112 protein-coding genes (1 of these 112 only partly in view) are annotated in these 108,800 nt (G+C 68.4%); 49 read left to right on the top strand and 63 right to left on the bottom strand.

Annotated features, from left to right (window positions below; translation table 11 throughout):
- Nucleotides 1-41: 41 nt before the first annotated feature.
- Entirely contained in the window at nucleotides 42-212 is a 171-nt protein-coding gene (locus AB0F51_RS30230) for a hypothetical protein (RefSeq protein ID WP_360285350.1), read from the bottom strand.
- A gap of 317 nt (nucleotides 213-529) precedes the next feature.
- Between AB0F51_RS30230 and AB0F51_RS30225 the strand changes: the two genes are divergently transcribed.
- The 3 genes from AB0F51_RS30225 to AB0F51_RS30215 are packed head-to-tail and all read left to right on the top strand — an operon-like array spanning nucleotide 530 to nucleotide 3,100.
- A complete protein-coding gene (locus AB0F51_RS30225; protein ID WP_360285348.1) occupies nucleotides 530-1,327 on the top strand; it encodes an ABC-2 family transporter protein in 798 nt (265 codons plus the stop codon).
- On the top strand, nucleotides 1,320-2,147 hold the full coding sequence (locus AB0F51_RS30220) for an ABC transporter permease (protein ID WP_360285346.1): 828 nt from the start codon (nucleotides 1,320-1,322) through the stop codon (nucleotides 2,145-2,147). The genes AB0F51_RS30225 and AB0F51_RS30220 overlap by 8 nt, the downstream gene beginning before the upstream one ends.
- Nucleotides 2,148-2,149: 2 nt before the next feature.
- Entirely contained in the window at nucleotides 2,150-3,100 is a 951-nt protein-coding gene (locus AB0F51_RS30215) for an ATP-binding cassette domain-containing protein (protein ID WP_360285344.1), read from the top strand.
- A gap of 1 nt (nucleotide 3,101) precedes the next feature.
- Here AB0F51_RS30215 and AB0F51_RS30210 read toward each other — a convergent pair whose 3' ends face one another.
- The 3 genes from AB0F51_RS30210 to AB0F51_RS30200 are packed head-to-tail and all read right to left on the bottom strand — an operon-like array spanning nucleotide 3,102 to nucleotide 5,487.
- The gene (locus AB0F51_RS30210; RefSeq protein ID WP_360285342.1) at nucleotides 3,102-3,989 is read right to left on the bottom strand and encodes a PD-(D/E)XK nuclease family protein; all 888 of its coding nucleotides are present in this window, start codon (nucleotides 3,987-3,989) and stop codon (nucleotides 3,102-3,104) included.
- Nucleotides 3,989-4,606, bottom strand: coding sequence for a MarC family protein (locus AB0F51_RS30205; RefSeq protein WP_360285340.1), 618 nt, complete (start codon nucleotides 4,604-4,606; stop codon nucleotides 3,989-3,991). Before AB0F51_RS30205 ends, AB0F51_RS30210 begins: the two co-directional genes overlap by 1 nt.
- Complete coding sequence (locus AB0F51_RS30200) at nucleotides 4,603-5,487, bottom strand: PHP domain-containing protein (protein ID WP_360285339.1); 885 nt, start codon at nucleotides 5,485-5,487, stop codon at nucleotides 4,603-4,605. The genes AB0F51_RS30205 and AB0F51_RS30200 overlap by 4 nt, the downstream gene beginning before the upstream one ends.
- A 79-nt stretch (nucleotides 5,488-5,566) precedes the next feature.
- Between AB0F51_RS30200 and AB0F51_RS30195 the strand changes: the two genes are divergently transcribed.
- Nucleotides 5,567-5,995, top strand: coding sequence for an NUDIX hydrolase (locus AB0F51_RS30195; protein ID WP_360285338.1), 429 nt, complete (start codon nucleotides 5,567-5,569; stop codon nucleotides 5,993-5,995).
- 41 nt (nucleotides 5,996-6,036) lie between these two features.
- Nucleotides 6,037-6,822 (top strand): GNAT family N-acetyltransferase, encoded by a 786-nt coding sequence (locus AB0F51_RS30190; RefSeq protein ID WP_360285337.1) that lies wholly within the window; start codon nucleotides 6,037-6,039, stop codon nucleotides 6,820-6,822.
- Here AB0F51_RS30190 and AB0F51_RS30185 read toward each other — a convergent pair.
- A complete protein-coding gene (locus AB0F51_RS30185; protein WP_360285336.1) occupies nucleotides 6,748-7,182 on the bottom strand; it encodes a DUF4267 domain-containing protein in 435 nt (144 codons plus the stop codon). The two genes, AB0F51_RS30190 and AB0F51_RS30185, sit on opposite strands and share 75 nt — an antisense overlap.
- An 88-nt stretch (nucleotides 7,183-7,270) precedes the next feature.
- On the opposite strand from AB0F51_RS30185, the gene AB0F51_RS30180 reads away from it, so the two are divergent.
- The gene (locus AB0F51_RS30180; RefSeq protein WP_360285335.1) at nucleotides 7,271-7,828 is read left to right on the top strand and encodes a TetR/AcrR family transcriptional regulator; all 558 of its coding nucleotides are present in this window, start codon (nucleotides 7,271-7,273) and stop codon (nucleotides 7,826-7,828) included.
- 2 nt (nucleotides 7,829-7,830) lie between these two features.
- Here AB0F51_RS30180 and AB0F51_RS30175 read toward each other — a convergent pair whose 3' ends face one another.
- Nucleotides 7,831-8,244 carry a hypothetical protein gene (locus AB0F51_RS30175; protein WP_360285333.1) on the bottom strand — a complete coding sequence of 138 codons (414 nt, stop codon included), beginning with the start codon at nucleotides 8,242-8,244 and terminating at the stop codon, nucleotides 7,831-7,833.
- A gap of 16 nt (nucleotides 8,245-8,260) precedes the next feature.
- Nucleotides 8,261-8,848 carry a histidine phosphatase family protein gene (locus AB0F51_RS30170; protein WP_360285331.1) on the bottom strand — a complete coding sequence of 196 codons (588 nt, stop codon included), beginning with the start codon at nucleotides 8,846-8,848 and terminating at the stop codon, nucleotides 8,261-8,263.
- Nucleotides 8,849-8,964: 116 nt separating this feature from the next.
- Between AB0F51_RS30170 and AB0F51_RS30165 the strand changes: the two genes are divergently transcribed.
- The 6 genes from AB0F51_RS30165 (at nucleotide 8,965) to AB0F51_RS30140 (ending at nucleotide 16,539) form a co-directional block, all read left to right on the top strand.
- Nucleotides 8,965-10,017 carry a LacI family DNA-binding transcriptional regulator gene (locus AB0F51_RS30165; protein WP_360285330.1) on the top strand — a complete coding sequence of 351 codons (1,053 nt, stop codon included), beginning with the start codon at nucleotides 8,965-8,967 and terminating at the stop codon, nucleotides 10,015-10,017.
- A gap of 13 nt (nucleotides 10,018-10,030) precedes the next feature.
- On the top strand, nucleotides 10,031-11,323 hold the full coding sequence (locus AB0F51_RS30160; RefSeq protein WP_360285329.1) for a sugar ABC transporter substrate-binding protein: 1,293 nt from the start codon (nucleotides 10,031-10,033) through the stop codon (nucleotides 11,321-11,323).
- Nucleotides 11,324-11,509: 186 nt separating this feature from the next.
- The gene (locus tag AB0F51_RS30155; protein ID WP_360285327.1) at nucleotides 11,510-12,283 is read left to right on the top strand and encodes a sugar ABC transporter permease; all 774 of its coding nucleotides are present in this window, start codon (nucleotides 11,510-11,512) and stop codon (nucleotides 12,281-12,283) included.
- The gene (locus AB0F51_RS30150) at nucleotides 12,283-13,095 is read left to right on the top strand and encodes a carbohydrate ABC transporter permease (protein WP_360285326.1); all 813 of its coding nucleotides are present in this window, start codon (nucleotides 12,283-12,285) and stop codon (nucleotides 13,093-13,095) included. Before AB0F51_RS30155 ends, AB0F51_RS30150 begins: the two co-directional genes overlap by 1 nt.
- A 16-nt stretch (nucleotides 13,096-13,111) precedes the next feature.
- Nucleotides 13,112-14,704, top strand: coding sequence for a glucoamylase family protein (locus AB0F51_RS30145; protein WP_360285325.1), 1,593 nt, complete (start codon nucleotides 13,112-13,114; stop codon nucleotides 14,702-14,704).
- A gap of 23 nt (nucleotides 14,705-14,727) precedes the next feature.
- The gene (locus AB0F51_RS30140; protein WP_360285323.1) at nucleotides 14,728-16,539 is read left to right on the top strand and encodes a xylan 1,4-beta-xylosidase; all 1,812 of its coding nucleotides are present in this window, start codon (nucleotides 14,728-14,730) and stop codon (nucleotides 16,537-16,539) included.
- Here AB0F51_RS30140 and AB0F51_RS30135 read toward each other — a convergent pair.
- Nucleotides 16,532-17,035, bottom strand: coding sequence for a MaoC family dehydratase (locus tag AB0F51_RS30135; protein ID WP_360285322.1), 504 nt, complete (start codon nucleotides 17,033-17,035; stop codon nucleotides 16,532-16,534). The genes AB0F51_RS30140 and AB0F51_RS30135 overlap by 8 nt on opposite strands.
- 215 nt (nucleotides 17,036-17,250) lie before the next feature.
- On the opposite strand from AB0F51_RS30135, the gene AB0F51_RS30130 reads away from it, so the two are divergent.
- Together AB0F51_RS30130 and AB0F51_RS30125 are read left to right on the top strand one after the other, a co-directional pair.
- Nucleotides 17,251-18,294: a transcriptional regulator gene (locus AB0F51_RS30130; RefSeq protein ID WP_360285320.1), complete on the top strand. Its 1,044-nt coding sequence runs from the start codon at nucleotides 17,251-17,253 to the stop codon at nucleotides 18,292-18,294.
- A complete protein-coding gene (locus AB0F51_RS30125; protein WP_360285319.1) occupies nucleotides 18,251-21,271 on the top strand; it encodes a BTAD domain-containing putative transcriptional regulator in 3,021 nt (1,006 codons plus the stop codon). The genes AB0F51_RS30130 and AB0F51_RS30125 overlap by 44 nt, the downstream gene beginning before the upstream one ends.
- Here the strand turns inward: AB0F51_RS30125 and AB0F51_RS30120 are convergent.
- On the bottom strand, nucleotides 21,228-21,746 hold the full coding sequence (locus tag AB0F51_RS30120) for a general stress protein (protein ID WP_360285317.1): 519 nt from the start codon (nucleotides 21,744-21,746) through the stop codon (nucleotides 21,228-21,230). The two genes, AB0F51_RS30125 and AB0F51_RS30120, sit on opposite strands and share 44 nt — an antisense overlap.
- 75 nt (nucleotides 21,747-21,821) lie before the next feature.
- Here AB0F51_RS30120 and AB0F51_RS30115 point away from each other — a divergent pair, with 75 nt between their 5' ends.
- Together AB0F51_RS30115 and AB0F51_RS30110 are read left to right on the top strand one after the other, a co-directional pair.
- Complete coding sequence (locus AB0F51_RS30115) at nucleotides 21,822-22,928, top strand: magnesium and cobalt transport protein CorA (protein ID WP_360285316.1); 1,107 nt, start codon at nucleotides 21,822-21,824, stop codon at nucleotides 22,926-22,928.
- Nucleotides 22,929-23,146: 218 nt separating this feature from the next.
- Nucleotides 23,147-24,187, top strand: a complete 1,041-nt coding sequence (locus tag AB0F51_RS30110) for a transcriptional regulator (RefSeq protein WP_360285315.1) — start codon at nucleotides 23,147-23,149, stop codon at nucleotides 24,185-24,187.
- Here the strand turns inward: AB0F51_RS30110 and AB0F51_RS30105 are convergent.
- The 3 genes from AB0F51_RS30105 to AB0F51_RS30095 form a co-directional block, all read right to left on the bottom strand.
- A complete protein-coding gene (locus tag AB0F51_RS30105; RefSeq protein ID WP_360285313.1) occupies nucleotides 24,175-25,380 on the bottom strand; it encodes an acyl-CoA dehydrogenase family protein in 1,206 nt (401 codons plus the stop codon). The genes AB0F51_RS30110 and AB0F51_RS30105 overlap by 13 nt on opposite strands.
- A gap of 168 nt (nucleotides 25,381-25,548) precedes the next feature.
- Nucleotides 25,549-27,177 (bottom strand): serine/threonine-protein kinase, encoded by a 1,629-nt coding sequence (locus AB0F51_RS30100; protein ID WP_360285312.1) that lies wholly within the window; start codon nucleotides 27,175-27,177, stop codon nucleotides 25,549-25,551.
- Between the two features lie 123 nt (nucleotides 27,178-27,300).
- Nucleotides 27,301-28,137 (bottom strand): helix-turn-helix domain-containing protein, encoded by an 837-nt coding sequence (locus AB0F51_RS30095; protein WP_360285311.1) that lies wholly within the window; start codon nucleotides 28,135-28,137, stop codon nucleotides 27,301-27,303.
- A 69-nt stretch (nucleotides 28,138-28,206) separates the two neighbouring features.
- On the opposite strand from AB0F51_RS30095, the gene AB0F51_RS30090 reads away from it, so the two are divergent.
- Complete coding sequence (locus AB0F51_RS30090; RefSeq protein WP_360285310.1) at nucleotides 28,207-30,702, top strand: glycoside hydrolase domain-containing protein; 2,496 nt, start codon at nucleotides 28,207-28,209, stop codon at nucleotides 30,700-30,702.
- Nucleotides 30,703-30,743: 41 nt separating this feature from the next.
- Nucleotides 30,744-31,412 (top strand): peptidylprolyl isomerase, encoded by a 669-nt coding sequence (locus tag AB0F51_RS30085; protein WP_360285308.1) that lies wholly within the window; start codon nucleotides 30,744-30,746, stop codon nucleotides 31,410-31,412.
- 48 nt (nucleotides 31,413-31,460) lie between these two features.
- Here AB0F51_RS30085 and AB0F51_RS30080 read toward each other — a convergent pair whose 3' ends face one another.
- Nucleotides 31,461-32,435 carry a CoA ester lyase gene (locus tag AB0F51_RS30080; RefSeq protein WP_360285306.1) on the bottom strand — a complete coding sequence of 325 codons (975 nt, stop codon included), beginning with the start codon at nucleotides 32,433-32,435 and terminating at the stop codon, nucleotides 31,461-31,463.
- A 150-nt stretch (nucleotides 32,436-32,585) separates the two neighbouring features.
- On the opposite strand from AB0F51_RS30080, the gene AB0F51_RS30075 reads away from it, so the two are divergent.
- From AB0F51_RS30075 to AB0F51_RS30045, 7 genes are all read left to right on the top strand, one after another.
- Nucleotides 32,586-33,545 carry a hypothetical protein gene (locus AB0F51_RS30075; protein ID WP_360285304.1) on the top strand — a complete coding sequence of 320 codons (960 nt, stop codon included), beginning with the start codon at nucleotides 32,586-32,588 and terminating at the stop codon, nucleotides 33,543-33,545.
- Entirely contained in the window at nucleotides 33,535-34,344 is an 810-nt protein-coding gene (locus AB0F51_RS30070) for a hypothetical protein (RefSeq protein ID WP_360285303.1), read from the top strand. The genes AB0F51_RS30075 and AB0F51_RS30070 overlap by 11 nt, the downstream gene beginning before the upstream one ends.
- 12 nt (nucleotides 34,345-34,356) lie before the next feature.
- Complete coding sequence (locus AB0F51_RS30065; protein WP_360285302.1) at nucleotides 34,357-34,884, top strand: hypothetical protein; 528 nt, start codon at nucleotides 34,357-34,359, stop codon at nucleotides 34,882-34,884.
- A gap of 61 nt (nucleotides 34,885-34,945) precedes the next feature.
- The gene (locus AB0F51_RS30060; RefSeq protein WP_360285300.1) at nucleotides 34,946-36,211 is read left to right on the top strand and encodes a CBS domain-containing protein; all 1,266 of its coding nucleotides are present in this window, start codon (nucleotides 34,946-34,948) and stop codon (nucleotides 36,209-36,211) included.
- Nucleotides 36,201-36,737 (top strand): DUF1003 domain-containing protein, encoded by a 537-nt coding sequence (locus AB0F51_RS30055; RefSeq protein WP_360285298.1) that lies wholly within the window; start codon nucleotides 36,201-36,203, stop codon nucleotides 36,735-36,737. The genes AB0F51_RS30060 and AB0F51_RS30055 overlap by 11 nt, the downstream gene beginning before the upstream one ends.
- 577 nt (nucleotides 36,738-37,314) lie before the next feature.
- Entirely contained in the window at nucleotides 37,315-38,460 is a 1,146-nt protein-coding gene (locus AB0F51_RS30050; protein ID WP_360285297.1) for a P-loop NTPase, read from the top strand.
- Between the two features lie 45 nt (nucleotides 38,461-38,505).
- On the top strand, nucleotides 38,506-39,036 hold the full coding sequence (locus tag AB0F51_RS30045; protein ID WP_360285295.1) for a GNAT family N-acetyltransferase: 531 nt from the start codon (nucleotides 38,506-38,508) through the stop codon (nucleotides 39,034-39,036).
- A gap of 39 nt (nucleotides 39,037-39,075) precedes the next feature.
- Here AB0F51_RS30045 and AB0F51_RS30040 read toward each other — a convergent pair whose 3' ends face one another.
- The 3 genes from AB0F51_RS30040 to AB0F51_RS30030 all read right to left on the bottom strand — a co-directional run bounded on the left by AB0F51_RS30040 (nucleotide 39,076) and on the right by AB0F51_RS30030 (nucleotide 43,924).
- Complete coding sequence (locus tag AB0F51_RS30040) at nucleotides 39,076-42,330, bottom strand: S8 family serine peptidase (RefSeq protein ID WP_360285294.1); 3,255 nt, start codon at nucleotides 42,328-42,330, stop codon at nucleotides 39,076-39,078.
- A gap of 124 nt (nucleotides 42,331-42,454) precedes the next feature.
- Nucleotides 42,455-43,006 carry a hypothetical protein gene (locus AB0F51_RS30035; RefSeq protein ID WP_360285293.1) on the bottom strand — a complete coding sequence of 184 codons (552 nt, stop codon included), beginning with the start codon at nucleotides 43,004-43,006 and terminating at the stop codon, nucleotides 42,455-42,457.
- A 111-nt stretch (nucleotides 43,007-43,117) separates the two neighbouring features.
- Entirely contained in the window at nucleotides 43,118-43,924 is an 807-nt protein-coding gene (locus tag AB0F51_RS30030; RefSeq protein WP_360285291.1) for a helix-turn-helix domain-containing protein, read from the bottom strand.
- A gap of 26 nt (nucleotides 43,925-43,950) precedes the next feature.
- Between AB0F51_RS30030 and AB0F51_RS30025 the strand changes: the two genes are divergently transcribed.
- Nucleotides 43,951-44,532 carry a TIGR03086 family metal-binding protein gene (locus AB0F51_RS30025; protein ID WP_360285290.1) on the top strand — a complete coding sequence of 194 codons (582 nt, stop codon included), beginning with the start codon at nucleotides 43,951-43,953 and terminating at the stop codon, nucleotides 44,530-44,532.
- A 2-nt stretch (nucleotides 44,533-44,534) separates the two neighbouring features.
- On the opposite strand, the gene AB0F51_RS30020 is transcribed toward AB0F51_RS30025, so the two are convergent.
- The 10 genes from AB0F51_RS30020 to AB0F51_RS29975 form a co-directional block, all read right to left on the bottom strand.
- The gene (locus AB0F51_RS30020) at nucleotides 44,535-45,104 is read right to left on the bottom strand and encodes a dihydrofolate reductase family protein (RefSeq protein WP_360285288.1); all 570 of its coding nucleotides are present in this window, start codon (nucleotides 45,102-45,104) and stop codon (nucleotides 44,535-44,537) included.
- Nucleotide 45,105: 1 nt separating this feature from the next.
- Nucleotides 45,106-45,921 carry an alpha/beta hydrolase gene (locus AB0F51_RS30015; protein ID WP_360285286.1) on the bottom strand — a complete coding sequence of 272 codons (816 nt, stop codon included), beginning with the start codon at nucleotides 45,919-45,921 and terminating at the stop codon, nucleotides 45,106-45,108.
- Nucleotides 45,922-45,972: 51 nt separating this feature from the next.
- Nucleotides 45,973-46,611 (bottom strand): helix-turn-helix domain-containing protein, encoded by a 639-nt coding sequence (locus AB0F51_RS30010; RefSeq protein ID WP_360285284.1) that lies wholly within the window; start codon nucleotides 46,609-46,611, stop codon nucleotides 45,973-45,975.
- 418 nt (nucleotides 46,612-47,029) lie between these two features.
- Nucleotides 47,030-47,374 carry a sec-independent translocase gene (locus AB0F51_RS30005; RefSeq protein ID WP_360285283.1) on the bottom strand — a complete coding sequence of 115 codons (345 nt, stop codon included), beginning with the start codon at nucleotides 47,372-47,374 and terminating at the stop codon, nucleotides 47,030-47,032.
- Nucleotides 47,375-47,453: 79 nt separating this feature from the next.
- Nucleotides 47,454-48,773: a trypsin-like peptidase domain-containing protein gene (locus tag AB0F51_RS30000; protein ID WP_360285281.1), complete on the bottom strand. Its 1,320-nt coding sequence runs from the start codon at nucleotides 48,771-48,773 to the stop codon at nucleotides 47,454-47,456.
- 387 nt (nucleotides 48,774-49,160) lie between these two features.
- Entirely contained in the window at nucleotides 49,161-50,234 is a 1,074-nt protein-coding gene (locus AB0F51_RS29995; RefSeq protein WP_360285279.1) for a sigma-E factor regulatory protein RseB domain-containing protein, read from the bottom strand.
- 3 nt (nucleotides 50,235-50,237) lie between these two features.
- Nucleotides 50,238-50,852 (bottom strand): zf-HC2 domain-containing protein, encoded by a 615-nt coding sequence (locus AB0F51_RS29990; RefSeq protein ID WP_360285277.1) that lies wholly within the window; start codon nucleotides 50,850-50,852, stop codon nucleotides 50,238-50,240.
- A complete protein-coding gene (gene sigE / locus AB0F51_RS29985) occupies nucleotides 50,849-51,532 on the bottom strand; it encodes an RNA polymerase sigma factor SigE (RefSeq protein WP_360285276.1) in 684 nt (227 codons plus the stop codon). The genes AB0F51_RS29990 and sigE overlap by 4 nt, the downstream gene beginning before the upstream one ends.
- Nucleotides 51,533-51,687: 155 nt before the next feature.
- A complete protein-coding gene (locus AB0F51_RS29980) occupies nucleotides 51,688-51,909 on the bottom strand; it encodes a biotin/lipoyl-binding carrier protein (RefSeq protein ID WP_360285274.1) in 222 nt (73 codons plus the stop codon).
- A complete protein-coding gene (locus AB0F51_RS29975) occupies nucleotides 51,906-52,481 on the bottom strand; it encodes a CGNR zinc finger domain-containing protein (RefSeq protein ID WP_360285273.1) in 576 nt (191 codons plus the stop codon). Before AB0F51_RS29975 ends, AB0F51_RS29980 begins: the two co-directional genes overlap by 4 nt.
- Nucleotides 52,482-52,548: 67 nt before the next feature.
- On the opposite strand from AB0F51_RS29975, the gene AB0F51_RS29970 reads away from it, so the two are divergent.
- Genes AB0F51_RS29970 through AB0F51_RS29955 form a run of 4 tightly spaced genes read left to right on the top strand, consistent with a single transcriptional unit; the run spans nucleotide 52,549 to nucleotide 55,749 of the window.
- Nucleotides 52,549-53,736, top strand: a complete 1,188-nt coding sequence (locus tag AB0F51_RS29970) for an MFS transporter (protein WP_360285271.1) — start codon at nucleotides 52,549-52,551, stop codon at nucleotides 53,734-53,736.
- Nucleotides 53,726-54,316, top strand: coding sequence for a GNAT family N-acetyltransferase (locus AB0F51_RS29965; protein WP_360285269.1), 591 nt, complete (start codon nucleotides 53,726-53,728; stop codon nucleotides 54,314-54,316). The genes AB0F51_RS29970 and AB0F51_RS29965 overlap by 11 nt, the downstream gene beginning before the upstream one ends.
- A gap of 51 nt (nucleotides 54,317-54,367) precedes the next feature.
- Nucleotides 54,368-54,886: a SigE family RNA polymerase sigma factor gene (locus AB0F51_RS29960; protein WP_360285268.1), complete on the top strand. Its 519-nt coding sequence runs from the start codon at nucleotides 54,368-54,370 to the stop codon at nucleotides 54,884-54,886.
- A gap of 2 nt (nucleotides 54,887-54,888) precedes the next feature.
- Complete coding sequence (locus AB0F51_RS29955) at nucleotides 54,889-55,749, top strand: hypothetical protein (RefSeq protein WP_360285266.1); 861 nt, start codon at nucleotides 54,889-54,891, stop codon at nucleotides 55,747-55,749.
- A gap of 50 nt (nucleotides 55,750-55,799) precedes the next feature.
- Here the strand turns inward: AB0F51_RS29955 and AB0F51_RS29950 are convergent, their stop codons facing one another.
- On the bottom strand, nucleotides 55,800-56,681 hold the full coding sequence (locus AB0F51_RS29950; protein WP_360285265.1) for an SIS domain-containing protein: 882 nt from the start codon (nucleotides 56,679-56,681) through the stop codon (nucleotides 55,800-55,802).
- 101 nt (nucleotides 56,682-56,782) lie between these two features.
- Here AB0F51_RS29950 and AB0F51_RS29945 point away from each other — a divergent pair, with 101 nt between their 5' ends.
- Together AB0F51_RS29945 and AB0F51_RS29940 are read left to right on the top strand one after the other, a co-directional pair.
- A complete protein-coding gene (locus tag AB0F51_RS29945) occupies nucleotides 56,783-57,565 on the top strand; it encodes a DeoR/GlpR family DNA-binding transcription regulator (RefSeq protein ID WP_360285263.1) in 783 nt (260 codons plus the stop codon).
- Between the two features lie 174 nt (nucleotides 57,566-57,739).
- Complete coding sequence (locus AB0F51_RS29940) at nucleotides 57,740-58,414, top strand: O-methyltransferase (RefSeq protein ID WP_360285262.1); 675 nt, start codon at nucleotides 57,740-57,742, stop codon at nucleotides 58,412-58,414.
- Nucleotides 58,415-58,459: 45 nt separating this feature from the next.
- Here AB0F51_RS29940 and AB0F51_RS29935 read toward each other — a convergent pair whose 3' ends face one another.
- The 8 genes from AB0F51_RS29935 to glgC are packed head-to-tail and all read right to left on the bottom strand — an operon-like array spanning nucleotide 58,460 to nucleotide 66,464.
- Nucleotides 58,460-59,194, bottom strand: coding sequence for an alpha/beta hydrolase (locus AB0F51_RS29935; protein ID WP_360285260.1), 735 nt, complete (start codon nucleotides 59,192-59,194; stop codon nucleotides 58,460-58,462).
- A gap of 13 nt (nucleotides 59,195-59,207) precedes the next feature.
- Complete coding sequence (locus AB0F51_RS29930; protein ID WP_360285259.1) at nucleotides 59,208-60,224, bottom strand: amidohydrolase family protein; 1,017 nt, start codon at nucleotides 60,222-60,224, stop codon at nucleotides 59,208-59,210.
- Nucleotides 60,224-60,742, bottom strand: a complete 519-nt coding sequence (locus tag AB0F51_RS29925) for a 3-hydroxyanthranilate 3,4-dioxygenase (protein ID WP_360285257.1) — start codon at nucleotides 60,740-60,742, stop codon at nucleotides 60,224-60,226. The genes AB0F51_RS29930 and AB0F51_RS29925 overlap by 1 nt, the downstream gene beginning before the upstream one ends.
- The gene (locus AB0F51_RS29920; protein WP_360285255.1) at nucleotides 60,742-61,164 is read right to left on the bottom strand and encodes a RidA family protein; all 423 of its coding nucleotides are present in this window, start codon (nucleotides 61,162-61,164) and stop codon (nucleotides 60,742-60,744) included. The genes AB0F51_RS29925 and AB0F51_RS29920 overlap by 1 nt, the downstream gene beginning before the upstream one ends.
- Entirely contained in the window at nucleotides 61,161-62,666 is a 1,506-nt protein-coding gene (locus AB0F51_RS29915; RefSeq protein WP_360285254.1) for a 2-hydroxymuconic semialdehyde dehydrogenase, read from the bottom strand. Before AB0F51_RS29915 ends, AB0F51_RS29920 begins: the two co-directional genes overlap by 4 nt.
- Complete coding sequence (locus tag AB0F51_RS29910) at nucleotides 62,663-63,973, bottom strand: NAD(P)/FAD-dependent oxidoreductase (protein WP_360285252.1); 1,311 nt, start codon at nucleotides 63,971-63,973, stop codon at nucleotides 62,663-62,665. Before AB0F51_RS29910 ends, AB0F51_RS29915 begins: the two co-directional genes overlap by 4 nt.
- Entirely contained in the window at nucleotides 63,970-65,241 is a 1,272-nt protein-coding gene (gene kynU / locus AB0F51_RS29905) for a kynureninase (protein WP_360285250.1), read from the bottom strand. The genes AB0F51_RS29910 and kynU overlap by 4 nt, the downstream gene beginning before the upstream one ends.
- On the bottom strand, nucleotides 65,238-66,464 hold the full coding sequence (gene glgC, locus AB0F51_RS29900; RefSeq protein ID WP_360285249.1) for a glucose-1-phosphate adenylyltransferase: 1,227 nt from the start codon (nucleotides 66,462-66,464) through the stop codon (nucleotides 65,238-65,240). Before glgC ends, kynU begins: the two co-directional genes overlap by 4 nt.
- Before the next feature lie 66 nt (nucleotides 66,465-66,530).
- Here glgC and AB0F51_RS29895 point away from each other — a divergent pair, with 66 nt between their 5' ends.
- On the top strand, nucleotides 66,531-67,067 hold the full coding sequence (locus AB0F51_RS29895; RefSeq protein WP_360285247.1) for a GNAT family N-acetyltransferase: 537 nt from the start codon (nucleotides 66,531-66,533) through the stop codon (nucleotides 67,065-67,067).
- A gap of 69 nt (nucleotides 67,068-67,136) precedes the next feature.
- Nucleotides 67,137-68,303, top strand: coding sequence for a glycogen synthase (gene glgA, locus AB0F51_RS29890; protein WP_360285246.1), 1,167 nt, complete (start codon nucleotides 67,137-67,139; stop codon nucleotides 68,301-68,303).
- 30 nt (nucleotides 68,304-68,333) lie between these two features.
- Here the strand turns inward: glgA and AB0F51_RS29885 are convergent, their stop codons facing one another.
- Entirely contained in the window at nucleotides 68,334-68,930 is a 597-nt protein-coding gene (locus tag AB0F51_RS29885; RefSeq protein WP_360285245.1) for an XRE family transcriptional regulator, read from the bottom strand.
- Between the two features lie 91 nt (nucleotides 68,931-69,021).
- Between AB0F51_RS29885 and AB0F51_RS29880 the strand changes: the two genes are divergently transcribed.
- Together AB0F51_RS29880 and AB0F51_RS29875 are read left to right on the top strand one after the other, a co-directional pair.
- Nucleotides 69,022-69,798 carry a methyltransferase domain-containing protein gene (locus tag AB0F51_RS29880; protein WP_360285244.1) on the top strand — a complete coding sequence of 259 codons (777 nt, stop codon included), beginning with the start codon at nucleotides 69,022-69,024 and terminating at the stop codon, nucleotides 69,796-69,798.
- A gap of 202 nt (nucleotides 69,799-70,000) precedes the next feature.
- On the top strand, nucleotides 70,001-71,464 hold the full coding sequence (locus AB0F51_RS29875) for an MFS transporter (RefSeq protein WP_360285242.1): 1,464 nt from the start codon (nucleotides 70,001-70,003) through the stop codon (nucleotides 71,462-71,464).
- On the opposite strand, the gene AB0F51_RS29870 is transcribed toward AB0F51_RS29875, so the two are convergent.
- Nucleotides 71,461-72,981, bottom strand: a complete 1,521-nt coding sequence (locus tag AB0F51_RS29870) for a leucyl aminopeptidase family protein (RefSeq protein WP_360285240.1) — start codon at nucleotides 72,979-72,981, stop codon at nucleotides 71,461-71,463. The two genes, AB0F51_RS29875 and AB0F51_RS29870, sit on opposite strands and share 4 nt — an antisense overlap.
- A 130-nt stretch (nucleotides 72,982-73,111) precedes the next feature.
- Nucleotides 73,112-73,279 carry a DUF3117 domain-containing protein gene (locus AB0F51_RS29865; RefSeq protein ID WP_012923066.1) on the bottom strand — a complete coding sequence of 56 codons (168 nt, stop codon included), beginning with the start codon at nucleotides 73,277-73,279 and terminating at the stop codon, nucleotides 73,112-73,114.
- Between the two features lie 182 nt (nucleotides 73,280-73,461).
- Between AB0F51_RS29865 and AB0F51_RS29860 the strand changes: the two genes are divergently transcribed.
- Nucleotides 73,462-74,256: a PaaX family transcriptional regulator C-terminal domain-containing protein gene (locus AB0F51_RS29860; RefSeq protein ID WP_360285238.1), complete on the top strand. Its 795-nt coding sequence runs from the start codon at nucleotides 73,462-73,464 to the stop codon at nucleotides 74,254-74,256.
- Nucleotides 74,257-74,289: 33 nt separating this feature from the next.
- Complete coding sequence (locus AB0F51_RS29855; protein ID WP_360285236.1) at nucleotides 74,290-75,081, top strand: enoyl-CoA hydratase-related protein; 792 nt, start codon at nucleotides 74,290-74,292, stop codon at nucleotides 75,079-75,081.
- A 52-nt stretch (nucleotides 75,082-75,133) separates the two neighbouring features.
- On the opposite strand, the gene snpA is transcribed toward AB0F51_RS29855, so the two are convergent.
- From snpA to AB0F51_RS29820, 7 genes are all read right to left on the bottom strand, one after another.
- A complete protein-coding gene (snpA, locus tag AB0F51_RS29850; protein ID WP_360285235.1) occupies nucleotides 75,134-75,802 on the bottom strand; it encodes a snapalysin in 669 nt (222 codons plus the stop codon).
- A gap of 196 nt (nucleotides 75,803-75,998) precedes the next feature.
- On the bottom strand, nucleotides 75,999-76,559 hold the full coding sequence (locus AB0F51_RS29845) for a DNA-3-methyladenine glycosylase I (RefSeq protein WP_360285233.1): 561 nt from the start codon (nucleotides 76,557-76,559) through the stop codon (nucleotides 75,999-76,001).
- Entirely contained in the window at nucleotides 76,556-76,993 is a 438-nt protein-coding gene (locus AB0F51_RS29840) for an SRPBCC family protein (protein ID WP_360285232.1), read from the bottom strand. Before AB0F51_RS29840 ends, AB0F51_RS29845 begins: the two co-directional genes overlap by 4 nt.
- A complete protein-coding gene (locus tag AB0F51_RS29835; protein WP_360285356.1) occupies nucleotides 76,993-77,910 on the bottom strand; it encodes a DivIVA domain-containing protein in 918 nt (305 codons plus the stop codon). The genes AB0F51_RS29840 and AB0F51_RS29835 overlap by 1 nt, the downstream gene beginning before the upstream one ends.
- Nucleotides 77,911-77,987: 77 nt before the next feature.
- Nucleotides 77,988-78,857: a TIGR00730 family Rossman fold protein gene (locus tag AB0F51_RS29830; RefSeq protein WP_360285230.1), complete on the bottom strand. Its 870-nt coding sequence runs from the start codon at nucleotides 78,855-78,857 to the stop codon at nucleotides 77,988-77,990.
- A gap of 53 nt (nucleotides 78,858-78,910) precedes the next feature.
- Nucleotides 78,911-79,972, bottom strand: coding sequence for a succinyl-diaminopimelate desuccinylase (gene dapE / locus AB0F51_RS29825; RefSeq protein ID WP_360285229.1), 1,062 nt, complete (start codon nucleotides 79,970-79,972; stop codon nucleotides 78,911-78,913).
- Nucleotides 79,972-80,652: a VOC family protein gene (locus AB0F51_RS29820; RefSeq protein WP_360285227.1), complete on the bottom strand. Its 681-nt coding sequence runs from the start codon at nucleotides 80,650-80,652 to the stop codon at nucleotides 79,972-79,974. Before AB0F51_RS29820 ends, dapE begins: the two co-directional genes overlap by 1 nt.
- Before the next feature lie 186 nt (nucleotides 80,653-80,838).
- On the opposite strand from AB0F51_RS29820, the gene AB0F51_RS29815 reads away from it, so the two are divergent.
- Genes AB0F51_RS29815 through AB0F51_RS29805 form a run of 3 tightly spaced genes read left to right on the top strand, consistent with a single transcriptional unit; the run spans nucleotide 80,839 to nucleotide 82,986 of the window.
- Entirely contained in the window at nucleotides 80,839-81,891 is a 1,053-nt protein-coding gene (locus tag AB0F51_RS29815; RefSeq protein ID WP_360285225.1) for an SGNH/GDSL hydrolase family protein, read from the top strand.
- Between the two features lie 59 nt (nucleotides 81,892-81,950).
- Nucleotides 81,951-82,607 (top strand): maleylpyruvate isomerase family mycothiol-dependent enzyme, encoded by a 657-nt coding sequence (locus tag AB0F51_RS29810; protein ID WP_360285223.1) that lies wholly within the window; start codon nucleotides 81,951-81,953, stop codon nucleotides 82,605-82,607.
- Nucleotides 82,608-82,641: 34 nt separating this feature from the next.
- Nucleotides 82,642-82,986: a TraR/DksA family transcriptional regulator gene (locus AB0F51_RS29805; protein WP_360285221.1), complete on the top strand. Its 345-nt coding sequence runs from the start codon at nucleotides 82,642-82,644 to the stop codon at nucleotides 82,984-82,986.
- A gap of 40 nt (nucleotides 82,987-83,026) precedes the next feature.
- Here AB0F51_RS29805 and AB0F51_RS29800 read toward each other — a convergent pair whose 3' ends face one another.
- From AB0F51_RS29800 to AB0F51_RS29790, 3 genes are read right to left on the bottom strand one after another with little or no spacing between them, the layout of a single operon-like run.
- On the bottom strand, nucleotides 83,027-83,824 hold the full coding sequence (locus AB0F51_RS29800; RefSeq protein WP_360285220.1) for a carbohydrate ABC transporter permease: 798 nt from the start codon (nucleotides 83,822-83,824) through the stop codon (nucleotides 83,027-83,029).
- A complete protein-coding gene (locus AB0F51_RS29795) occupies nucleotides 83,814-84,770 on the bottom strand; it encodes a sugar ABC transporter permease (RefSeq protein ID WP_360285219.1) in 957 nt (318 codons plus the stop codon). Before AB0F51_RS29795 ends, AB0F51_RS29800 begins: the two co-directional genes overlap by 11 nt.
- Nucleotides 84,767-86,131, bottom strand: coding sequence for a sugar ABC transporter substrate-binding protein (locus AB0F51_RS29790; protein WP_360285218.1), 1,365 nt, complete (start codon nucleotides 86,129-86,131; stop codon nucleotides 84,767-84,769). Before AB0F51_RS29790 ends, AB0F51_RS29795 begins: the two co-directional genes overlap by 4 nt.
- Before the next feature lie 225 nt (nucleotides 86,132-86,356).
- Here AB0F51_RS29790 and AB0F51_RS29785 point away from each other — a divergent pair, with 225 nt between their 5' ends.
- The 3 genes from AB0F51_RS29785 to AB0F51_RS29775 are packed head-to-tail and all read left to right on the top strand — an operon-like array spanning nucleotide 86,357 to nucleotide 89,035.
- Nucleotides 86,357-87,013 carry an SIS domain-containing protein gene (locus tag AB0F51_RS29785; RefSeq protein ID WP_360285217.1) on the top strand — a complete coding sequence of 219 codons (657 nt, stop codon included), beginning with the start codon at nucleotides 86,357-86,359 and terminating at the stop codon, nucleotides 87,011-87,013.
- A complete protein-coding gene (locus AB0F51_RS29780) occupies nucleotides 87,010-87,984 on the top strand; it encodes a ribokinase (protein ID WP_360285216.1) in 975 nt (324 codons plus the stop codon). The genes AB0F51_RS29785 and AB0F51_RS29780 overlap by 4 nt, the downstream gene beginning before the upstream one ends.
- 49 nt (nucleotides 87,985-88,033) lie before the next feature.
- The gene (locus AB0F51_RS29775; protein ID WP_360285214.1) at nucleotides 88,034-89,035 is read left to right on the top strand and encodes a LacI family DNA-binding transcriptional regulator; all 1,002 of its coding nucleotides are present in this window, start codon (nucleotides 88,034-88,036) and stop codon (nucleotides 89,033-89,035) included.
- A 133-nt stretch (nucleotides 89,036-89,168) separates the two neighbouring features.
- On the opposite strand, the gene AB0F51_RS29770 is transcribed toward AB0F51_RS29775, so the two are convergent.
- From AB0F51_RS29770 to AB0F51_RS29745, 6 genes are all read right to left on the bottom strand, one after another.
- Nucleotides 89,169-89,933, bottom strand: coding sequence for a DUF3800 domain-containing protein (locus AB0F51_RS29770; RefSeq protein WP_360285213.1), 765 nt, complete (start codon nucleotides 89,931-89,933; stop codon nucleotides 89,169-89,171).
- An 87-nt stretch (nucleotides 89,934-90,020) separates the two neighbouring features.
- On the bottom strand, nucleotides 90,021-91,196 hold the full coding sequence (locus AB0F51_RS29765) for an MFS transporter (protein ID WP_360285211.1): 1,176 nt from the start codon (nucleotides 91,194-91,196) through the stop codon (nucleotides 90,021-90,023).
- A gap of 10 nt (nucleotides 91,197-91,206) precedes the next feature.
- Nucleotides 91,207-91,959, bottom strand: coding sequence for a TipAS antibiotic-recognition domain-containing protein (locus tag AB0F51_RS29760; protein ID WP_360285210.1), 753 nt, complete (start codon nucleotides 91,957-91,959; stop codon nucleotides 91,207-91,209).
- A gap of 92 nt (nucleotides 91,960-92,051) precedes the next feature.
- Nucleotides 92,052-92,945, bottom strand: a complete 894-nt coding sequence (locus tag AB0F51_RS29755; protein WP_360285208.1) for an NAD-dependent dehydratase — start codon at nucleotides 92,943-92,945, stop codon at nucleotides 92,052-92,054.
- Nucleotides 92,942-93,802 (bottom strand): phosphotransferase, encoded by an 861-nt coding sequence (locus AB0F51_RS29750; RefSeq protein ID WP_360285207.1) that lies wholly within the window; start codon nucleotides 93,800-93,802, stop codon nucleotides 92,942-92,944. Before AB0F51_RS29750 ends, AB0F51_RS29755 begins: the two co-directional genes overlap by 4 nt.
- Before the next feature lie 64 nt (nucleotides 93,803-93,866).
- Complete coding sequence (locus AB0F51_RS29745; RefSeq protein WP_360285206.1) at nucleotides 93,867-94,706, bottom strand: nucleoside hydrolase; 840 nt, start codon at nucleotides 94,704-94,706, stop codon at nucleotides 93,867-93,869.
- A 99-nt stretch (nucleotides 94,707-94,805) separates the two neighbouring features.
- Between AB0F51_RS29745 and dapD the strand changes: the two genes are divergently transcribed.
- Entirely contained in the window at nucleotides 94,806-95,744 is a 939-nt protein-coding gene (gene dapD / locus AB0F51_RS29740; protein WP_360285205.1) for a 2,3,4,5-tetrahydropyridine-2,6-dicarboxylate N-succinyltransferase, read from the top strand.
- 94 nt (nucleotides 95,745-95,838) lie between these two features.
- The gene (locus AB0F51_RS29735; protein WP_360285203.1) at nucleotides 95,839-96,816 is read left to right on the top strand and encodes a hypothetical protein; all 978 of its coding nucleotides are present in this window, start codon (nucleotides 95,839-95,841) and stop codon (nucleotides 96,814-96,816) included.
- Here AB0F51_RS29735 and AB0F51_RS29730 read toward each other — a convergent pair whose 3' ends face one another.
- Nucleotides 96,817-97,068: a hypothetical protein gene (locus AB0F51_RS29730; protein ID WP_360285201.1), complete on the bottom strand. Its 252-nt coding sequence runs from the start codon at nucleotides 97,066-97,068 to the stop codon at nucleotides 96,817-96,819.
- A 91-nt stretch (nucleotides 97,069-97,159) separates the two neighbouring features.
- A complete protein-coding gene (fdxA, locus tag AB0F51_RS29725; protein WP_131285641.1) occupies nucleotides 97,160-97,486 on the bottom strand; it encodes a ferredoxin in 327 nt (108 codons plus the stop codon).
- A 130-nt stretch (nucleotides 97,487-97,616) separates the two neighbouring features.
- Between fdxA and AB0F51_RS29720 the strand changes: the two genes are divergently transcribed.
- Both AB0F51_RS29720 and AB0F51_RS29715 read left to right on the top strand, forming a co-directional pair.
- Entirely contained in the window at nucleotides 97,617-98,561 is a 945-nt protein-coding gene (locus AB0F51_RS29720; protein WP_360285199.1) for a GNAT family N-acetyltransferase, read from the top strand.
- A gap of 9 nt (nucleotides 98,562-98,570) precedes the next feature.
- Nucleotides 98,571-99,002 carry a type II toxin-antitoxin system PemK/MazF family toxin gene (locus AB0F51_RS29715; protein ID WP_360285198.1) on the top strand — a complete coding sequence of 144 codons (432 nt, stop codon included), beginning with the start codon at nucleotides 98,571-98,573 and terminating at the stop codon, nucleotides 99,000-99,002.
- A gap of 54 nt (nucleotides 99,003-99,056) precedes the next feature.
- Here the strand turns inward: AB0F51_RS29715 and AB0F51_RS29710 are convergent, their stop codons facing one another.
- The 4 genes from AB0F51_RS29710 to AB0F51_RS29695 all read right to left on the bottom strand — a co-directional run bounded on the left by AB0F51_RS29710 (nucleotide 99,057) and on the right by AB0F51_RS29695 (nucleotide 102,776).
- A complete protein-coding gene (locus tag AB0F51_RS29710) occupies nucleotides 99,057-100,838 on the bottom strand; it encodes a VanW family protein (RefSeq protein WP_360285196.1) in 1,782 nt (593 codons plus the stop codon).
- Between the two features lie 68 nt (nucleotides 100,839-100,906).
- Nucleotides 100,907-101,416, bottom strand: coding sequence for a flavin reductase family protein (locus AB0F51_RS29705; protein ID WP_360285194.1), 510 nt, complete (start codon nucleotides 101,414-101,416; stop codon nucleotides 100,907-100,909).
- A gap of 84 nt (nucleotides 101,417-101,500) precedes the next feature.
- Complete coding sequence (mshB, locus tag AB0F51_RS29700; protein ID WP_360285192.1) at nucleotides 101,501-102,412, bottom strand: N-acetyl-1-D-myo-inositol-2-amino-2-deoxy-alpha-D-glucopyranoside deacetylase; 912 nt, start codon at nucleotides 102,410-102,412, stop codon at nucleotides 101,501-101,503.
- A 67-nt stretch (nucleotides 102,413-102,479) separates the two neighbouring features.
- Nucleotides 102,480-102,776 carry a LuxR C-terminal-related transcriptional regulator gene (locus tag AB0F51_RS29695; protein ID WP_360285190.1) on the bottom strand — a complete coding sequence of 99 codons (297 nt, stop codon included), beginning with the start codon at nucleotides 102,774-102,776 and terminating at the stop codon, nucleotides 102,480-102,482.
- Between the two features lie 117 nt (nucleotides 102,777-102,893).
- On the opposite strand from AB0F51_RS29695, the gene AB0F51_RS29690 reads away from it, so the two are divergent.
- A complete protein-coding gene (locus AB0F51_RS29690) occupies nucleotides 102,894-105,260 on the top strand; it encodes a tetratricopeptide repeat protein (RefSeq protein ID WP_360285188.1) in 2,367 nt (788 codons plus the stop codon).
- 90 nt (nucleotides 105,261-105,350) lie between these two features.
- Here the strand turns inward: AB0F51_RS29690 and AB0F51_RS29685 are convergent, their stop codons facing one another.
- From AB0F51_RS29685 to AB0F51_RS29675, 3 genes are all read right to left on the bottom strand, one after another.
- Nucleotides 105,351-107,057, bottom strand: coding sequence for an ABC transporter substrate-binding protein (locus AB0F51_RS29685; protein WP_360285187.1), 1,707 nt, complete (start codon nucleotides 107,055-107,057; stop codon nucleotides 105,351-105,353).
- 186 nt (nucleotides 107,058-107,243) lie between these two features.
- Nucleotides 107,244-108,281, bottom strand: a complete 1,038-nt coding sequence (locus AB0F51_RS29680; protein WP_360285186.1) for a dipeptide ABC transporter ATP-binding protein — start codon at nucleotides 108,279-108,281, stop codon at nucleotides 107,244-107,246.
- A gap of 28 nt (nucleotides 108,282-108,309) precedes the next feature.
- Nucleotides 108,310-108,800: the final stretch of an ABC transporter ATP-binding protein gene (locus AB0F51_RS29675; protein WP_360285185.1), read on the bottom strand. It continues 580 nt past the right edge of the window; 491 of the gene's 1,071 nt are visible here — the last part of the coding sequence; its start codon lies beyond the right edge, outside the window — the gene reads right to left on this strand; it ends in the stop codon at nucleotides 108,310-108,312.

Here is a 108,800-nt window from a genome sequence, read left to right as displayed (position 1 = left end):
CCCGCCGCGGGGTTACCGGGGCGGCCTTCGTCCTGGTGGCTTTACTGCCCGGCGGGGGTGTGGGATCCGTGCACGTTGTCGTCCGGGGCGCCGCCCCCCCCGAGCCGCGCCGCCACCCTGGCCATCGCGGGCAGGTGCGGTCGCACCCAGTCGACGAACCCGGCTCCGTCCGCGGGCGGAGCCTTCGCCGGCACTGGGTCGTCCGTCGTCATCGTCGGCATACCTTGTCTACCCCGGGGACCACCGGTCCGGTTGGGGCCCTCCCGCAAGTCAACGAGATCGGCCGGTTCAAGTCATGGTCCCGCGGGCCCGCGGACCATCACGGTCCTGACACAGCTGCCGGGACACAATCGAGTTGACGCCCCGCGACGGCCCGGCGTACTGTCCGATTCCTTCCCTTGACAACGGCATCGCTTTCGCGTGCCGCCACAGTGGTGTCCGAACCCCCGGTCCTTCGCGGAACCGGGGCGGTTCTGCGTGCCACTGGGCCTTGTCCGGACACCACTTCGAGTGTTCCGAAGGAGGTTGCGTGGGGGTTTACTGGGCGATCGCGGTGCGGTCGTTCCGCCGGTTCTCGACGTACCGGATCGCCACCTTGTCCGGCGCCTTCACCAACACGGTGTTCGGCTTCATCTTCTGCGGTGTCTACCTGACCCTGTGGAACGCGCGTCCCGGCCTCGGCGGGTACGACGTGTCCGACGCGCTCACCTTCGTCTGGCTCCAGCAGGGTCTGCTGCTGCCGGTGGGGATCTTCGGCGCGACCACCACGGCCGAGCTCGGCGAGCGGGTTCGTACCGGCGAGATCGCGGTCGATCTGTACCGGCCGACCCATCTGATGTTGTGGTGGCTCTCCGTCGACGCGGGCCGGGCGCTTTTCCAGTTGCTGGTCCGCGGTGGTGCTCCGCTGCTGGTCGGGGCGCTCGTGTTCGACCTGAACTTCCCGTCGTCGGCGGTGCAGTGGCTGGCGGTCGCGGTGGCCGTGGCGTTCGGGATCACGGTCAGCTTCGGGGTTCGCTACCTGGTCGCGCTGTCCGGGTTCTGGATCACCGACTCGCGCGGGATGGAGAACCTGGCGATGGCGCTGTCGCTGTTCTTCTCCGGCTCGACGCTGCCGCTGGTGCTGTTCCCCGGCTGGATCGGCGAGTTCGCCCGGGCCACGCCGTGGGCGGCCACGCTGCAGGTGCCGATCGACGTGTGGCTGGGACGGAATCCCGGTGGTGTCGGATCCGCGGTGGGTTTCCAGCTGCTCTGGATCTTGATCCTGGTGCTGGCCGGACAACTGGCGACGTACTTCGCGACGCGGAAGGTGGTGATCGCCGGTGGATGACTCAGCGCTGCGCAGAGCCCTCAGCTGGCCCGGTCAGTACTGGCTGCTGCTGACGATGTGGATGCGGTCCGGGCTGGCCTATCCGTTGTCGTTCGCGCTGACCGTGCTGACCGGCGTACTGATCACCGGCACCGACTTCGCCGCCGTGTTCCTGATGTTCAGCCACATCAAGTCGTTCGGCGGTTTCAGCCTGGGCGAGATGGCGATCCTTTACGGCACCGCCTCGATGACGCTCGGGCTGGCGAATCTGCTCACCGGCTCGATCGACCAGGTCGGGCAGCGGATCCGGACCGGCGAACTGGACGTGTGGCTGGTTCGCCCGGTGCCGGCCTTCCTGCAAGCGGTGGCCAATGACTTCGCGCTCCGGCGGGTCGGCCGGCCGCTGCAGGCCGGACTGATCCTGGTCATCGCCCTGTCCCGGACCGAGCTCGACTGGACCGTTGCCAAGGGCATCGTTCTCGGGGTGTCGCTGATCACCGGAACGCTGATCTTCGGCGCGATCTTCGTGCTCGGTGCCGCCTTCCAGTTCATCGCGATCGACTCGGCCGAGCTGTCCAACTCGTTCACCTACGGCGGGCAGCAGTTGACGCAGTACCCGCTGGTGGTCTTCGGCCAGGACGTCGTCCGCGCCGTCACCTTCGTCGTACCGCTCGCGTTCGTGAACTACTACCCGGTGCTCTACGTGCTGGGCAAACCCGCCCCGTTGGGGCTGCCGTCCTGGATCGGCCTGCTCGCGCCCTTGGTGGCCATCGCGATGATCGCGCTGGCGTCACTGGCCTGGCGAGCCGGTCTCCGCCGCTACCGCAGTACAGGGAGCTAGCAGTGTCCGTGATCGAACTGGAGAACGTGTCCCGCGCCTTCACCGTGACGAGTCGGGTCGGCCTGCGGCGTACTCGGCGGGAGGTGCGGGCGGTCGACGGGCTGTCCTTCACCGTCGAGCCCGGCGAGGTGATGGGCTACATCGGCCCGAACGGCGCCGGCAAGTCGACCACGATCAAGATGCTCACCGGCATCCTGGTCCCGACCGGCGGATCGATCCGGGTGGCCGGCGTCGACCCGTCCCGCCACCGGCTCAAACTGGCCAAACGGATCGGCGTCGTCTTCGGGCAGCGCACCACGCTGTGGTGGGACCTGCCGCTGAAGGACTCCTTCGCGGTGCTGCAGAAGATGTACGGCGTACCGAAGGCGCGGCACCTGGAAAACCTGGCCACCTTCGTGGAGCTCCTGGATCTGGGCGACCTCCTCGACGTACCGGTGCGGCAACTGTCGCTCGGGCAGCGGATGCGCGGCGACATCGCGGCGGCGCTGCTGCACGATCCGGAGATCGTCTACCTCGACGAGCCGACGATCGGCCTCGACATCATCAGCAAGGCGCGGCTGCGGGAGTTCCTGGCGCAGGTCAACCAGGAACGCGGCACCACCATCATCCTCACCACCCACGACCTGGACGACATCGAGGCGCTCTGCTCCCGGGTGATGGTCATCGACCACGGCCACCAGGTCTACGACGGCACCCTCACCGGCCTCCGGGCCAGCCAGTCGGCACCCCGCACCCTGATCGTCGACCTGGCCACTTCGCTGCCGCCCATCGACATCCCCGGCACCACCGTCACCAAAACCGAAGGCCCCCGCCAGCACCTGACCTTCCCACCCACCACCAGCGCCGCCCCGCTGGTAGCCCAGATCGCCGCCCGCTACCCTCTCGTCGACCTCTCCATCGCCGACCCCACCATCGAATCGATCATCGCCCGCCTCTACGCCAAGACCCCCTGATTCAGCCTGCTTCGGCGGTGGGCTCCGGGAGGTCTTCCAGGGCTGACCAAGGATCTCGGGGTGGGGAGATTCGGCGGCCGGGTGGGCAGATGTGGGCGTAGTCGCACCAGCCGCAGAGGGCGGAGGGTTCGGGTGGGAAGTGTTCGTCGGCTTCGGCTGGGGTGAGGCCGGTGCGCCAGCGGGCCTCGGCTGCCGCGGCGTCGTCGGCGATCGATTCGGCTCGGCGCTGGTGGCGGGCCAGCGACGCGTCGTCGTGGTCGGCGGCGGCGATCGTGTTGGTCGGTAGGTGGTGCAGCTCGACCCGGGTCGACGGCCGGCGCAGCACGCGGCGGGCGCCCAGGACGTAGAGCGCCATGGCCAGCGACGATCGGGCGTCCGTGCTGGTCAGCGGATGGCGGCCGGTCTTGTAGTCGACGATGGCCAGCTCGGATCCGCCGCTGCCGTCGCGGGCCGGGCGCTCGTCGATCCGGTCCACCCGGCCGCGCAGGCTGGCGCGCTCGGTGGTGAAGGCGACCGTGCGCTCGACGCCGAGCGGTTCGTGGTACGGGTCGGTGTCGCGGAGGTAGCCGAGGACCATGTCGGTGGCCCGTTCGCGCCAGGTCAGTGACTGCTGCTCGTCGCGGAATCCGTCCTGCCGCCAGCTCGAGCGGATCTTGGCGACCACCTCGTCCGGCGTACGCCGAGCCGCCGGCCAGCGGCCGAAGAACTCGGCGAGCACCTCGTGCACGACGCCACCGACCGTGTTGTGCGCCCACGCCGGGCCCTTCGGCGGGCGCGGCGTCTCCAGGTAGGTGTAGCGGTACTTGCGTCTGCAGTCGGCGAAGTTCAGCAGCTTCGTCGGTGTCGCGACGAACAGCTTGGTGGGCATGCCCGGCAGGGTGTCGGTCATCAGCCGGCCTTGATGAAGTCTGTCACCGCATCCGCCACCAGCTGGACTGCGATCGCGCTCAGCAGCAGACCCGCGATCCGGGTGACGAGGAGGACGCCGTTCTCCCCCAGCAACCGCATGATCAGCCCGGAGAACCGCAGCGTCAGCCACATCACGATGTGGATCAGCACGATCCCGACCGAGATCGCGACCACGTCCGGCAACGCACCGTCGGCGCGCTGGACGAAAACCATCGTGGCGACGATCGCGCCCGGCCCGGCCAGCAACGGCGTACCGAGCGGGACGAAGGCGATGTTCACGTTCTTGGTCTGGACCGGGTCCTCGGCGGTGTCGGTCAGCAACTGCAGCGCGATCAGCAGGAGCAGCAGGCCGCCCGCACACTGCAGCGCGGGAAGTGAGATGTGCAGCTGGCTCAGGATCTGCTGGCCGAAGATCGCGAACGCGACGATCACGCCGAACGCGACCAGGACCGCCTGCCACGCGGCCTTCTTGCGTACGGCGCGCGACTGCCCCGCGGTCAGCGAGATGAAGACCGGCACCGTGCCCGGCGGGTCCATGATCACGAACAGCGTGACGAAGACCGAGCTGAGCAACGAGAGGTTGATGATGTCGTTCATGGCAGGTAGGCCTCGGCCGCGGTGGCGTCGGGAGCGGCGGCCGCATTTGCCTTGGCCACCTCGAGCAGCCGCTCGAACTGCTCCGGCTCCGTCGTGTTCACGCCCAGGTCGTGGTCGACCTTGCCCGCGCCGTGGTGGTCGCTGGACCCGGTGTAGATGATGCCGAGTTCCTTCGCGATCGCGCGCAACGCAGTACGGGACTGCGGTGAGTGGTCCTGGTGGTCGACCTCGATGCCGGCCAGGCCGTGGTCGGTGACCAGGCGCGCGATCGTCTCGGCGGTCATCACCTTGTGGCTGGACCGGCCCCACGGATGCGCGATCACCGGTACGCCGCCGGCCGCGCGGACCACCTCGATCGCGCGGCCCGGCTCGATCGCGTAGTGCGAGACGTGCCCGGGACGCCCGTCGGCCAGGAACCGGTCGAAGGCCTCGCCGCGATCCGCGACGGTGCCGTTGGCAACCAGTGCGTCGGCGACGTGCGGGCGGCCGACGGACGGCGTACCGGTCGCTTGGGCGAGCACCTCGTCGACGGTCAGCGCGACGCCCATCCGGTTGAGGCGGGCAACGATCGAGGGAATCCGGTCGGTCCGGCCGTCCCGGACCGTGGACAGCTCGCCGGCCAGCGGCGGGTACGACGGGTCCAGCAGGTAGCCGAGCAGATGCACGCTGATGCCGTTGAGCTTGCAGGAGATCTCGATCCCCGGCACGAAGCCGATCCCGAGCTCCTCGGCGGCCCGCCGACCTTCGCCCCAGCCGTCGGCCGTGTCGTGATCGGTGAGCGCGATCACGTCCAGGCCGTCCCGCTTCGCATGCGCGATCAGGACGTCGACCGGGTCGGTGCCGTCCGAGCGGTTCGAATGGGTGTGCAGGTCGATGCGCACGAGTGATCGGGATCCCTTCTCTGGACAACTGTCAGCAGTGATGCTATCCGGGCCGGCCGGCGGCCCTATGGTTTTCCACATGGAAGAGCCGTTGGAGTTCCAGCCCCAGCCGCAGCGGGTCGACTGTGTCGGTGCTCTCGTGTACGACGAACAGCACCGGCTGCTCGTCATCCAGCGCGCCAACGAACCCGGCCGCGGACTCTGGTCGTTGCCGGGCGGCCGCGTCGAACCGGGCGAGGACGACTCGACGGCGGTGGCGCGGGAAGTCGCGGAAGAAACCGGTCTCACGGTCGAGGTCGGCGAGCTGGTCGGCGAGGTCGAACGCGATGCTCCGAACGGCAGGCTGTTCGTGATCCGCGACTACCAGGCGGAGCCGGTCGCTGGCACGCTGACAGCCGGTGACGACGCGCTGGACGCGCGGTTCGTCAGCCGCGAGGAGTTCGAGAACCTCCCCACCACGACGTTGCTCGCCTCGACGCTGGCGCAGTGGAACGCCCTGCCGGGGTAAATCGGTCGAAATCTGTCGGCGGGGTCACGCAGACTGCGGAGATGAACGACGCCGAGCTGGTTCGCGCGATCGAGGGCAATGCTGCTGAGCTGCTGCTGGCGATGGGAGCCGCGGGCGGCGGGCATCAGCGGTCCGACGGCGGGGTCTCTTGGACCATCGGTGGATCGCCGATCGACTACCACAACGCGGTAGTCGCCTGTTCGGTCGGCGAGGCCTCAGCGAATCGCGTGGTCGCGGAATCCCTTCAGGAGTTGAAGAATTCCGGCGTACCGGGGAGCTGGCACGTCGGGCCGTCGATGCGCCCGCTGGATCTGGGTGACCGGCTGCTGGCCGCCGGGTTTCGCCATGGCGGCGCAGAGCCCGGCATGGCCCTCCGGCTCACCGAACTGCGGGAGGCGGAGGCTGCCGGGCTGCGGGTCGAGCGCATCGGCGTTGCGGAGTTGGGGGTCTGGGCGGACACCTTGGGCCGGGGATTCGGGGAAGGCCCGAAGGAGGCGGAGTGGGTGGCTCAGGTCTACCGCCGGCTGGGCGTCGCGGATCCGTGGCGGCACTACTTGGGCTACCTCGATGGCGAGCCGGTCGCCACAGCGACGGTGTTCCTGGCGGCTGGGGTGGCCGGGGTGTACTTCGTCATGACGGTGCCCGAGGCGAGGCGACGCGGGATCGGCGCCGCGCTCACTTCCGCCGTACTGCGGGAGGCTCGCGACTCGGGCAGCCAGTACGCCGTACTGGGCTCGTCGCCTGCCGGGCGGTCAGTTTATGCGGGCCTCGGCTTTCGGAAGTACTGCGCGATCGACCTCTACGAGTGGGCGCTCCCGCAGCAGTAGGCCGGCCACGATCGCGACGACGACCGCGGTCAGGCCGTGGACGCCGAGAGCCGTCGCGGCCGAACCGCCGTGGGTGAAGACGGCGATCATGTCGAGGATCGGCGCGACCGTGACGATGGCCATCACGATCCCGGTCGCGCGGCGGTGGCCGAGCGCGAGCAGGACGAGGATGTTCAGCCCGAGGGCGAGGTCGCGACCGGCTTTGACCATGAAGTAGCCGGCCGCGTTGCCGGTCGGCCAGGGGTCGATGCCGAAGCCGCTGGCGGCACCTTGCCCGTCGAGCAGGTAGTTCAGGCCGAAGGTGATCGGCGCGAGGCCGAGGACGACGGTCAGGATGGTGGTCAGGCGGCGAAGAGTCATCTCATTGCTCCGTTTCTAGCGCTGCTAGGTTCGAGAGCAACGCTAACACTGTCGTCGGCAGAATGTCTAGCAGTGCTAGCATCGGGTCATGTCAGTGCAGCAGCGGAAAGAGAAGGCGCGGGAGGAACGCGGCCGGCTGATCGTCAGCGCCGCCCGGGAGCTCGCCGAGGCGGAGGGCTGGGAGGCGGTCACCACGCGCAAGCTCGCCGACAAGGTCGAGTACAGCCAGCCGGTCCTCTACAGCCACTTCAAGAACATGGACGCCATCGCCTCGGCGGTCGCCCTGCAAGGCTTCGACGAGCTCACCGTCGCACTGACGAAAGGCGTGGAGCGGGCTGGGTTGCGCGGGTTGGCGGATGCGTATCTGGAGTTCGCCCGCGAGCACCCGGCCTTGTATCAGGCGATGTTCGTGCGGCAGAGCGAGTTGACGTTCGCCGTCGGCGAGATCCCCGCCAGCCTGCGCGCGGGTTTCGCCGTCTTCCTCGCAGCAGTCGAACCGCACGCCGACGGCGACCCCGAAACACTCGCCGAACTCTTCTGGAGCTCACTCCACGGCCTCGCAACCCTCCAGGCCGGCTCCCGCCTCCGCCCAGACCTCCACGAGCACCGCATCGACCTACTCGTCAGACTGATCACTGCCCACTAGCGCTACCGATCTCGGCTGGTGCAGCCGATCTCGTCGCTCGTCCAACACTGAACCAGCGTGCCGCTCGGGCCGGGGGTCAGCAGCCGAGACTCGCCGCAGTCGCAGTCCTTGCCGCTGGGCGGCCGCAAGGTGACCGAGGCGGCGTACCTGTCGACGAGCTTGCGTCCACGGTAGACCTGCAGCTCCACCAACTTCCCAGACAGGTCTCCCGGGATCCCGACCGCCGGCCACGCGTCCCGCACCGAGCGGATCGCGTCACAGCGGTTGTCGACGCAGGTTCTGATGCCCGTCGAGCCCACCTTGAGCGAAGTCACGTAGATCTGCAGTCCCGGCGCACACGGACTGCAACTGATACCGCTCGAGCACGCCACCACCGCGAGCATCAGGGTGACTGATCCGATCAGCGTGCGGCGCATCCCTCATTGTCAGGTATCAGGCGTTCCACTGGTGGACGGCTGGGGAGCCGCGGTCCCAGCCGAGGATGGAGACGGTGGCTGTGTTGAGGACGAAGTGGCGGCCTTCGGTGACGTCGAGTTCCAGCCAGCGGGCGGTCAGGGCGCGCAGGGCGTGGGAGTGACCGAAGACGAGGACGTCGCCGTCGACCGCGGCGATCTTCGCGTTGACCCGGTCAAGACGCGTTGAGACCTGCTGCGGGGTTTCACCGTTCGGCGTGGGGTAGGCCCAGACCGTCCAACCGGGGACCGTCTTGCGGATCTCCGCGGTAGTGATGCCCTCGTAGTCGCCGTAGTTCCACTCGACCAGATCATCGTCGACCTCCGCATCCGCGAAGCCGGCCAGTTCCGCCGTACGCCGGGCACGCTGGCGCGGGCTGGTCAGCACCAGATCGAACTCCTGTCCCGCCAGCCGCTCCTTCAGCGACTTGGCGATCCGCTCCCCTTCCTCGGTCAGCGGCAGGTCGGTCGTCGACGTGTGTTTGCCCGACTTGCTCCACTCCGTCTCGCCGTGCCGAACCAGCCAGAGCCGGTCCTTCCGTTCCCCTGACTGCGCGTGTGTGCTCACCCCGCCATCGTCGCAGAAAGCCGGATCGACACCGGCCGAGCCCTTGACCAACCGCACCGGGACAAGGCAAGGTCGAAAACTGTAAGCGCTTCCACTTTTGGATGAGGAGACCGCGGATGCCCACCGGACCGACCGGCAGGCCCGCGACGATCTACGACGTCGCGGCGCTGGCGAAGCTGTCGATCGCGACTGTTTCGCGCGTCCTGCAAGGGACCGGCCCGGTGTCGGCAAAGGCGCGGGCGCGGGTGGACCAGGCGGCGAAGGAGTTGAACTACGTGCCGCTGCGGGCCGCTCGAAGTCTCGCTGTGCAACGGCACGAGGCGCACGGGCTGGTCCTGCCCGACCTGGCCGGTCCGTTCTACGGCGACCTGCTGATGGGGTACGAGCGATGGGCCGGTGAACACGGCCAGAGCGTGATCCTGACCGTCACTCACGGAAACCCCGATCCGTCCCGAACCCTCCGTGACCTGGCCAGCCGGGTCGACGGGATCGTTGTCCACGGCAACGCGCTCGACCTGCCCGCGATCCAGGGCTTGCGGCGGGCGAACGTCCCGATCGTCCTGGTGGCCCATCCACCGCTCACCGGCTGCGACTCGGTGCGCACCGAGAACGCCTCCAGCGCAGAACAACTGACCAGCCGACTCCTGGACGACGGCCACCAGAACTTGCTCTTCGTAGGCGACCCCGACAGCTCCTACGACGTCTCCGAACGCTACACCGGCTTCACCGCAGCACTCCGAGCCCGAGGCCTCGAAGCCCCAAAGCCAGAACGAGTCCCCCTGACAGAAGAAGCAGGCACAGCCTTCGCCACCAAGTTGCTAGAAGCAACTGATTGGTCTGCGGGGCGGGTGGACGGGTTGGTTTGTGCCAACGACGAATTGGCGTTGGCGATCGTGAAGGGCCTGGGGGACGGCGGTGTTCGGGTGCCGGGGGATGTGGTGGTGACGGGGTGGGATGACGTGATGGCGGCTCGGTATGTGTCGCCGGGGCTGACGACGGTGCGGCAGCCGATGGCTGAGTTGGGGCGGTTGGCGGCTCAGCGGTTGCACGAGCGGATCAGCGGTGAGCGGACACGGGCGCGGAACGACGTACTGGGGACGGAGCTTGTGCTGCGCGGTAGTTGCGGCACGGGACCGGGAGAAACACAGGTAGCACCATCAACCGGTTGAGGAGAAATCACTGATGTTCACCCAGACCACCCGCCGCCGACTGGTGATCGGCGGTGCGGCACTGACGGCGACCACGCTGGCCCTGGCCGGCTGCGGCCGCTCGGACGACTCCGGAGAATCAGCGCCGAAGGCAACGACCAGTATCAGCGACGGACCCGCCACCGGCGAGCTGTCCGTCTGGGCGATGGGCACCGAGGGTGAGAACCTGCCCAAGCTGACCGCCGCCTTCGAGCAGGCCAACCCGGGCGCCAAGGTCAAGATCACCCCGATCCCCTGGGACGCCGCGCACAGCAAGTTCACCACCGCGATCACCGCGCAGACGCTGCCGGACGCCGCGATGGTCGGCACCACCTGGATGGGTGAGTTCGCCGATCTCGACGCGCTCGACCCGACCCCGGCCGGGATCGACACCAGCGGCTTCTTCGAGGGCGCCAACGAGACCACCAAGGTCGGCGGGACCAGCTACGGCGTCCCCTGGTACGTCGAGACGCGGCTGGTCTACTACCGCAAGGACCTGGCCGCCAAGGCCGGGATCACCACGCCGCCGACCGACTGGGACGGCCTCAAGGCGATGGCGAAGGCGATGAAGGAGAAGGCCGGAGCGAAGTACGGGATCAATCTGCAGCCGGGCGGAACGGGATCGTGGCAGACCGTCATGCCGTTCGCCTGGTCGGCCGGGGCGGAGATCACCACCGACGACCAGAAGCAGTTCACCTTCGACACGCCGGAGATGCAGGAAGGGCTGAAGTACTACCAGAGCTTCTTCACCGACAAGCTGGCCGGGATCGACCTGCCGGCGAACCAGACCGAGGCGCAGTTCGTCAGCGGTGAGGTGCCGATGTTCATCTCCGGTCCGTGGATGGCGGGCTCGGTAGCCAAGCTCGGTGGCGACAAGATCAAGCCGAACATCGGCGTGTTCCAGCTGCCGAAGAACAAGACCGCGACCTCGTTCGTCGGCGGCAGCAACTTCGTCGTCTTCAAGAACAGCAAGAACAAGGACAGTGCCTGGAAGCTGGTGAAGTGGCTGTCCGACGCGAAGACGCAGGCGCAGTGGTTCAAGCTGTCCACCGATCTGCCGGCGGTGAAGAGCGCCTGGGAGGACCCCAGCATCGCGAGTGATCCGCTGCTGCCGGTGTTCGGCAAGCAGCTCGAGGATGCGAAGGCGCCGCCCGCGATCGTGAGCTGGGAGCAGGTCGCGGCCGCGTTCGACGCCGAGGTGGAGAAGATGGCCAAGTCCGGCCAGTCCCCCGCCGACACCGCCAAGGCGATCCAGACCAAAGCAGCGTCGATCGGCACCGGCGGCTGATCGACAATGAGCTCAGCAACACTGAAAGCTCCGGGGCAGCCGAAAGATCTGACCCCGGGGCCGGCGGAGCGGCGCGGCCGGTCGGGTGCTGCAGGGAGGCAGACGGCGGCCGCGTGGATTCTGACCTTGCCGTTTGTCGTGCTCTTTCTGGGATTTACTGCGGGGCCGGTGCTTGGGTCGTTGGGGATGAGTTTTACCGATCTGAAGCAGCGTGATCTGCGGACGCCGTTCGCGGTGAACGGGGTCGGCTTCGACAACTACCTGCGGGCTTTCCAGGACGAGACATTCCGCAAGGCGGCGCTCAACACGGCGTACTTCGTCCTGGTCGGGGTGCCGTTGACGCTCGTCCTCGCGTTGGCGGCGGCGCTCCTGCTGGACCGCGGCGTCAAGCGGTTCCAGAGCCTGTTCAAGGTCGGCTACTACCTGCCGGTGATCACCTCGATCGTCGCCATCGCGGTGATCTGGCGGTTCGTGCTCGCCCCGGAGGCCGGGCTGCTGAACACGGTGCTGTCCTGGGTCGGCATCGACGGGCCGAACTGGCTCGCGTCGAAGACCTGGGCGATGCCGTCGCTGATCATGATGGCGGTCTGGCGCAACTTCGGCTCGGCGATGATCATCTTCCTGGCCGGTCTGCAGGGCATCCCGCAGTCGGTCGAGGAGGCCGGCCAGCTCGACGGTGCGGGCTCGTGGCAACGGTTCCGGTACCTGATCCTGCCGTTGCTCCGGCCGACCGTCCTGTTCACCAGCGTCACCACCGGGATCGGCTACCTGCAGTTCTTCGAGGAGCCGTTCGTGATGACGCAGGGCGGGCCGCTGAACAGCACGGTGTCGGTGTCGATGTACACCTACCAGCAGTTCGGCTTCGGCAACTACGGCCTGGCCACGTCGATGAGCTACATCCTGTTCGTCGTCATCGCGGTCGTGACCTTCATCCAGTTCAAGCTGCTGAGGGAGAAGTGATGCGCCGGACCTGGTGGATCTACCTGATCGCGATTCTCGGGCTGGTCGCGGTGGCCGCGCCGTTCCTGTGGATGCTGCTCGGCAGTTTCAAGACCCAGGGCGAGCTGCTCCGGGTGCCGCCGACCTGGTTGCCTGAGGCACCGACCACGCAGAACTACGACAACCTGTTCAGCAAGGCGAACTTCCCGCGGTACTTCCTCAACTCGACCGTCGTCGCGCTGGCCGTGACGGCCGGCAACCTGTTGTTCTGCTCGATGGTCGGTTACGCGCTGGCGAAACTGAACTTCCGCGGCCGCAACGCGTTGTTCGTGCTGGTCCTCGGCACCCTGATGGTGCCGGGCGTGGTCACCTTCGTACCGCTGTTCGTCCTGGTCACCAACGCCGGACTGGCCAACACCTATCCCGGCCTGATCCTGCCGTTCCTGGTCTCGCCGTTCGGGGTGTTCCTGATGCGGCAGTTCTTCCAGGGCCTGCCCGACGACCTGATGGACGCCGGCCGGGTGGACGGCACCAGCGAGCTCGGCATTTTCGCCCGGATCATGCTCCCGTTGACCAGGCCTGCCCTGGCCACTCTCGGGATCCTCACCTTCCTCGGCTCCTGGAACAACTTCCTGTGGCCCTTGGTGGTCGCCCAGACCGAGGAGAAGTACACCCTGCCCGTCGCCCTGGCGCTGTACTCGACCGGCCAGAACGCGCAGAACTTCGGCCTGCTGATGGCCGGCGCGGTCGTGGTCGTCGTACCGGTGCTGGTGATTTTCCTGGTCTTCCAACGCCACGTCACCAAGGGCATCGCCATCACTGGCTTCAAATAACTCTCTGGAGGCTCCGATGACCGCCAACATCAGCCGACGCACGTTACTAGCAGCAACAGGCACAGCGGCCCTCGCCGGTTCCGCCGGCCTCACCACCAGCTCGTACGCCGGTACGCCCGATCCCGCCGCTCTGCTGCGGGGTGGGTGGCGCCCAAGTCGCCAGGACCGGGCTCTGGTCGGCCGCTGGGCCCGGGACACCTGGCGCAGTCTGGTCGCGATGACCGACGAGAAGACCGGCCTGCCCGCCGACAACATCGGGGAGTCCGTCACCAACCCGGTCCGCAGCGGGTACACCTCGCCGACCAACATCGGCGGCTACCTGTGGAGCACGATCGTCGCGCGCGAGCTCGGCATCATCTCGCCGGCCGAATCCATCCGGCGGCTGCGGCAGACCCTCACCACGATGTCCCGCGTCGACCATCACGAGCCGAGCGGGATGTACTTCAACTGGTACGACGAATCGACCGGCGAGGTCCTGCGGGTCGATCCCGACGGAACCAAGGCGATCACGCCGTTCGTGTCCAGCGTGGACAACGGCTGGTTCGCGGCGGCCCTGATGGTGGTCCGCACCGCGGAGCCCGCCGTACGCCGGCTGGCCGGCCAACTGCTCGCCAAGATGAACTTCGCCTACTACTACAACCCCAACGCCCGGCCCGGGCTCGGAGCGGGTCTGATGCGGGGCGGCTTCTTCGAGACGCCGCCGCCGGACGAGGCGACCGACAAGGGCAACCACGCCGGTACCGGGCCGGACGTGTACTACCGCAAGTTCCACTACGACACCTGCAACACCGAAGCCCGGATCGCGCCATACATCGGGATCGCTCGCGGGCAGGTGCCGCCGCAGCAGTACTTCGCCACCTACCGCACCTTCCCGGACACGTGCGACTGGTCGTGGGTCGAGCAGAAGCCGGTCGGCGTTCATCGGACCTACCTGGGCATCGACGTGTTCGAGGGCAGCTACTCGTACCGCGGAATGCGGCTCGTCCCGTCCTGGGGCGGCGACATGTTCGAGTCGCTGATGCCCGACCTGTTCGTCCCGGAGTCGAGTTGGGCGCCGCGCAGTTGGGGCATCAACCACCCACTGACTGTCCGGGCGCATATCGAGCACGGGATGGACGAAGCGAAGTACGGGTACTGGGGCTTCTCGCCGGCGAGCAACCCGAAGGGCGGCTACTCGGTCTACGGTGTGGACGCGATCGGGATGGACCCGGGTGGCTACCCCTCGGATCTCGAGGCGACCAACTTCGACGCGGGGTTCGACGGTTGCCGCGAGGGGACCAACCCGAACCCGACCTACGGCGACGGTGTGGTGACGCCGCATGCCGCGTTCCTGGCGATGCAGTACGCGCCGCGGCAGGCGCTGGACAACCTCAGCCGGATCGAGTCGACGCTGCACGCGTACGGCGGTGGCGGGTTCTTCGACTCGGTCGCGGTGAAGTCCGGGCTGATCGCCCGGCGCTACCTGTCCCTGGACCAGGCGATGGTGATGGGTGCCATCGGCAACGTCTTCGCCGGTGACCTGATCCGGCGCAACTTCGCCGTCGGCGACGTGGTCCGGCGGGTCCGCCCGCTGATCGCGATGGAGCAGTTCACCGCCGGCCTCGACTGAACCAACCAACGGGAGTCACCTGTATGCAGAGCAATGCGAAGGCCGACTGGGACGAGCGGATCACCCTGCGCAGCGACGAGACCCGCGTGGTCGAGTTGCCCGACCTCGATCCTCCGGCGTCGGTGACGGCGGTGGGCGGGGTCGGCCAGGTGACGGTGGACTGGTCACCGGTACCGGGCGCGGTCGGCTACGTGATCCTGCGCGGCCTGGACGACTGCTCGCTCGAGCCGGTCGACCACCACAGCCGCGACATCCTGTCGGTGCCGGCGCCACCGTATGTCGACACGACCGGCACGCCCGGTACGACGTACCGGTACGCGGTGGCGAGTGTCCCCGAGGTGACCGTGCACGGTCGGCCAGGTCCGTGGGTCGAGGCAACTGCTTTGGTTGCCGATGACAACCTGCCTGGTGTCCGGGTCACTGTGGATGCGGTTGCCCACGGCACTGAGTTGCCGCGGCCGTGGGTGCCGATGGTGGGGAGCGAACGGCTCAGCCAGCTGCTCTGCAAGGACCTCACCGGTGGTCGCGAGATCGGGGTCGAGCTGGAGCAGGCGTTACGCCGGATGCACGACGAGCTCGGGGTCCGGACGGTCCGGGCGCACGCGATCTTCCACGACGACACCCGGGTCTACACCGAGGTGGACGGCGTACCGGCGTACGACTTCGCGGTGGTCGACGCGATCTACGACAAGGTGCTCGGGCTCGGGTTGCGGCCGGTGGTCGAGCTCGGGTTCATGCCCCGAGACCTCGCGGCCGACCCGTCGAAGACCGTCTTCGAGTACGGCGCGATCATCTCGCCGCCGAAGTCGTACGAGCGGTGGCACGACCTGGTGCGCGCGCTGGTCGAGCATCTGGTCGAGCGGTACGGGCTGGACGAAGTACTGACCTGGGACTTCGAGGTGTGGAACGAGGCGAACCTCGAGGTCTTCTGGTCCGGCACCAAGACGGAGTGGCTACACCTGTACGACGTGACCGCCGCGGCGGTGAAGTCCGTCGACGCGCGGCTGGCCGTCGGCGGTCCGTCTTCGGCGGCGGCCGGGTGGGTGGACGACCTGCTCGCGCATGCGGCCTCGAGTGGTGCGGCCGTGGATTTCGTGACGACGCACACCTACGGGAGTCCGCCGCTCGACGTACGGGCGTCGCTGGAGCGGCACGGGTTCGGCGAGGCGCGGATCCTGTGGACCGAGTGGGGCGTGACACCGACACACTTCAACCCGATCAGCGACTCGGTGTTCGCTGGGGTGTTCCTGCTGCGCGGGATGCGGTCGGCGGCCGGGCGGGTGGACGCGCTGGCCTACTGGGTGGCGTCGGACCACTTCGAGGAACTCGGCCGGCCGCCGCGGTTGCTGCACGGCGGCTTCGGGCTGCAGACGGTCGGCGGGCTGGCGAAGCCGCGCTTCCACGCGCTGTCACTGCTGAACCGCCTCGGGCCGGTCGAGCTGCCTGTGGTCGTTGATGGCGACGGGGGCGGGAGTCTGGTGGAGGCGTGGGCGTCCCGCGGCCGGGACCGGATCGCCGTACTGGTGTGGAACCTGACCCTCGACCAGTCCAAGGCAGACGGCGCCACCGACCTCACCCGGGAGATCACCCTGAGTTTCCCCGGCGTCGATCCCAGCTGGCAAGCAACAGCCACCTGGCTGTCCGAGGACTCGGGCAACCTGGTGGCAGAGGCAGAAGCTTTGAAAATCGGCGACTGGCCGACCGACGATCAGTGGCGGCTGCTGGCTGAGCGCATCAAGCTCCGCAGTACGCCGTTGGAACGATCAACAGAAGAAGTAACGCTCACCCTGCGGATGCCCAGCGCCGTACTGGTCGAGCTCCGCCCAACTAGCTGAGTGGGGTGGGGCGGGCGGGTTGGTGGCCGCCGCGGGCTTCCAGGTAGCTGTTCTTCGGGACCATCACCTTGCGCTTGAACAGGCAGACCACGGTGCCGTCCTGTTTGTAGCCCTTGGTCTCGACGTAGACGACGCCCCGGTCGTCCTTGGACTTCGACTCCCACTTGTCCAGCACGGTGGTCTCGCCGTAGATGGTGTCGCCGTGGAAGGTCGGCGCGACGTGCCGCAACGACTCGATCTCCAGGTTGGCGATCGCCTTGCCGCTCACGTCGGGCACCGACATGCCGAGCAGGATCGAGTAGATGTAGTTGCCAACTACAACGTTCTTGCCGAACTGGGTGGTCTGCTCGGCGTAGTTGACGTCCAGGTGCAGCGGGTGGTGGTTCATCGTGAGCAGGCAGAACAGGTGGTCGTCGGACTCGGTGACCGTCTTGCCGGGCCAGTGCTTGTACACGGCACCGACCTCGAACTCCTCGTAACTGCGACCGAACTGCATCCCTGCTCCTTCCGCTGACCCCGTCCCGCGGCCCATGCTGCCCAATCGGAGCCCGCAGCGGCAGTACCTCGCCGCGTGGCCTTCCTCTCAGCCGCGTCACGGCCCCGGGAGAGATACGTCACCCGGAGGTGAGCGATCGGTAAGGGCCTGCTGTTTCCCTGGTCTTCTGGGGCCGCTGGAGCCGCCTTGGAGGCTCCGGACTGGGAAGGAACAGCATGCTGCGCATTCACTTCACCGCCGAGGACATCGCCCGGACGACGCTGGCCGCCGAGCCGGACCCGCTCTGGGAGGTGCTGCTGAGCCTGCACATGCTGCAGGTCGAGGACGGCCCGCTCGCGTACGGCGCCTGGCGTCAGCGGATGCGCCGCAGACTCCCTCGGGAGGTCGTCGGCCCGCTGGCCGCGCTGGCGCCGCCGGTGGGCTACTCCCCCGACTTCCTGACACCGACGTCCCAGTCGAGCGAGTTCGGCGAGGCGGTGGACCTGATGCTGTCGACGCCGCGCCACCGGGTCCGCAGGGATCTGTCGCTGCTGAAGCCGAACCGTACGTCGGTCACCTGGGTGCGTCAGCTCGGCGAGGCGCGCCCCGAGAGCCTGCATCGGCTCGGCCACTCGGTGCGGGTCTACCATCGGTCCGCACTGGCGGCGTACTGGCCGTCGTTGCGGTCGGCTGTGCAGGCGGACAACCGGTACCGGATGCACCAGCTGACCACGGGTGGAGTCGGGTCGATGCTGACCGGGATCCACCCGCAGGCGCGGTGGCAGGGACAGGTCCTGGAGATCCCTGCCTTCCCGGACGGGGAGATGCGGCTCAACGGCCGGGGTCTGCGGCTGCAGCCGTCGTACTTCTGCTGGAAGACGCCCACGAAGCTGATGGACGACCAGCTCCCCCCGGTCCTGGTGTTCCCCGTCCAGTACGCCGGTGGGCTGCTGCACAAGGAGCGCTCGAGCGAGGACACCCAGGAGCGCCTGGCCTCGCTCGTGGGCCGGACCCGCGCGACCGTCCTGGCACTGACCGTCGAGGGCGCGACCACGACTCAGTTGGCCCGCTCCTGCAACATCACCCTGGCCACGGCCAGCCACCAGACCGCCGTACTACGGGACGCCGGGCTGATCGTTTCGCAGCGCCGGGGCAAGTCGGTGATCCATCAGGCGACCCAGCTCGGGCACGCGTTGCTGGAAGGTACCGACCCCTGGTCAGGTAACACTGACCTGCATGAGTCCCGTCTTCCGGCTGCTGGGTCCCATCGCGGTCCTTGAGGAGGGGACCGAGGTGCCGATCGGGGCACCCCGGCTGCGGAACCTGCTGGCCGCTCTACTGGTCAACGCGAACCAGACCGTCACGTTCCCGGAGTTGGTCCACTGGCTCTGGGGTGGTGAGCCGCCGACCCGGCCCCAGCGCGCCCTGCACACGGCCGTGTCGAGGCTGCGGGCCGTCCTCGGGCCGGAAGCCCGGCTCCAGACGGTCATCGGCGGCTACCGTCTGGACGTCGAGGACCACCAGCTGGATCTTCTTCAGTTCCGGCTGCTGGCCGCTGCCGGCAGCATCGAAGACCTGACCGCGGCACTACGGCTGTGGGAAGGGGAGCCGCTGACCGGCACGCTGGACTACCCCGTCGTCCGGGACCAGCGAGCAGTGCTGCAGGAGGAGTGGCTGCGGGTCACCGAGCAGCTGATCGACGAACGGCTCGCCCTGCGCGAGCACAACCAGCTGGTACCGGAGCTGACCGCACTGACCAAGCAGTACCCGCTCCGCGAGCGGTTCTGGGCCCAGTTGATGCTCGCCCTGCACAACTCGGCTCGGCAGGGTGACGCACTGGCGACGTACCACCAGGTGGCTGCCCTGCTGCGGGACGAACTGGGTGTCGATCCCGGTGAGGAGATCCGTCGCGTCCACATCGCCGTGCTGGCCGGGCAACAGGCGGAGCAGCCAGCGGCCCCGGCCGAGTGGCAGGTGCATCGGCAACTCCCGCTCGACATCGGGGATTTCGTAGGCCGTCAGGACGAGGTGGACGCGATCGTGGGCCGCCTGACGAGCCCTGCCGCAGTACCGGTGGTCACCATCAGTGGGCCGCCGGGTGCGGGCAAGACGGCGCTGGCTGTGCGGGTCGCTCACCGGTTGCGGAGCAGGTATCCCGACGGGCAGTGGTACGTGCGCCTGGACGGCGCCGGTGACTCCGAGAGGGACCCGCTGGAGGTACTGCGCTCGCTGTTGGAGTTGGCCGGCGTTGAGGCGATGACAGGTGATGTCGACACGCTCTCGGCCCGGTTGCGCTCGATCCTGGCCGACAAGCGGGTCCTGATCCTGCTCGACGATGCCAAGAACTCACCGCAGGTCCGGCCACTACTGCCGGGCTCACGGGACAGCGCAGTACTGGTGACGAGCAGGAACGAGCTGGCCGGGTTGAGTGTCCTGGACAGCGCACTGGGTACGACGGTCGCAGTACTGGAGTTGGCCGAAGCTGTGGAGCTGCTGCGGGCCGTACTCGGGTCTGAGAGAGTCGATGGCGAGCTGCCGGCGGTAGAGGAACTCGCCAAGCTCTGCGGCTGCCTCCCCCTCGCCCTACGGATCGCTGCCGGCCACCTGGCGCAGCGCTCAGAGGACTCGATCGCGGCGTACGTCGAGGAGCTCCGGGGCAGCAACAGGTTGCTCGCGCTGTCCGTAGTCGGTGAACCCGACGCAGCCGTCGAGGGCGCGTTCGCGCGTTCGTACGAGGGCCTGCTCCCCGACTCCCGACACCTGTTCGCCCTCCTGGGACTTGTGCCCGGTCCAGACGTGACAGTCCCGACAGCCGCCGCGCTACTCGGCACGGGAACGCAGGAGGCCGGCGCACTCCTCGACAGCCTGGTCAGCGCCAACCTGCTGGTCCGCCAAGCCGACCGGTACCGCATGCACGACCTCATCCGCCTGTACGCCGAACAGCGTGCCGAGGCGGAGCCGGAAGCCCAAGCGGCCTGGCTGCGACTGTGTGAGTGGTACCTGTCGACCGCTGACGCCGCCACTCGCTTCGCGTACCTGCCTGCGGTCCGGCTGACGCCTCAGCTCGGCTCACAGACCTTCAGCGACCCCGACGAGGCGCACGCCTGGCTCGAGCAGGAGGAGGCGGGCCTGGTCGCCATGATCAAGCGCGCTGCCGAGCGCGGACCGAATCAGGTGGCCTGGCAGTTGGCCGACATCCTCCGCCACTACCTGACCATCAATCATCGGCTGGATGCGTGGCAGGCAACGGTTCTGGCCGGGATGGCGGCGGCCAGGAGCAGTGGCGACCTCGGTGGGCAAGGGGCGATGCTGCACAGCCTTGGAGCGCTGCAGTTCGTCAGTGGCGACAACGCTGCAGCCATCGAGCTGGCCCGTGAGGCTGCGGAGTTCTATGCGCGGGCGGGGTTCACCCTGGGGTACTCGGCACTGCTCTGCAACCTGGGCATGGCCTACGACGACATGGGCCAGTCGCTGAAGGCCGCGGAGCTGCTGAAGCGGGGAGTGGCCGGTCTGCGCGAGCACGACCGCCCCGGAGCTCTGGCCAACGCCCTGAACAGCCTCAGCAATGCGCAGTGCAACCTGGGCGACCTGGCCGCGGCACTGGCGGCCGCGGACGAGGCGGTCGCCATCGCGCCCGACAACCGCAGCAGGACGGTGGCTCTGTTCAACCGCGGCGTGGCCCACCGGCTGCTGGGAGACCTGACCCAAGCAGAGACGGATCTCAGCGAAGCCGCGCGGTCGGAGGACGAGTCACTGCCGCAGCAGTACGAGACCGCCTTGCTCTACGCCGATCTGGGCTACCTGGAAGAGGCCGAGAGCTGGACCAGAAGGGCACTGACCCGCAGCCACGGCAACGGCCGGCCGTGGCACGAGGCCGCGGCTCTGAACGTGCTGGGAAAGATCTGCAGCCGGCGCGGCCACTGGAACGACGCTGCTCGCCATCACCAGGCTGCCCGCGGTATCGCCCGCAGTAACGGCCACCAGGCCACGGTCGCGGAGTCCGTGCTCGGCCTGGCCGAAGCCGACCTGGGGAGGGGGCAACCGGAGCGAGCGGCGGAGCTGGCCAAGCAGGCGTTGCAGTCCGCCCGCCAGCTCGGCCATCGCATCCTCGCCTGCCGTGCCTTGCTCTTGCTCGCCGTGCTGGAACCCGCCGCCGGCCACGCCACCGAAGCGGCCAGGATCCAGGAGGAGACCGGTTTCGTCCCCGGTGCAGCTAGTTGGACTGCTCCGGCAGCCGAGGGGCGACCTCGCCCTTGAGGGCCAGCTTGGCCAGGTGGTTGCGGGCCTCTTCGGCGTACTTGAAGTCGCACAGGACGTCGTACGTCGTCGCCACCACCGCGGTGCGCGAGGTGAAGTCGCGGCGGCCGCCGAGCTGGGCGTAGCCGATCGCGCCGAACGCCATCCCGAAGACCGCGCCCAGCACCACACCGGTGATCACGGCCGCCAGCCAGCCGCCGTTGCCGCTGGTGAACAGTCCGAGCAGTACACCGACGAACAGGCCGAACCAGGCACCGCTGGCCAGCCCGGCGGTGAGCGCCCGGCCCCAGGTCAGCCGCCCGGTGATCTTCTCCACCTGGCGAAGGTTGTTGCCGACGATGGTGGTGTGCTCGACCGGGAACTTCTCGTCCGAGAGGTAGTCGACCGCTCGCTGCGCCTCCCGGTAGGTGTCATAGGTCCCGATCGTCAGACCGGTGGGTCTGGGGTCCATCGAGGGCATGCCCTGCGTGGTCATCGTCGTTCCTCTCCGCTTGCTGGCAACTCCATCATTGCCGACGACTGGTGACGGGCCGTTGATAGCCTCGCCTCGATGACCGGATGGAAGTGGGACATGGGCGCGACACGCCGGGTAGGACGCGTCTTCACCCGGCGTCCCCCGGGTCCCGGCGCACCTCTCGACCTGGTCGGCAGCGGCAAGCTGGACGGCGCACTGGTCGACTGGGCGTACTACCGGGACGGCCGCCGCGACACCGGGACCGCGTCGTACGTCGACGCCCTCACCCGGGCCAGACACGGCGACGGCTTCGTCTGGATCGGTCTGTTCGAGCCCAACGAGCGCCAGCTGGCAGTGCTCGGCAGTGAGTTCGGGTTGCACCAACTGGCGCTCGAGGACGCCACCGAGGCGCATCAGCGGCCGAAGCTGGAGCGGTACGGCGAGACGCTGTTCGCAGTACTGAAGACCGTCCGGTACGTCCCGCACGGCGACCTGACCGCCACCAGCGAGGTGGTGGAGACCGGTGAGGTGATGGTCTTCTGTGGTCCCGGCTTCGTGATCACCGTGCGGCACGGGGACCACGGCGAACTGACCGGCCTACGGCAGCAGCTGGAGAAGGTGCCGAAGCGTCTGGCGGCCGGACCGGGCGGCGTACTGCATGCCATCGCGGACCATGTGGTCGACAGCTACCTTGCCGTCGCGGCCGCAGTACAGGCCGACATCGACCTGATCGAGGTCGACATGTTCAGCCCGCGGGGCTGGCGCAACATCGACCGGGTGTACCAGCTCAAACGCGAGGTACTGGAGCTGAAGCGGGCAGTGGCGCCCTTGACCGGGCCGATGCGCGCTCTGTCGACGCAGGAGCACCCGCTGATCGGCGACGAGACCAGGAACTACTTCCGCGACGTCGACGACCACCTGCTGCGGGTGAAGGAGCAAGTGGTCTCGTTCGACGAGCTGCTGAGCTCGATCCTGCAGGCCGGGCTGGCCCAGGTGCAGGTGTCGGAGAACGACGACATGCGCCGGATCTCCGCCTGGGTGGCGATCCTCGCGGTGCCGACGATGATCGCCGGCGTCTACGGGATGAACTTCGACAACATGCCCGAGACGACCTGGAAGTACGGGTACTACGGCGTGCTGGTGCTGATGCTGACCGCCTGCACGGTGCTCTACCTGTTGTTCAAGCGCAATCGGTGGCTCTGACCACTCACCGCTACCTCTTGGCCGCACTACCGGTTCTGCGGCCGGTTGGCAACCTCTTGCCATGGCCGCCACTGGCCCGCCCGAGTGTGACTCAAACGGTTGTGTGCTCTGGAATAGACCTGATTCAATCGGCCCATAGCGTTCGGTCAGCGACCAGCCACGATCCGCGACCGACGGCAACCGGGGGCGCCGGGACGCTGAGGATCAGGGAGGGTTCCGTGCTACGTATTCATTTCACGCCACGTGACCTCGCGCGGACGACCGTCTCGACCAAGCCGGCGCCGTCGTGGGAGATCCTGCTGAGCCTGCACATGCTCCAGCACTCCGAAGGCCGGCTGATCTTCGAGGACTGGCGCCGCTCGATCCGCACCAAGGTGTCACCGGACCAGATGCGGCTGCTGCTCGAGCTGACCCCGCCGAAGGGCTACTCCCCCGACTTCCTCACCCCGGCCGCGTCCGCGCCGGACTTCGAGACCTCGCTGGAGCTGATGCTGTCGACGCCGCGTCAGCAGTTGCGCAGCCAGCTGCAGTTGCTGAGCAGGTACCGGCCTGTCTCCCCGTGGACCCGCGAGCTGGCCCAAGGCGAGAGCAGTGCCCTGCACAAGCTCGGCCGGGCGATCCGGTCGTACCACGATGTCGCCATCGCGCCGTACTGGAAGTCGATCGGCACGCACGTGTCTGCTGACCACGCGCATCGCGGTGAAGCCCTTGCCCGGCACGGTGTCGACCGGTTGCTGTCGACGCTGCACCCGCGCGTGCGCTGGGTGGCGCCGGTGCTGCAGGTGCTGGACATGCAGGACCGCGACCTCTACCTGGACGGGCGCGGCATCGAGCTGCAGCCGTCCGCGTTCTGCTGGCAGGTCCCCACCAAGCTGCAGGACCCCGAGCTGAAGCCGATCCTCGTCTACCCGATCCAGCACGCGCCGGGCATCCTGCGCCATACAGCACCCGACTCGGCGGTCTCCTCGGACGTCCTCGGCTCCCTGCTCGGCTCGACGCGCGCCGCCGCGCTGGAAGCCACAGTGACCGGCTGTACGACGACCGAGCTGGCCCGCCGCTGCAAGATCTCCCCGGCCGCGGCCAGCCACCAGGCGACCGTACTGCGGGAGGCGGGGCTGATCACCACGCGGCGCGTCGGCGCATCGGTCCGGCACGAGGTGACCCAACTGGGCATCTGGCTCCTGTCCGGCCACGGCTCCGGCAGCCTCCGCCCGGGCGACGCCCCGCAGTACCGGCGTACTGAGGCTTACAGCTTGTAGTCCTCGAGCAGACGGCGGCCGATGATCATCCGCTGGATGTCGGCCGTGCCCTCGCCGATCAGCAGCATCGGTGCCTCGCGGTAGAGCCGCTCGATCTCGTACTCCTTGGAGAACCCGTAGCCGCCGTGGATCCGGAACGAGTCCTCGACCACCTGTGAGCAGTACTCACTGGCCAGGTACTTCGCCACGCCGGCCTCGAAGTCGTTGCGCGAACCGGCGTCCTTCTTCCGGGCCGCCTTGACCATCAGCTCGTGCGCGGCCTCGACCTTGACCGCCATGTCGGCCAGCCGGAACAGCACCGCCTGGTGCTCGGCGATCTTCTTGCCGAACGTCTCGCGCTGCTGGGCATAGGAGATGCCGAGCTCGAACGCCCGCCGGGCCACCCCGCAGCCGCGCGCGGCCACGTTCACCCGGCCGACCTCGACCCCGTCCATCATCTGGTAGAAACCCTTGCCCGGTACGCCGCCGAGGATCTGGCCGGCGTCGATCCGGTAGCCGTCGAAGATCAGCTCGGTCGTGTCGACGCCCTTGTAGCCCATCTTCTCGATCTTGCCCGGCACGGTCAGGCCCTTGTCGACCTCACCGAACCCCGGCTCCTTCTCGACCAGGAAGGTGGTCATGTTCTTGTAGACCGAGTCCGAACCCTCGTCGGTCTTGGTGAGCACGGCGACCAGGTTGCTGGTGCCGCCGTTGGTCAGCCACATCTTCTGGCCGTTGATCACGTAGGCGTCGCCCTCTTCGGCCGATGCAGTCTTGACGGCCTTGGTCTTGATCGCGGCGACGTCGGAACCACAGCCCGGCTCGGACATCGAGAACGCGCCCCGGACCTCGCCGGTCGCCATCCGCGGCAGGTACTTCTGCTTCTGCTCGTCGGTCCCGTGCTGCAACAGCATGTAGGCGACGATGAAGTGCGTGTTGATGATGCCGGACACGCTCATCCAGCCGCGGGCGATCTCCTCGACGCAGAGCGCGTAGGTGAGCAGCGACTCGCCCAGCCCGCCGTACTCCTCCGGGATCATCAGCCCGAACAGGCCGAGCTCCTTGAGGCCCTCGACGATCTGGGTCGGGTACTCGTCCTTGTGTTCCAGCTCGGTCGCCACCGGCAGGATCTCGGACTCGACGAAGGCCCGGACCGTCTTCAGGATCTCCTCCTGGATGTCGGTGAGTCCCTCGGTCTGCTGCAACCTGCTCATCAGCGGCGCTCCTTCCGTCGGCCCGCGACCCCTGGTTACGGCACTACTCGTGAGTATCGCGGCTCCCAGCATGTCCGCCCAGCCCAACACCCGCTGTGACACCGGCCACCCCCACACAGTCACCTGCCTCACGCCGGTACTACGAGGCGCGGGGTTGCGGGGGGCTGGTCAGTTGCGGTTCCAGCCGGTGCCGTCTCCGTCGCCGTCGCCCTCGTCCTGGTTCCGCAGGGCGCTGCCGATGACTGCGAACCAGGCGGAGATCTGCGGGGTGGAGTGCCAGCGGCCGTCGCGCTGAGCCTCCAGCAGCCGCTGCCTGGCCTGCTGGAACTGCCTCGCGGCCTGCTCGACGTCATCTTCCTCAAGCGCCTTGGCCGCCTGATCCAGATCCTTCGCAGCCTCGCGCGCGGTCTTCATGCCGCGCTCCTGCTCGTGCTCCCGCAGCAGCTGCGCCAGCAACCGCAGCGACTCCGGTGAGCCGACCCGCGGAATCGAAGGCTTCTTGGTAGCGGTCTTCTTAGGCGTCGGCTTCTTACTGGGCGTCTTACTGGGCGTGGGCGTCGGAGTCGCCTTGGGCGTCACCACCACCTTCGCAGTCACCGACGGAGTAACCGGCGGAACCCCACCCGCCTGCGCCGGCGAATCAGAAGCCACCCCCTGCCGCAACAACACAGCAATAACGACCCCCACAACCACCACGCCAGCCGCAACCCCCGCCTTGACCAACGCCCCGCGCCGCCGCTCCTGCTCCACCGGCTCGTCGCGCTCTTCAAACGCCCTAGCCGGCAATATCCCGGCCGCAGGCGGAGCCGCCGACACGACCGCGTCGGCGTAGCCGGCTTCCGTGCTCGCCCCTTCGGCGTCCGCTCCTGCGGAGCCCGCAAGCGCTGGGCCGTCCTGGCCCGCCCCACCCGCGTGGCTCGCGCCCGCGGCTCCGAGCGTCGGCGCGGGGAGCGTCGGGAGAACCCGGGTGCGGGTGTCTGCTGCTGCTCCTCCAGCAGCCGCGCCGTTCAGGTAGGCGGCGACGGCGGCTGCTGAGGAAGGGCGGGTTGCTGGGGCTTTGGAGAGCAGGCTCATGACGAGGTCTGCTAGGCCGGGGGCTGTTTCGGTCTGGCGTACTGGGGGTGGTGGGGTGTCCAGGTGTTGGTGCATGACGTTCATGACGTCTTCGCCTACGAAGGGTGGGGTGCCTTCGAGAAGTTCGTAGAGGACGCAGCCGAAGGCGTACCAGTCGCTGGCTGAGGTCGCGCGTTCGCCGCGGACCTGCTCGGGCGAGACGTAGCCGGCCGTGCCGAGCAGTACCGGCCCGGTGGAGCCGTCCATGCCGGTTGCCTGGGCTATGCCGAAGTCGGTCATCTTGAGCGTGCCGTCGGGCGCCAGCAGCAGGTTGCCCGGTTTCACGTCGCGGTGGACGATCCCGGCCGCATGTGCCGCGTCCAACGCACGAGCACCCTGCAGTGCGATGTCAGCTACGAACTGGTCCGGCGGCAACCCCTTGGAGCGCAGCAACTGCGCCAGGTCCGGCCCGTCGACGAGTTCCATCACCAGGAAGACCTGGCCGTTCGCAGTACCGACGTCGTAGGTCGCCACCACGTTCGGGTGGGTCAGCCGGGCCGAGGCGCGTGCCTCGGTGCGGAAGCGCTCGACGGCGTCCACGGGGTCGCCTTCCAGCCGGCGCAGCAGTTTCACCGCCACCGGCCTGGCCAGGACCGAGTCCTCGGCCCGCCACACCTCGCCCGCGCCGCCGCGCCCCAGCGGGGCCAGCAATCGATAGCGCCCCGCGAGTACCTCGCCGTTCACACCCAACACCTCACAGTCAGCCGATCGCCGCCCTACCCTAGGCGGCAGCCCCGCCGAGTGCGAGCGCGCGACGATTTTCCGGCGCAAGACTTTGCGTTTCGGTGCCGGCACGGTTGCAGTGGGTCAGCGCCGGCTCATCATCCGGAACTCCCGCGGCGACAGGTAGTAGGTGGCGGCGAAGCAGCGGGCGAAGTACGACTGGCTCCCGAAGCCTGCCCGCTCGGCGATCTCGGCCACGGAGTACGTGGTGGTGTGCAGCAGGGTCGCCGCGTGCTGCAACCTGAGGTCGGTGATGAATCTGACCGGGGTGGTGCCGTCGTGGCGGCGCATCTCCCGGGCCAGGTGGCCGGCGCTGACATTGGCCAGCTCGAGCATCCGTGGCAGGCCCACGCGCAGATTGTCCTCCTGGCGCATGGCCCGCTGGGCCGCGCGCAGCCACGCCGGCTTGCCGCCCTCCGGCGCATCGGTGACCGGTACGACCAGCAGGAACAGGTCGGTCCAGAACTGCAGCAGATCGAGTGGGCGCGGCTCCTCCCGGGTCCGCAGAAGGGCCGTTTCGAAGATCGCGACGAGCTCGGGGAGCCGCTCTCCGCCCGCGCGGAAGACCGGCGGGCGGGGCGCCAGATCCCACCTCCCGGCAGGGTCCAGGTGACTCAGCTCGGCATACGTCTGCCAGCTGCAGACCGGGAAACTGACATTGACGAACTCCACCCCTTCGGCCTCACGTCCCGCCATCGCGTGCTCGTCGGTGGGACGGACCAGCACCACGTCTCCGGGGTCCAGCGGTACGGAGCCGCTGGTGAGCAGGTGCTCCCCGCTGCCGGACAGAACCCCCATCAGTTCGTAGAAATCCTGATGCGTGTGCCGCACCGAGTCGTGCGGATCCGGCCCGTACCAGACCCGCGCCGCGTTGAAAGGCCGGCCGAACGCCTCGAGCTCGAACCTCAGGGTCAGCACCATGGCAGAAAAATACAAACACTGGCCCGCCTGCTGCTAGCCTCTCACCGGCCCGCCGCTGACGCTCGTCACATGCGTCGAATACTGATCGTCATCGCCCTCCTGATCGCGCTCGTCCCGCCCACGGCGGCCGAAGCCTCGACGAACCTCGTCCGGAACCCTGGCTGGGAGTCCGGAACCCATCCCTGGATCGCGCTGGGTGGCACGGTTGCCACCGGCGGCGCCCGTACCGGCACCTCAGCCGCAAAGTTGTCCGGCGGCGAGGCGACGTTCGAACAGACCGTGGACAACCTGCTGCCCAACACGACCTACACGCTGACCGGCTGGGCCAGGACCGACAGCCAGGGGGTCTGGATCGGTGTCAAACGGTACGGCGGTACCGAGACCAATGTCCGGATCACCAGTCAGACGTACACCCGGGGAGAAGTCACCTTCACGACCGGGAGCACTTCCCATTCGGCCGTGATCTACTTTTACAAGAACGACATCGGCAACACCGCCTTCGGCGACGACTTCGACCTGGTCCCCACGGCGACGCTGGGTCGCGAGCACGCGGCCAACGGCGGATTCGAGCAGGGCAGTCAGAGCTGGAGCCCGATCAACGCCCGCGTGGTCGACAGCAACGCCCGGTCCGGGACGCGAGCCGCCCAGTTGTCCGGCGGGGAAGGCACGTTCGAACAAGTGGTCACCGGACTGTCCGCCAACACCACGTACCTGCTGACCGGCTGGGGGAAGACCGACAGCGCCGAGGTCTGGGTCGGGGTGAAGCGCTTCGGCGGTGTGGAGACCAACCAGAAGATCACGTCCAGCACGTACACGAAGGCGACAGTCACCTTCACCACCGGGCCCACGAACACGTCCGCGGTCATCTACTTCTTCAAGTACTCGATCGGCAACACCGCCTACGGCGACGACTTCAGCGTCCAGCCGGTACCGGCCACCCTTCCGCAGGCGTGGACCGAGAACGCGCTGACCAGCGTCTTCCCCGGCTCAGGACGGTCGGCGACGGCCGGCAACGGGATCTCACTGGTTGCCGCGCGCAACGAGTACGAGTCCGGGCAGGTGGTGCTCAGATCGCCCGGCGCGTTCAGCGTGGACAGCGTCCGGCTGCCCGATCTGCTGGCCGGGACTAACAAGATCCCGGCGAGCGAGCTGCGGTACCGGTTCGTCGGCAACATCTACTTGCCCCACAATTCCAGCAACGTCAGCGGAACCGTGGCGAGCGCGCCCGGATACTTCCCGGAGTACCTGCTGAACGACACGACGCGAACCGTGCCGGGCAACACCAGCCAGTCGATCTCACTCACGGTTCACGTGCCCCGGGACACCCCACCCGGCATCTACCAGGGCACCGCCCAGGTCGTGACCACTGGGGGGACCGTCTCCGTACCGGTGCAGGTCGAGGTGGCGAACGTGACGCTGCCCGACTCCGCCCAGGGCGCGGTGAACTATGCGAACTACACCTACATGTTCGGCTTCCAGCGCGGCCCCGACGACGTCAAGCAGATCTACAACCTGACCAAGTACTCCACGGCGTGGTGGGCCCTGATGGACAAGTTCGCCGCCGACATGGTGGAGCACCGCATCAACGCCCAGTGGATCCCGACCATGGACCTGCTGATGGACGGCGGCTCCACGATCCAGCCGGACGGCACCGTCGATTTCCGCTGGGAACGCTTCGACCAGGTGGTCGACTTCCTGATCAGCCGCGGCGCGGCCAAGCGGTTGCTGTCCGAGAACTTCCTGCTGAAACCGGCCGATGACCGGTACGCGGTCTGGGGGATGCGCAACACCGGAGGCACCACCACCGTCACGTATCTCGACTACGGCACCGCTGAGGGCAAGAACTTCGCGGTCAAGTACCTGGACGCCCTGCGACTGCATCTCAAGGCGAAGGGCTGGTACGAGAAGTGGACGATGAACCTGGGCGACGAGCCATGGTCGGCCGCACACCTCGCCACGATGCGACAGGTCTACGACGAGCAGATCTCGGTCCGGATGCCCGGCGTCCCGGTGTCGTCGCCGCACGGCTACTCCACGCCGGACCACCAGACGACGTTCAGCGGCCGGGTCAAGGTGCTGGTCCCCCTGCTGTCGGCCTACGAGGACAACCGTGCGTACTACCAGGCTCGTAAGGCCCAGGGCGACGAAGTGTGGACCTACATCTGCATCGTTCCGCAGGGTGACTACTACAACCGGTTCATCGACCTGCCACCAGCCAGGCTGCGGCTGATGAACTGGTACAACTTCCGCGAAGGCGTCACCGGCACCCTGCACTGGGCGTACAACAACTGGCACGAGGATCAGGCGAACTTCCCGACACCGGGTGACGTGACCATCGTCTACCCCGATCCCGAGCACGGCACGATCATGAGCAGCTTGCGGCACGACACGATGCGCGACGGCGTCGAGGACTACGAACTGTTCGCCATCCTGGCCCGCCGCAACCCGGCAGCCGCTCAGAGCCTCGCCACCACCCTGGCCCCGACCGCCAAGTACCAACCGGTCGACCCAGCCACCTTCGCAGCCCGCCGAGCCCAACTCGTCCGCGCTGCCGCAGGCGGGTGAACCCGGTGACATCGCTGTCAACCCCGGCTAGGTTGGCCCCTATGTTGCGCAGACTGAGTTTCCTGGTCGCCGCCGGACTTGCCGCGGCGACCCTGACCTCGACCACCGCGGGCGCCGCGCCCGCCGCACCGGCCGGGACCCGGCCACCGACCGTGCAGTGCGAGTTCACCCCGACGCCGGAGAACCCGGCCGCCAAGCCGGTCACCATCCCACCGGCGACCGCGGTCGCGAAGGGGACCGTCGACGTGTTCTTCGCGACCAACTACGGCTCGTTCGTGGTCCGGATGGATCGCGCGAACGCGCCCTGTGGCGTGTCCAGCTTCGTGCACCTGACCAACAGCCGGTTCTACGACAAGACCCAGTGCTTCCGGCTGACCAACTCCGCGCGGCTCGGTGTCCTGCAGTGCGGTGACATCTACCGGCAGGAGGAGGGCGGACCGGGGTACAAGTTCCCCGACGAGGTGACCGGCAAGGAGACCTACCCCCGCGGCACCGTTGCCATGGGCAACCAAGGTCCGGGAACCAACGGCAGCGAGTTCTTCGTCGTGCACTCGTTCGCCAACATCCCTCCGAACTACACCGTGCTCGGCCGGGTGATCCACGGGATGGCCACCTTCGACCGGATGGTCAAGGCCGGCATCGCCGACCCGGACCTGGACGGCCCGCCGGTCCGGCCGATCCGCATCCTCAAGGTCCTCGCCTTCGACTGACGCCGGCGGTGGCCGCCGGCCGGTAACCGGCGGCGGCCACCCGGGCGGTCAGTCCTCGGGCTTCCAGACGTTCGTGCGGGTCATGCCGGCGGCGCGGCCCTTGGCGGAGATGACGAGGGCCATCTTGCGGGACGCCTCGTCGATCATCTCGTCGCCGAGCATCACCGCGCCGCGGGCGCCACCGGCGGCCGAGGTGTAGTGGTCGTAGGCGTCGAGGATGTTCTCGGAGTGGTCGTAGTCGTCCTGGCGCGGCGAGTAGACCTCGTTCGCGGCGGCGATCTGGTCCGGGTGTAGGACCCACTTGCCGTCGAAGCCGAGCGCGGCCGAGCGGCTCGCCACCCGGCGGAAGCCGTCCAGCTCCTTGATCTGCAGGTACGGCCCGTCGATCGCCTGCTTCCCGTACGCCCGGGCGGCCATCAGGATCTGCATCAGGATGTAGTGGTAGGCGTCGCCGACGTCGTACCCGGGCGGCTGCTCGCCGACCACCAGCGACTTCATGTTGATCGAGGCCATGAAGTCGGCCGGGCCGAAGATGATCGTCTCGACCCGCGGCGAGGCGGCCGCGATCGCGTTCACGTTGGTCAGGCCGAGCGCGTTCTCGATCTGCGCCTCGATTCCGAGCCGGCCGGGCTCCAGGCCGTGCACCTTCTCCAGCTGGGTCAGCAGCAGGTCGAGCGCGACCACCTGCTCGGCGGTCTGCACCTTCGGCAGCATGATGCAGTCGAGGTTGGCACCGGCTCCGCCGACCACCTCGATCACGTCGGCGTAGGTCCACTCGGTGGTCCAGTCGTTCACCCGGACCACCCGCGTCTTGCTGCCCCAGCCGCCCTCGTTCAGCGCGGCGACGATGTTCTTGCGCGCGTCCACCTTGGCGATCGGCGCGACCGAGTCCTCCAGGTCGAGGAACACCTGGTCGGCGTCCAGGCCCTTGGCCTTCTCCAGGAAGCGCGGGTTCGAGCCGGGCGTCGCCAGGCACGAACGCCTGCTCCGGAAGGCCTTGCCGGTGGTTGTCTCGTCAGCCATCGCCGCATCCTCAAAGGTCGGTTACCCGTCAGTCACTCGCAGCGTACGGCGAAACCACCCGCTCGGCGCCGGTGACATCCCTCACGCCAGTCGGCGATGTGGTGGGGGTCACCGGAAGACAGCGACCCCGATGTGGGTAATGATCGTGCAGTGCTGGAGCCACTCGGTCTGACCCGCGCTGAGCAGGACCTGTATGAGCGACTCGTGTCCAACCAGCCGCTGACGCAGGCGGAAGTAGGCGATCCGGTCGCCGCCGACCGGCTGGTGGCACTCGGCCTGATCACGCTCATGCCGTCCGACCCGCCGCGCTACCTCGTGCTCCCGCCGGACATCACCCTGGAGCTCCTGGTCCGCGACCGCGAGCTGGAACTGGCCAAGGCCCGGCAGGAGACCGTCCTGCTCGCCACCCGCTTCCACACCAGTACTGCGCGCCACGAGCCGCCCGAGCTGATCGAGGTACTGCGGGGCGAGGCGGAGATCGCCGACGGGATCGAGCGGCTGGTCCGCAGCGCCAAGGGCGAGCTGTCCTTCTCGGACGCGCCGCCGTTCATGGAAGACCCGTCACAGGTGGACCAGGAACCGCTGGAGAAGCTTGCCGAGATGGACATCACCATCCGGATCCTCTACGACCGGACCCGCTCGGTGGACCGGCCGGGGCGGCTGGCGGCGCGCGTGCGCGGCGTCAACGACGGCGAGCAGGCCCGGGTCGGCGACGTACCGCTCAAGATGCTGCTGACGGACGGGCCGATGGCCTTCGTCCCCATCGACGTCAACGCGACCAAGTACACGGCCGGTCTGCTGATCCACGACCCGGTCCTGGTCGCCGGGCTGCAGGGCCTGTTCGAGCAGCTCTGGAGCCGGGCCATTCCGCTGGCCACCTACGCCGGGCAGTCGAGCAGTGCGGACGAGCCCACGGACCAGGAGCGAGACTTGCTCGCCCTGCTGATGTCGGGGCTCACCGACAGCGAGTCCGCCGCCCAGCTGGGCTGGACCGAGCGCAGTGTGCGGTCAAGGATCGAGCGGATGCGACTACGGCTGGGTACCGACACCAGGTTCCAGGCGGGCTACCAGGCTGTACTGCGGGGATGGTTGGACCCACATGACGGATGACCTGAGCGTGCTCGGGCTGACACCGGCCGAGCACGCGGCGTACCGGGCTCTGGTTTCGCATGAGCCGGTGGCGGACAGCGACGCGGTGACAGCCCTGGTGGACAAGGGGCTGGCGACGCTGGTGGACGGCGTCCCCGTCGCTGTGTCGCCGGACATCGCGCTGGAGGTGCTGCTGGTCGACCACGAGCAGCGGCTGCGGGAGGCCCGTGAACACATCGCCGCTCTCAAGGTCGCCTATCGCAAGCATGTGACCAGGCCGACGCCGACACTGATCGAGTACGTGAGCGGTGTGGCGGCTGTCCGTCAACGGGTTGCCCAGGTCCAGCAGGCGGCGCGGTCCGAGGTGCGTAGGTTCATCCGGTCGCAGCAAGCGCCTGTCGTGCTCCATGTCGAGTGCAGGACCATCTACGAGGCCGCAGTACTGCCGGCGGACGCTCCTGCCGAGGCGCGAGTGGTACCGGTGCTGCCGCTGGAGTTGTACCTCCTCGACGAGCGGCTGGCGCTAATAGTGCTCGGGGAGGATCGTGCGGCGATCCTGCAGCCGTGTGGGCTGCTCGACGCCTACCAGGAGCTCTTCGAACGGCAGTGGGAGCGAGCGCTGCCTGCTGTGCCGGACGATGCGGCAGAGACGCGTCTGCTGATCTCCCTGCTGCTGTCGGGCTTCTCGGACCACGCGATAGCGCAGGAGCTCGGGGTCAGCCCGCGGACGGCTCAGCGCAAGCTGGCGGCGCTACTGCACGACCTGGGTGCCCACACTCGGTTTCAAGCGGGAGTGCAGGCTGCCATCCGTGACTTGTGACACCCTGTGCAGGTGACGACTGACGAGGCTGTTGCAGAGATCGCCGGGGTGATGAAGAAGGCCGGCCTCGTCTGGTTGTCGTGGAACGGCGGCCGGCCCGCCCCGGCTTGGTTCGCCACAGTTGACGGTGCGTACGTAGTACTGGCTGACAGGGCTGGGAGTGCTGAGCAGCCGCTGCCCGGGTTGGCTGAGGCGGGCACGGCTGAGGTCGTAGTACCGGCCAAGCCTGCGACTAGTCGGCTGGCGGGCTGGAAGGCCGCAGTACGGCGGCTGGAGCCCGGCAGCGAGGAGTGGACCGCCGCAGCCCAGGTACTGCGAACTGAGCGGCTCAACGCCGACGGTCTGGACACTCAACTCGACCGCTGGCAGTCCGAAGCCGACCTGCTCGTCCTGGAACCCACCGGCGAAATCACCGAGGCCGCGGGCCGGTACGACGACCGCCTGCGACTGGAGACGCCGGCAGGCAGTCCTGCCACCACTCGCGGCAAACGCCCGCTCACCCTCCACCGCCGCTCCAGCCGCAGACCCAAGCTCACCTGACGGTCACCGGGCGCCGGGACAATGTACGGAGTTTTACTCCTGGGGCACTAGCCTCAGTGGCATGAGCGGATCACCGTCGCGCGTTTACATCGCCCGGCTGGCCGGTCTCCCGGTGTACGACCCGAACGGGGACCAGGTCGGCAAGGTTCGCGACGTCGTCGTCATGCTCCGGCAGGGGACACAACCGCCGCGGGTGCTCGGGCTGGTGGTCGAGGTGTTCACCCGGCGGCGGATCTTCCTGCCGATGACGCGGGTGACGTCGGTCGAGGTCGGCCACGTGATCACCACCGGGCTGGTCAACATGCGCCGCTTCAAGCAGCGCACCACCGAGGTACTGGTGCTCGGTGAGCTGCTGGACCGGACCGTGACGATCCGCGAGTCGGGTACTGAGGCGATTGTCTTCGACCTGGCGATGGAGCAGTGGCGGACCCGCGACTGGGTGCTGTCGAAGGTCGCGGTGACCGAGGGCGCCAAGCGGTTCCGGCGGCGCCGGGGGCAGTCGCACGTGCTCGACTGGGCCGATGTGAGCGGCTTCGCGCAGATGGAGGAGGGCCAGGGCGCGACCCACATCCTGGCCGCCTTCGAGTCGATGAAGCCTGCCGACCTGGCCGGAGTACTGCACGAGCTTTCGCCCAAGCGGCGCAAGGAGATCGCCGCGGCGCTGGACGACGAGCGGCTGGCCGACGTACTGGAGGAGCTGCCAGAGGACGACCAGGTGGAGATCCTGGCCGGCCTGGACACCGAGCGGGCCGCGGACGTGCTCGAGGAGATGTCCCCCGACGACGCGGCCGACCTGATCGCGGAACTGCCGACCGACACGGCCGAACGGCTGCTGACCCTGATGGAACCGGACGAGGCCGAGGACGTTCGCCGGTTGCTGACCTACGAGGAGCGCACGGCCGGCGGGCTGATGACGTCCGAGCCGGTGATCCTGCCGGCCGACGCGACCATCGCCGACGCGCTGGCACACGTCCGCAACGCGGAACTGAGCCCGGCCCTGGCCGCGATGATCTACGTCTGCCGGCCGCCGCTGGAGACCCCGACCGGCCGGTTCATCGGCGTCGGCCATATCCAGCGGCTGCTCCGCGAACCGCCGTCCGCGCTGGTGTCCGTTGCCCTGGACACCGATCTCGACGGGCTCCGGCCGGACGACAGTTTGCATGCCGTGAGCAAGTACCTCGCCACCTACAACCTGGTGGCGGCGCCGGTACTGGACGACGAAGGCCGGCTGCTCGGCGCGGTCACCGTCGACGACGTACTGGACCATCTGCTCCCCGACGACTGGCGCGAACCCGATCAGCAGGAGGTGGACGGCCATGCCCCGTGACGACCGCAGTACCGACGAGCGCCGGTTGACCCGGCCGGCCGCCGACCGGCTGGACATCCCGCGCGAGCTGCGCCGGACGATCGTGCGCCGGCGCGCGTACGACGCGGACGCGTTCGGCCGGCTGTCCGAGCGGATCGCGCGGTTCCTCGGCACCGGCCAGTTCCTGGTCTACATGACCGCCACCATCGTCTTCTGGGTGGTCTGGAACATCTTCGCGCCCGAGCACCTGCGCTGGGACCAGTACCCGTTCATCTTCCTGACCCTCGCGCTCAGCCTGCAGGCCTCGTACGCCGCTCCGCTGATCCTGCTCGCGCAGAACCGGCAGGAGTCGCGCGACCGGGTCCAGTACGAGCGCGACCGCGACGTGGACGCCCGGACCCGGGCCGACATGGAGTTCCTGGCCCGCGAGATGGCCTCCCTGCGGATGTCCGTCGGCGAGGTCGCCACCCGGGACTTCCTCCGCTCGGAACTGCGTTCCCTGCTGGCCGAACTGGAACTCAAAGACCGCGAGGACGACCGGGTCTGAGCGCACGGCCTGAGGCAACTCAGCACCGCGGCCGGTGTTGGCTCCGGCTACGTCGGCCACCAGGCGGCCTTCCGGCGGGACGGGTTCTGGCGACCAACTCGACAGCCGCGAGACCACCGTGGGCCTCACCGACCGGGTGGTGCTGCTGGCCGCTCTGAAGGCTTTGCCAGAGCAGTGAGCTCGTCGTGGGATGCAGCGTCTGCTGGGTCGGCGGGATGCCAGGTGTCCAGCTCGGCGAGGCAGCGGGCTGAGTATTCGAGAGGTGCTCGCCGGTGGGGTCTGCGAGGGTGTAGCGGTCGAAGTCGCCGAGCAGGAAGAAGGTGACCGCCCGGCCGCGTGGGGTGCTCGTCGAGGTTGCTGGTGGTGCGCAACTGCGCCAGCAGGTTGCGGTCGTTGCGCGGGCTGAGCGTCTTCTCCCGCCACTTCTCGAGCGTCGCTCAGCACCCCCGGTCATCCCGCGACCCTGTCGACCGCGAGGGCTCTCCCGACCCGCCGTCGAGGTTAGGGTCGCCTTGCCGGACCTACGTCACATGGACCGGAATGGGTGGGTGTGCGGGGAGCACGTAGCCTGGTGGGCATGGCCCCAACTGCTGACCAAGTGACCGCCGCACTCGGTGGCGTCATCGACCCGGAGATCAAGAAGCCGATCACTGAACTCGGCATGGTCGAATCCGTCGTGGTGAAAACCGACGGCGTGGTCGCGGTGAAGATCCTGCTGACCGTCGCCGGCTGCCCGATGAAGGACACGCTGCGCCGCGACACCACCGCCGCCGTCAGCGCCCTGGACGGCGTGACCGGGGTGGAGATCGAGCTCGGCGTGATGTCGGCCGAGCAGCGCGCGGCCCTGCAGACGCAGTTGCGCGGAGGGGTGGCGGAGAAGGAGATCCCGTTCTCCCGGGCCGACTCGCTGACCAAGGTGTTCGCGATCGCGTCCGGCAAGGGCGGCGTCGGCAAGTCGTCGGTGACGGTGAACCTGGCCGTCGCGATGGCCGCCAAGGGGTTGTCGGTCGGCGTCCTGGACGCCGACATCTACGGTCACTCGATCCCGGCGATGTTCGGGGTCGCCGACGAGCGGCCGACCGCGGTCGACGACATGATCATGCCGGTGCCCGCGCACGGCGTGAAGGTGATCTCGATCGGCATGCTGAAGCCCAAGCGCGACCAGGTCGTCGCCTGGCGCGGGCCGATCCTGGACCGCGCGCTGGTGCAGATGCTGGCCGACGTCTACTGGGGCGACCTCGACGTCCTGCTGCTCGACCTGCCGCCGGGCACCGGTGACATCGCGATCTCGGTCGGCCAGCGGCTGACCAGCGCCGAGGTCATCGTCGTGACCACGCCGCAGGAGGCCGCCGCCGAGGTGGCCGAGCGGGCCGGGACGATGGCTCAGATGGTGCACCAGCGCGTGGCCGGCGTGATCGAGAACATGTCCTTCCTGCCCTGTCCGCACTGCGGCCCCGAGCACCGGATCGAGATCTTCGGCTCCGGCGGTGGCGCCCGGGTGGCGGCCACGCTGTCCCAGCGCCTCGGGTACGACATCCCCCTGCTGGGCGAGGTGCCACTGGACGAGCGCCTCCGCAGCGGCGGCGACATCGGCGAGCCACTGGTCAAGGCGGACCCGGACACCCCGGCTGCCCTGGTCCTCGGCCAGATCGCCGAACGCCTGGGCGGCAAACCCCGAGGCCTCCTGGGCCGCCAGTTGGGCCTCTCCCCCGTCGGCCGCTGACCACCTGCCGCGATCGAGCGCGCCGCGGTGGAGAATCCTGGGCTGGTGACTGATCGGCTGCGGTTGCGCACCTGGCGGGACGACGAGGTCGATCGGATCACGAGCGCCCGGACCAACCAGGCGACTGCCCACTTCCTGCCGTTCATCCCGCAGCCCTTCACCGCTGAGGACGCACGGTTCTGGCTGAAGGACATGGCCGAGCAGGCGGCCGCCGGTCTCCGCTTCAACTGGTGCTTGGCTGACCTCACGTCAGACGTTGCCCTGGGCAACCTCACGTTGTTCAACCTGCGCGACGGCGAGGGCGAGATCGGTTACTGGCTGCATCCCGAGGCCCAGGGACGAGGTCTGACCGCCGAGGCGGTGCGAGGGGTAGCGCGATGGTTCTTCGCTCCTTCCCCCGAGGGCTTCGGGAGCCGGCGCCTGGTGATCCGCACCGCCGCCACCAACCTTGCTGCCCGCCGAACTGCCGAAGCAGCCGGCTTCCGCCACGTCGACACCGAACGCGAGGCCTTCGCCCTCCAGACCGGCGGGCCGGACGACCGCGTCACCTACGAACTCCTTGCACCGCACCCGTAGCCCCCGCCGCTGACGGCGAGGGCTACGGGCTGTTGGGATCTACTTCAGCTTGTAGGCGGAGATGACGGATTGGTCGGTGGTGTTGCCGGCTCGGTCGACCAGGTGGGCTCGGAGCGAGACCGTCGGGCCGGCCGGGGTGATGAAGGCGGCCTGGTAGCCCTTGGTGGTGCGGGTGACCAACGCCTGCTTCCAAGTGGTGCCGTTGTCACCGGAGACCTCGACCTTCAGCGACTTGAGGTCCGTTGCGCCGTCGACCACAACCGGCAGCACGGTGACCTTGGTTCGGTCCGCCAGATTGTCGCCGTCGACCTTGGGCTGGAAGCGGACGGTGCTGATCGACACCGGCGTCGCCTGCGTGGTGGCCGCCGAGGTGAAGGTCGCGGTCAGATCGGCACGCGTCGCGAACTCTGTCCGTGACTGCGTTCCGGTGGTCACCAACTTGTACGCCGCCTTGCCGGCCGGCAGGCCGTCGGCGATCAGGTGCCAGTGGCCGTCATTGCTCGCCACCTGGACACCGTCCCGGTACAGAGTGATGCTCGCCGAATCCATCGCGGTACTACCGTAGTTGCCCTCGGCGTCACCCAAGCTCCCGGCCAGCACCTCCAGCATCGTGCCTGTCCGCGCAGCCCAGAAGACGCGCGGGCCGAACGCGGCCGTGTTCCACCGCTCCTCGTAGGTCCGTCCGGCGCGGTACATCCGCGGCGATACGCTCTCCTGACTCCAGTAGTACTCCGGCGGGAAGCCGTCCGACATGGCGTCCGCCGCACCGAGCCAGCCGTCCGGGATTTCGTCGTAGTAGTAGCTGACCGTCCGTTTCTGGTCGAACCTGATGCCGCTCGCCGCTGGGGCGATGCCGGAGATCACCGGCCAGACGAACCGCACGGCACTGCCCCCGGACGTGGCGTTGATCGTCGAGGTCACCGTCGCAAGGTCATCCGGCCGCGCGACGCGCTCGAAGCCAGTGGCGAACACCCCCGGCTGGGTTCTGGCCAGCTGGTACACATAAGGCGTGTTGGTGAAGCGGCCGTCCGCACCGCGCTTCGCCAGCTGCGACGTCACGTAGCCGGTCAGCTGCGCAGCCGGCAGCGTCGGACCGGTGCCGAGGGTGTACAGCGCATCCCGGGCCACAGCCATCCCCAACGAGAAGCGTAGTGCGCCGGGCGTCGCCGACTGCCGGGTGAAACCAGCCTCGGTCCTCACCTGTTCGGCATCCGCCGCGGGCGCGCTCTGGCGCACGGGCTTGGCCAGCCGGGCGTCGAGGACGACGGTTCGATCGGCGTCGAGGGTGACGCTCGGAGCGGCCATTTCGTAGATCGCCCAGTCGTCCGCGGCGCGCTCGTGCTCCAGGAAGTGCTCGACGACGTAATCCCCCTTCGGCAGCTTGACCGTCAGCGTGCCGTTGGTGTCATAACGGGTCAGCTCGGGGTTGTCGACGTCGATGATCGCCACCGGGTAGACCGACGGCGCACCGGCCGGATCGATCGTCTTCACGGTCAGGTTGTAGCTCTCGACCTCCTTCTCCACAGCGACCGGTACGCCGATCGTGTGGCCGCCGCCGGTCGCGACGATCCGGCCGGAGTAGAAGCCGTCCGGCCCGGTGTGCTTGGTGTTCGACGTGACCTGGACCGAGGCGGTCTGGCCGGCCGGCACGGTCACCGTGGTCGCGCTCAACTGCAGCGCACCCGCGGGTGCCGGGCTGCCGGCCGCGTCGTTGAAGGTCGCCGCCAGCTGCAGCGTGACCGCCTCGTCGCCGAGATTGCGATAGGTCAGCGTCTTGGTGACCGGCTCGTCGTCGGTGTGCGGATAGGTGGCCAGCCCGAACGACACATTGCCTTCCACCGCGACCACGTTCTGCTTGACCGCAGCGGCGACGTCGATCCGCCCGGCCCCCTGCTGGACCGCCGTCTGGTCCGCGGCCGCCTTGGCCGATCCCATCAACGTGCTCTTCAGCTCGCCCGCCTTCCACGCCGGGTGCTGCTGCATGAGCAGGGCCGCCGCACCAGCGGTGTGCGGGGCAGCCATCGACGTACCGGACAGCTGCAGGTACTGCTCGCCGACCGGCTCGCCGATGATCGAGTCCTTCGCCTTGGCGGCGACGACAGCGACCCCGGGCCCGGTCACGTCCGGCTTCAGCGCACTGTCGCCGACCCGCGGTCCACGACTGGAGAAGTCGGCCAACTGGTCCTGCTTGTCGACCGCTCCGACGGTCAGCGCGGCGTCCGCACTGCCCGGTGAACCGACGGTCCGGGCGGCCGGACCGGAGTTGCCGGCCGCGATCACGAACAAGGCTCCGGTCTCCGCGGTCAGCCGATTGACGGCCTCTTCCAGCGGATCGACCTCCGGGGTGTCCGGACCACCGAGGCTCACGTTGATGACAGCGGCCTTGACGTCCTTGGCAGCCCACTCCATCGCGGCCACGATCGCCGAGTCCGGACACTGGCCGAAGCCGTCACAGACCTGGCCGTCGTACAACCTCGCGTCCGGCGCCACACCCTTGTACTTGCCGCCCGACGCGGCACCGGTGCCCGCGATCGTGGACGCGACATGCGTGCCGTGCCCGAAGTGATCGCCGGCCTCGGCATCGGTGAAGTTCTTCGCCTCCACCACCTGACTCGCCAGATCCGGATGCGACGCGTCGATCCCGGTGTCGAGGACGGCGACCTTCACGTCCTTGCCGGTGTAGCCGGCCTCCCACGCGGCCGGAGCACCGATCTGCGGGACCGTCTGGTCCAGCGTCACCTGACGCATGCCATCCAGCCAGATCTTGGCCGACCCACCCGGCTTCGCCAGGAAGGCGCCGGCTTTCGCCTTGTCCACCGCCAGGGCCGCACCCTTGATCGACGGCAGCTGCCGCTTCACCTTCGCCCCCACCGGCGCGCTCCGCTTGGCCGCCCCGTCGTACGTCGCCAGCACGGGGATCACCGTGGACGACGCGTCGTCGTACCCGGCCTTGATCAACCCGGTCACGTCGAACAGCCGCTTGTCCAACCGTCCGGCGCCGATCGCCTTGGTCACATCGGACGGAATCACGTACGCGTGATCCCCCGAGCGATAGGTCTGGAAGCTGACCCGGTCCCGGCCGGCTCCGCGTTCGATCGACTGCTTCGCCGGATCCCCGCCGTGCAGGACGACCCGGTCGCCGGTGATCAGCGTGACGTGGACGTCTTTCCCAGCAGGGGCAGGGGGTTTGCCGGCTACCGGCGCCGCACCTGCCTGTGCGGTCACCCCGGACAGTGCAAGACCCGCGATCGCCACAGCGGCGATCGCGGGTCTCGTTCTCGAACGTCGAGCCATGTCAGGCCCTCCCAGATCTCGGTCGGAGTCAACGGACCAAGACGGATGGACCGAGATCTGAGGTTGCATGCCGCAGCGGATTCGACGTTAGCTGAATCACCGGCGTCCGCCGAGGCGGTTCAGGTCAGGGCGTCGTCCAGCTGACGGCGTCCAGGTAGACCGCACCGGTCCAGCCGGGATTGTCCACCTCCACGCCGATGTACTCGATGCTGGTGACGGCCGGCACGGTCAGCGTGAGCGTCGTCCAGGCGCCCGGCGTCAGCACCTTCTCCTGACCGAACCGCTCGATGAACGAGCCGTTGTTGCCATCGGTGACGTAACCCTTGGCCTCCACCGGGTGGGTGGCACTGGCCGGCAGGTACACCTTGTAGGTCACGACCGAGCCGACCGCGAGACCGGTCAGGTCCGAGGGCGAGTGATAACCGGCGTACTGCTCACCGGTCTGCGGCAGCTTCAACGACCGCGTGCCGGCGAACTTGTACGTGGTCGAGGACGAAATCGCCGTACCGTCCCAGTCGACCGCCCACCCCTGGACGCCACCACTCTCCCAGCCGAACCCGGAGTACGCGGCCCAGGCCTGCCCACTGCCCGCCGCCATCGCGCCGAACGTCAAGGCAACTGCCGAGACGACCCCGAAAACCCGTCGCAACCGAAAAGTACGCATGACAGATCGCATGCAAAACCCCCCTTTGTCGATACATCCCCCGGAGCATCAGACAGCTCCCCGTCATCGATCTTCCTTGCTCACAAGGGCTCTGGCAACAGCACAAGCCCGCTCGCCGGAAGGTCAGTCGTTTGCTGTCCTGCTTGCGCTTTCGCCGCTCGGCAGGTGCTGGCGCCTGCCGTGGTAGCGGGCGGCGTACGCGGTCGGAGGTTCGCTGAACATGCGGGTGAAGTCGCGCGTCAGGTGGGCCTGGTCGGCGTACCCGAGGGTGTCGGCGAGTGTGGCCCAGTCGATCGGCTTGGCTTCGTCCATCCGGTCGACGGCCTCCTGCAGGCGGTAGCGGCGGATCACCCACTTGGGCCCCACACCGACATGCTCGGCGAACAGGCGCTCCAGTTGGCGGACGCTGAGCTCGAGGTGCCTGGCGAGGAGATCCACTCGTTGGATGCCCGGCTCTGTGGCGATCGTTTCGACAGCTGCGGTGGCGAGGTCTGCTGAGGGATCGGATGCCGGTAGTCGCTGCCGGAGCATGGCCTCGATCAGCGGGATCTCCGGACGATCCGGTACGCCGGCGAACACTTCCGCGGCGGGCACGGATCGGTCCGTGATCGACCGCACTGCCGTGCCGAGGAAGGGCCGGAAGCAGCCGGGCCGAAACGTCACACCGAATGCGCAGCTGCTGCCGGCCAGCTCCCGGAAGGTGTGCCCACGAGACACCCCGTGAACTTCCGGGAGGCCGCCGCAGCGGTACGACAGGTTCACCTGTGGCAACGCGACGATCAACTGCCGGTACGGCGTTGTGTACCGCCAACTCACATGCCAGTAGCCCACCACGAACCGCGCGAGATCCTCGGACGGCTGGAAGAACTGATGACGCTGATGCCGCGGCCAGTCGAGCTCGCGCCTGTCGCGTTTGTTCAAGACAGCCATTTCGTCCCAGACCTAACCTGTCCGGCATGCATGGACACCACTTGATGATTCGAGCCGCCGCAACAACCGCCAAGGTGGTCGACGCGATCGAGCCCGGCCAACTCACCGCGCCGACCCCGTGCGCGGAGTACGACGTACGAAGCCTGATCAATCATCTCCTCTTCTGGGGCCCGTCACTCGAAGCTGCCGCTCACAAAGAAGCGCTGATGCCACCCGCCGCCGCGGAAAGCGACATCGACCTCACCACCGGAGACTGCACCGCCGACCTCGCCGACCAGCTACACCGGATCGCCGACGCCTGGAGCGACCCGGCGGCCTGGGAGGGGGTCACACCCCTAGGCGGCCAGGACTCCCCCGCCCCGCTGATCGGCGGCATGATCCTCGTCGAGCAAGTAATCCACGGTTGGGACCTGTCCCGCGCCACAGGCCAGCACCCCACCTACGACGAGGATGTCCTCGACTACGTGCACAACGAGACGCTCACCCATGCAGCGTTCGGCCGCGAAATGGGCCTCTACGGCCCGGAAATCCCTGTTCCATCCAATGCTGCGCAACTTGACCGGGCACTCGGTCTGACGGGGAGAAATCCTCAATGGACGCCTGCGTAGCCTCAGGTCGACGCGGTGCGGCGTTGGTAGATGGTGAGCAGGGTGCTGTCGCCGTACACCGTTGCTTCGCTGAGGGTCCACGCGGTCTTGTCCGGTGTCTGGGCCCAGAGCCGGCGGCCGTGGCCGAGGATGAGCGGTGAGGTCATCAGGTGGATCTCGTCGACGAGGTCGAGGGCGAGAAGGCTCTGGGCGAGTTGGATGCTCCCGGCAACGGAGATCTCACCGTCGACCTCTTGCTTGAGCCGGGTCACCTCCTCTGCCAGGTCGCCGCTCAGGACGGTCGTGCCTGCCCACTCGGGGTCGGTCAGGGTGCGGGAAACGACGTACTTGGGCATGGTGTTGTACTTGTCGGCCAGCTCGCCCTCGTACTGCGGCCAGGCTTTGGCGAACCCCTCATAGGTTTTGCGCCCGAGGAGCAGCGCGGCGGCCTGGAGCGATTCGGCCTCCTTGTACCGTTCGCCGTCGCCGCGATCGAACTCGAAGCTCCAGTTCTGGTACTTGAAGTCCTCTCCCCCGGGCGCCTCCACGACGCCGTCGACGGAGCTGAACTCGGTGAGGACGATCCTGCCCATCTCAGTTCTCCTTGATGAATGCGCGCAGCGCGGCGGCCAGTACGTCGGCGGTGGTCGAGTGCTCCTCACCGGGCACCGGCGTGAGGGTTGCGGTGGACAGATGCGCGGCGATGGCGCGGGAGCCCGCGGCCAGGGCCGGCCAGGTGTCGATCCCGTGCATCACCAGGACCGGGACGTCGATGTTCTTCCACAGCTCGGGACGCAGCGGCTTGCCCGAGAGTGTGTCGCCGACCTGACGGCCGTCGTAGGCGAGCGTGGGGGCGATGGCCTCGAGCCCTGCCCAGAAATCCTGCTCGCGCATCCCGGCGACTGCCTCGTCGGGCAACATCGCTGCGGCGGTCATGAACAGCGCGACCGCATCGCCCGGGCGGCCGTCGGCGATGGCCGCGTCGAGGCGCTGGACGTAGTCGTCGGGCAGCGGCGGGCGGGCGGCGTCGACGGCCGCGTTCGGCTCGAACAGCGCGAGCCGCGCCATCGGTACGCCGTCCTGGGCGGCGTTGAGGGCGAGATTGGCGCCGGAGGACCAGCCGAACACGGTCGCCGGGCGCCCCTGACCGGTCTGCTCGATGATCGCCTGAAGGTCCTCGAACTCGCGCTCGACGGCGTACGGAGAGGTGTCGTTGCTCTCGCCGCGACCGCGCCGGTCGTAGTTGATGACCAGGAACTCGTCGGCGAGCAGCTCCGCCGTCTCCTGGTTCAACGGGTTCGTGGCGCGATAGGCGGTCGCGCCGTCGATGATGACGATCGGGTCGCCGGCGCCCCACGCCGTGTAGGCGATGGTCGTGCCGTCGGCTGAGGTGACGGTGCCTTCTGACATTGGCGTGGCCTTTCGTGTGTGCGCGGTGTCGGTCACCGCTTGCGCACAACGCTATGAGCCGGCCACATCCTCGGGCTTGTACAGAAGCGACAGTGGATCGGCGGTTGGATCCGGCTCTCGCAGTTGCGTGGCGGTCCGGCCGATGAACCGTTGCAGGGAGCGGGCCAGGTGCGGCTGGTCGTAGTACCCGACCCGATGCACGACCTCCAGGGCGGGGACCCCCGCGCTGAGCAGGACCGCCGCCTCCCGCGCTCGTTCGATCTGACGGATCGCGCCCTGGGTGAGTCCGGTGGCCGCGGCCACGCGGCGTTGCACCGACCGCGATCCGACCCGCGCGGCCCCGCCCCACACCACCTCGTCCACAAGCGGGTCACGGACCAGTACGCCGGCCCGCACCAGCTTCTCGACCAGCAACTCCGCGTCGTCGAAGTCGGGAATCTGCCACTCCTCGCCGCGCAGGAGGAACGTCCGTTCGGTCACGTGAGGACTGCCACGGCCGCCGTCGACGAGCTCGCCGATCGGAAGATGAGGCATCGAGGCGCCATGCGCGAAGGTGATCCCGAACGACTCCGAGTCCCCCACCGTCTCGGCCCTCGACGCCGTCGTCTCCGGCCCGCGCACGGCGGCGTGCATGACACCTTCCTGCTCCCAGAAGACCAGCTCCCAGGTCGATGTGGCGATCGAGGTCATCTGCTCCACCCCGGAGGTCCACCCACGCCAAACCCGCGCCACGTACGGCGAATCCGACCCCCGATGCTCACTCTCCACCGGCACGCTCCACCCCCAAACAGATCACCACGCACCCCGTCGACAGCGAGACCCGAGCCCGTCCTGTACGAGGTCGCCTCTGCGTCACGCGGCGAGCGTAACAACGCCGAGCACCACCACGACGAGGATTTTGAGATGGCGCAGAACACGCCATGCGCTCCGCAGTCACCCCAGCCATTCGGGTTGCCCCGCACCACCACCTTCATCGGCCCTGCGGGCGGCCTCACCCGACCACTTCGCCTTCAACAAGCGGGCGACGGAGGAGCCCGCGCCCCGGGGTGGGTGGGAGCTAGCGCCGCGGGAGCGACGCAGGAGCGAGCAAGAGCGCCAGCGTGGGGCTTTAAGTGGCTTCGGGGTCGAAGGGGGCTCGCACTCCGGCCGGCAGCCTTTGCGGCGTCATCATGTCGTGGCTGTTGGAGACCGGCTTGTCGTCGAAGTCGTCGTCGATGCCGTCGAGCAGGTGTTTGCGGACGAAGCTGCGCGGGTTGAGGTCGCGGACGTCCAGGTCGGCGAACTCCGGGCCGAGTTCTTCGCGCAGGTCGTTCTGGGCGTTGTTGACCATCTGGCGGACCTGGCGCAGCAGCCGGCCCGCGGTACGGGCGAACTCGGGCAGCCGGTCAGGGCCGAAGACGAGGATGGCGACGATCGCGATCACAGCCAACTCGAGCGGCCCGATGCCGAACATGGCCCCACCTTTCCCAACCCTCAGCGTTGCGTTGCGCCGCGGACAGCGTAGCTCGCGGCTGGTCGACGTGCCGGACGGGTCAGCCCGTCTGCTGGCCCAGCGTCACGGTGACCTGGCGTGCCTTGCCGGCCCGCTCGAAGTCGAGCCGCACGCTTTCGCCCGGCCGGTGCGCGCGGATCGCGACGATCAGCGCCTCGGCCGTGTCGACCGGTTGGTTGTTGATCCGGATGATCACGTCACCGGTGCGCAGGCCGGAGCGCTGAGCGGGCGAGCCGGGCGTGACCTCGCTGACCCGGGCGCCGCCTTCGAACTGCATGTCCACGTTCGCCCCGATCACCGGGTACGACGCTTTGCCGGAGGCGATCAACTGCTGGGCGGTACGCCGGGCTTGGTCGATCGGAATCGCGAACCCGAGCCCGATGTTGCCGCTGGTGCCTTCCTGGGCACCACGCACGGTGGCGATCGCGGAGTTGACGCCGATCACGTGCCCTTCCATGTCGACCAGCGGGCCGCCCGAGTTGCCGGGGTTGATCGCCGCGTCGGTCTGGAGCGCGTTGATGTAGGAGATCTCGCCTTCGCCGCCGGCGGTGACCGGGCGGTTCTTGGCCGAGACGATGCCGGAGGTGACCGTGCCGGCCAGGCCGAGCGGCGAACCGATCGCCACCACGTCCTGCCCGACGACCGCCTTCGCGGACTCACCGAACTGCACCGACGGCGCGTCCACGCCGACCACCTGGACCACGGCCAGGTCGTACGCCGGTGAGCGGCCGACCAGGCGCGCGGTGGAGGTCTTGCCCTTCTGCGTCACCACCTGGATCGAACCGCCGGACGCGGCGGCCGAGACGACGTGATTGTTGGTCAGGATGTGGCCGGAGTTGTCGATGACGAAGCCGGAGCCGGTCGCGTTCGAGTTGTCGGCGCCTTCCACCTTCAGCTGTACGACGCTGGGCAGCAGCGCCTGGGCGATGGATGCGACGGAGCCGGTCTTGACCTTCGGGTCGGCGCCCTGGCCGACGGGCGGACCCGCCTGCTCGTCGACAGGGCCGTTGCGGTCGAGGGCGACGACAGCGGCAGCTGCACCGGCACCGGCGATCAGGCCGACGATCAGGGCGACGATGGCCGCGAGGCCGATCACCTTGTTGGGCTTCTGCGGCGGAGCCGGGGTGTAGGCGCGGGCCTGCTGCTGGTGCCAGTCCAGCGGCGGCGGAGGCGTGTACGTCGGTTGCTGCGTCGGCCAGGCCTGTCCCGGGTACACGGGCCGGAACGCCGGCTCGTCAGGCATCCCGAAGCTCCGCTGGGTCGTGGAGCGGCCATTGCCCTGCGCGTACGCCGTACTGCTGCCCGGAGTCGGCAGCGGCATCGACCCGGCCGCAGGACTCGGCGGAGTCAAAGCAGACACCGCAGGACTGGCCGATCCCGAGGTGGAAGCTGAAGCCGAACCAGCAGGAGCCGGACCAGCAGGCCCAGTCGTAGCAGGAGCCGGCCCAGCAGGAGCAGCAGCAGGAGCCGGCCCAGCGGGAGAAGTGGGTGCAGGGGTCACGGGCACCGGCGTGGTGAGTGCCGAGGCTGCATCGACGAGAGTGGGTTCAGCGGACTCGACGGGCGCCGTACCGGCGTGGGAGGGGGTGGGTGGGATCTCTTGGGTGCTGTCCGGAGCCGCTGGGTTTTGCGGGTTCCGGACAGTCGGCTCGGCGTCATCCCAGCTCACGGTGCCCGCCTCAGGTCGTCGTCGTCTCGGTAGTGGAAGTACCTGCACCGGGGTGCCGGGAAGTACTCCCTCCAGTGATTATCCCAGCTTGCGGGAGAGCGCACCCATCGGAGTGAGCCAAGACGCGATTTTGGCCAGTCCCGTGCCCATCCGTTCGACCGCGGTCACCTTCGGTGGCGGCACATGCGGGAAGGCCTCGACCACCTGCTGCAGCGTCTCGAACGGCAGGTCGCCGACCAGCGTGTAGACGATCCCGCCGGACGACCAGACCACGTACGACGGCATCCCGTACCGCTGGTACACCCGGGCGCCCTCGGCCGTCGTGGTGGCCGTGTAGCCCGCGACAGCCGACGGGTCGAGCTCCCCTCGCTGCTCGAAGAGCGACACGTTGAAGAGCCCGTCGGAGTACGAGAACTGCAGGGACTTGGTCATCTGGTCCTGGTGGACGTCAAAGAGCTGCAACGAGGCCGGCAGCGTGGGCGCGCAGGTCCAGCCCTGCGACCGGAGTCCGTCGATGTTGCCCAGTCCGACCGGCTCCACGCTGCCCGGAGCCATCGGCGGCAGGTGCCCGATGAACTGCGAGCCCTCGATCTCCAGGTCGGTGAACACGGTCGCCCGGACCATCGTCTTGCCGTCGGCGCTGAACAACTGCCGCTGCAGCAGCAACCCGGTCGCCCGGTCGATCCAGAACCGCGCCGCCAGCGTCTGGTCGGCCCGCAACGCCTCGATCAGTACCGCGGCCCGGCCGATTGTGTCCGTGCAGCACTTGTAGACCAGCTCGTACGTCGCTTTGAGGATCGCGAGCGGCCCGCCGTCGACAGTCGGCCCCACTGCGTGGTTGGCCCGCTGCACGAACGCCTTGGCCCCCGGCGACGCGGCCGACCCGACCACGCTGATCTCCGACCCCTGCGAAGCAGCGTGGACGATGTCGAGCATCGCCGAGCTGGAGCCCTGCGGTCCCCAGGAGGTGATGATCTGGGTGCCGTGGAAGGACACATGATCCGGTGCCGCCGCCGCGCGTTCCAGCCAGGCGACGGCGGTCGGGTTGTCTTCACGCTGACCGACCGGTGCGGGCGCGGCCCCCGCGGGCATGGGCAGGCCGAAGCCGATCAGCGCAGTGCCGACCAGCACGGCGAGCCTGGAGAGGCTCACAGGTCAACGCCCCGTCAAAGCCACCGGCTGCAGCGTCGGGCTCAGCCCGGCGTATCCAGCCCCGTTGAAGGAGTTCATCAGAGCCACCGGGTCCGCGAAGGGCGCACCAGCGGTGGCGGCCCCGTGGTCGGCGGAGAAGCTCGCCACCGGCGGCTGCAGCACAGGCGGCTGCTCCGACCGCGCCGGGTCACCCAGGACGAACGCAGTACCGAGTAGTGAGGCCATGGCTGCCGCAGAGCCGGCTGCACCCAGTACGCCGGTCCGGCGGCGGCTGCGGGTCGCAGTACGGGTGCCTGGCCGGGTGCTGTCGTTGCGGGCAGCGGGGAACGCCGAACGCTGCGGGCTGAGCGTGAAGGCCGCCGGTGTGAGCACCGGGCGGATCTCCTCGCGGGGCTCGGTCGAGAACGACGGGACGCCCATCAGGCGCTGCATCAGGTCGAGGGACGGCTCCGGGTCGGCCACTGCCGCCAGCCGGGCCTTCAGCCGGCGCTGGGCCTCCACCTCGGAGCGGCAGTCGTCGCAGCTGACCAGGTGGCTCAGCACCCGGTCCCGCGAGTCGTGGTCCAGCTCTCCGTCGACGACGGCGCTCAGCTTGTCCAGGGGATGTTGCAGGGTCACCGGTCGCCACCTCCGGCAAGGAAGGGCCCGTCAGCCGGCGGGCCACTGACACGGGTCTGGCCGGAGCGGGGCGCGCGGTGCTCGAGGTGCTTGCGCAGCATCGAGCGGCCGCGGTGGATCCGGCTGCGGACGGTGCCGAGCTTCACGTCCAGCACGTCAGCGATCTCGTCGTACGTCATGCCCTCGATGTCGCAGAGCACCACGGCCGCCCGGAAGTCCTCCGGCAGCGCGTCCAGCGCGTACTGCACATCGTGGTCGAACAGGTCGTGGTCGAGCTTCTCGGCCGGCCCGGAGCCCTTGGAGGGCAACCGGTCGTGCGCGTCGTCGGGCAGGCCGTCGAACCGGATCCGCTGCTTGCGGCGGGCACCGTCCAGGAACAGGTTGGTGGTGATCCGGTAGAGCCAGCCCTCGAAGGTGCCGGGCGTGTAGGACGACAGCGAGCGGAAGACCCGGACGAAGACCTCCTGGGTCAGGTCCTCCGCGTCGTGCTTGTTGCCGGTCAGCCGGTAGGCCAGCCGGTACACGCGGGCGGAGTGGGCCCGGACGATCTCGTCCCAGGACGGCAGCGCCTCGGCCTCGGGCCGGAACTGCGGGGTGCTCTGAGCGGGCACCACGGAGGTGTCGACGGGCTTCACGACAACGCCTCCCTGGGTCCGCTCGGCAACGAGTGAGAACACCATGGTGCCGCGTTCACCGTCCTCTTCGCACGTCGGGTACACCCTGGTTCGACCCTGGGATGCCAGTACGACGAGTCAACGGCCCCCGCGAACCGGAAGTTCCCGGCCCCGGTAGCTCTCACCGAACAAGACGCGGCGGCGGCCACAAAGGTTGACCGTCAGTCCTCGTCGATCACGGCGATCGGGTCGCCGTCGCGGACGACCTCACCCGCGGCGACCTTCATCTCACTGATCGTGCCGGCCACCTCGGCCAGCACCGGGATCTCCATCTTCATCGACTCGAGGATGACCAGGGTGTCCTCCGGCCCGACCGTGTCCCCGGCCTTGGCGATCACCGACTGGACGTTCGCCACCAACTCTGCCACCACGGTGTGACTCACGTGCGCTCCTCTGTTGCGGGATCCCGGGGCTCGATCCTAGGCGCCACCTTGCGGGCCCGGTACGACGCGACGCGGGTGCGGCTGGAGCAGGTCGGCGTACAGAACCGGCGAGGGCGGCGCTCGGCGGCGTTGACGAAGACGCGCTCGCAGTCGGGCGCGGCGCAGGTGTGGATCGCCTCGAACCCGTGCCCGGCGGCAAACCCCGCCAGCCCGAGCGCGGCACCGGCGGCCAGCCACTCGGCCCAGGTCGCGTCGGGCTTGGCCACGTGCAGGTGCCACGGCGACCCGTCGTGATCCGACAGATACGGCCGTACTGCGTAGTCGCTGAGCAACTCGTTGAGCACACCGGCCGCATCGGCCGGCTCGGCGTGGAAGACCGCGCGGAGCCGCTCACGGACCGCCTTCACGGCTACCAGGTCGCCCTCGTCGACCGTCACGCTCGGCTCGCCGTGGTCGATCAGGAACCGCTGGAGCGCTTCCGGCGAGGTCAGCTGCTCCGGGTCCAGTGACTTGGTGTTCACCAGGTCCACGGCGAGCCGGATCATCCGGTCCGGCGTCGTCAAGGTTTCCACTCGACCGATCGTAACGCCTTTGCTAGCGTAACGTGTAACTACCAAATATGCGTTACAGGAGGCTTTGATGCTGGCGCGCTACCTGCTCGCCGCGACCCTCGCGCGCGTCGGGGACGAGATGGTCGCGTTCACGCTCGTCCTGCTCGTCCTGGAGCGGACCGACAGCGCAGCCCTCGCAGGACTCACCGGAGCCGCCTACGCCCTGCCTGCCGTCGTCACCGGTCCCCTGCTCGGCGCCTGGCTGGACCGGACCCGCTACCGGCGTACTGCGCTAGCGGCCAACCAGGCCGTGCTGGGCGCGGTCATGCTCTCGATGCTGGCCGTAGTCGGCCACACTGCGCATTGGGTGACACCAGTCCTCGCAGCACTCGCCGGTACGACGCTGCCGCTCGTGAGCGGAGGCTTCACCAGCATGCTGCCGATCCTGCTGCCGTCCGAGCGTCTTCCCCGGGCGAACTCACTGGAGGCCGCCAGTTTCGGCATGGCAGCGATCACCGGGCCAGCAGCGGCCGCCACGCTCGCGGCCGCCGTGTCGGCCGAGGCAGCCGCAGTAGTCATCGCCGTAATGGCCGCACTGAGCATCCTGGCCATCGGGCGCCTACCCGCCCTACCGCCAGCACCTGCATCCCCAGAGCCCTTCCTGGGTTCCGTAGTAGCCGGCCTCGCCCACCTAGCCCGTACTCCGCGGCTGCGGGCCTCAACGGTCACCACCACCCTGCTGATGGGGGTGACCGGGATGCTGCTCATCACCCTGCCGCTGCACATGGCGTCGATTGGTGCGTCACGGTCGGCAGCCGGCTACCTCTGGACAGCACTGGAGCTGGGCAGCGTCACCACGGCACTTCTCCTGGGTCGCTTGCAGGTTCGCTGGCGACCGGAGTACGTCGTGATGGTTTCAGTGGCCGTCTACGGCCTGGCCTTCACCGCGTGGCCGTTCGCTGGCACCTTTGCCGTTCTACTCGTGCTTGCTGCGGCCACAGGTCTCGTGGAGGGTCCGATGCTGCCGGCGATGTTCGCTGCTCGGCAGCAGTACTCACCGACGGCTCTGCAGGGTCGGGTCAGCACTACAGCGGCCAGCCTGCGAGTAGGCGCCGCCGCGCTCGGTCAGGCGGCTGCTGGCCTACTGGTCCCCGCGGTCGGCACTCACACAGCTCTCCTGCTAGTGGCTGCAGGTCTAGTAGCCGCTTCCGGCATCGGCTGGCTAGCAGGCAGTCCGACACAAGCGAAGAGGGAGACAGCGCAAAATGTCAGTTGAAGTAGGAGCGTGGGCTGCGGGCTGGGCGATCACGCGAGGCACCCCGCCGCCGGTCGCAGTGCCTGAGGGGTATCGCATCGACGTCGGCCTGCCCGGGCATGTCACGCGCTACGTGCTGCCCACTCACTCGCCGGCCCTGGCCGCTCGACTCACGACGCCTGACACCTGGCTGAAGATCTGCGCCGATCAGCCAGCACTGGACGCTCGGTGGCAGGTCCAGCCGCCGGAGTACCTGATGAGCACTCAGCTGACGAGCGAGCCGCCCGCCTGCGCACCGGAGTACGAGCTGGAGGTGGTGCGGGCCGGCAGCGTGATCGATGTGGTGATCAGCGCTGAGGGTGAGCGGGCCGCCGCTGGGAAGGCTGGGCTGACCGGTGAGTATGCAGTGATCGACCAGGTGGTGACCGAGCCGCAGCACCGGCGTCGCGGTCTCGGCACCACGGTCATGCGCGCGCTCAGCCAGGCGGCAAGAGACAGCGGCGCGCGGACCGGAGTACTGGTTGCCACAGCTGACGGCCAGGCCCTCTACAGCCGCCTGGGATGGGCGCTGCTGTCTCCTGTTACAGCTGCTCGTATGTGACATTCGTACCGAGCTGTGCATCGAAAGGGGTGACGCCAACCGAGGAGAACGATGCCGAACCCCAGTGGATCAAGTCAGCAGGAGTTCGAGGAGTTCGCCCATGCGCGCGCCGGGCAGCTCTACCGCTCGGCATGGTTGCTCTGCGGCAGTCACCACCAGGCCGAGGACCTTGTCCAGGAGACCCTCGCGAAGGTCTATGCCCGGTGGCGACGGCCGTTCGGCCGGATCGACAATCCCGCCGCCTATGCCCAGACGACGCTGACCCGCACGTTCCTGGGCGGCAAACGCCGCCGCAGCGACGGTGAGCAGCCGTACGCCGACGTACCCGAGCAGGCGGTCACCGATCCGGCGACAGGTGCCAGCGTCCGGGTGGCGCTCCTGCAGCTGCTGTCCGAGCTGCCGCCGGCGGATCGCGTCGTCCTGGTTCTGCGCTATCTCGAAGACCTCAGCGTCGACGAGGTGGCCGACCGGATGGGCATCTCGGCGGGAGCGGTCCGCAACCGCAGTATGCGCGCCCTGGAACGGATCCGCGGGCTGGCCGACGACTCACTGAGGATAGGAAAGGACTGACCATGTACGAGGACAACACCACCGACAGCGACGGCCGGGTCTCCACGCTCTTCCACGACACCACCACGCACCTCGAACCCGACGTCGCTGCGCTGGTGCAGGGCAGCATCGAACGCGGCCAGGTCAGACGGCGCCGCAACACCATCGGTACTGCGACGGTGGCGGCCGTCGCCGTGGCCGGCATCGTCGGGGCCGCGGTGAACCTGACCCCGAACCTCGGCAGCGCCGGGTTCGACCCAGCCGGCGCTCCCGCCGGTGCGGCGGTCTCGACGCCGAGCGCGGCCCCGAAACCGAGCGCGGCCCCGAGCGCAGCCCCGAACCCGGGCAAGGACTCGGCGAAGAAGGCTCAGCCGTCCGGCAAGCCCGGCAAAACCGGTCCGCTGGGCGGTGCGGTCGCCGACATCCCGGTGAAGGCTGCCGACCTGCCTGGTCTGTTCACCCAGCTCTACCCCGGCAAGGTCACCCCCGCCGAGGAGCGGACCGGCCGCATCATCGACAACGGCAAGGAAGGCCAGTACGCCCACTTCCTGTGGAAGGGCTTCACCACGTCGGTCGGCTTCGCGGCGTACGCCGGTACTCCGGCAGAGCGGTGCCGCGAGCTCCAGCAAGGAAGCGGGACGGGTCTGTCCCTGACTTGCACGAAGCGCCCCGACGGGACGGCGCTGCTGACCTGGCGGCAGGTCGCTCCGGCCAGGGATGGCGGCGGGACCGCCGTGTCCGCATCGCTGCTCACCAAGGACGGCTACGAGATCTTCATCGTGTCGTACAACTCGGCACGCAAGGAGGGACCGAACCTGGCCCCCAAGCCGCCGCTCAGCATCGCCCAGCTGACCGCTGCCGTCACCAGCAAGGTCTGGTTCTAGTACTTCGTAAGGGCCCGGCCGGAGTCATCCGGCCGGGCCCTTACCCATGTTCAGTCCAGGATGACCGAGCGGCTCAGGCTGCGGGGCTGGTCGGGGTTGAGGCCGAGGGCGAGTGCCTTGGCGACTGCAACCCGCTGGGCCACCACCAGGGACGCCATCGGATCCAGTTCGGGGTGGTGGACGATCGTCGCGCCGGTGGCGGCCACGTCCTCCCGCAGGCCGACGGGCGGCTCGCCGAAGATCCAGACACCACGACCCGGCTGCGCGATCGCGATCGGGCCGTGGCGGTAGTCCATGGCCGGGTACGCCTCGGTCCACGCCGACGCCGCCTCGCGCTGCTTCAGGCCCGCCTCGTGGGCCAGCCCGACGGTCCACCGCGTCCCGACGTACGTGACCTGCTCCAGCTTCGCCAGCTCGTCCACGTCGATCGTCAGCGCGACCTCGGCGTCCGCGGCGGCCTGCGACAGGTCCTGCCCGAGCGACGCGCGCAGCAGCGCCAAGGTCGTCGTGGCGAACCTGGTCTGTACGACGGACCGCTCGTCGGCGAAGTCGAGCATGATGGTGTGGTCGGCCAGCTCGACGATCGGCGACCCCGGCGTCGCGGTGATCGCGATGGTCGGCAGTGAGGTCTGCCCGATCAGGTCGAGCACCTCGGTCGTCGTACCGGACCGGCTGATCACCACCACCGCGTCGTACTCGCGGCCGGCCGGGAACTCCGACCCGGCGAACGCGTCGGTCAAGCCCTGGCCGAGGTCCTCGCGCAACGCGGCGTACGCCATCGCCATGAACCACGACGTCCCGCAGCCGACCGCCGCGACGCGTTGACCCGGACTGGGCAATGCGCCACCGTACTGCGCGAAACCGGCTGACACCTGCCGCCACAGCTCGGGCTGAGTGGCGATCTCAGTGCTCACGAATGGCGTCTGCGTCATGTGGTCTCCGGAGATGTAATGGTCGAAACTGCTCGAACGTGATCGAATGGTGCCAACCGGCAGCCGTGCGGCTGACCGATTCTGTGAAGGAGGACGCCCGGGTGAAGCGTTACGAACGCCTGAATACGTTGCTCGAGTCGCTCGCGGAGAAGGGCGCGATCGATGTCGACGAGCTCGCGGAGCAGTTGCACGTCTCCGCGGCGACGATTCGGCGCGACCTGGACCACCTGGGAAAACAGCAGCTCCTGACCCGGACCCGGGGCGGCGCGGTCGCCAACGCGGTGTCCTACGACCTGCCGCTGCGCTACAAGACTGCGCGTTTCGCGTCGGAGAAGCAGCGGATCGCGCAGGCCGCGGCCACCCTGGTCCGCCGCGGCATGGTGATCGGGATGAACGGCGGTACGACGATCTCCGAGGTGGCCCGCACGCTGGCGACCCGGCCGGAGCTGTCGGCCGAGCACGGCGAGCCCGCCTTCACCCTCGTCACCAACGCGCTGAACATCGCCAACGAGCTGATCGTCCGCCCGCACGTGAAGATGGTGCTGACCGGCGGCGTCGCGCGGCCGCAGTCGTACGAGATGATCGGTCCGCTGTCGCACCGGATCCTGGCCGACCTGTCGCTGGACATCGCCTTCATCGGCGTCGACGGGATCGACGAGACCGGCGCCACCGCCCACCACGAGGGTGAGGCGAACATCAACCAGCTGATCGTCAGCCGGGCCGCCAAGGTGGTCGTGGTGGCCGACTCCAGCAAGCTCGGCCAGCGGGCCTTCGCCCGGATCTGCGAGCTGACCGAGATCGACACCCTCGTCACCGACGCCCAGGCCGACGAGTCCCAGCTGACCGTGTTCAAGGAAGCCGGGATCGACGTCATTCGTTCCTGACATCGCGCGTACCTCCTTCAGCGGGTGATTGCTGCCTCGTCAACACGATCATATCTGCTCAAGGGCCCAAGTTACGAGCAAGAGTGCGCAACCTCCGCGCGGGAGGCGCTGATCGGGCGCCTCGGGACGCTAGGCTTCGCCCTATATGAGCAGCGCAGTATGACCAGCGCAGGGATGAGTACCGCAGCGGCATCGATCAGGGAGGGCATCATCGCCACGGGCATCGACCCCACGTCCTGGGCCTACGCCGAGGACTACACCGGTGAGGACGAGGTCGTCACCGGTGCACGGGCGAGCGCCGAGGACAGCGGCATCTCCGCGATCGGCCCCGGCGCGGCCTCCGCGCTGAGCATGCTGGCCGCCGCGGCGGGCGCGAAGGCGGTCGTCGAGATCGGCACCGGGACCGGTGTCTCCGGCCTGGCGCTGCTGCGCGGTATGCGCTCCGACGGCACGCTGACCACGGTCGACCTTGACGCGGAGAACCAGCGCCTGGCCCGCAAGACGTTCCTGGACGCCGGGATCCCGTCCAACCGCTTCCGGCTGATCGCCGGCTCGGCGCTGGACGTCGTCACCCGGCTCACCGACGGCCACTACGACCTGGTCTTCTGCGACGCGGACAAGCGTGAGTACACGGCGTACCTGCACGAGGCTCTTCGCCTGCTCCGCCCCGGCGGCGTCGTTGCCTTCGACAACGCCCTGCACCGCGGCCGGGTCGCCGACCCGGCCCACCGCGACCCGGAAACCACCGCCGTCCGCGACTTGATCCGAGCCGTCCGTGACAACGACGACCTCACCTCAGCCCTCCTCCCCACCAGCAACGGCCTCCTGGCCGCCGTCAAACGCGCCTGACGCCAAGCTGCTGGAAGAACCGGCGTACATCGCCGGGCTGGAGGGCTACTCCTGGGCCCAGCCGGCGAATCTGGTGATTTCGGCGGTGACGTGCGGCCAGGCGTCGGAGAGCGGGTCGATGAGCTCGTAGTGGCCGATGCCCTCCACCCGGACGAGCCTGGCGGTCGGGTGTGCGGTCACGTAGGACTCGGAGACTCCGATCGGTACGCGCTGGTCGGCGGTGCCGTGGACGATCGCGACCGGCATGATCGGGGCCGGGAGGTGGGTGGGGTCCAGGTCGTTGCGCACCCCGCCGCCGATGAAGTCCTGTACTGCGGTCTTGTCGAGCCCGAGTTGGTCGGCCATCAGCAGGTCGGCGACCGGCGCCAGTGCGACGATTCCGCGGAGCCGGACCGGGTTGAAGGTTGCCGCGGCCCACAAAGCCAGGTGGCCGCCCGCTGAGTGGCCGGTCAGCACGAAGCCGGCTTGGAGGTCCATCAGGTCGGGCAGCCGGTCGAGCGCGTCGCGGACGTCCTCCGCAGTACGGTCCGGATGTCCCGGTTCGCGCCGGTACTCGATCGACGCCACCGACCAGCCCTCGTCGGCCAGCGCCTCACCGAGCGGGCGGGCATGGGTCCGGTCGTACTCCGGGCGCCAGAACCCGCCATGGATGAAGACGATCGTCGGACGGTGCTCCTTCGCGTGCCAGACGTCGACCACTTGCTCCGGGTAGTCGCCGTACTGCAGCTGGTCGTCGGGTTCCCTTGCCTCGCGTGACAGTACGGAGCGGTCTTCCGTCATACAGACCTCCCAGCTAGTGTCCCGCCGGCGGGACGCTCGGGCCCAGGAAACGCAGGGCGTTCTCTGACAGCAGCTTGACCTGCTGATCGGCCGAGAGCCAGTCGGCCCGCCGGACAACCTCCCCCACGGGCCGTTCACCGAGCGGGTACGGGTAGTCACTGCCGACCATCACCTGGTCCTCACCAAGGGTCTCCACCAGTAACCGCAACGCTGGTTGCTCAAACACCACGGTGTCGACGGAGAACCGCCCGAGATAGTGACTCGGCGGATGCTGGGACTTTCCCCGTACTACGTCGCCGCGGCGCTGCCAGGCGTTTTCCACCCGGCCGAGCCAGAAGGCGAAACTCCCACCACCGTGGGCGAAACAGATCCGCAGCGACTCGGGCAACTCGTCGAAGGCGCCGCCGAGGATCATGGCCAGCAGGGAAAGATGTGTCTCTGCCGGCATTCCGGTCAGCCACCGCGCCATCCAGCGATCAAGCCGTGGACCGCCCGGCATGTCCCACGGATGGACCAGCACCGGGGCGCCGACCTCGGCACAATGCTTGAGGAAGGCAACGATCCCGGCGTCGTCGAGATCCTTGTCCCCCACGTGGTTGCCGATCTCGACCCCGACGTGCCCGGCAGCCAGACACCGGTCGAGCTCCGCGCAGGCCGCGTCCGGATCCTGCAACGGCACCTGGCAGAACGGCACCAGTCTGTTGTCCCCGGCAAGCGTCTCCAAGGTCAGATCGTTGAAGATCCGCGCCACCTTGACCGCCTGATCCACCGGCCGCTCATACCCGAAGAACACCGGCGTAGGCGAAACCACCTGCAGATCGATGCCATCAGCATCCATATCCACCCGCCGCGCCACCGGATCCCAAGCCTCCACCCCCACCGGCCGGAACTCGGTCTCCCCCACCATGATCATCGCCGCCCGCTCAGAATCCACCCGCAACCACGGCCACCCCTCACCGCCACACGCAGCCGCCAAGTCCGGCCAACCCTTCGGCACCAGATGCGTGTGGATGTCGACGGTGCGTGGCATCAGGCCTTGCCTGGGTGGAGGGTGTCGCAGGTGGGGCAGGTGCGGGCTTCTTCGCTTTCGTAGAAGGCCTGGAAGACTGGGGGGAGGTCGGCGACGATGTCGGTGACCTGGAGTTCTACCTCGTGGACTATGCCGTTGCAGTTGGCGCAGTACCAGCGGAACTTCTCCAGGGTGCCGGGTTCGCGGACTCGTTCGATCACCAGGCCGATCGAGTCCGCGTCGCGTTGCGGGGAGTGCGGCATGTTGCGCGGCAGCACCCACATCTCGCCCTCGTTGATGTCGACGCGGGCCGGGCCGTCGTCCGTCATCACGTCGACGTGCATCGTGCCCTTGATCTGGTAGAAGAACTCTTCGTACGGATCGACGTGGAAGTCGTTGCGCTGGTTCGGCCCGCCGACCACCATGGTGATGAAGTCGTCGCCGGTCGGGAACATCTGCTTGTTGCCCACCGGCGGCTTGAGCAGGTGCTTGTTCTGCTCGATCCACTCCGGGAAGTTCGTGGACTCCAGATTGACCATCATTCGCTCCTTTGCGGGATCGCCGCGACGGCTTGAATCTCGATCAACAATTGAGGATGCGGCAGTTGATGTACCGCGACAGTCGTCCTGGCCGGACCAGTCTCGTCGAAGAACTCGCCGTAGACCTCGTTGTACCCACCGAAGTCGTTCATCGACACCAAGTACGTCGTGACGCTGACCAGATCGCCGAGATCCGCGCCGACGGCCGCCAGGATGTCGCGGATGTTCTCCAGCACGGCCCGCGTCTGCACCCGGATGTCCAATGTCGTCGTCCCGAACTCGTCGACCGAGGCGCCCGCGATCGTGTTGTCCGGCAACCGGCTGGACGTCCCCGAAACGTAGGCGAACCCACCCGCCACCTTCACATGCGGAAACCGCCCGCGCGGTGTCGCCTTCCCCGCCACCAGCTTCGCCTCGCTCATGACAGCTCCACGCACACGTTGGTCAGTTCGGAGTAGAAGTGCAGCGAGTGGTTGCCACCCTCCCGGCCGATGCCGGAGAGCTTCATCCCACCAAAGGGTGTCCGCAGGTCTCGGAGGAACCACGTGTTCACCCACACGATGCCCACGTCGAGCGCCGCCCCGGCCCGATGCGCCCGGCCGACGTCCCGCGTCCAAACCGTTGCCGCCAGCCCGTACTGACTGTCGTTGGCCAAGGCAAACGCTTCGTCCTCGGAGTCGAACGGCGCCACGTGACAGATCGGCCCGAAGATCTCCTCCGTGTTCGTCCGAGCGGAAGTCGGCAACCCCGTCACTACGGTCGGTTGCACATAGCAACCGTTGTCACGCGCATCGCCGAAGGACGGAACCCCACCACCGGTGAGGATCGAGGCGCCCTCGGCGCGCGCCAGGTCGTAGTACGAGAGGACCTTGTCGCGGTGGGTTTTGGAGATCAGGGGCATGTTCACGGTGGCCTCGTCGGCGGGCCAGCCGAAGGGCATTTCGGCGGCGCGGGCTGCAAGCCGGGTGCAGAACTCGTCGAAGATCGGCCGCTCGACGTAGAGCCGTTCCGTGCAGAGGCAGACCTGCCCGCCGTTGGTGAAGACCGACCGGACCGAGCCCTCGACCGCCGCGTCCAGATCGGCATCGGCGAAGACCAGACCGGCGTTCTTGCCACCCAACTCGAAGGAAACAGCTTTCACCCCGTCGGCCGCGACCTTGGCGATCGCCGACCCGGTCGCCGACTCACCCGTGAACGTGATCGCATCAACACCAGGATGCCGGGTCAGGAACTCACCGGCCGACGACGGCCCGAATCCATGCACCAGATTGAAAACCCCAGCCGGTACTCCGGCCGCGTCCATCACCTCGGCGAGAACGGTGGCCGACGACGGAGTCTCCTCCGAAGGTTTCACCACCACGGCGTTGCCGCAGGCAAGCGCCGGCGCCACCTTCCAGGTGAGCAACAGCAGCGGAAGGTTCCAGGGCACGATGATCGCGACAACCCCGACCGGCTTGCGCACGGCGTAGTTCAAAGCCCGCCGGCCATCGGCGAGCACGGTGGTGAAGGACTCGGTCGACGCCGTAGTCGCAAAATCAGCGAAGGACCGGAAGTTGGCAGCGCCCCGCGGAATGTCGAGCGTCCGGGCCTGGCTGATCGACTTGCCGGTGTCGCCCACCTCGGCCGCCACCAGATCGTCGAAACGGCGCTCCAACTCGTCAGCCACCCGCCGGAGCACCACCGCGCGCTCCTGCTCGCTCATCCGCCCCCACGGCCCGTCCAACGCGGCCCGCGCGGCCGACACCGCGGCATCCACCGTCCCGGCATCGGCTTCGGACACGTCGAAGATCTGCTCGCCCGTCACCGGGCTGACCTTGGCGAAGCTCGAGCCACCGCCATCCACGAAGGCCCCGCCGACGTAGTTCCGCAGCAGCCCCACCGAGGTCGGTTGCCCGGTCAAGAGCCCCGGCTGCCACAAAGTCATCGCGGTCTCCGGGCGATCCGCGCGGCGGCCCCCAACACACCTGCGCCCAGCAGCGCGGCAGCAGCGAGGTACTGGTGCTGGCGCTGCACACGGTGCTGGATCTGCGCGTACGGCGTGGTCGTAAAGGACACCAGTTCGTAGCGGGAGATGTAGCGTCCGGGAAAGAGCCGCTCCAACCCATGCTCGACTCGCTTGCCCAGGCGGAAGACCGGCGAGGCCACCTTGTCGCGCATTTCGACGAAGTTGGCCAGCGCCATCTCCGCGATGGCCTCGGTGTTCTCCCGTCGGCGGTGCTCGTACAACGGCAGGGCGCGCGCCCACGAGCCACCGGTGTCGGACAGACAGCGGTCCAGCTCGACCACGTCCTCGAAGGCGCAGTTCGCGCCCTGTCCGTAGAACGGAACGATCGCGTGGGCCGCGTCGCCGATCAGCGCGGTCCGGCCATGAGCCTGCCACGGCTGCGTGTGCACTGTTCCCAGTACGCCGACCGGGTTGTGCAGATAGTCGTCCACCAACGAAGGTGCCATCGGCAACAGATCTGGATAATGCTCGCGGAAGTGCAGTTCGATCGACTCCCGGTTGCTCAGGGCATCGAAACTCCCGGCCGGCCAGAACAACGTGCAGGTGAAGGACTGATCTGGGTTCGGCAACGCGATCATCATCGACGTACCGCGGGGCCAGATGTGCAGCGCGCCCGGGTCCATCGCAAATGTCCCGTCCGCGGGCGGGATGCTCAACTCCTTGTAGCCGTAGTCGAGGAAGTCGACCTCCTCCCCCACGGCGCCCTCGGCCAGCAACTGCTCGCGCACCGCTGACCCCGCCCCATCAGCACCCAGTACGACGTCCGCTGTCGCCTTCACCAGGCCTGCAGGCGTCTCGAACACCATCGAGCCCGAGGCCGAGTCGAGCTCCACCAGGCGGTGCTCGAACAGCACCTCCACGCCAGGAGCCGCCGCGGCCGCGTCGAGCAGCGCGTTGTTCAGCGTGCCGCGACTGATCGAGTTGATCGCCCGCTCCCCCGACGCGCTGTACTGCTGGAAGTCCAGCGGCCCCTCGACCGGATGGATCATCCGCCCCTTCATCGGCAACGCGTCCGCCATCACCTGCTCGACCAGCCCGATCCGGCGCAACGCGTCCAGCCCGCGCTCGGAGATCGCCAGGTTGATCGACCGCCCCCGCTCGGGCTGCCCGACCCGCGGATCCGGCCGCCGCTCGTACAGGGTGACCGACAGCCCGCGACGCGCCAGGTAACACCCGAGCAGGCTCCCCGCCAGCCCGGCGCCGACGATGGCTACACGTTCGCTCATGCACTCTCCGGGACGGCCTGGGCCAGCGCGTCCACCGCGCGCCAGCAGTCGTGGTACTGCGAATAGAGCGGGACGGGCGCCAGCCGTAGTACGTCGGGCTCTCGTGCGTCCGCGATCACGCCGTGCTCGAAGCGCAGCGTCTTCGCCAGTTCACCGGCCCGCAGCGAACCGCTGATGCGCAGCGACAGCTGAGCGCCCCGTCGGGACGGATCGGACGGCGTGATCACCTGGAGCGGCCGGCGAGGCGTGATCTCGGCGAGCAACCACTCCAGGTACGCCGTGAGCCGCAGGCTGCGCTCGCGCAGTACTTCGATGCCGATCTTGTCGAAGAGCTCCAGCGAGGTGCGGACCGGACTCATCGCGAAGATCGGCGGGTTGGACACCTGCCACGCGTCGGCGGTCGCGGGCGGCCGGGACTCCGGCGCCATCTCGAACCGGCTCGCCTGCTCGGTGCTCCACCAGCCCTCAAAACGCTGCAACGAAGTACCGAGGTGCCGCTCGTGCACGAACGCGCCGGCCAGTGAGCCCGGTCCGGAGTTCAGGTACTTGTACGAACACCAGGCGGCGAAGTCGACATCCCAGTCATGCAGCGACAACGGCACGTTTCCGGCCGCGTGCGCGAGATCCCAGCCGACGACGGCTCCAGCCGCGTGCCCGGCCGCCGTGATCCCCGGGATGTCCATCAGCTCGCCGGTCAGGTAGTTCACGCCACCGAGAAGCACGAGCGCCACGTCCGGGACGCTGACCGCGGCGACGATGTCTTCGGTTCGCAGTACGGACTCGCCGGGAGGCGGCTGGAGCCGGACGATCGCCTCGTCGGGCGAGTAGCCGTGGAACTGCGCCTGCGACCGTACGGCGTAGCTGTCGGACGGGAACGCCGAGTCCTCGATGACAATCTTGAAGCGGTCCGCGGTCGGCCGGTAGAACGACACCATCAGCAGGTGCAGGTTGACCGTCAGCGAGTTCATCACGACGGTCTCGCTCGGCAACGCGCCCACCAGCCGCGCGGCCGGCTCGGTCAGCAACGAGTGGTACGGCAACCACGGCCTGGTCGCGTCCAGATGCCCCTCGACCCCGAGCGTTGCCCACGCGTCGAGATCCTCGAGCAACTCGCCCCGCGTCGCCTTCGGCCGCAACCCCAGCGAGTTACCCGCGAAGTACGCAACCTCCGGATAGCGCCCACCCTGCGCCGGCGGAACGTCGAACAACTCCCGATGCCCGGGATCCGCGGCATCGAGCGCCTTGGCCTCAGCCTCGCCGGAGCTCACGGCTCGATGACCGTTCCCTTCCCGATCGCTGTCACGCCGCCTTTGCTGACGGTGAAGCCGCGTTCGCGGTCCAGGTCCGGGTCGACGCCGATCTTCACGCCGGGTGGCACCACGATGTTCTTGTCCAGGATCACGTTCCGCAGTACGGCGTTGGCGCCGATCCGGCAGTTGTCCATGATCACCGCGCGCTCGATCGTCGCGCCCGAGCTCACGATCACGTTCGCGCCGAGCACGGAATGGTCGACACACGCGCCGGTGATGATCGAGCCGGAGCAGACGATCGTCTCGCCGACGGTCGCGTCGTCGGTGAACTTCGCGCCCGGCAGCTGCGGGTGCGAGGTGAAGATCGGCCAGTCGTGGTTGTACAGGTTGAACACCGGCTGGATCGAGACCAGGTCCATGTGCGCCTCGTGGTACGAGTCCAGCGAGCCGACGTCCCGCCAGTACGAACGGTCCCGGTCGAGCGCGCCCGGTACGTCGTTGTCCTTGAAGTCGTAGACCCCGGCCTTGCCCTCGGCCACCATCATCGGGACGATGTCGCCGCCCATGTCGTGCCGCGACGCCGGGTTGGCGGCGTCCTTGCGCAGCGCCTCGACCAGCACGTCGGCGGTGAAGACGTAGTTGCCCATCGAGGCGAAGGTCTCGTCCGGCGAGTCCGGCAGCCCGGGCGGATCGGCCGGCTTCTCCAGGAAGTCGGCGATCGTGTGCCCGTCGTCGGCGGTCTTGATCACGCCGAACTCCGACGCCTCGGCGCGCGGCACCCGGATCCCGGCCACGGTCACCCCGTTACCGCGCTCGAGGTGCGCCGCGACCATCTGCGAGGCGTCCATCCGGTACACGTGGTCGGCGCCGAACACCACGATGATGTCGGGCTGGAAGTCGTCGATCAGGTTCATCGACTGGTAGATCGCGTCCGCGCTGCCCTGGTACCACTGCGGGCCGAGCCGCTGCTGGGCCGGGACGCAGCTGACGAAGTTGCCCAGGAAGGTGGACATCCGCCAGGTGATCGTCACGTGCCGATCCAGCGAGTGCGACTTGTACTGCGTGAGTACGAACAGGTTGCGGATGCCCGCGTTGACCAGGTTGGACAGCACGAAGTCGATCAGGCGATAACTCCCGCCGAACGGCACAGCCGGTTTGGCCCGGTCCGCCGTGAGCGGCATCAGCCGCTTGCCTTCGCCGCCGGCCAGCACGATTCCGAGAACTCTGGGTGCCTTCGCCATGTCCGCACCTTAGCTTTCGATCCGAAGTTACATAAGACGGTTGCGAGTGTCGCGGACACTAGGGTTATGCCAATTCTCGTCGAACCCACTACTGCTGTGCGCCGATCCTTCCTCGAAGCCTGGGCCGAGCTGGACGATTCGGAGCAGCGGTGGATGGGGGCGCGGGGGTTCTTCCAGGAGTGGAGCCGGGAGCAGGCCGAGGATCCGGTGGAGTTCGCCCGGATGGTCGACGCGATCAAGGCCCAGGCCGACGAGAGCGTGCCGCCGCCCGCGGACATCGTGCACGAGACCATGCTCTGGTTCGTCGACGGCATCGACTGGATCGGCCGGGTCGCCATCCGGCACGACCTCACCCCGGCCCTGCTGGAGCTCGGCGGCCACATCGGGTACTTCGTCCGCCCGTCCGCCCGCCGCCGCGGCTACGCCACCCAGATGCTGACCCAGTCGCTTCCGATCGCGGCCCGGCTCGGCATCGACCCGGCGCTGCTCACCTGCGACGAGGACAACGAGGTGTCCCGGCGCGTCATCCTCGCGGCCGGCGGCGAACTCGAGGACGAACGCCACGGCAAACTCCGCTTCTGGGTCCCGACCCGCACGTCCTGACTCCGCCGGCCGCCGGCCGGCGGCGCGCTACCCGGCGAATCCAGGTTCCGGGTGGCTTATGGTCGGGGGATGAAGATCGCGATCCTCACGCGTGAGTTCCCTCCGGACGTGTACGGCGGGGCGGGGGTGCATGTCGACTTCCTGGTCCGCGAGTTGCGCAAGAGGCTCGCGGTGGACGTGCACTGCATGGGTGAACCGCGCAACGGCGCGATCGCCCACTCCGAGGACGACGCACGCATTCCGCACGCGAACTCGGCCCTCCGGGTGCTGTCCACCGACCTGACCATGACGGCGGCCGTGGACAGCGCCGAGCTCGTCCACTCCCACACTTGGTACGCGAACATGGCCGGCCACTGGGCCAAGCTCCTGTACGGCGTACCGCACGTGGTCACGGCGCACTCGCTGGAGCCGCTGCGACCGTGGAAGGCGGAGCAGCTGGGAGGCGGGTACCGGTTGTCGAGCTGGGCCGAGCGTACGGCGTACGAGGCCGCCGATGCCGTGGTCGCGGTCAGCAACGCGACCCGGGACGACATCCTCGCCAGCTACCCGGCGATCGACCCGGCCAAGGTGCACATCATCACCAACGGCATCGACGCGGACTTCTACCACCCGGACCCTTCGACGACCGTGCTCGAACGCCTCGGCGTCGACCTCAACCGTCCGTACGTGACGTTCGTCGGCCGGATCACCCGCCAGAAGGGTGTCCCCCATCTGCTCCGCGCCGGGCTGCAGCTGGACCCGTCGGTGCAGCTCGTCCTGCTGGCCGGCGCCGCCGACACCCCTGAGCTGAAGGCCGAGACCGACGCCCTCGTCGACGAACTGAAGGCGACCCGCGACGGTGTGTTCATCGTCTCGGAGATGCTGCCGCGCGAAGAGGTCCGCCAGGTGCTCACGCATGCGCTGGCGTTCTGCTGCCCGTCCGTCTACGAGCCGCTCGGCATCGTGAACCTGGAGGCGATGGCCTGCGAGACCGCCGTCGTCGCCAGCGCGGTCGGCGGCATCCCCGACGTCGTCGTCGACGGCGTCACCGGCACGCTGGTCCCGTACGACGAGGCCGACCCCACCACCTTCGAACGGCAGCTCGCCGAAGGCATCAACGCCCTGGTCGCCGACCCCGCCCAAGCCGAAGCGATGGGCAAGGCCGGCCGCGCCCGGGCCATCTCCGAATTCGGCTGGGACGCGGTCGCCGACCGGACCGTCGCGCTGTACGAATCGCTGGTGGGCACCACGAGCTGATTCAAGTCGCTGGTGGGACCCGTGAGCTGGCTATTTCGGCGGACGGACTTTCGGCGCGACCCGGACGTGGGCTCGTTCGCCTTGTTTGCCGATCAGGCTGAGGAACTCGACCGGTCCCGCGCTGGTGGCGCCGAACCAGTGCGGCGTACGGGTGTCGAACTCCGCGGCCTCACCTGGTTGGAGCAGGAGGTCGTGGTCGCCCAGGACGAGGCGCAGGGTGCCGTTCAGCACGTACGCCCAGTCGTAGCCCTCGTGAGTGCGCAGCTCCGGCTCGGCATCGTCCTTGCCTGCTGGTAGGACGAACTTGTACGCCTGGATGCCTCCCGGCCGGCGAGTCAGCGGCAGGATGACCGAGCCGTCGTCGCAGTTGATGGGCCGCAGGGTGACGCGCGGATTGCCGGTGGGCGGGGCGTCGACGAGTTCGTCGATGGTGACGCCGTAGCAGCGGGCCAACGGGAGCAACTGCTCCAGCGTGGGGCGCCGTAGCCCAGCCTCCAGCCTGGACAAGGTGCTGACGGAGATGCCGGTCTCCTGCGCCAGTTCGACGAGGGTGACGTCGCGGCGTTGCCGGAGCTGTTTCAGTCTCGGTCCGACCGCCTCGAGAGTGCGGTCCAGCGAATCGTTCATCGGCGCCAATTTTCCATTCGGCAACGTAGTTTGCTCATCCGTGGTCATGGTCGCACGCTCGTCAAGGGAAGCCTGACGAGAGGACGTGGAGATGACCGAGCAACACCGGTTCGATCGGGAGTACTGGGAGCAGCACTGGGCCGGCGGGGCACTGGGCACTCACCCGCCGAACCCCTACCTGTCCCGCGAGGTCGGCGGCCTGGTTCCTGGTACGGCGCTGGACGCCGGCTGCGGCGAGGGCGCCGAAGCGACCTGGCTCGCGTCGAACGGCTGGCAGGTCACGGCAGCCGACATCTCTGCAGAAGCGCTGACCCGCGCCGCCACCCGCGCGGCTGCGAGCGAAGCCGCCGAGCACGCGGCTGACCACGCAGCCGCTGAGCGCGCGGCTGGGCGCGGATCGGCTGGGCGCGCGGCTGGACGCGGATCGGCTGGGCGCGGATCGGCTGGACGCGGATCGGCTGGGCGCGGATCGGCTGGACGCGGATCGGCTGGGCGCGGATCGGCGGGGCGGGTGCAGTGGGTCGAGGCGGACCTGAGCGTCTGGGAGCCGAGCACGCAGTACGACCTGGTGATGACCCACTACGCCCATCCAGCCATGCCACAGCTGGAGTTCTACGACCGCCTCGCCACCTGGGTGGCGCCCGGCGGCACCCTGCTGATCGTCGGCCACCTGCACACCCACACAAGCGGCCACGACCACCACCCTCCCGCCGAGGCATCGGCCACCGCCGCCGCCATCACAGCCCGCCTAGACCTCACGGACTGGGAGGTCGTCACCGCCGAGGAGCAGCACCGCACCCTCGCCGCCCCCGGCGGCCGAGAGGCAACCCTCCACGACGTGATAGTCCGCGCCACCCGCCACAGGTAACACCCCGCAGCGCCGCACCCCGCGGCACCAGCACCGGCAACCTCCGCGCCGAGCCGCAGGCTCGGCGCTGGTTTCCCCTGCCCTCTGAGAGGAACTCATGAGCACGAACCACCCTGCCCCGGCGGAACCGGCGGAAGCGACCATTGGCGACCCGCGGCGGCGGCGGCGGCGGGCGATTCTGGTTGCGGTTTGCGTCGCGTTGATGGCTGTCATCGCCTCGGTCTCCGGGCTGAACGTCGCCCAGCCCGAGCTTGCCGTCGAGTTCGGTGCCTCGCAGAGCACCGTGCTGTGGATCATCAACATCTACACGATCAGCCTCGCCGCGCTCCTCCTCCCGCTCGGCGCGATCGGCGACCGCTGGGGTCGCAAGCCGGTACTACTCACCGGCCTCGCCATCTTCGGAGCAGCGAGCGCAGCAGCCGGCCTCGCCACCTCGACCGAGGTCATGCTCGCCGCACGCCTACTCAGCGGCGTAGGCGCGGCGATGATCATGCCGGTCACCCTCGCCGTCATCACCTCGACCTTCCCCGACCAGGAGCGTTCGAAGGCGATCGGCGTGTGGAGCGCCGTCGCCGGTGGCGGCGGCATCCTCGGGATGTTCCTCTCGGCCGTCCTGGTCGACCTGGCAACCTGGCGCTGGCTCTTCGTCCTGCCGGTCGCCCTCGTCCTCGCCGCCGCACTGATGGCGTTGCGCTCCGTCCCGAACTCCCGCGAAACCACCGACCATCGCTTCGACCTCATCGGCTCGCTGACGTCACTGGTCGCAGTACTCGGCCTGATCTTCGTCCTGCACGAAGGCCCGGTGAAGGGATGGACGGAGCCCGCGACCCTGCTGAGTCTGCTCATCGGCGTCCTCGCCGCAGCCGGCTTCATCGCCTGGGAGCTACGTCAGCAAGCCCCGCTCCTCGACATCCGCCTCTTCCGGGAGCGCGGACCAGCCAGCGGTTCCGTATCGCTGCTGGCCGTCTTCGGCGTACTGGCGGGGATCTTCGTCGTCCTCTTCCCGTACTTCCAGGCAGTGCTCGGTTGGTCCGGGCTGCGCTCGACCTTCGCGCTGATGCCGATGGCGCTGCTGATGATGTTCGCCTCCGGCCTGGCACCACATCTCGCCGCACGGATCGGAAGCCGCTCGACGATGGCATCCGGAATCCTCCTCGGCGCCGCGGGCCTGGCCCTGATGGCGACCTTCGTCTCCGTCGAAGGCGGCTACCTCTCGGTCCTGCCCGGGATGCTGGCAATGGGACTCGGAATGGGCCTGTCGATGACCCCGTCCACCGAAGCCATCACCACCGCGTTGCCCCGCGAACGCCAAGGAGTCGCGTCCGCCCTCAACGACGTCACCAGAGAGTTCGGTACTGCGCTAGGCGTCGCGCTCCTCGGAGCAGTCCTGTCCGCCGGCTACAGCAGCGCCATCGATTCCAGGCTCGCCGGTACGCCGGGCATCCCCGAGGGCGCAGCCGACACCGCTCGCGAGGGCGTCGCCAACGCCATCGCGGCAGCAGAGGGAGCTGGCCCACAAGCGGAGGCACTCATTCGGGCCGCGCAGGAGTCCTTCGTCGACGGCTGGCAACAGGCCATGTGGGCAGGCTTCGCCGTGATGGCCGCGCTGTTCGTCTACGTTCTCGCGCGCGGCCCTCAGAGCGCCTCGCCCCAAAAGAGGGCCTAGCTGATCCCGGCCGTGGGCGCTTCGCCTGTCAGCCAGGTGGTGAGCAGGCGGGCGCCGGCGCCGGTTGCGCCGAGGGAGTACTCGAACTCGTCGCGCGGCGACTCCGCGATGCTCGACAGGTCGAGATGGGCCCACGGCAGGTCACCGGCGAAAGCCTTCAGGAAGAGCGCGGCGGTGATCGAGCCCGGACCCTTCGAGCTGTTCACCGAGTCGGCGATCGGCGTCGAGATCAGGTCGGCGTACTGGTCCGGCAACGGCATCCGCCACAGCCGCTCGCCCGACACCTCACCGGCCGCGGACAGCTGCTCCGCCAGTCCGTCGTCGGTGGCGAACAACCCGCCGTACAGCATCGAGCCGAGCGACACCTTGATCGCGCCGGTCAGCGTCGCGATGTCGACGATCGCGTCGGGCTTCAGCTCCTTCACCGCGTAGGCGAGTCCGTCGGCCAGCACCAGCCGCCCCTCGGCGTCGGTGTTCTTGACCTCGGTCGTCCGGCCGCCGTAGTGCCGGATCACGTCGTCCGGCCGGTACGCCGTTCCCGAGGGCATGTTCTCCGCCGAACAGATCAGCCCGGTCACCTTGACCTGCGCACCCAGCTCGCGCAGGGCCGCCATCGTCGCGATCACCGAACCACCGCCGGTCATGTCGCGCTTCATCGACACCATGCCCTCGCGCGGCTTCAGCGACAGGCCGCCGGTGTCGTACGTGATGCCCTTGCCCACCAGGACGACGTACGGGGTGTCCTCGGTGGCGCCTTCGGGGGTGTAGTCCAGCCGGATCAGCCGCGGCGGGCGGGTCGAGCCCTGGCCGACCGCGAGGATGCCGCCGAAGCCGTCGGCCGCGAGCTGCTTCTCGTCCCAGACCCGCACGTCCAGCCCGGTCTTGCCGGCCAGCTCGGTGGCGCGGGCGGCCAGCCAGGCCGGGTCCTTCTCGTTCGAGGGGGTGGTGGCCAGTTCGCGCGCCAGCCAGCCGGTCCGGCCGATCACCAGACCGCGCTCCAGCACGGCGGCGCGATCCAGGTCGGTGCCGTCGGTCAGCACCACCCGCTCGACCACGGGCTTGCCTGCGTCGACGGTCTTGCGGGTGAACGTGAACGACCCCAGCACGATGCCTTCGGCAAACGCCTGGAGCGCGTCATCGTCGATGCCCTCGGCAACCACCGTGGTCAGCTCGTCCTTGCCCCGGCCGAACCGCGCGATCGCCGCTCCGGCGTGTCGCAGGTCCCGCGAGGAGCCGTCACCGGCCCCGACCAGCAGCACCTCGGCCACCTCACCGGTCAGCAGCGGGTACGCCGCGGTCGCGCCGGCTCCCGGGGTGAACCCGGTGCCGCGCTGCGCCTCGAGCAGCCGGTCGAGGTCGACCCCGAGCCGCTCACTGGCTTCCTTGGCAGCGGCCGGCAGTCCCGCCTCGCCGACCACGATCACCCAGGTGCGCGACCCGTGGACCGGGAGCCCGGGCTGCCAGACAACGGCAGGCAGAGTCGGGAAGATGTTGCGGGCGCTGCTGCGGCGAGCCACCTGACGTCCTCACTTTTGATCAAAGGTTGTGGGTGCAACCGTAACGACCCCGGCCGGTGCCGGAAAAGGCACCCACCGGGGTCGCGGAGTGGTTCAGGGTGCGCTCTGCCGAGCGCCCCGGGGGATCGGATCAGCCGACAACGGCTTTGAGCGCGTTTCCCAGCTCGGTCGCCTCATCGGCGTTCAGCTCGACGACGAGCCGACCGCCGCCCTCGAGCGGAACCCGCATCACGATGCCCCGGCCCTCCTTGGTGACCTCGAGCGGACCATCGCCCGTCCGCGGCTTCATCGCCGCCATGCGCGCACCCCTTCCCTCATTGGATACTGCCCTCTTCGGTGTTGAGCGACGACACCACGAGGGAGTTCCGTCGCCGGCGCCCACGTGGTGATGCGCCGTCGGCGCGCATCGCACTGTCTATCTGGACCCATTATCCCCGATCACGGGCCAGAGCCGTGCACCATACGGCAGACTCAGGTCTCGTGCACGCCCGTTCAGCGCTCTTCGACCTGTACGGCGACCACCTGCGCGCGCGGGGAGCGCGTGCCCCGGTGGCCGCCCTGGTTCGGCTGCTCGCCCCGCTGGGCGTGCATCCGCCGGCCGTCCGGACCGCTGTCTCGCGGATGGTCCGGCAGGGCTGGCTGGAGCCGGTCAAGATCGACGGGCAACCCGGCTACGCGCTCACCGCCCGGGCGCGTCGCCGCCTCGACGACGCCGCCGCCCGGATCTACCGGACCGGCGCCGACGGCAGCGAGGGCGAGTGGGACGGGCACTGGCATCTGAGCATCCTGCGCGAGATCCCGAACGCCCGCCGCCGCGAGCAGCTGGCGAGCCAATTCGCCTTCCTGGGTTGGGCTCCGCTGTCCGAGGCGGCCTGGGTCGGGCTGCGCCACGACGCCGAGGTGGACCAGATCCTCGACGTCGAAGGGATCGCTGCCGACCGGTTCCGCGCACCGGTCGACGATGACGCGGCATCGTTCGCCCGGCGGGTCTGGAAACTGGACGAGCTCGGCGCGTCGTACGACGCCTGGCTGAACGAGGCCAAGGCGCTGGCCGACAGCGCGGGCGACGAGGTCACCGACGAGCAGGCGTTCGCAGTACGGTCTGAGCTGGTGCACGAGTGGCGCAAGTTCCTGTTCCTCGATCCGGGCCTGCCGGCCGAGTTGCTGCCGACCGACTGGGCCGGTACCCGGGCGGCCGCGTTCTTCGATTTCCACGCCACCCGGCTGAGCCACGCGGCCGGGCGTTTCGTGGACAACTGCCTGACCGTTCACTGACTGTTTTTCACCGAGTGTTGGGAGCCAGCAACGATGAGTGACTCTGTCGCGTACGACGTGACGGCGGGCGTCGCCACGATCACCCTGAACCGGCCGGAGGCGATGAACTCGCTCGACACGCCGACCAAGGTGGCGCTGCGGGACGCCGTCGCGGCGGCCGCCGAGGACGAGGCGGTCCGCTGTGTCGTGCTGACCGGGACCGGGCGGGCGTTCTGCGTCGGCCAGGACCTGAAGGAGCACATCGGGCTGCTCCAGGCCAACGACCTGGACGCGCTGTGGAGCACGGTTCCCGAACACTACGCGCCGATCGCGCTGGCCCTGGCCGAGATGCCGAAGCCGGTGATCGCCTCGGTCAACGGAGTCGCCGCCGGGGCCGGCGCGTCGATGGCTTTCGCCTGCGACTTCCGGATCGTCGCCGACACGGCGGGCTTCAACTTCGCCTTCGCCGGCATCGCGTTGTCCTGCGACACCGGCATCTCGTGGACCCTGCCCCGGCTGATCGGCCAGGCGAAAGCGACCGAATTGTTGTACTTCCCCCGCACGATCCCGGCGACCGAAGCACTCACGCTCGGCCTGGCCAGTTCCGTCGTACCGGCCGACGAGCTCGGTACGGCGACCAGCGAGCTGGCGACCAAGCTGGCCAATGGGCCAACCGTTGCCTATGGCGCCCTTCGGCAGTCGCTCGCGTACTCCGCGACGCACACGCTCGCCGAGGCGCTGAAGTTCGAGGCCGGCAAGATGGAGCTGACCGGCGCCACCGAGGACCACCGCAACGCGGTCGCGTCCTTCGTCGCCAAGGAGAAGCCGACCTTCCAGGGCAAGTGAACAGACCGCGGCCCGGAACCTCGTCGGTTCCGGGCCGCGGTTTTGCGTGGGGTCAGCGAGCGGTCGTGAACGCGTTCAGACCGCCGGTGAACCCGTTGGCCCACAGCTGGTTGACGCGCCTGCGCTCAGTGGAGTTCGGGTAGGGGTTGGTGCAGGACGGGCCAGGACCGCCACCCGACATCAGCTCGCTGCACGGACCGGAGTAGTGGTCCGGCAGGCCGAGCACGTGGCCGGTCTCGTGCGCGGTGATCCGGGTCGGGTCGTACACCTGCGCCTGGCGGTAGTCGAGGAAGATGTAGCCCCGGCCGTGACCGTTGGTGGACGCGTAAGAGCCGCGCGAGTCGTTGCCCTCGGTGTAGTAGAAGTCGTACCCGCTGGTGCTCTGGACCAGCCGCACGTTGGTGACGGAGGAGTTCCAGATCTGGGTCGAGCGGGAGATCTGGGTGGCGAAGGTCGGCGCGTTCACCCGGTACCGAACGGTGACCGCCGCCAGGCTGTTGCCACTCTTGGCCTGCTTGGCCAGCGCCGACTTCATCACCGCGTCGTAGAACGCCTTGTTGTTGGCCGCCTCCCGCGGCGAACCGGCGTACGACGACACGGTGGTGGCCTCGGCCCGCTCGGGCGCGGGGGCGGCCGCGGCCGTGCTTGCGGCGAAGCCTGTGACACCAAGGGCGGCGGTGGCCAGCAGGGCGAGGGAGGACAGGAGCTTGCGATGGGGCATGGGCGGGCCTCATTCAGATCTGGGGGCGGACCGCGATCGGCGAACACCGACCGCGACTGACTCCCGAAGTGATACCAAGCCCCGGCATTTTCCGCATCAGGCCGGGAAATAACCGAGGGTATTCCTGCGCGTACCCTCGGTTGTCCTTCGCGCCCGCCGGGATACCCGGCGTTTGAAACCGCTCACAAAGCGGGTGTCAGCGGGCGACGCAGTCGGTGACGTGGTCGTTCACGATGCCGGTGGCCTGCATCAGAGCGTAGCTAGTGGTGGGGCCGATGAAGACGAAACCCTTTTTCTTCAGGGCTTTGGACATCGCGATCGACTCCGGCGTGGTGGCCGGGACGTCGGCCTCGGTCTTCGGGGCCGGCTGCTTCGCGGGCTGGAACGACCAGAGCAGCTCGGTCAGCTCGCCCGGCTCGAGCTCGAGCAGGGCGCGGGCGTTGGTGATCGCGGCGTTGATCTTCAGCCGGTTGCGGACGATGCCGGGATCGGCCATCAGCCGCTCGAAGTCGTCCGGCCCGTACGCCGCGACCCGCTCCGGGTCGAAGTTGGCGAACGCCTTCCGGAAGTTCTCCCGCTTGCGCAGGATCGTGATCCAGGACAGCCCCGACTGGAACCCCTCGAGCGTCAGCCGCTCGTACAGGCCCTGGTCGTCACGGATCTCCTGACCCCACTCCTCGTCGTGGTACGCGATGTACTCCGGTGCCGACGTCGCCCAGCTGCAGCGCGGCTTGCCGTCCGGGCCGATCACGCTCATCGGGCGACCCCGTCGGCGAGGCGCTTCAGCGAGATCCGCATCATCAACTCGAACGCGGGGCGCACCAGCGGCCACGCAGTACGGCCGACTCGTCCCAGCGGTGGGATGACATCTTCGGACCAGACGAAGGTGCTGCCCTGTGGCGTGGCGCGGACGACGAAGGTGCCGGTACCGCGGACGACCGTGCCGAGGTGCTTCACCGTACATTCGCGCGGCGGGTCCCAATGCGTGATGACCATGTCGTCAGTGAATCCCACGGGACCGACACTTGTGCGCGCGGAGACACCGCCGCCGACGCCTTCGCCATGGTTGCCGGTCGCCCAGACGCGGGTGAACAGCATCCAGGCGGACTGACCGTTCCAGTCCATCACCACGTCCCAGGCGGCCTGCGGCTCCAGCGGGAGGTCGACGGCGGCTTCCGCGTGGCAGGACATCAGTTCGGTCGCTGGACGGCGCCCGCGTCAGGAGCAGCACTGTGCCGGCCCCGAGCCTCGCCACTCGCCTCGTCGGAATCGGTCTCCGGATCCACGTCGGTGGCGCCTTCGGCGGCGGGGTCCGCGGTGGCCGTGTGGTCGGGCGGGGGCGGCTTGGCCTCGAACCACGGGGTGGGCTCGGGGTCGTTCTCGTCGTGGGTGTGGACGAGTTCCTGTAGGAGAGGCGGAAGCGGCACCGGAGCCTGAGGCCCATCAAGCACGGCGGCCGGCTCACGCTCCTCGAACCACTCGTCTTCTTCCTGTACTACGTCCGCCGGTGCCGCAGGTGCCTCCGCGTCCGTGACTGCGTGGGCCTCGGGCAGGGCGTCCGCGGTGGCCGTCGCCTCCGGCTGGGCACCCACCTGCGCCTCCGGCTCGGCGGGAGCTTCGGTGGGCGCGGGTGCTTCCGGCGGGGTGAGTGCGGGGGCGTCCGGCGAGGCGGCGGGCTCCTGCTGCTCCCGTGCCGCTACCGGAGTCGGCTCCGGGGTGGGGAAGTCGCCGCCTACCAGGATCGGCTTGTTGTAGCCGGTGTCCTCGAAGTCCGCTGCGTCGTACTCGGAGCGGGAGGTGAAGCCCGCGCCTTCGGGACCGTGGATGATCGGCGAGACCGCGCGCTCCAGGTCGGCGATCCGGCGGTCGCGTTCGGCCACCTCGCGGGTCACCCGTTCGAGCAGGGTGTCCACCTCGTCCATCCGGTAACCGCGCAGACCGACGCCGAACCGGGTCTTGGCGAGGTCGTCCGCGGTGAGCGCCTGCCGCGCCGGGACGGTCAGGTCCGGCCGGTCGTCGTACGCGGGGGCCATCGCACCCCAGCGGCCCGAGGCAACGACGGCAACGGCCCCGATCAGGAGCACCACAATGAGCCCGAGAAACCACATCACGGGACCGATCGTGCCATGTCCACGGACAACCCCGCACAACCCCGGGCCGGTCGCCCGCTGTCAAGAGTCAGTTTTCAGCTGCCGTCCGAGCCGAGCCGGCGCACCTCGCGGCGCTCCCGGGCCTCCGGGCTGTCGGCCTCGTCCACGTCCCGCTGCGCCTCGGCCGCGGCCTCCTCGGCCGCCGCGTCGGCCAGCTCGCCGGCCTTCAGGATGTAGCTGATCGCCTCGTCCACGTCGTCGGTGATCGTGAACATCTCCAGATCCGCCGCCGAGATCTTGCCATCGGCAAGCATCGTCTCGCGCAGCCAGTCGGCCAGCCCGCTCCAGTACGACGTACCGAACAGCACCACCGGGAACGAGGTGACCTTGCGGGTCTGCGCCAGGGTGAGCGCCTCGAACAGCTCGTCCAGGGTGCCGAACCCGCCCGGCATCACCACGAACCCCTGCGCGTACTTCACGAACATCGTCTTGCGGGTGAAGAAGTAGCGGAAGTTCATCCCGATGTCGACCCACTCGTTCAGGCCGTTCTCGAAGGGCAGCTCGATGCCCAGGCCGACCGACACGCCACCGGCCTCGGAGGCGCCCTTGTTGGCCGCCTCCATCACACCCGGTCCACCGCCGGTGATCACCGCGTAGCCCGCGGCGACCAGCTTGCGGCCGAACTCCTCCGCCGCGGCGTACATCGAGTCCGTCGGCTTGGTCCGCGCCGAGCCGAAGACGCTGATGGCCGGCCCGAGCTCGGCCAGCATGCCGAAACCCTCGATGAACTCCGACTGGATCCGCAGCACCCGCCACGGGTCGGTGTGCACCCAGTCCGACGGGCCGCGGCTGTCCAGCAGCCGCTGCTCGGAGGTCGAATGCTGCACCTGGTTGCGGCGCATCACGACAGGCCCGCGCTGCTGTGAGCCCTGCGGACGGTCTGGGTGGATCGATGGGTCTGCCATGCCCCCAGATTAGTCCGGCGATCCGGTTCAGGCCCGCCGAAACCGGCCGCGCCTCACGCCGTCAACCAACTCCTCAACCGCTGTTCACACTGCTCGATCTCCGCCTCGGGCACGTACTCCTCCTGCTTGTGCGCGAGCAGCGGGTCCCCCGGCCCGTAGTTGACCGCCGGAACCCCCAGCAGGGTGAACCGTGCGACGTCGGTCCAGCCGAACTTCGGCTTCGGCTCTCCCCCGACGACCTGGAGGAACGCGGCCGCTGCCGGCCGCTCCAGCCCTGGCAAGCCACCCGGCGACGAGTCGGTCACCTTGACGTCGAACCCCGCGAAGACCTCCCGGACATGCGCCTCGGCCTCCGCCTCCGACCGGCTCGGCGCGAACCGATAGTTCACCGACACCGTGCACAGATCCGGTACGACGTTTCCCGCGACCCCGCCGCTGATCGCGACGGCGTTCAGCCCTTCGCGGTACTCCAGCCCGTCGATCGGCACCCGCCGCGGCTCGTAGGCCGCCAGCCGGTCGAGGATCTCGCCGGCCGCGTGGATCGCGTTCTTGCCCATCCACGAGCGCGCCGAGTGGGCCCGCTCCCCGTACGTCGTGACGTCGACCCGCATCGTGCCCTGACAACCGGCCTCGACGGCCGCGTTCGACGGCTCCATCACGACCGCGAACACGCCCTGCAGCAGCTCGGGGTGGGTCTGGGTCAGCTTGAAGAGCCCGTTCAGCTCGGCGTCGACCTCTTCGCAGTCGTAGAAGACATAGGTGACGTCCCGGTTCGGCTCGGTCAGCGTCGCCGCCAGCCGGAGCCCGACGGCGACACCACCCTTCATGTCGCAGGCGCCGAGCCCGTGGATCAGGCCGTCCGCACGCCGGGCCGGCAGGTTGTCGTTCAGCGGCACGGTGTCCAGGTGCCCGGCGATGACGATCCGCTCGTCTCGCCCCAACTCGGTCCGCGCCACCACCGTGTTGCCGTGCCGCGAAACCGTCAGATGCCCGTACGCCGACAACGCCGCCTCCACGGCATCAGCCAACTCCTGCTCGGTGCCACTGACCGACGAAACGTCGACCAGCGCCGCGCACAGGTCGGGGCCGGACTGGTCAAGATCAAGCTTCGCCATCAGATTCCTCGGTCGCCGGTCAGGAATACGCAGAACTCGTTGCCTTCGGGATCGGCGCAGACGTGCCAGCCGATGGTGTCGTCCTTGGGCCGCAGCAGTGTCGCACCCGCGGCCAGGACGCTGTCGAGGTCGTCCGCCGTGACGTCCCAGTGGATCCGGTTCTTGACCGTCTTGGGCTCGGGCACCGGGACGAACACCCAGTACTGGAACGGCAGACCCGGCACGTTCTCCAGCCAGTACCACGGCTTGTCCGGATCGTGCGCGACCTCGCCCCCGACGATCCCGGCCCACCAGCGCGCCTGCGCCTCCGCGTCCGCCGAGTCCACCACCAGCTCCATCAACCGGTACTCCGAGTCCTTCTCCCGCACGAACCCGCAGAACTCCCCACCCTCGGGATCGGCCATCACCGCCCAGTGCTGTTCCTCGGTGATCGGCTTCAGCACGCTCGCGCCGAGCCGCTCCAGCTCCTCGATCGAGTTCGTGTGCACGTCCAGATGAACCCGCTGCTTGACCGTCCGCGGCTCGGGCACGTGGTTGAGCCAGATCGTCTTCTCCGGCAGATCGCCGGCCAGCACCTCCGGATTGTCCGCCGGTGTGGTCAGCCCGAGCACCTGTCCCCAGAACGACGCCATCACGCTCGTCGACCCGACATCGACACACAAATCCTTGAACCGCACCATGCCTCACAGGTTAGTGGCGCTCGCCGCCCTGCCCCGGAGCACCGCCGCCCGCGGAGAACCGTCACACGATTGTGCGGCGGAATCCGGCGGCGGACGCGTTTGTGATCGCCCGCCGTGGTTACCGGTAGTCACCAACCTGCTACAGACCGGCGGGCCGCCTCCTGCCCCGAGATCGTTGGAGGCTTCATGACCATGTCCTCGTGCCTGCCCGGCCGACTCGCGGCGGCAGCCGGCCTCACCGCGCTCGCACTGGTCTCGACGGCCGGGAGCGCCGCCGTCAGCGCCGCCCCCGCACCACCGAAGTACAAGTACTACGTGGCGCTGGGCGACAACTACACCGCCGCACCGCTCGTCCCACCCTTGGACCTGGCCAACCTGGCCTGTCTGCGGTCCGGAGGCAACTACCCTGCCTTGCTGGTCCAGAAGCTGAAGGTGCCGAAGTCGACCGACGTCAGTTGCGGCGGCGCGGACACGACCCATGTCGAGGCCTCTCAGACCACTCCAGGCGGTTTCCTGCCGGCCCAGCTCGATGCTGTCAGCAAGAAAGCCGACCTGGTCACGATCGGTTTCGGCGCCAACGACTTCGGGGTGCTGGCCAGCCTGCTCACCGTCTGTCCCAAACTGAAGAAGTCGGACCCTGACGGGGCGCCCTGCAAGAAGAAGTTCACCGCCGGCGGCAAGGACCAGCTGAAGGAGAGCGTCAGCAAGACCAAGGCCCGGTTGACCGCCGTGGTGAAGGCGGTCAAGAGCAAGGCCGCGCCGAAGGCGACGATCGTGCTGGTCGGCTATCCCTCCATCGCGCCGGCGAAGAACAACTGCGCCGAGCTGCCGCTGGCCAAGGGTGACTACGCCTATCTGACGACGATCCTGTCCGAGCTCAACAAGGCGATCCAGGCGGCGGCCAAAGCAGGCCAGGCGAAGTACGTCGATGTCTTCAAGGCGTCCACGGGTCACGATGTCTGCGCCAAGGCCAAAGCGTGGGTCCAGGGGAAGGACCCGGACCTGCTGAAGGCGGCCGCGTTTCACCCGCGGGCAGAGGAGCAGGCCGCGGTCGCCGACCTGATCGTCAAGACGGTCTCCGGCCGGGAAGCGACGATCACTTCGGCAGACCAGGAGGCCTGGCAGGCCGGGGCCGAAGCTCGCCGGCAGCAGTCGGCCGCAATCCTCGCCACGCCAGATGCTCGCACCCGTGTCACCGACCGGCTGCGGCAAGGAGGCCTGTTCCCCTCCGGCCGGTAGGGATCGGCCGGTAGAGCCCGGCCGAGCGCCTCGCCGGCTCTCCGGTTTAGGTTTGGAGGGTGAAACCTGACATGGAAGCAACGGTCGCGCGGCTGACCGCAGTACTGGCAGGTCTCGACGATGAGGCGGCGCGAGCGCCGTCCGGCTTGCCCGGGTGGTCGCGTGGGCATGTGCTGACGCACGTCGCGAACTTCAGCGAGGCGATGACGCGCCAGGTCGAGGAAGCCCTGGCCGGCCGGCTGGTCGAGATGTACGACGGCGGCCGCCCGGCGCGGGATGCCGCGATCGAGGCCGGCGCCGGGCGGTCGGCGGACGAGTTGCGGGAGCACGTCCGGTCGGCCACCACCGGGCTGCTCGCCGCCTGGCGGAAGGTCGACGACTGGTCGCGGCCGGTCACGCACCGCAACGGCGACCTGGCGGCCACCGTCTACACGGGCTGGCGCGAACTCGAAGTACACACTGTCGACCTCGCCCTGGAGCCGACATCCGACGACTGGTCGGTGGAGTTCTGCCTTCACCTGCTCGACTTCCTCAAGGCGCGCACGCCAGACGGGCTCCACCTCATCCTGGTCGGTGGAAACACCCGCTGGGAGAACGGCACCGGCGAGGATCGCGTCCTCACCGGCACCTTCACCGATCTCACCGCCTGGATGGCCGGCCGCCGCCCCGTGCGCCCGATCACCGGCGACCTCCCCGAACTGAAACCCTGGCCCTGAGCCCCGAGCTCTGACCCGAGCAACAATGGACACCATGGCGGGTGATCCCGAGTTACGCGCTGCACTCACCGCCGACCGAACCGGTACGGCGGAGCGCATCGCGGCGCTCAGTACCGACCTGGAAGCGATCGTGGAGGCGTCGCGGCTGGTCGCGACCGACGACGAACACGATCCGGAGGGTACGACGATCGCGTTCGAGCGGTCGCAGACGAGCACCCTGCTCGCGGACGCCCGCCGGCACCTCGAGGATCTCGACAGCGCCCTGGCGCGGCTGGACGCGGGTGACTACGGCCGCTGCGAGCGCTGCCACGAACAGATCGCGATCGGCCGGCTCCTCGCCCGGCCGACCGCGCGGACCTGCATCACCTGCGCGACCTGAGCCGCGGAGCCCGGAGTACGGAGCATGGAGTACGGCGCAGCTATTTCAGGCCGGTTGTCTTCATTGCGTCGACGAGGCGTTTCTGGCCGGCCACGAAGACGATGACGGTCGGGATCGCCGCGATCACCGCGGCCGCGAGGATGAGGTTCCAGGCGGAGGCGTACTGGCCCTGCATGCCGGAGATGCCGAGCTGGATCACGCGGAGATCGGGATTGCGGGTGATCGTGAGCGGCCAGAGGAACGCGTTCCAGTTGGCCAGGAAGAACAGCACCGACAGGCTGGCCAGCACCGGGCGGCTGAGCGGCAGGATGACACTCCAGTACCGCCGCCAGTAGCCGCAGCCGTCCAAGTCGGCCGCTTCCTCCAGCTCCCGCGGGATGTTCAGGTAGTACTGCCGGAGCAGGAAGATGCCGAAGGCATGGAAGATGCTCGGCACGATCAGCCCGGCGTAGCTGTCGAGCAGACCGAGCTGCTTGGCCACCAGGAACAGCGGGACGAGGATGACCGGCAGCGAGACCAGTAGCGTCGACATGATGCCGGAGAAGATGAGGCCGCGGCCGGGGAACCGCAGGCGCGCCAGCGCGTAGGCCGCCATCGAGTGGAAGAACAACGCAACGACGGTGACGACCACTGCGACGATGGCACTGTTCATCAGGAAGCGCGGCAACGGGATCTTCAGCAGCACGTACTGCAGGTTGTCCAGCGTCCAGGTCGACGGCCAGCCGAACGAGAAGATCTCCTCCGGTGGCTTCAGCACACTGATCAGCACCCACAGCAGCGGCGCGACTGCCAGGATGGCGAGCACATGAGCGAGGATCGGGAAGAATCTAGTCCTCATCGAAGCGGCCTCCTCGGGTGACGGCGAACATCAGGCCGGTACAGAGGATGAGCAGCGCGACGACGACGGTGGTCAGCGCGGCGGCGTACCCCATGTTGTTGAAGGTGAAGGCCTGTTCGTAGATGTAGAGGACGACCGTGCTGGTGGCCCGGGCCGGACCGCCCTTGGTGAGCACGTAGACCAGGTCGAACGCCTGCAACCCGGTCACCGCGCCGATCGTCGAGTTGACCACGACGAAGAAGCTGGTCGGTCGCAACAGCGGCCAGATCACGTAGCGGAACCGCTGCCACGCGCTCGCGCCGTCGATCTGCGCCGCGTCCTCCAGCTCCTTCGGCACGTCCTTCAGCCCGGCCAGGAAGACCAGCATCTGGTAGCCCATCAGGAACCAGACGCTGATCACCACATAGGTGCCCAGGGCAAGCGCCGGCGTACCGAGGAAGGACACGTCGCCGAGCCCGAGCGGGCCGAGCAGCTTCGACAGTGCGCCGCGCTTGTCGACCAGCAGGAACTGCCAGATCAGGCCGACCACGACCAGGCTGACCACGTTCGGCAGGAAGAACGCCGAGCGGACCCAGCCGATCCCGCGGAAGTGGTTGCGCACCAGCATCGCCAGCGCGAAGCTCACCACGAACGCGAGTGGGACGAAGGTGACGACGTAGATGCCGGTGATCTTCAGCGACGCCAGCAACTGGTCGTCGCCGGCCATCAGCCGGTAGTTGGCCAGACCGACGTACCGGTAGTTGCCGAAGCCATCGACCTTGAAGAACGCGACCCCGAAGGCGAGCAGCATCGGCAGCGCGACGAAGATCAGCAGGCCGATCGCGTCCGGCGCGAGGAACGCGTACGCCGCCAGTGCCTCGCGCCGCCGCTTCGTCATCGGCGCCTTCTCCCGGGCTGCCGTCACCCGGGGCGGTCCGGTCGGTGGTGCACTCGTGGTCGTGGTCATGTGATGGGCGCGCCCTGGTAGGTCTTCAGGAACGTGTCGATCTTCTGCGCCGCGTCCGCCGCCGCCTTGCCCGGATCGGCACCGTTCAGCTGGCAGGCCTGGATCGCGTCCGCGATCGGCTGGTACACCTCCGGCGGGAAGCGCGGCTCGGGTTTGCCGGTGGGCGCGATCTCGGTGACGAACTTCTTCAGCACGCCTTCGGCGAAGGCACCCTTGGCGTCGGCGGCCGTCTGGACCGACTTGCGCGGCGGGACGTTCGTCTTCACCACGGTGTTCCACTGCCGCTGCCGCTCGACTCCTTCGGCGTCGGTCGATCCGAGCGCCCAGGCGATGAACTTGGCCGCGGCCTCGGGGTTCTTGCCCTTCGAGTTCGCCACGAACGCCCAGCCGCCGAGGTCGGTGGCCGGCTTGCCGCCTTCGGGAGTCGGGTGCGGAATGATGCCGTACTTGAAGTTCTTCGCCTTGCTGCGCATGTCGGAGACGGCCCAGATGCCGCTCTGCTGCATGGCGGCGGCACCCGAGCCGAGGTTGGACAGCACGTCACCGCCGCCGTCACCAAGAGCCTTGCGCGGGGCGACCTTGTTCTTGATCGTGTCCTGCCAGAACTTCAGCGCCTGTACGGCGGCCGGCGAGTCGAAGGCGACCTTGCCATCCTTGATCGGCGTACCGTCGCCCTGCCAGAGGAACGGGTACCAGGTGAAGTTCTGGTAGTAGCCGGGCAGCGTTTCGAACATCACGCCGTACCGGTCCTTGCCGGTCAGCTTCTCGGCGACGGCCAGCGTCTGGTCCCAGGTCTTGGGTAGATCGGCCTCGGACAGACCGGCCTTCTCGAACGCGGTTTCGCTGTAGTACATCGCGAGCGGCTCGATCTCCATCGGCAGGCCGTAGACCTTGCCGTCGACGCTGCGCGCTTCCAGCAGGCCGGGCAGGTAGTCGGCCTTGGTCTCGGCCGACAGGTCGCCGGACAGGTCCTGCAGGACGCCGCCGTTGTAGTACCGCAGGAAGTCGCCGGGGCTGATCAGGAAGATGTCCGGGCCCTGTCCCGACTGGAACGCGGTCTGCAGCGTCGTACCGCTCAGGTAGTCCTTGCCGGGGATGTAGCGCAGCTTCACCTTGACGTCGTTGTTAGCGTTCCACTGGTCGGCGAGCGCGACGAACCACTTGCTCTGCGGACTGTTGTCGTCGGACGGCCCGTAGAAGTTCCAGAAGGACAGCTCCTTGCCGTCGCCGCCGGCGTCGTCACCGCCGCAGGCGGTCAGCAGAGGGCCGGCGAAGGCCGAGGCGGCCAATGCGCCGAGGCCGCCGCGCAGTACCGATCGTCGGCTGATCGGCCTGGGATTGACAGGGGAGGGTGCGGACATCAGGAACTCCAGGGGTCCGAGTGGCCAGACTGGGCAATCGATTTCTCGCAATCTACGATCGCGGCCTGGAGTGGTCAAGAGTCCCGGCGCCAACGATTTGGCCGGATCTGCCGTTCGCGCTTGTTTTGAACAGGATGGAGCCGTTGACACTGTGTCGCCGCCTTGCCTAGTCTTCGGAAATCGATTTCTGACTTCAGAGCGGAAAGCGGGTCGAGGATGCCAGCAGTGCCGAACCGGGCGGCCGTCCACCGCCCGGCCGAGTTGCCGCGCGAACTGGTGACGCAAGGGCTGGCGGCGGCGCGGAACGCGATCGAGACCGAGGCGGCGGCGGTGTCGGCCTTGGCCGGGCGGCTCGACGGGGTGTTCCTCGACGTACTGAAGGCGGCTGCCGCGTGTGAAGGGCACCTGGTCGTCACCGGGCTGGGCAAGTCAGGCCTGGTCGGACGCAAGATCGCCGCCACGCTGGCGAGCACCGGCACGCCCGCGTCCTTCATCCACGCCGGCGACGCGTTGCACGGCGACTCCGGCGCGGTGACCGAACGCGATCTGGTGCTGGCGCTGTCCGCCTCGGGTGAGACCGCCGAGGTCTGCGCGTTCGCCCGGATGCTGCGCGAGCGGGAGATCCCGGTGATCGCGATGACGGGTGCCGAGGAGTCGACGCTCGCCCGGCTGGCGACGTACACGCTCGACACCATGGTCCTGCGCGAGGCCGATCCGCTGAACCTCGCACCGACCGCCTCGACCACCGCAGCCCTGGTGATGGGCGACGCGCTCGCCTGCGCACTCGTCGTACTACGCGACTTCACCCACCACGACTTCGCCCGCTTCCACCCGTCCGGCGCACTCGGCCGCAGGCTGCTCGGCGCCGGGGAGGACGAATGACCCGGTACGACGTGTGTGTCCTCGGCTCTTTCATGAAGGACCTGGTCGCCAGCGCGGAACGGCGGCCGTTGCCCGGCGAGACCTTGCACGGCACCGGATTCGCCGAGTTCCTGGGCGGCAAGGGCGTCAACCAGGCGATCGCCGCCGCGCGAATGGGGGCCCGTACCGCGATCGTCGGGACCATCGGCGACGACCGGTACGGCGAGGAGTTTCTCGAGCTGCTCAAGACCGACGGGGTCGACACCAGGTGGGTGGTCCGGCATCCGGAGCTCGGGACCGGCGTCGGACTCCCGCTGGTCCTGCCGGACGGGAGCAACTCGATCATCATCGTGTCCCGCGCGAACTCCGCGATCACCCCGGCCGATGTGGAGGCGGCGTCCGCAGTACTGACGTCCAGCAAGGTCCTCAGTGTGCAACTCGAACTCCCGGTCGAGGCGAGCAGAGCTGCCCTTCAACTCGCCTCGGCCGCGGGCGTCACCACGATCCTCACCCCGGCTCCGGCCGGACCGGTCGATGCCGGCTTGGCTGCCTTCGTCGACATCCTGGTGCCGAACGAGGTGGAGGCCGCGGCGCTGACCGGCCTGGACTGCGACGACGAAACCCAGGTACCGGCGATTGCCCGGCGCCTCGCCGAGGAATGGGACCTGCGCGGCTGCGTGGTCACCCTCGGCTCTCGCGGCGCCTATGTTTTGGATCGTCAACATGGCGTGGAAGTGCGCATGCCGGCCTACTCCGTCGCAACTGTGGACACAGTTGGTGCAGGAGATGCCTTCTGCGGATCGCTGGCCGCATCACTGGCCGACGGCGCCGAGCTCGTTGACGCAGTACAACTGGCCAACGCCGCCGGTGCGCTGTCCACAACCTTGGATGGTGCAGCCGCCTCGGCCCCGACCCGCGCAGCCGCTTTGGCCTTGCTCGACGCGCATCCGGTGCGGATGTCGCCGTTTCAAGTAGCTCAGCCTCCGCCGTGAGATCCTTGTGCCGTCCAGACGGCAGCTAGGTCTCAAGCGGGGAGCGAGTATGACGACGATCTACGACGTCGCGCGTAGATCTGGCGTATCGCCGGCCACTGTGTCGCGGGTGCTCAGCGGCCGCCGGAACGTGGATCCGGAACTGTCCGAGAAGGTCCGCGCGGCCGTGGCCGAGCTCGGCTACCGCCCGAACGGCGTGGCCCGCAACCTCCGCCGGGCCAGCACCAACCTGTGGGCCGTGGTCATCTCCGACATCGAGAACCCGTTCTTCACCTCGCTGGTCCGTGGGCTCGAGGACGTCGCGCAGACCGAGGGCTACCACGTCGTACTGTGCAACTCCGACGAGGACCCGGCCAAGGAAGCGGCGTACGCGTCGGCCGTGCTGACCGAGCAGATGGCCGGCGTGGTGATCTCGCCGACGTCGACCGCCGAGGGCGTCCAGCAACTCGACGAGGCGAAGACGCCGATGGTGCTGATCGACCGCCGGGTCGACGGCGTCGAGGCGGACACCGTCCTGGTCGACAACGAGCACGGCGCCGCCGAAGGCGTGAAGCACCTGATCGACGGCGGCTACCGCCGGATCGCCTGCATCACAGGACCACGACGCGTCAGTACTGCGATGGACCGGCTGGCGGGTTACCGCTCGGCCCTTCGCGGCGCGGGCATCCGCTTCCAGAAGGACTTGGTCCGGCATGCCGACTTCCGCGAGGCCGGCGGCTTCGCGGCAATGGAAAGCCTGCTGGACCAGCCCGAACCACCGGAAGCCCTCTTCGTCGCCAACAACCTGATGACCGTGGGCGCCCTGGAGTGCCTGGCCAAACGCGGCCTCCGCGCCCCCGACGACATCGCCGTGGTCGGCTTCGACGACCTCCCCTGGGCCGACCTGGTCGTCCCCTCCCTCACCACCGTCGCCCAACCCACCTACGAACTAGGCCGCACCGCAGGCTTACTCCTCAAAGACCGCATAACCTCCCCCGGCCGCCCCCCATCCACAGTCACCCTAAGAACCGAACTCCACATCCGAGCCACCTCAGCCCCCAAAACCCCCTAACCCCACCTGCTACTCTGTTGCCACGAGGCCTTCGATGGCCGCGGAGAGAACGCCAGGTCTGCTGCCAGACCCTTCCGGCTCGACCGGTTGCGGCGCTCCGGACCATCGAAGGTCTCGTCGTTTCGGTCAGCAGCTAGAGACCGTCCAGCGGCCACCACGGGTACTGCTCCATCGTGCCCGGCGCCGCGATCACCCGAAGACCGTGCCCCCAGGCCTCTCCTTCGAAGCGATGGATCTGATGGCGGACAGCCAGCAGATGATGGTGCTCGAAGCCGCCGAACTCGTCCGGCTCCAGAGCTGCCCGCAACATCCCGGCGTACTGGTCGGCCGCCTGCAGCCCGTCCAGCTGCCCGGCCGCCAGAAACCGCGGCATGCTTCGCAGCAGATCCCAGCGCGTCTGAGCTTCCGCGTCGGACCGCAGTTTCTCGAAGTACACCAGGGTCTCCTGGTGCGGAAATCCACGCACGTGCCCGAAGTTCACGACCACATCGCGGGCTCCGCCTGGCCAGGTAGCCGCCGCATGCAGGATGCCCGTAAGCGTCAGACCGGACGCGTAGTTGTAGAAGGCAACTTGATTGGCCCTGACCGGGTCAGCTGCCGCGAGAGCCGCCTTCTCGATGACCAAGTAGCCGACCACCACCCCTTCCACGGCAGCAAGCTGAGCCGCCACGAACTGCCGGCGAGGAAATCTCTTGACGTGCTCGGTCCAGTGCAGTGGCTTGTTCACCGGCACCGACAGACGCTGACGACAGGTTCCGATCGCCGAGCGCAGCGCAGCGTCGTCCTCGTCGGCAACCATCACCGCCACCATCGCGAAATAACGCGAGGCTTTTCCCGATGTTCCGCGGTCGCCGGTCTCGTCGACGTAGGCCCGGACCAGTGGCCGCTCGAAGTACATGCCGAGGACCCTACGCACGATCAGAGGGCCCCGACCGGGCGAACTCAGCTTCTGTGGATATCTGCCCCGGTATTCCCCAACTTGCCCTTAATCAGGTGGTTTGGGTTTGTAGTGGGGGACCCAGTGGGCTAGCCAGGTGGCTCCTAGGGTGGTTAGGGCTCCTAGGGTGAGGGTGGCGGTGGCTAGGGGGGCGATGAAGGTGATGGCGCTGATGAGGAGGGGGCCGATTACTCCGCCTAGTTCGGCGCAGGCGGTCCAGCCGGCCAGGAACTGGGCGCGGAGGGCGGGTGGGGCGGCGTCGGCGCCGAGGGTGATGATGATGCCGGAGCCGAGACCGTTGCCTACGGCCATCAAGCTGGCGACGGCGAGGACGGCGTACAGGGTGCTGGTGAGGGGCAGGGCGAGCATGCCGAGGCCGAGCGCCAGGGTGCACGGGACGGCGATCCAGACGCGGCCGAAGCGGTCCATCACCAGGCCGGCCGGGTAGAACAGCAGCATCTCGATGCCGTTGGTGATGCCGAAGACGATCGAGATGTCGGTGGCGGACAGTCCGACGTGTTCGCCCCAGAGCGGGACCAGGCTGACGCGGGCGATTCGCGCCACCGCGATCACGAAGACGCCGGTGCCGAGGGTGAGGAAGACGCGGCGGCTGTCCCAGAGCACCTTCCTGATCGGTTGATTCTCCGGCAGGACGTGTTCCCGGACAGGATCACCAGCACAAAGCAGCAGTACTGCGGCGCCGAGCGAACTCGCGACCCCGACGGCGTACGCCGCAGCGATCCCCCACCGATGACCCGCTGCCGCGCCGAGGAACGGGCCGATGAACAAGCCGATCCGGTTCACCCCGCCGAGCGTCGACATCGCCCGAGCGCGCATCCCGATCGGCACCACATCGGTGAGATAGGACTGCCGCGCCAGACTGAACACCGCCCCCGACAGACCGGCAACGACCAACGCCAGACCGAGCACCTCCCAGCTGCCCGCGAGCCACGCCACGAACCAGGCCGCCGCCGTGACGATTGCCGCCAGCAACAGAGCGCGCCGCTCGCCGATCCGCACCACCAACGCCCCGGCGGGCAGCGACCCCGCGAAGTACCCGAAGCCCAGTACTCCGACCAGAAAGGCCGCCGTCCCGACCGAAGCACCCAACTCGAGCGCCGACAAGGCGATGATCGGCAGGACGGCCCCCATCCCCACCGAGTTCACCACCGTCGGCCCGAACGCCGGCACCGCGACCCGCCACAGACTGAACCCCTCGGCCATCGCCCGCCCTTCAGGCGGACAGGTGGGTGTCCGCGTAGACCGTCATCGCGTCGTGCAGGTACTGCACCACACTGTCATCACCGCCACCGATATTCTGCCGGAAGCGCTCGTCGTCGAGGTAGAGCTGCCCCAATCCCTTGTAGGCTTCACGATTCGGCGTCCAGAAAAGACTGGTGATCTGGTGGTGCAGCCGGACCAGTTCCTGCACGCGTGGGTCGCGGACGTCCGCTCCCTCCGCCTTCAGCGCCGCCATCCCCTCGTGCACCCGGGGATAGCCGGTGCGCGCCAGCTCGGCGTCCTGCTCGCTCCAGCCCTGCATCCGCCGGTAGCTGGCGTCGACCGCCTCGTCACCCCAGCGTTCACGCGCCTCGGCCTCGTACGGGTTGTGCTCGAATCCCTCGAAGACCTTCTCCGGTTTCATCTCGTCTCCTCTCCGGAGGTTGCCGATGGTGGAATCGACGGTCCGGATCAGCCGGCCGAGCCGCAGTTGCTCGCGCAGCAGCCACTCCTTGTGCCGGCCGAGCACCTCGATCGTGCTCGCACTGCTCTGCCGCTCCAGTACTTCGGCCACCACGTCCAGGCTGAGCCCGAGATCACGCAGCAGGAGAATCTGCTGCAATCGGAGCAGCTGCTCCTGTTCGTAGTACCGGCGCCCGTTCGGTGCGATCCGGGCCGGGATCAGCAGCCCGATCGCGTGGTAGTGCCGTAGCGTGCGCGAGGTGACGCCCGAGTCGCGAGCCACCTCGGCGATCGACCAGGCCACCGTTCGCACCGTCCTTTTCCACCCTCGCGGCCGGTCGTTCCGGCCAACACTCAGGACGGTAGTAGTTGTCGCTACGTCAACTTCAAATCAATTTAGTGCGGCGGTGGTGGAGGCGTGTTTCCGGCTTGGATCCACTCCATGCAGGCCCGCGCCGACTCGGCTGCCGGTCGCACCGCCAAACCAGCGGCCAGCGCTCTGGAGTTGTCGAGCAGGAAGGTCCCGTCGTTCGATCCGTCGTGCGGCAGGTGGAACCGGTCCACGGCCGGCTCCCAGTCCACCGGCGGACTTCCCGGTACTACGGACCGCCACGCCTCGGCGAGCTCCGCCATCGTCGTCGACTCGCTCACCGCGTTGAACGCTCCGCCGCGGCCGTCAACCGTCACCCGCAGCAGGAACGCCGCGAGGTCACGCGCGTCGAGGTACTGGATCGGCTGGCCCGGTCTCGCCGCGCATTCGAGTGGCTTGCCGGCGGCGAGCGCCTCGCCCCAGTTGCCGAAGTCCGGGTTGTACGGTCCGACGACGAAACCGGACCGGACGGCCGTGGTGCGCTCTCCGAAGGTCTCGGCCAGCAGCGCTTCGGCCCGGGCCTTCGAGGGTCCGTAGAGATCCATCGTGAACTCGTCTTCCGGGGCACCGTCGGGCCACGCCAGCTGGGGCGCGTCCTCCGTCATCCCCGGGGTCGTCCTGCTCGCGTACACCGCGATCGAGGACATGAAGGTGTAGTGGCCGACGCGGTCCCGCAGCAGTTCGGCACTCCGGCGTAGGTCGTGAACCAGGAAGCCGGACATGTCGATGACGGCATCCCACTCCCCCGACGCCAGCGCGTCGGGCGCGGATCGCTCGCCCTGGAGATGGATCGCCTCTGGGAAGAGGGTGGGGTTGGTCCGGCCGCGATTGAACAGGGTCAGCTCGTGTCCGGCAGCCAGCGCTGCCTCGGCCACGTGGCGGCCGAGGTTCTTGGTTCCGCCGAGGATCAGCAGCCTCATCGGAGGTTGGTGGTGATGTCGGTCAGCTCTGCGAGCAGCGGCGCGATCCATTCTCTGGAGGAGGTCACGGTGTTCACGCCTTCCTCGACGACCCAGGCCAGCGCGCGCAGGGTGAACGCGATCCCGCCGATCGCGAGCTGGCGCTGGACCAGCTGCGGATCGGTGCCGGAAGCATCGATGTAGCGGGCAACGATCGGTCCGCGTTGGTGGCCGACGGCAACGGCATCGCGAAGGAGGGTGTGCAGGTCGCTCAGGTGTGGGGCCACGTGCGCGAGCGGCCAGTCGACGATGGTCCAGCGGGTGCCGTCGGTGACGAGGTTCTTCGACACGAAGTCTCCGTGGACCACGCGGGCCGGGGTCTCCTTCTGCAACTCATCCAGCTTCGCGACGCCCACCGACTCGAGTCGCGCCGCCAAATCGCCGTCGGCCGGACTCCGGCGTACCAGGTCTCGGAGGTGGTCGGGGGTGAACTCGCTGGGCGCATCGATCGGTTGCGAACGAACAGTGGCGATCAGCTCGGCCGCGGCCAGGAAGCCCTCTGCGGTCGGCTCCTGCTCCAGGCTTACCAGCCCGACATCGGCCAGCACGAGCAGTACGGCGTCGTCCGTCTCCTCGGCGTGGATCAACTTCGGTGCCGGCAACTCGAGTGGCACCACAAGCCGCCGGTACGCCGCGGCCTCGGTCACCTGCGCATCGCTGCCCCGCTTGGCGATCACGCTGCGCAGGCCGTACGACAACCGCCAGACCTCCGACGAGCCCCATTCGCGCAGTACTTCGCCCTTGAGCTGGCCGAGGTTCGGCGCCTGGGTGGCGGCCAGAAGGGGTCCGGCGATCGAGTCGAGCCAAGCGGGCAGCATGCGGGCGTCCTCCAGGAGTGAGTCGATCGGCGGATCGGTTGATCGCGGGTCGGTTGATGGCTGGTCAGGTCATCGCGGCGAGCATTCGGTCGACGATCCGGCGGGTCACCCGCTCCGGGTCCAGGTCGGTGACGATCCGGTGCGGACCGGCCGGGTCGGGCGCGAACCGGGTCCGCCCGTCATCCTCCACGACGATCCGCCCGGTGGCGAACGAAAATAACTCCGGCTCGACCATCATCACCACCGCCGCCGGATCGTGCGGCTCGTTGAAGTCGCGCTGCCGGAACTCCCACCACTGCCGGATCTCCGCACCGACCAGCTCACCCAACTCCCCCGCCGACTCGAGCTCTGCGACCAGCGCCGCGTCCAACCGGAGCCGTCTCGTTTGGTCGATACCGATCGTCGTCACCGGCACTCCGGACTCGAAGGCTGCCGCCGCCGCGGCCACGTCGCACTTGATGTTGTGCTCGGGCTCGTCGCTGCCGGAAAAGTCGCCACCCATCAGGAGGAGCTGCTCGATCTGATGCCCGGGCGTCTCGACCGCCTCGGCGACAGTGGTCAGTGGCCCGACCGCCAGCACCGTCGCCGACCCGGCCAGCAGAGCGACCGGATCATCGGTGCCGACCTCTTCCTGCTCGAGCCCCGGCATCAGCGCGCCTTCATGACCCGCCCACCAGACCTCACGACCGGATCGCGGCTCGCCGCGCCCCGGCACGATCGGGCCGACGTCACGGCCGGCAAGGCGGGCCACCCTGGCCACCATCCGCGCCCGCAACAGCACGTCGCCGTACACGGTGGTCACGCCGGTCAGGGCGAGTTCGGGCGAACCGAGGATGGTCGTCAACGCCAGCAGGTCGTCGACGTCGGTACCGAAATCAGTGTCGAGGATCAGGGAAACCGGCATGGGAATCCTTTCGTCGCGGTCCGGTGCGCCGGTTTCGAGGCTATCCACTGATCAGACCGGTGGACGAGCGATGACCGGGCGTCTGGCAGGCTTTGGGGCATGACTGAGAACGCCACCCGCGCCTGGGGCTTCGGCCTCGCCACCGTCACCCCCTCCGGCAGCGTGCTCGACGTCTGGTACCCGGCGCCCGCGCTGGGCGAGGCCCCCGCCGAGGCGAAGGCACCGGCCGAGCTGATCGCTGCCGAGGGCAACGACGACCTCCGCCAGGTACGCCGTACGGTCGTCCGGGCCGAGATCGTGCTGGATCAGGCACCCGCGGACACCGCCGACGCGTACCTGCGGCTGCACCTGCTCTCGCACCGGCTGGTCCGTCCGCACGGCGTCAACCTGGACGGCATCTTCGCCGCGCTGCCGAACAACGCCTGGACCTCGCACGGCCCGGTCCCGGTCGAGGAGATCGAGAACGTCCGGCTCCGCGCCCGCGCGGCCGGCCTGCACCTGACCGTGACGAGTGTGGACAAGTTCCCGCGGATGACCGACTACGTCGTACCGTCCGGCGTCCGGATCGGCGACGCGGACCGGGTCCGGCTCGGCGCGCACCTGGCGTCCGGCACCACCGTCATGCACGAGGGTTTCGTGAACTTCAACGCCGGCACGCTCGGGACGTCGATGGTCGAAGGCCGGATCGTGGCCGGGGTCGTCGTCGACGACGGCAGCGACATCGGCGCGGGCGCCTCGATCATGGGCACCCTGTCGGGTGGCGGCAAGGCCGTCGTCTCGATCGGCAAGCGCTGCCTGCTCGGCGCCAACGGTGGCGTCGGCATCTCGCTCGGTGACGACTGCGTGGTCGAGGCCGGTCTCTACGTCACCGCCGGTACGAAGGTCACGCTGCCCGACGGTTCCGTGGTGAAGGCCCGCGAGCTGTCCGGCCAGCCCGGCCTGCTCTACCTGCGCAACTCCGTCACCGGCGCCGTCGAGGCCCGGCCGCGCAAGGGTGAGGGCATCACACTCAACGAAGCCCTGCACGCCAACGCGTGACAACTCACGCCAACCAAGGCAACGAGCTGTACGTCATACTCAGCGTGACCTATCTCCAGGAACCAGTACGCCGGTCCTGCACGTTGGAACCGGTATGCCGATGAACCGGGGCACGCTGGTCGCCGTAGGAGCGATGGGGGCGCTCGCGCTTGCCGTCGGGGTGGGGATCGCGTGGATCGGCGGCAAGGGCGTCGGGCCGCTGCTCCCGCCCCGTGAGCAGTGCATGGCGACGGTCAGCGGCGCGAGCGTAGTACTGGATCTGGAGCAGGCCGAGTCGGCGGCGATCATTGTGGGCATCGCAGTACGGCGTGGTCTGCCGGCCCGGGCTGCCACAATCGCGCTGGCCACGGCGTACCAGGAGTCCGGGCTGCGCAATCTGGCGCATGGTGACCGGGACTCGCTCGGGCTGTTCCAGCAGCGGCCGTCGCAGGGCTGGGGGACGCCTGCGCAGGTGCAGGACCCGCATTATGCGGCGGCGAAGTTCTACGACGCGCTGGTGAAGGTGAAGAACTACCAGAAGCTCGCAGTGACGGTCGCGGCCGACCGGGTTCAGCGGAGCGCCTTCCCCAATGCCTATGCGGATCATGAGGCAGACGCCCGGGTGCTCGCGTCGGCGCTGACGGGCCAGTCGAAGGCGGCCTTCAGTTGCACGGTCAGCACCGCCTCGCTGCCGGCCGAGACCATGGGCAAGAACGGTCTGACGCCGCGGGCCGAGACGGTCCGGAAGGACCTGGTCGCGACGTTCGGGAAGCTGTCGACGGGTGGCTATCAGCCGGGCGGCGTGACGACGGGACACATGGAAGGCTCGGCCCACTACGAGGGCCGGGCGGTCGACATCTTCGTGAAGCCCATCTCGACGGCTAACACGGTCAAGGGGTGGGCGCTGGCGCAGTACCTGGTGGCGCGCGCCGACCACCTGGGGATCCGCACGGTGATCTTCGCCGACAAGATCTGGACCTCCGGCGGCCGCTCCGACAGCGGATGGCGCGACTACACCGCCCCCGACCGCCCCGGCAACAAAGACACCCTGCGCCACCTGGACCACGTCCACGTCGACGTCATCGCGGAATAGTCAGACCTTCAGTTCGCGGAGCGGGCTGCCGCCGTCGATGAAGAGGCGGCCGGTGGGGGTCAGAGCCGCGGCGATCCGGGCCAGAGACGGCGCCTGCTGAGCTGGGTGGCGACCGTCCAGAGCGCCGACGCGCCGAGCAACCTCCCCGGCGGCCGCGCCCGGGCCGCAGCCGAACTCGAGGACGCGGAGCCCCGGGACGAGCGGCAGCGCGTCGACGACCGCGGCAAGCCGCGAAGACAACGAAGCAGACACCTGAGACCTCCCTCAGTCTCGATACTGCCTACCTGCGGGCACAGCAACGCCCGGATGGCCTGGGACCGATCCGGGCGTGTGCAGGACGTGCCTACTCGTCGTGCTCCTGCGGGGGGAGGGCGGCGATGAAGGGGTGGTCCTTGTCGATCTTGCCCATCTTGGAAGCGCCGCCGGGCGAGCCGAGGTCGTTGAAGAAGTCGACGTTGGCGGTGTAGTAGTCCTTCCACTGCTCCGGGGTGTCGTCTTCGTAGTAGATCGCCTCCACCGGGCAGACCGGTTCGCACGCCCCACAGTCGACACACTCGTCCGGGTGGATGTAAAGCATCCGGTTGCCCTCGTAGATGCAGTCGACGGGGCACTCCTCGACGCAGGCGAGGTCCTTGAGGTCAACACACGGCTGCGCGATGACGTAGGTCACTGGTACTCCTCCTATAGCCAGCAGGCGCAGCAGACTGGATGCTGCGGTGCGGTGTTCCCGATGCTCATATGGTGGTGCGGCTACCTAGTATCACGGTAGTCCTTCCCACACTCTGCCAGGAGTCCGCATCGTGTCAGGTCTCAGTGCCCGTGATATCGGCCACCGTGTCGTGGTCCGCCACCGGCTTGCGGGCGGACAGCTGACCGATGTCATCGGGGTGTTGCAGGCATACGACGCGGGTTCGCTGGTGGTCCGGCACTCCGACAGTACGCCGTACCGGATCCGTCTGGAGGACGTCTCAGCAGCCAAACGGATTCCACCGATGCCGCTGCGGCCCGTGGACGTCGAGCAGCTCTTCCTCACCACAGCCCTCGGCCGTCCTGCCGCAGAGACCTCGTACGTCGGTCAGTGGCTGCTGCGAGCCTCTGGTGGCTGGACTGGCCGGGCCAACTCCCTCCTGCCCGCCGGTGACCCCGGGATGCCCGTCTCGGAGGCTCTGAAGCGCGCTGAAGCCTTCTACGCCGAGCGAGGCCTCCCTCCACTTGCCCTGGTCCGCCTGGACAGCCCTGTGGCCCAGGAGATCAAGGAGCAAGGCTGGGTCGACGCCCGGCCGGAGCAGAGCGACGTACTGGTCCTGCACGCGACTCTGGACCACCTCAACGCGGGGCCGGCTCATGAGGTGGCTATCCGCGACAAGCCGGACGCTGCTTGGTACCAGGCAGCCTTTGAGGGCACTCCCCCGGCGGCAGCACCCGCAGTGATGGAAGGCGCCCCCAAAGCCGTCTTCGCGTCAATAGAGCTGGACGGCCAGGTCGTAGCGGTCGGCCGCGGCTCTATGACCGGCCACTGGCTCGGGGTGGACGCAGTACGGGTAGACCCGGCGTACAGGCGCCGTGGGCTCGCTACAGCCGTCCTGCAGGGCCTCGCACGGTGGTCTGGACAGCAGGGAGGCCGCCGGAGCTACGTGGAGGTCCTGGAAGAGAACACAGCCGCCATGACGACCTACACGAACCTCGGGTACGCCGTTGCTTATCGCTACCGCTACCTCACGGTCAGTACGCCGCCGAGTCGGTAAGGTCGCTCCATGACTGAGGTGGTGCGACCTGAGTACGCGGGCGACTACGAGGGCAGGGTGCACGTCGAGTACACGCCGCATCCCGACGACGGGGTGGCTGATCCGGGCGAGATCGTCTGGACGTGGGTGCCGTTCGAGGAGGACCACCACCGTGGCAAGGACCGGCCGGTGCTGGTGGTCGGGTCCGACGGGCCGTTTCTGTTGGCGCTCATCCTGACCAGCAAGGACCACGACCGGGACGCGGCCGACGAGAAGCGCTGGGGCCGGGTGTGGCTCGACATCGGCAGCGGCCCGTGGGACAAGGCCGGCCGCAACAGCGAGATCCGGCTCGATCGCGTACTACGGATCGACCCGGCCCAGGTACGCCGGGAGGGCGCCGTGATCGGCGAGGAGCTGTTCGGCCAGGTCGCCGCCGGCCTGCACGCCCTGCACCCGCAATAGGCCAGAACGAAAGTGGGCCGCCCCCGAGGGGACGGCCCACATCGACGTACTGGTTCAGCTGCCCGGCGGACGCGTGGTCGTCGGCGGCTTGCCCGGGCCACCACCCGGCGGAGTGGTGGTCTCCGTCGACGGCGGGGTCGTGCCCGGCTTCGGGCCGCAGCGGATGTCGTCGGCCGCGTTGTAGTTCGTGGTGAACGACTCGGTCTTGACCCGCTGGCCGTTCTTGTTGAAGTACCGGTAGATCTTGATGTCGAACCCGGTCGTCGGCGCCTGCGGCCGGCAGTTCTTCTCGGTGTTGTAGACCAGCCCGGGAGCGCGGAAGTTGGTCTTCGCCGACTGCCCGGCGGTGATGTCCCAGACCTTGGTGCCCCAGATCTTCACCGTCAGGCTGCCCGAGCTGCTCGGCGTCGACGCGGTGAAGATGGTCTGCACCAGGATGCCGTTGCCGGAGTCGTTGAGGAACTTCAGGTCCACCGACGGCCAGGCCACGGTGGCCTCCCGGCCGACCGGGTAGCGGTCGATGTAGACGCTGTGCGCCTTGTGCTCGACGTCCTTCAGGCCGGCGAAGAAGGCCGCGTTGAAGGTGGTGGTGGCCGACTGCGAGACACCGCCGCCGAGGTCCAGGACGAACTTGCCGCCGTTGATGATGTTGCCCTCGGTGAACCCGTTGGCCTTGGTCCGCTCGCCGACGATCTTGTTCAGGCTGAACATCTCGTTCGGCTTCAGCAGCGTGCCGTTGATCTTGCGGGCGGCGGTGCCGATGTTCACGTTGCGGTAGGTGGCGTGCGGGAACTTGGTGGTGAACTCGCCCATCACCTCCTTGATCCCGAGCGCGGTGGCCGCCTCGGTGGTGACGGCGGCCTTGGTGTGCGCCAGGCCGACCGCGGCGGTGCGCTGGCCGACCGGCTTGGGCAGCAGCGCGAGGATCGCCGGGACGACCTTGTCGCGGGCGACCACCATGCCGTCGACGGCCGGGATCACCTTCGGCTTGCCGCCGACGATCTGCACCGTCGCGTCCTTCGGCAGCGTCTCGAGCTTCTTGAACCGCTCGGCGAACAGCGGCTCGAGCAGTTTGGCGTTCAGGGTGGGCGTGAACGCGCCGTCCTTCGCGACCAGGGTCAGCGCGGGCGCGATCTCCTCGGGTTCGAGGTCGGCGCTCTTGTCACCGACGGTCAACCGGACCGGCCCGGACATCGCCGGCACGGCGTACTCGGACATCGCCTTGTCGATCACGTCACTGCCGGCCTGCGGCTTGGTCACGTCGACCTGGAGCGCCTTGGGGTTGCCGTCCGACGGGAAGCCGGCCACGACCGTCTCGGTGGCGGCCTCGTTGTCCAGCTGCACACCGTCGGCGGACGGGTGCTTCACGGCCCTGGCCTTGACGAAGGTGATGGTGCCTTCAGTGGCCGGCCGGTTCACCTGGGCGGCCAGCTTCTCGATCGCGGCCTTCAGCTTGGCCTCGTCCTTGGCGATCACCGGCTGGACCGCTTCGCCGCCGGTCATCGACTGCCAGATCCGGGCCGGGTTCAGGCTGCGTCCGGCGCCCGCCGCGGCGACGGTGGCGTCCACGTCCAGGGTGAGACCGGCCTCGTCAGGCTTCACCTGGTACGTTCTCGCACCAGCCTTGACGTTGATGGGCAGCACCAGGCGATCCTTCAGCCCGGCCTGCAACTTGGCCTTCGCGTCATCCTCGGACAGGCCACCGAGGGGAATCCCCAGCACCGTCGTGTCCCCGGGTACCTTGTCGCCGGTCAGCGCGAACGCCAGACCGTATCCGACCACGAGCACCCCGAACCCCGCCGCGGCGATGATCCCCGCGAGCTGTTTTCTCCCCACCGGACAGAGTCCTCCTGCTCGAAACCAAGTAACAGCAACGGCACAGACTACAGGACAGGACTGACCACTCAGCCCTTGAGTGCCCGGTAGTGGCCCGCGTAGTACATCAGGGCGGCGGGGTCATCTGGGTCGCCTGCGCCGAGGCTGAGGACCTCGCCGACGACGATGGTGTGGTCGCCGCCCGGGTAGGTCGCCCACGTGCGGCACTCCAGCCACGAGAGCGCTCCCTCGATCAGCGGGCAGCCGGTCTTCGGACCCGGCTGGGTGCCGATCCCGTCGAACTGGCTGTAGAGGTCCCGACCCGACTTGGCGAACCGCTCGGCGATGCCTTGCTGACGCCCCGCCAGCACGGACACCGCCCAGAACCCGCAGTCCAGCACCGCGTCGTGCATCCGGACCCCGCGGTCCACGCACACCAGCACCAGCGGCGGCTCCAGCGACACCGAGGTGAACGCGTTCGCGGTCATCGCGTGCGCGATCCCGTCCTGCAACGTGCTCATGATCGTGATACCGGAGGCGAACCGGCCCAGCGCGGTACGAAACTCCGCGGACTCGATGCTGCCGGGGTCCGTCGTCACCCCAGCAGCCTAGTGCGCGGCACTCCGTCCCGCAGTGGTTGATGCCTCAACCCATCGTGTGTCAACGGTCACGGCAAGGGGTGGTCACAGGCCTGCGAAGAGGTCCGTTTCGACGCCGTCGGGGCCGGGGGCGGCGGTGCCCTTGACTAGGCGGTAGGCCTCGCTGCCCCAGATCTCGCTGCCGTTGTTGTTCGACAGGGCGAAGAACGGGCCGTCGACGGTGATCTGGGTGGCGTGTGCCTTCATCGCGTTCATCTTGCGGTCGATGAAGCCCTCGCCCGAGATCACGCAGTCGATGAACCGGTCCGGGGTGACGTACGGGCCGAGCGGCCCGTCCGGGTCGAGCCCCTCGAAGGTCGTGGTGTCACCGGACTCGCGCAGCTTGCGCAGGCTCTCCCGCATGCCCGACTCGGCCATCGCCATCCAGTAGACCTTCGCGATCTCCCACGCCTCGCCCAGGTCCTGCCGGTACGACGGTGCCGCGGCCAGGGCGGCGGCGTACGTGGCCACCCGGTGCGCCTTGACGTGGTCGGGGTGACCGTAGTTGCCGAACTCGTCGTAGGTCACCAGCACCTGCGGGCGGACCTCGCGGATGATCGGGACCAGATCGTTCGCCGCGGTCAGCAGGTCGGCCTGCCAGAAGCTGTCCGCCCGGGTCTCCGGCGGGACGGCGGCGTTGCCCTGCTCGTCGTAGATCATCCCGGTATCGCGGTACCGGCCCGGGCCGCCGAGGAAACGATAATCGGTGACGCCGAGCTCACGCATCGCCGCGTCGAGCTCGCCGATCCGGTGCTTGCCGAGGCCGTCGGTCTGGTCGGCGGCCAGGTGCGCCAGCTCCGGGACCAGGACCTCGCCTTCCTCACCGAGGGTGCAGGTGACCAAAGTGACCTGCGCACCCTCGGCGACGTAGCGCGCCATCGTCACGCCGTTGTTGATCGTCTCGTCGTCGGGATGGGCGTGGACCAGCAGCAGACGACGGTCAGGAAGCTCACTCATGCCGCCAGCCTACGTGGCCCTTCCGACAACTCCCGGGCCTCCGCTTTCCGGCTTTCCGCCGCCCGGCTCAGCCGAACCGGCGGACCAGCAGGCAGCCGGCCTGGAACCGCGACTTGGCCCCGAGCCCGGCGATCAGCGCGCTGATCTCGGCCCGGACGGTCCGCAGCGAGAGCCCGAGCTGACGGGCGATCGCCGCGTCCTTGGCGCCGGTGGCCATCAACCGCCCGATGGTGACCTGGCGGCCGGTCAGCTCCTCCGCGACGGCAGGCGTCCGGCGTCGCGATTCCAGCTCGTAGACCTCACAGACCACCTCCGGTGCGAAGTCCTCCCGGCGGACAGCAGGAACAGCCTGGTAAACCGACATGCACATCTCCTCCCCAGTCGTCGTGCAGGTCCAATTCTCGATTGGTCCAGACCGGCTCACCAGGTACAACCCATACAGTTCACCCATACAAAAGCGGCGATCGGGGGAAGTGTGGCGGTGGATTCCCAGTTCGCGGCCCTGCTCCGGCGGCACCGGACGGCGGCAGGGCTGACCCAGGAAGAGCTGTCGGCAGACTCCGGCATCAGCGTTCAGGCGATCAGCACCCTCGAGCGCGGCACCCGCCGCTATCCCCAGCCGAGCACCGTGCAGGCGCTGGCCCGGGCGCTCCATCTGGATCCCGACCAGACCGCCGCACTGGCCGCTGCAGCCTCTCGTCGCGGCCGGAGCGACAAGACCAAACCGAAGGCCAAACCGGCCGTGGCGGCGTCTCCCAGGCAGCTCCCGTTCGCCAGTGGCGACTTCACCGGCCGCGTCCGGGAGATGGGGCTGCTCACCCGCTATCTGACCACTGCCAAAGGGGTCAGCGTGACCGCGATCACCGGCATGGGCGGCATCGGCAAGACCACTTTGGCCATCCACACCGCTCACCGGGTCGCTGAGCACTTCCCGGACGGTCAGCTGTACCTCGACCTGCGCGGCTTCGGCATCGGCCCGCCACTCGAGCCGCTGGACGCTCTCACCTACCTACTGGAGGACATGGGCGAGACCACCCCGGCCGACCTGGCCACTGCCTCCGCAAGATTCCGTACTGCGCTCGCGAATCGCCGTCTGGTGCTACTGCTCGACAACGCGGCCGATCAGGACCAGGTCCGCCCGCTGCTACCGGGTACTGGCAGCTGCGCGGTCATCGTGACGAGCAGGCGCAGCATGGCCGGCCTGGGCGGCCGTCAGTTCCAGCTGGCCGAGCCGCCCTTGGAGGAATCCATCGAGATGCTCCGTCGCATCTCGGAGCGCCCAGACGCGCCGGAGGACGAGTGTGCCGAGGTAGTGCGGCAGTGCGGTGGTCTGCCCCTGGCGATCCGGATGGCAGGTGCCCGGCTGGCGTCCCGCCCGACCTGGCCGGTCGCACACCTTGCCGAGCGGCTGGCTGACGGCCGTCGCCGGTTGGACGAGCTGCAGCTGGACGACTCCGGCGTACGGGCGACTCTGGTGTTGTCGATCGAGCAGTTGGCCGGCAGTGACGACCCGATCGACGTACAGGCCGTCACTATGTTCGCGTTGCTCGGGCTACCGGAGTCTGTGGAGCTCACGTCCGCTCTGGCGGCTGCACTGTCCGACAGCCCTGAGCCTGAGGCTGTCGTCGTACTGGAGCGGCTGGTCGACGTGCACCTGCTGGGGACGCCGGCCCCAGGGCGGTACCGGCTGCACGACCTTCTCCGGGTGGCTGCCCGGGAGCTTGCCGAGCAGATGCTGACCGAGCCGGACAAGGCCGCTGCCACCACTAGATGGATCAAGCGGGTCTCCGCTGTCGTCTGGAAGGCCAGCGAGTACGCCGGGCACGGGGTGACCCGCGAGCAGTGGCTGGACAAGGAGTGGCTTGCCGACGCCCAGGACTTGCCCAGCCAGGAGCACGTACTCGCCTGGCTGGACAACGAGCGCCCCAACCTGGTCGGCATCGTGCAACAGGCTGCAGCGGAGCAGCCGAGCCTCGCAGTACAGCTGGCAGTCGGGCTGAACGCGTACTACGCGGTCCGCAGAGCCTGGCTCGAGTGGCTGCAGTCCAACGAGGCCGTACTGCGCCTGGTCCGCGGCGGTCCCGACCGCGTCGCGGAAGGGCTCGTCCTGCACGACCTCGGTGCGGCACACGCGGAACTGGGGCAGTACGAGCAAGCAGTGGCGCCCCTACGCCGGGCAGTCGACGCTGCGGAGAGCTCAGGAGACGGCAACCTGCAGGCGCTCTGCCTCAGCAGCCTCAGCCATGTCCTGGAGCGCACCGGACGCACCACCGACGGCATCCCGTACGCCGCACGCGCCCGTGAGATCGGCCTGCGCCTGGGCATCCCACCGCGAGCGGCCTGGGCCTGCCTGGCACTCGGCATGCTCTACCTGAAGACCGGCAGACCCGAGGCGGCCCAGCAGCACTTCGACGAGGCGATGGACCTGCTGGTCGAGCCAGGGCTGGAGAAGTACCGCGGCATGATCGCGCAGAACGTCGGAGTCGCCTACCGCGAGGCCGGCCAGTACGAGATCGCCGGGGAAGCTCTGCATCAGAGTCTGGAGCTCTACCGGGCGGCGGATGCGGCGATCCCCCAGGCCGAAGTACTGAACGAGCTTGGCCGCCTCCGGATGGCAGAAGGCCGGTACGACGAAGCCATTGCCGCCCAGAGCGAGGGCCTGGCCATCGCCGGCCAGTACGGCGACTGGCTCTGCGAAGCGGACATCCGTAAGAGCCTCGGCGAACTCCATCTGGCCCAGGGCCGCCTGCCGGAGGCGCGTCGCGAGTGGCGGATCGCGTTGTCCATCCACGAGCAGCACGACGCCCACGGCGCCGCCGACCTGGTGCAACTCCTGCGCGGTACCTGATCCTCAGCGCACGCAGAAGGGGCGGCTCCCCGAAGGGAACCGCCCCTCCCTCAGCTGCTAACTACTAGCGGCGAAGGTCCTGCACCTGGATCAGTTCGCCTTCTTCAGCGCGATCTGGGTGAGGTCCGGCAGACCACCCGTGTTCGGGTCGGCCACCGCGTTGTCGATGTTCGAACCGACGACGTACACGTTGAGGTCCTGAACGGTCGGCACCAGCGGCGCCGTCTTCATGATCTCGGAGTACAGGTCGGACAGGCCCGAGGTGAGCTTGGCCTTGTCGGTCTCCTTCTCGAGCTCGGCCATCTTGTCCCAGCCGACCTGGTTGCGCGCGTAGTTGTTCTGCGCGGCCTTGTTCGGCGCGGTGGTGTCGGGACCGAGCACCGGCGGCACGACGGTCGCCAGCGTTGCCCAGTCGTAGCACCAGCCGGCGGTGATCAGGTCGGTCGCCGACTTGTCCACCTGCTGGGTCGAGTAGTAGTTGTCACCCGGGATCTTACGGATGTCGACGTTGATGCCGATCGCCTTCCAGGACGCCTGAGCGGCCTCGGAAGCCTTGGTCGCCAGACCGGAGTCAGCGGTACCGAGGACGAGCTTCTCGCCCTTGTAGCTGGACTCCTTCAGAGCGGCCTTGGCCTTCTCCTTGTCGCCCTCCGGCGGAGCCTTGAAGTGCTCCTCCGGCTTGTAGCCCTCCATGTCGTCCGGGATGATCGAGTCGACCACCGCGGCCAGCCGCTCGCCACCACGCGCGTCGCGGTAGCTGGTCCGGTCCAGACCGTAGTACAGCGCCTCGCGCAGCTTCTGGTCCTTCAGCAGCGGCTTCTGCTCGTTGAAGGCGATGTAGCGACGGCAGATGTCCTTGGACGTGATGACGCGGTCCTTGACGTTCGCCTGGTTGGTCTTGGCGATGTTCTCCGGCTGGACACCGGCGAAGCTCACCGAGCTCTTGTCGGCCGCACCGTCGGCGAACAGCCGCTGGTCGACGGTCGCCTCGGCGTCACCGAACTTGAAGACGAACTTGTCCGGCATCGCGGTCCGCAGCGGGTCGGTCTTCTGGTCCCAGTTCTCGTTGCGGACCAGCGTCAGCGACTTCTTGCGGGTGTAGGACTCGATCTTGTACGGACCGGTCGAGACCGGGTGGTTGTCGTACGAGGTCTTGGTGTCCTTGGCCTTCGGGACCGGCGACCAGACCTTCATGCTGGCCGTGCCCTCGAAGGTCGGGACAGCGCGGTTCAGCTTGAAGACGACGGTCTTCTCGTCCGGCACCTCGATCGCGGTGCAGCCCTTGCCACCGTTGTTGTCACCCACGTACGGGCCCTTGTAACCGGGGCAGTCGAGGTACTCGTGCGCGTACGGCGCACCCTCCTGCATGTCGGCCGCGAACGAACGCTCGGCGCCGTACTTGATGTCGGCGGCAACGACCGGCGAACCGTCCTCGTACTTCAGCCCGTCCTTCAGCTTGAAGGTCCAGGTCTTGAAGTCGGGCGTCGACTCGTAGCTGGCAGCCAGGTCGTTCTCCAGCACGATCTTCTTCGACTTCGCGTCGTAGCGGTAGTCCGTCAGCGTCCGGGTGATCAGCTTGCCGATCATCGAGGAGTCGGTGACGAAGTTACGCTGCGGGTCGAGGTGTTCTACGTCGTTGACGTGGTAAACGGTGACGGTGCCCCCCTTGGCCCCGGCCGTGCTGCCTTCCGTGGACTTGCTGCCGGCGTCGTCGTTCCCGCCGCCGCAAGCGGTCGCCAGCAGGGTCAGGCTGACCCCTGCGGCAACTGCCTGTCCTACTCGTTTGGCGTACTTCATAGCCAGTAGTTCCTTCCTTGTCATGACGTTCCACGCCGGGTCGCGGCGGCCGGATAGGTCATCTGGCGTCAATTCGCGGTCATCAACTCACGGAATCACAAGTGGCGCAACGAGCATTCGGCTCGGTGACCAGATCGTGATTGCATCATTGCCATCGATAGATCTAACGGCTACTCTCCGCATTTTTCAGATCACATCGCGCTCCTCTGGGAAGTGACACGCAGCCCGATGACCCGGAGCACCGATCTGCAGCAATTCGGGTTCTTTCTCGGCGCAGACGTCCTGCGCTTTCCAGCACCGCGTCCGGAAACGGCACCCGGACGGCGGATTCAAGGGGCTCGGCACGTCACCGGTGAGGCGGATCCGCTCCCGGTGCGCCAGCGCGTCGGGGTCCGCTTCCGGAACCGCCGACAACAGCGCGTGCGTGTACGGGTGCCGAGCATGGTTGTAGAGCTCGTCGCGGTCGGCGATCTCGACCACCTTGCCCAGGTACATCACCGCGACCCGGTCCGAGATGTGCCGGATCACCGACAGGTCGTGGGCGATGAACAGGTAGGCCAGGTTGAACTCGTCCTGCAGGTCCTCCAGCAGGTTCACGATCTGGGCCTGGATCGAGACGTCGAGCGCGGAGACCGGCTCGTCGCAGACGATCAGCTTCGGCCGCAGGGCCAGCGCCCGGGCGACACCGATCCGCTGCCGCTGGCCGCCGGAGAACTCGTGCGGGTACCGGTTGTAGTGCTCGGGGTTCAGCCCGACCCGCTCCATCAGCGCCTGGACGGCCTTCTTGGTCCCGCCCTCGCTGTCCACCTTCTGGATCTGGAACGGCGCCGCGATGATCGTGCCGATCGTCTGCCGCGGGTTCAGCGACGAGAACGGGTCCTGGAAGATCATCTGGATCTCACGCCGGTACGGCCGCATCCGGGCGCGGCTCAGGTGCGTGATGTCGGCGCCGTTGAACTGGATCGAGCCACCCGTCGGCTCGTCCAGCCTGGTCACCAGCCGGCCCGTGGTGGTCTTGCCACAGCCCGACTCGCCGACCACGCCAAGGGTCTCACCGGAGTGGATGGTCAGGTCGATGCCGTCGACCGCCTTGACCGCTCCGGTCTGCTTCTGGAACACGATGCCGCGGGTGACCGGGAAGTAGCGCTGCAGACCCTTGACCTCGAGCAGCACCTCCCCCTGCCCCGCCTGGACGGCCTGCTCGGCCGACGTCGACGTACTCACGATCGCTCCTCGTCCTTCGGTGCCGGCATCACAGGTTCGGCTTGATCTGCTCGATGAACAGCTTCTTGCGCTGCTCGGTCTCGATGTGGCAGCGGACCCGGTGGCCGCCGGTGCCGATCTGCAGCAGTTCGGGGACCTCGCTCTTGCAGGAGTGGCCCTCGACGTACTGCTGGTAGTCGCAGCGCGGCTGGAACGGGCACCCGTTCGGCAGGTTGATGAGTGACGGCGGAGTACCCCGGATGGACTTGAGCCGGTGATCGCCACCGCGGTTCACCCGCGGGATCGAGCCGAGCAGACCCCAGGTGTAGGGCATCTCGGGCCGGTAGAAGATGTCGCGGACCGGGCCGGACTCGACCACCCGGCCGCCGTACATGACCACCACGTCCTGCGCCATCTGGGCGACGACGCCCAGGTCGTGGGTGATGATGATGATCGCGGAGTTGAACTCCTTCTGCAGATCCATCATCAGGTCGAGGATCTGCGCCTGCACGGTGACGTCCAGGGCGGTGGTCGGCTCGT

This window comes from Kribbella sp. NPDC023855, assembly GCF_040639475.1.
Taxonomy (GTDB): Bacteria; Actinomycetota; Actinomycetes; order Propionibacteriales; family Kribbellaceae; genus Kribbella.
Note: the sequence above shows the minus strand (reverse complement) of the source record. Positions and strands in the feature narration are given on the sequence as shown.

Bases quoted from the DNA above. Each gene is read 5' to 3' on its own strand.
- AB0F51_RS30230 (WP_360285350.1), bottom strand. From the start codon at position 212: ATGACGACGGACGACCCAGTGCCGGCGAAGGCTCCGCCCGCGGACGGA.
- AB0F51_RS30210 (WP_360285342.1), bottom strand. From the start codon at position 3,989: ATGACCGACACCCTGCCGGGCATGCCCACCAAGCTGTTCGTCGCGACA.
- AB0F51_RS30205 (WP_360285340.1), bottom strand. From the start codon at position 4,606: ATGAACGACATCATCAACCTCTCGTTGCTCAGCTCGGTCTTCGTCACG.
- AB0F51_RS30195 (WP_360285338.1), top strand. From the start codon at position 5,567: ATGGAAGAGCCGTTGGAGTTCCAGCCCCAGCCGCAGCGGGTCGACTGT.
- AB0F51_RS30190 (WP_360285337.1), top strand. From the start codon at position 6,037: ATGAACGACGCCGAGCTGGTTCGCGCGATCGAGGGCAATGCTGCTGAG.
- AB0F51_RS30185 (WP_360285336.1), bottom strand. From the start codon at position 7,182: ATGACTCTTCGCCGCCTGACCACCATCCTGACCGTCGTCCTCGGCCTC.
- AB0F51_RS30180 (WP_360285335.1), top strand. From the start codon at position 7,271: ATGTCAGTGCAGCAGCGGAAAGAGAAGGCGCGGGAGGAACGCGGCCGG.
- AB0F51_RS30175 (WP_360285333.1), bottom strand. From the start codon at position 8,244: ATGCGCCGCACGCTGATCGGATCAGTCACCCTGATGCTCGCGGTGGTG.
- AB0F51_RS30165 (WP_360285330.1), top strand. From the start codon at position 8,965: ATGCCCACCGGACCGACCGGCAGGCCCGCGACGATCTACGACGTCGCG.
- AB0F51_RS30160 (WP_360285329.1), top strand. From the start codon at position 10,031: ATGTTCACCCAGACCACCCGCCGCCGACTGGTGATCGGCGGTGCGGCA.
- AB0F51_RS30155 (WP_360285327.1), top strand. From the start codon at position 11,510: ATGAGTTTTACCGATCTGAAGCAGCGTGATCTGCGGACGCCGTTCGCG.
- AB0F51_RS30150 (WP_360285326.1), top strand. From the start codon at position 12,283: ATGCGCCGGACCTGGTGGATCTACCTGATCGCGATTCTCGGGCTGGTC.
- AB0F51_RS30145 (WP_360285325.1), top strand. From the start codon at position 13,112: ATGACCGCCAACATCAGCCGACGCACGTTACTAGCAGCAACAGGCACA.
- AB0F51_RS30140 (WP_360285323.1), top strand. From the start codon at position 14,728: ATGCAGAGCAATGCGAAGGCCGACTGGGACGAGCGGATCACCCTGCGC.
- AB0F51_RS30135 (WP_360285322.1), bottom strand. From the start codon at position 17,035: ATGCAGTTCGGTCGCAGTTACGAGGAGTTCGAGGTCGGTGCCGTGTAC.
- AB0F51_RS30130 (WP_360285320.1), top strand. From the start codon at position 17,251: ATGCTGCGCATTCACTTCACCGCCGAGGACATCGCCCGGACGACGCTG.
- AB0F51_RS30125 (WP_360285319.1), top strand. From the start codon at position 18,251: ATGAGTCCCGTCTTCCGGCTGCTGGGTCCCATCGCGGTCCTTGAGGAG.
- AB0F51_RS30120 (WP_360285317.1), bottom strand. From the start codon at position 21,746: ATGACCACGCAGGGCATGCCCTCGATGGACCCCAGACCCACCGGTCTG.
- AB0F51_RS30115 (WP_360285316.1), top strand. From the start codon at position 21,822: ATGACCGGATGGAAGTGGGACATGGGCGCGACACGCCGGGTAGGACGC.
- AB0F51_RS30105 (WP_360285313.1), bottom strand. From the start codon at position 25,380: ATGAGCAGGTTGCAGCAGACCGAGGGACTCACCGACATCCAGGAGGAG.
- AB0F51_RS30095 (WP_360285311.1), bottom strand. From the start codon at position 28,137: ATGGTGCTGACCCTGAGGTTCGAGCTCGAGGCGTTCGGCCGGCCTTTC.
- AB0F51_RS30090 (WP_360285310.1), top strand. From the start codon at position 28,207: ATGCGTCGAATACTGATCGTCATCGCCCTCCTGATCGCGCTCGTCCCG.
- AB0F51_RS30085 (WP_360285308.1), top strand. From the start codon at position 30,744: ATGTTGCGCAGACTGAGTTTCCTGGTCGCCGCCGGACTTGCCGCGGCG.
- AB0F51_RS30080 (WP_360285306.1), bottom strand. From the start codon at position 32,435: ATGGCTGACGAGACAACCACCGGCAAGGCCTTCCGGAGCAGGCGTTCG.
- AB0F51_RS30070 (WP_360285303.1), top strand. From the start codon at position 33,535: ATGACGGATGACCTGAGCGTGCTCGGGCTGACACCGGCCGAGCACGCG.
- AB0F51_RS30060 (WP_360285300.1), top strand. From the start codon at position 34,946: ATGAGCGGATCACCGTCGCGCGTTTACATCGCCCGGCTGGCCGGTCTC.
- AB0F51_RS30055 (WP_360285298.1), top strand. From the start codon at position 36,201: ATGCCCCGTGACGACCGCAGTACCGACGAGCGCCGGTTGACCCGGCCG.
- AB0F51_RS30050 (WP_360285297.1), top strand. From the start codon at position 37,315: ATGGCCCCAACTGCTGACCAAGTGACCGCCGCACTCGGTGGCGTCATC.
- AB0F51_RS30040 (WP_360285294.1), bottom strand. From the start codon at position 42,330: ATGGCTCGACGTTCGAGAACGAGACCCGCGATCGCCGCTGTGGCGATC.
- AB0F51_RS30035 (WP_360285293.1), bottom strand. From the start codon at position 43,006: ATGCGATCTGTCATGCGTACTTTTCGGTTGCGACGGGTTTTCGGGGTC.
- AB0F51_RS30030 (WP_360285291.1), bottom strand. From the start codon at position 43,924: ATGGCTGTCTTGAACAAACGCGACAGGCGCGAGCTCGACTGGCCGCGG.
- AB0F51_RS30025 (WP_360285290.1), top strand. From the start codon at position 43,951: ATGCATGGACACCACTTGATGATTCGAGCCGCCGCAACAACCGCCAAG.
- AB0F51_RS30020 (WP_360285288.1), bottom strand. From the start codon at position 45,104: ATGGGCAGGATCGTCCTCACCGAGTTCAGCTCCGTCGACGGCGTCGTG.
- AB0F51_RS30015 (WP_360285286.1), bottom strand. From the start codon at position 45,921: ATGTCAGAAGGCACCGTCACCTCAGCCGACGGCACGACCATCGCCTAC.
- AB0F51_RS30010 (WP_360285284.1), bottom strand. From the start codon at position 46,611: ATGACCTCGATCGCCACATCGACCTGGGAGCTGGTCTTCTGGGAGCAG.
- AB0F51_RS30005 (WP_360285283.1), bottom strand. From the start codon at position 47,374: ATGTTCGGCATCGGGCCGCTCGAGTTGGCTGTGATCGCGATCGTCGCC.
- sigE (WP_360285276.1), bottom strand. From the start codon at position 51,532: ATGGTGTTCTCACTCGTTGCCGAGCGGACCCAGGGAGGCGTTGTCGTG.
- AB0F51_RS29970 (WP_360285271.1), top strand. From the start codon at position 52,549: ATGCTGGCGCGCTACCTGCTCGCCGCGACCCTCGCGCGCGTCGGGGAC.
- AB0F51_RS29965 (WP_360285269.1), top strand. From the start codon at position 53,726: ATGTCAGTTGAAGTAGGAGCGTGGGCTGCGGGCTGGGCGATCACGCGA.
- AB0F51_RS29960 (WP_360285268.1), top strand. From the start codon at position 54,368: ATGCCGAACCCCAGTGGATCAAGTCAGCAGGAGTTCGAGGAGTTCGCC.
- AB0F51_RS29955 (WP_360285266.1), top strand. From the start codon at position 54,889: ATGTACGAGGACAACACCACCGACAGCGACGGCCGGGTCTCCACGCTC.
- AB0F51_RS29950 (WP_360285265.1), bottom strand. From the start codon at position 56,681: ATGACGCAGACGCCATTCGTGAGCACTGAGATCGCCACTCAGCCCGAG.
- AB0F51_RS29940 (WP_360285262.1), top strand. From the start codon at position 57,740: ATGAGTACCGCAGCGGCATCGATCAGGGAGGGCATCATCGCCACGGGC.
- AB0F51_RS29935 (WP_360285260.1), bottom strand. From the start codon at position 59,194: ATGACGGAAGACCGCTCCGTACTGTCACGCGAGGCAAGGGAACCCGAC.
- AB0F51_RS29930 (WP_360285259.1), bottom strand. From the start codon at position 60,224: ATGCCACGCACCGTCGACATCCACACGCATCTGGTGCCGAAGGGTTGG.
- AB0F51_RS29925 (WP_360285257.1), bottom strand. From the start codon at position 60,742: ATGGTCAATCTGGAGTCCACGAACTTCCCGGAGTGGATCGAGCAGAAC.
- AB0F51_RS29920 (WP_360285255.1), bottom strand. From the start codon at position 61,164: ATGAGCGAGGCGAAGCTGGTGGCGGGGAAGGCGACACCGCGCGGGCGG.
- AB0F51_RS29915 (WP_360285254.1), bottom strand. From the start codon at position 62,666: ATGACTTTGTGGCAGCCGGGGCTCTTGACCGGGCAACCGACCTCGGTG.
- AB0F51_RS29910 (WP_360285252.1), bottom strand. From the start codon at position 63,973: ATGAGCGAACGTGTAGCCATCGTCGGCGCCGGGCTGGCGGGGAGCCTG.
- glgC (WP_360285249.1), bottom strand. From the start codon at position 66,464: ATGGCGAAGGCACCCAGAGTTCTCGGAATCGTGCTGGCCGGCGGCGAA.
- AB0F51_RS29895 (WP_360285247.1), top strand. From the start codon at position 66,531: ATGCCAATTCTCGTCGAACCCACTACTGCTGTGCGCCGATCCTTCCTC.
- glgA (WP_360285246.1), top strand. From the start codon at position 67,137: ATGAAGATCGCGATCCTCACGCGTGAGTTCCCTCCGGACGTGTACGGC.
- AB0F51_RS29885 (WP_360285245.1), bottom strand. From the start codon at position 68,930: ATGAACGATTCGCTGGACCGCACTCTCGAGGCGGTCGGACCGAGACTG.
- AB0F51_RS29880 (WP_360285244.1), top strand. From the start codon at position 69,022: ATGACCGAGCAACACCGGTTCGATCGGGAGTACTGGGAGCAGCACTGG.
- AB0F51_RS29875 (WP_360285242.1), top strand. From the start codon at position 70,001: ATGGCTGTCATCGCCTCGGTCTCCGGGCTGAACGTCGCCCAGCCCGAG.
- AB0F51_RS29865 (WP_012923066.1), bottom strand. From the start codon at position 73,279: ATGGCGGCGATGAAGCCGCGGACGGGCGATGGTCCGCTCGAGGTCACC.
- AB0F51_RS29855 (WP_360285236.1), top strand. From the start codon at position 74,290: ATGAGTGACTCTGTCGCGTACGACGTGACGGCGGGCGTCGCCACGATC.
- snpA (WP_360285235.1), bottom strand. From the start codon at position 75,802: ATGCCCCATCGCAAGCTCCTGTCCTCCCTCGCCCTGCTGGCCACCGCC.
- AB0F51_RS29845 (WP_360285233.1), bottom strand. From the start codon at position 76,559: ATGAGCGTGATCGGCCCGGACGGCAAGCCGCGCTGCAGCTGGGCGACG.
- AB0F51_RS29840 (WP_360285232.1), bottom strand. From the start codon at position 76,993: ATGTCCTGCCACGCGGAAGCCGCCGTCGACCTCCCGCTGGAGCCGCAG.
- AB0F51_RS29835 (WP_360285356.1), bottom strand. From the start codon at position 77,910: ATGTGGTTTCTCGGGCTCATTGTGGTGCTCCTGATCGGGGCCGTTGCC.
- AB0F51_RS29830 (WP_360285230.1), bottom strand. From the start codon at position 78,857: ATGGCAGACCCATCGATCCACCCAGACCGTCCGCAGGGCTCACAGCAG.
- dapE (WP_360285229.1), bottom strand. From the start codon at position 79,972: ATGGCGAAGCTTGATCTTGACCAGTCCGGCCCCGACCTGTGCGCGGCG.
- AB0F51_RS29820 (WP_360285227.1), bottom strand. From the start codon at position 80,652: ATGGTGCGGTTCAAGGATTTGTGTGTCGATGTCGGGTCGACGAGCGTG.
- AB0F51_RS29815 (WP_360285225.1), top strand. From the start codon at position 80,839: ATGACCATGTCCTCGTGCCTGCCCGGCCGACTCGCGGCGGCAGCCGGC.
- AB0F51_RS29805 (WP_360285221.1), top strand. From the start codon at position 82,642: ATGGCGGGTGATCCCGAGTTACGCGCTGCACTCACCGCCGACCGAACC.
- AB0F51_RS29800 (WP_360285220.1), bottom strand. From the start codon at position 83,824: ATGAGGACTAGATTCTTCCCGATCCTCGCTCATGTGCTCGCCATCCTG.
- AB0F51_RS29795 (WP_360285219.1), bottom strand. From the start codon at position 84,770: ATGACCACGACCACGAGTGCACCACCGACCGGACCGCCCCGGGTGACG.
- AB0F51_RS29790 (WP_360285218.1), bottom strand. From the start codon at position 86,131: ATGTCCGCACCCTCCCCTGTCAATCCCAGGCCGATCAGCCGACGATCG.
- AB0F51_RS29780 (WP_360285216.1), top strand. From the start codon at position 87,010: ATGACCCGGTACGACGTGTGTGTCCTCGGCTCTTTCATGAAGGACCTG.
- AB0F51_RS29775 (WP_360285214.1), top strand. From the start codon at position 88,034: ATGACGACGATCTACGACGTCGCGCGTAGATCTGGCGTATCGCCGGCC.
- AB0F51_RS29770 (WP_360285213.1), bottom strand. From the start codon at position 89,933: ATGTACTTCGAGCGGCCACTGGTCCGGGCCTACGTCGACGAGACCGGC.
- AB0F51_RS29765 (WP_360285211.1), bottom strand. From the start codon at position 91,196: ATGGCCGAGGGGTTCAGTCTGTGGCGGGTCGCGGTGCCGGCGTTCGGG.
- AB0F51_RS29755 (WP_360285208.1), bottom strand. From the start codon at position 92,945: ATGAGGCTGCTGATCCTCGGCGGAACCAAGAACCTCGGCCGCCACGTG.
- AB0F51_RS29750 (WP_360285207.1), bottom strand. From the start codon at position 93,802: ATGCTGCCCGCTTGGCTCGACTCGATCGCCGGACCCCTTCTGGCCGCC.
- AB0F51_RS29745 (WP_360285206.1), bottom strand. From the start codon at position 94,706: ATGCCGGTTTCCCTGATCCTCGACACTGATTTCGGTACCGACGTCGAC.
- dapD (WP_360285205.1), top strand. From the start codon at position 94,806: ATGACTGAGAACGCCACCCGCGCCTGGGGCTTCGGCCTCGCCACCGTC.
- AB0F51_RS29735 (WP_360285203.1), top strand. From the start codon at position 95,839: ATGCCGATGAACCGGGGCACGCTGGTCGCCGTAGGAGCGATGGGGGCG.
- AB0F51_RS29715 (WP_360285198.1), top strand. From the start codon at position 98,571: ATGACTGAGGTGGTGCGACCTGAGTACGCGGGCGACTACGAGGGCAGG.
- mshB (WP_360285192.1), bottom strand. From the start codon at position 102,412: ATGAGTGAGCTTCCTGACCGTCGTCTGCTGCTGGTCCACGCCCATCCC.
- AB0F51_RS29695 (WP_360285190.1), bottom strand. From the start codon at position 102,776: ATGTCGGTTTACCAGGCTGTTCCTGCTGTCCGCCGGGAGGACTTCGCA.
- AB0F51_RS29685 (WP_360285187.1), bottom strand. From the start codon at position 107,057: ATGAAGTACGCCAAACGAGTAGGACAGGCAGTTGCCGCAGGGGTCAGC.